We start from the raw sequence: 114,143 nt of genomic DNA on the forward strand, positions 1-114,143 counted from the left end.
TCGTCCGTCGCGTGCGCGCGGCGGCGGCGGCGAGGGCGTGCGACAGGTCGACGCGACGCGGGCGGACCGTGGGCACCTGGACGGCGACGACGACGTCGCACGCGTCGGGCGCGTAGAGGGCGTCGACGGCCTCGGCGAGGCGCTCGGACGAGGCGTCCTCGGGGAGGAAGTCGGACCGTGCGACCACGAGCCCGGCGGACGCGGCCGCCTCGGCGACGAGCGCCGCGAGCGAGGCCGAGCTCGCGAGGATGCCCACGCGCCGTCCGGTGGGGAGGGGCTGGTGCGCGAGGAGCTGCGCGACGTCGATGAGCTGGTGCGTGTTCTCCGCGCGGATGACGCCGGACTGGCGCAGCATCTCGTCGAGCGTGCGCCGCGGGGCGGTCGTGGAGCGCACGGCGTGGCCCGGTGGCACCACGTGGCCGGACCGGCCGGCGGTGACCACGACGACGGGCTTCACCGACGCCAGCCGGCGCGCGATGCGCGAGAACTTGCGCGGGTTGCCGATCGACTCCAGGTAGAGGCACACCACCCGGGTCGCGGGGTCGTCCTGCCAGTACTGCATGAGGTCGTTGCCCGACACGTCGGCCCGGTGTCCCGCCGAGAGGAACGACGACACGCCCAGCCCGCGGCGCGCCGTCGTCGCCAGGAGCGTCACGGCCATGGGTGCGGACTGGGAGAACAGCCCGACGACGCCCGGTCGCGGCAGCTCGTCCGCCAGGGTCGCGGCGAGGGTCGGGCCGCCCGACGGCGCGCCGTGGGTGACGAGGCCGTAGCTCGCCGGACCCACGACGCGCAGGCCGGCGGTGTGCGCGACGCGCAGGAGCTCGCGCTGCAGCGCGAGGCCCTCGGGGCCCGTCTCCGCGTACCCCGCGGACAGCACGACGACGCCCCGCACGCCCAGGCGCGCGAGGTGCCGGACGGCGTCGATCGCCTCGGGAGGTCGCAGCGACACGACGGCCAGGTCCACGGGGGCCGGGACGTCGGCGAGCGACGCGTGCGCGGTGACGGCCACCCCGTCGCGCCCGACGGCGGAGGGCGCGGGCCCGCTGCCCAGCGGTCCGGAGGGCACCGGGCCAGCGGGGTCCGGGCCGACGACGTGGACCGCGACGCCCGTGCCGCGCCGCAGCGCCGCGAGCGCACGGTGCGCGAGGAGCGACTCGATGCCCTCGGGCTCCCCGGCGTCGGTCGGGCCGACGAGGACGACGCTCGTCGCGCCGAGCAGACCCTGCATGCTGCGCGCCTCGGCGCGGTGCTCGCGGTCGGCCATGACGGCCCGCGAGCGCTCCGTCGGGTCGAGGTCCACGCTGACGACGACGAAGCCGTCGTCCATCTGCTGGCGCACGTCGTAGCCGGCCTCGCGGAAGACGGCGAGCATCTTGCCGTTCTGCGGCAGCACCTCCGCCGTGAACCGCTGCACGCCGAGCTCGCGCGCGGCGGCGGCGAGGTGCTCGAGCAGCACGGACCCGAGGCCGCGGCCCTGCGCCGAGTCGGCGATGTTGAACGCGACCTCGGCCTCCCGCCCGGTCGTGCGGTCGAACCGTGCGACACCGATGATGTCCTGCTCCCCCGCAGCGCCGTCGTCGGGCACGCCGCTGCGAGGCCGGACGGCGACGAGCGCCACGCGGTCGGAGTGGTCCACGCGCGTGAACCGGTCGAGGTCGCGGTCCGACAGCCGCTGCATCGGGGCGAAGAACCGCAGGTACGTCGACCGCTCGGACTGGGAGACGTGGAAGCGCTGGAGGGCGTCGGCGTCCTCGGGCCGGATCGGGCGCACGTGCGTCGTCGTGCCGTCGCGCAGGACGACGTCGGCCTCCCACTCGACCGGGTAGTCGACGGGGTGCTGGACGGGGTGGGACCCGACGTCGGCGCCGCTCACGCCCCCAGGCTATGCGGTGGGCGGCGCGGTGCGCCTGCACCCGCGCGGCCCGGTCGAGGAGGACAATCGTCCTGAGCGGCCGGGGGCGTGGTCCGGCTGTGGGACGCGTGGGCTACCCTCGCGTCCGGCGGGAAGGCCGTCCGCCACCCCGACCAGCGTCCCCACGCACCGACCGGCAGGAGCCCGCACGACCATGGCGCGCAAGCCCTCGACCCCCTCGCTCGACCCGGCCGAGGTGAACGAGACGATCGTCGACGTCGACGTCGCCACGGAGATGGAGGGCTCGTTCCTCGAGTACGCCTACTCCGTCATCTACTCGCGCGCCCTGCCGGACGCACGTGACGGGCTCAAGCCCGTGCAGCGCCGCATCCTCTACATGATGGCCGACATGGGCCTGCGCCCCGACCGCTCGCACGTGAAGTCTGCGCGGGTCGTCGGCGAGGTCATGGGCAAGCTGCACCCGCACGGCGACAGCGCGATCTACGACGCGCTCGTGCGCCTCGCGCAGGACTTCTCCCTGCGCCTGCCGCTCGTCGACGGGCACGGCAACTTCGGCTCGCTGGACGACGGACCGGCCGCCTCCCGGTACACCGAGGCGCGTCTCGCCCCGTCGTCGCTCGCGATGACGACCGGCCTCGACGAGGACGTCGTCGACTTCGTGCCCAACTACGACAACAAGCTCACCCAGCCCGAGGTCCTCCCGGCCGCGATCCCGAACCTGCTCGTCAACGGGGCGTCGGGCATCGCGGTCGGCATGGCGACGAACATGGCGCCGCACAACCTCGTCGAGGTGATCGCCGCCGCGCGCCACCTCGTGCAGCACCCCGATGCCGACCTCGAGGCGATCATGCGGTTCGTGCCCGGGCCGGACCTGCCCTCGGGCGGCAAGATCGTCGGGCTCGACGGCGTGCGCGACGCGTACCGCACCGGACGCGGCTCGTTCCGCACGCGGGCCACCGCCCGGGTCGAGAACCTCACGCCGCGCCGCAAGGGCATCGTCTTCACCGAGCTGCCGTACGTCGTCGGCCCCGAGAAGGTCATCGAGAAGATCGCCGAGGGCGTCAAGGCGAAGAAGATCCAGGGCGTCACCGCGGCGACGGACCTCACCGACCGCGAGCACGGCCTGCGCATCGTCGTCGAGGTCAAGACGGGCTTCAACCCCGAGGCCGTGCTCGAGCAGCTCTACCGGTACACGCCGCTCGAGGACTCGTTCGGCATCAACAACGTCGCGCTCGTCGACGGCCAGCCGCGCACGCTCGGCCTGCGCGAGCTGCTCGTCGTCTGGGTGGACCACCGCATCGACGTCGTGCGCCGCCGGTCCGAGCACCGCCTGCGCAAGCGTTCGGAGCGCCTGCACCTCGTCGACGGCCTGCTGATCGCGATCGTCGACATCGACGAGGTCATCCAGGTCATCCGCTCCTCGGACGACGCCCGCGCCGCGCGCGAGCGCCTGCAGACCGTCTTCGACCTGTCCGAGCCGCAGGCCGAGTACATCCTCGAGCTCCAGCTGCGCCGCCTGACGAAGTTCTCCCGCATCGAGCTGGAGAAGGAGCAGGACGCGCTCCGCCAGGAGATCGCCGCGCTGCAGGAGATCCTCGGCGACGACGCGAAGCTCCGCGCCGTCGTCTCCGCGGAGATGGCCGACGTCGCGAAGACCTACGGCACGCCGCGCCGCACCATCCTGCTCGAGTCCGCGGGCGCCGCACCGACCACGACGGCGGCCGTGCCGCTCGAGGTGGCCGACACGCCCTGCTGGGCGCTCTTCTCGGCGACGGGCCTGCTGGCCCGGACGAGCGACGACACCGAGCCGGCACGGAGCGGCGCACGGGCCGCGCACGACGTCCTGCGCGGCCGCGTCCGCACGACGGCGCGCGGCGAGATCGGCCTCGTCACGAACCGTGGGCGCCTGGTCCGCGTCTCCGTCCTGGACCTGCCCGCGATCCCCCCGACGGACGGCGCCCCGAGCCTGTCGGGCGGCGTGCCGCTCAGCGAGGTCGTCGCGCTCGAGCCGGGCGAGGAGGCCGTGACCATCGCCTCGCTCGACGCCGACGCTCCCCCGCTCGCGCTCGGCACCGCGCAGGGCGTCGTCAAGCGCGTCCTGCCGGGAGACGTCCCGAGCAACCGCGACGCGTGGGAGGTGATCGGGCTCAAGGACGGCGACGCCGTCGTGGGCGCCGCACCCGCGACCGACGCGGACGAGCTCGTGCTCGTCAGCAGCGACGCGAGCCTCCTGCACTTCGACGCGAGGTCCGTCCGGCCGCAGGGCCGGTCGGCGGCAGGCATGGCGGGCATCCGGCTCGCGGACGGCCAGCGCGTCACGTTCTTCGGCGTCGTCGCAGCCGACGTGCGGGACCTCGCCGTCGTGGTCACCGTCGCCGGGTCGTCGGGCGCTCTACCCGGCACCCAGACGGGCGCCGCCAAGGTGACGCCGTACGAGCTGTACCCCGGCAAGGGGCGCGCGACGGGCGGAGTCCGGGCGCACCGCTTCCTCAAGGGCGAGGACGCGTTGATCCTCGCCTGGGTCGGGCAGGGACCGGCACGCGCGACGGGTGCGGGGGGCCAGTCCGCCGAGCTGCCCGAGGCCGATCAGCGCCGCGACGGCTCGGGCACGCCGCTCTCCTCCCCGATCACGGCCGTCGGATAGAGACTCTGTGGCGACGGCGGCGCCGGCCCGGCTCGAGGATCCCTTCGGCGGGCTGGGGCGCTCGACTGCGGTGGACGTCCACTACCCTCACGAGGGCGGCGCGCACGCCGCGGTCGTGGTCGCCGCCATCGACCTGCTCGAAGCCGTCAGTCCCCCTCGAACCGCAGCTCCGTGCCCGGAGTGTCTCGGCACCGCGCGGCGAAGGCGAGGACCTGCTCCAGAACCGCGACGTCGCCGCGTGCGGCGCGTCCGGCCAGGGTCCGGAGCTCGGAGACGAGCTGATCCATCTCCGTCCGGCTGAGGGTGACGTCACCGTACGGGTCGGTGCGGCCGAGCATCGGTAGCCCGCTCCTCGGAAGAGCTCGCGCCAACGTGTCGCCGTCGTCGAGGACCACGGCGAGCGTCTTCGTCGACCGTCGACGTGGGCTGGTCCCCGCCTGCACGACGCGGGCGAGAGTCACGTCGATGCCCACGCGACGCCGTCCTCAGCGCGGGTCAGGACGGTCCTGCGTTCACGACGCAGCACGCCCAGGACGAGGAGCAGCTGGCCTCCGACGTACGTGAGCATGACCCAGAAGCCGTGCTCAGGCAGGTCGTACCAGGGGGCGAACGCGTCCAGCGCGATGAGGGCGTCCGACACGAGGAAGACCGCACCGCCGACGGCGGCGAGCCGGTCGACGCCCGTCGCCGTCACGGCCATGAGGACGAGGCACGCGCCGTAGACGACCACCGGGACGAGGAGCCCTCCCGCACCGGGCGCGCACGCCACGACGAGAGCGACGAGGGCGAGCACGTACGGCGCGAGAGCGGTCGGGCGTCGGAGGACGGAGCCCGCACGGTAGGGCCAGAACGCGAGCGTGTAGGTCACCTGGGCGCAGAGGAAGAAGCCCACCATGACGAGGAACGCGGCGTCGCCGTCGGCGAGGTCCGGCGCGGTGTCCCCGAGCCACGAGAAGCCCAGTGCGAGGAGCGTGAGGCGGACGAGGCGAGAGCGGCGTCGTACCGTACCGGCCGCGGACCGCGTGGCGAGCCACAGGCAGCCCGCGAGGACGGGCATGAGGAACCACTGCGACGTGTCGGCGAGCGTCGAGGCGCCGGTGAGCTGTGCCACGAGGTGGACGAGGGTGAGCAGGGCGAGCGCGCCCCACGCGGCGAGCATGGGCGTCGTGACTCCTTCTGTCGTGCGGCCGGCACCGTCACCGGCAGGAGCATCGTAGGCCGGGTGGGCTCACCACCGGGCGACGTCGCCGGGAGACTCCAGCACGACCGCCTCCATCGCCGCACGGCACCGGGTCATGAGCTCGACGACGTCGGCAGGGCCGGCGCCCCGGGGTCGCTCGGCCGGGAGGATCGTCAGCCGCAGCGGTGGCCGGGGGCGCCACCGGGACCGTCGGCCGTAGGTGAAGACCATCGGCACGACCGGCACGACCAGCCGGCAGGCGTACGCGAACGCTCCACGCCGTTCGAGCCGGTAGCGCACGACGTCGTCCGCGGAGGTCTCGGGGTCGACGTCACGCGAGCCGCGTCGCCGCAGCACGCGACGCGCACCTCGTGGCCACGCCCGCGCAGGGCGTTCGCGAAGCGCCGGGCCGAGATCGTCGTCCCGTTGGTGGGATCCTCGAACTGGTCGATGACGAGCAGGACGCGCACGCGCGACTCCCTTGCCAGCGCTCGGCGCACGGTCCCCGTCTGCTGACGGGATGTCGTCAGGCTAGAGGACCGCCGCCCACCGGGCCCGGACCCGCCGGGAGCGTGTCGTGTCGCCGTGGCCGGCTCCGCCGTCACGCCGTTCAGGCCGTTCAGGCCGTTCAGCCCGCGACCGTCGTGCGTGACGGTCTGGTTCAGGCGTTCGCGAGCTCCCGGTCGTCCTCCGCCACGGGCTTCTGGTCCTCGTAGCGGCGCACGATGCGGCTGACGGTCGACCGCGACGCCGAGACCTGCTGGGCGATCTCCCGCTGGTTCAGGCCCTGGCGGGCGAGCTCGACGATGCGGCGGTCGCGCTCGGCGGTCGGGTCCTCGCCCAGCGAGGCCTCGTCGGTCCCGGTCGCCGCGGCCTGCGCGCCCCCTCGGGGACGGTCGAGGTCGAAGACCTCGACGCGCCGAGTGTGACCCGTCACGGCTGCGGGCTCGACGGCCTGCGCCGCGCCGGTGGTGTCCGGGACGGGCTGGTCCCAGGGGAGCGGTCCGGTGCGCCCGAACACCTCCTTGACCCGCGCCGAGAGGTCGGGAAGCGCCTCGAAGGCGGTCTCGGGCGCGTAGGGCTGCTCGTCCGGATCGACGACCGGAGCCTCGGCCCGTGCCGCGCCGGCCCGGCGTCCCGGAGTCGGCACGACGGACTGCGGGGCCTCGATCGCGCGGACATCGGCGTCGCGCGCCGACTCCAGCGCGAGGCTCTCCAGGCCGCGCGCCTCGGCGGGCGCGGCGGTCCGGGCCGCGAGGTCCGCGGAGGTCTCGGCCGGCCCACGGGCGGTGCCGCGCTTGACGGAGCTCGCCCCGATGAGGTCGAGCCGGTTGGCGTGGCGCTCTGCGGCCTCCAGGCGGTCGACCCAGATCTGCATGCGGCGCTCGAAGTCCTCGACCGTCAGCAGCTTGAGGGCACCGTCCCGAGCGGCGCGCTGACGCTGGTGGGCGGCACGGACCTTGCGCAGGTCAGCCGCCGAGCCCGAGCTGTCGACGCGTGCGTCGCGCCACTGCTCCAGGGCGGTGACGTACCCGTGGACGCGCGTCTCGCGGCGACGCTCGTCGAGGGTGTGGCCCGTGACCATGTGCCGCTCCCCCACGAGGGCGAGGTGCCACATGAGGGCGGCGACCAGCGGCGGCACGAACCGGAACACCACCATGTACGGGGTGCTGTCGGTCGGGACGGCGATCTCGTGGAGCGCCGCGAACACGCCGGACGTGCCGGAGAGCACCCAGGTGAGCGTGAGGAGGATGCCGTACGGGCGACCCTCGAGCGCCGCGTTGCGCGCCATGAGCGCCACGGCGACGAGGCTGACCTCGAGGAAGCCCGCCAGGCCGTACGCCTCGAGCGGCGACATGTGCGCGACCTCGAGACCGAACAGGACCATGCCGCTGTAGGCCAGGGCGGTGGCGATCGTCGCCGCGACGACCACCGCGACCATCGGGAGGTGCCTGCCGCGGTAGCGCGCCTGCCGCGGGGATCCGCCCGAGCCGGTCTGGTCCTGCTGTGTCACGTGATCCTCCGAAAAGTGGTGTGGGCGCACATATCCCAACACTCAGGACAGTCCACGTCAACGCACCAGAAGGATCCGCAACCAGATCGTGAACAGCGACGACACGGGCGGCGACGCCGGGTGAGCCCGGTCGGTCATGGCCTCCCTCGTCGCTGTCGCGACAGCACGACGCCGCGCCCCCGTACGGGGGCGCGGCGTCGGTGGTGCGAGGCAGTCGTCAGACGTTGAACCCCAGCGCGCGGAGCTGGTCCTTGCCGTCGTCGGTGATCTTCTCCGGGCCCCACGGCGGCATCCAGACCCAGTTGACGCGGAAGCCGTCGACGAGGCCGTCGAGCGCCTGCGCGGACTGGTCCTCGATGACGTCGGTCAGCGGGCACGCCGCGGACGTGAGCGTCATGTCGATGACCGCGTGGTTGTTCTGGTCGATCTGGATGCCGTAGATGAGGCCGAGGTCGACGACGTTGATGCCGAGCTCGGGGTCGATGACGTCGCGCAGCGCCTCCTCGACGTCCGCGACGTTCGGCGGGCTCGGTGCGACACCCTCCACGGGTGCGCCGGTCTCGGTGCTCATCGGTTCTCCTCCGTCGTCTCCCCCGCGGCGTGCGCCGCGCGGTTCTGGTCTGTGGCGACCCGGTCCAGTGCGCCCGAGGTCACGAGCGAGTCGCGCAGCGCCGCCCAGCCGAGCAGGGCGCACTTGATGCGGGCAGGGTACTGCGAGACACCGGTGAACGCCGTGGCGTCCTCCAGCTCGTCCTCCGCGGCCTCGTCGAGGCCCTTGCCGCGCGAGCCCATGAGCTCGCGGAACACCTCGCCGAGGTGCTCCGCCTCGGTCACCGGGCGTCCGGTCACGAGGTCCGTGAGCACGGACAGGGACGCCTGGGAGATGCTGCACCCCTGGCCCTCCCAGCTCACCCGAGCGATGGTGGGCGCGCCGCCCGGGGCGCCACCCGCCGTCGTGCCCGACGACGCGGGCGCGAGCTCCACGCGCAGCGTCACCTCGTCGCCGCACGTCGGGTTGACCTGGTGCGACTGGCCGTGCGCCGCGCCGTCGGTCACCTCGACGAGACCTCGCCCGTGCGGGGTCCTCGCGTGGTCGAGGATGACCTGCTGGTACATCTGCTCCATCGAGCTCATCCGGAGTCCTCTCAGTCCACCGAGAAGAACGCGCGGACCCCCGCCAACGCTTCCCGGAACGCGTCGACGTCCTCGCGCGTCGTGTACACCGACGCGGACGCGCGAGCCGTCGCCGCGACGCCGAACCGCCGGTGCAGGGGCTGGGCGCAGTGGTGGCCCACGCGCACGGCGATGCCTGCGTCGTCGAGCACCTGCCCGACGTCGTGCGCGTGCACGCCGTCCACGACGAACGACACGACGGCGAGACGGTCGACCGGCTCGCGCGGACCCACGACCCGCACGCCCGGGATCTCCCCGACGCGCAGGAGCTCGGCCGCGAGGTCGTGCTCGTGCGCGGCGACGCCCCCCATGCCGAGCTCGTGCAGGTACCGCGCCGCGGCACCGAACCCGACGATCTGCGCCACGGCCTGCGTGCCCGCCTCGAACCGCTGGGGCGGCGCCATGTACGACGACTCGGTCATCGTGACGACCTCGATCATCGACCCGCCGGTCGTGACGGGCGGCAGCGCCTCGAGCAGCTCGCGCCGTCCGTAGAGCGCGCCGACGCCCGTCGGGCCGAGCATCTTGTGCGCCGAGAAGACCGCGAAGTCGACGCCGAGCGCCGGCAGGTCGACGGGCAGGTGCGGCACCGACTGGCACGCGTCGAGCACCGTGAGCGCGCCGACCTCGCGCGCCCGCGCGACGATCGGCGCCACCGGCGTGATCGCACCCGTCACGTTCGACACGTGCGTGAACGCGACGACGCGCGTGCGCTCGGTGATCACCGTGGCCGCGTCCTCGACGCGCACGCGCCCGTCGTCGTCGACCTCGAACCACCGGAGCACGGCGCCCGTGCGGGCCGCGAGCTCCTGCCACGGCACGATGTTGGCGTGGTGCTCGGCCTCGGTGACCACGATCTCGTCGCCCGGTGCGAGCGCGAAGCGGCAGGCCGCGGATCCCCCACGGCCGAGCGTCGCGTTCGACAGGCCGTACGCGACGAGGTTGATCGCGGCCGTCGCGCCCGACGTCCAGACGATCTCGCCCGGTCGGGCGCCCACGAACGCCGCGACGTCGGCCCGGGCGTCCTCGAACGCCTCGGTCGCCTCCTCGGCGAGCTGGTGCGCGCCGCGGTGCACCGCGGCGTTGCGCTCCTCGTAGAAGTCGACCTCGGTGTCGAGGACGACCTGCGGCTTCTGCGACGTCGCCGCGGAGTCGAGGTAGACGAGCGGACGACCACCGCGCACGGTGCGCTCGAGCAGCGGGAAGTCCGCCCGCACGGCGGCGAGCTCGCCCGCCGTCAGGCGCGACGGGCTGCCGTCGAGCCGGCCGGCGGTGTGCGCGGTGGTCGTCATGGTCGTCTCCTCACAGGTGCTGCGGCGCCGTGCGGTCGGGACCGCTCGGTCAGGCCGACGCGGCCGAGGCGGACTCGACCGAGCCGCCGAGGTAGCGGTCGTAGCCCTCCTCCTCGAGGCGGTCCGCGAGCTCCGAGCCACCCTGCTCCGCGACCTTGCCGTCGACGAAGACGTGGACGAAGTCCGGCTTGATGTAGCGCAGGATGCGCGTGTAGTGCGTGATGAGCAGGAAGCCTGCGTCGGTGTTGCCGTGGACGCGGTTGACGCCCTCGGAGACGATGCGCAGCGCGTCGACGTCGAGGCCGGAGTCGGTCTCGTCGAGGACGGCGAACTTCGGGCTGAGGAGCTCCATCTGGAGGATCTCGTGACGCTTCTTCTCACCACCCGAGAAGCCCTCGTTGACCGAGCGCTCCGCGAACGACGCGTCCATCCGCAGGCGCTCCATGGCGCCCTTGACGTCCTTGGTCCAGTGGCGCAGCGCGGGGGCCTCGCCGTCGATCGCGGTCTTCGCGGTGCGCAGGAAGTTCGAGACGCTCACGCCCGGCACCTCGACGGGGTACTGCATCGCGAGGAACACGCCGGCGCGGGCGCGCTCGTCGACGCTCATCGCGAGGACGTCCTCGCCGTCGAGCGTCACGGAGCCGCTCGTCACCTGGTACTTGGGGTGACCGGCGATGGAGTAGGCGAGCGTGGACTTGCCCGAGCCGTTCGGCCCCATGATGGCGTGGATCTCGCCGCTGTTGATGGTCAGGTCGACGCCGCGCAGGATCGGCTTCGGCCCTTCCTTGGTCTCGACGCTGACGTGCAGGTCGCGGATCTCGAGAGTGGACATTCGTGGTTCTCCCAGAAGTGTGGTGATGACGTTCGGGTGCGGCCGCTCGGGCCGGGTGTCAGGGGGTGCCGACGGTGGAGTCGACGTCGACGAGCACGCGCTCGCCGTCGACCGTCACCGGGTAGACGGGCACGGGCCGCATCGCGGGGAGCGCCGTGGGCTGACCGGTCCGCAGGTCGAACTGCGAACCGTGCAGCCAGCACTCGACGAAGCAGCCCTCCACCTCGCCGTCCGACAGGGACACGGCCCCGTGGGAGCAGATGTCCGAGATGGCGTGCCACCCGCCGTCGCCGTCGCGCACGACGGCGACCTCGACGGTGGCCCCCGCGGCGGACGCGAGCTCGACGCGCAGCGCCTCCTCCGGTCCGAGGTCCGCGGTGGTGCAGGCGAGCTGTGCGGTCACGCCACGCCCTCGGCCGTCCCGTCGATGACGGACATCGACTTGCTCAGCTCGCGCTCGATCGCGTCCAGCAGGCGCTGCTCGACCGACTCGACGCCGATCTCGTGGATGAGCTCGGCGAAGAAGCCGCGCACGACGAGACGGCGCGCCTCGATCTCGGGGATGCCCCGGGCCTGCAGGTAGAAGAGCTGCTCGTCGTCGAACCGGCCAGTCGCCGACGCGTGACCCGCGCCCTCGATCTCGCCCGTCTCGATCTCGAGGTTCGGCACGGAGTCCGCGCGCGCCCCGTCGGAGAGGACGAGGTTGCGGTTGAGCTCGTACGTGTCGGTGCCCTCGGCCGCGGCCTGGATGAGCACGTCGCCCACCCACACCGTGTGCGCACCCTCGCCCTGCAGCGCGCCCTTGTACGTCACGCGGGACTTGCAGCGCGGGACGGCGTGGTCCACGAACAGGCGGTGCTCCTGGTGCTGGTCCGCGTCCGCGAAGTACAGGCCGACCATCTCGACCTCACCGCCCTCGGCGGTGAACTCCGCGTCGGGCGTGATGCGCACGACGTCGCCGCCGAGCGTCACGACGACGTGCTTGAGGCGCGCGTCCCGACCGATGCGGGCACGGTGCGACGAGGCGTGCACCGCGCCGTCGGCCCAGTCCTGGACCGAGACCACGGTGAGGTGGGCGCCGTCCTCGACGACGATCTCGACCGTCTCGTTGAGCGTCGCGGCACCGATGTGGTCGAGCACGACGACGGCCTCGGAGTGCCGCTCGGCGCGCACGAGGACGTGGCTCGCGGTCGGCGTGGCGCCGTGGCCCTCGACGCGCACCGAGGTGACGTCCGACGCGACGGCCTCCTTCGGCACGGTGATGACGGTCGCCTGCTCGAAGGAGTTCCACGCCGTGACGGCGGTCCGGTCGCCCGGCTTGCCGGCCGTGCCGAGCCGCTCGTCGCCGCGACCGACGATCGAGACCTGCACCTCGGGCGCCTCGACGACCGTGACACGGACGTCGCCGCCGCCGGACTGCCCGACGAGCTTGTCGTCGAACAGCGGCGCGAGCCGCGCGACGGGCGAGAAGCGCCACTCCTCCTCGCGCCCGGAGGGCACGGGGATGTCGGCGAGGTCGAACGACGTGAGGCGCTCGGCGCGCGAGCCCTGCGGGACGACGCCGTGGGAGTGCGCCCCGTCGGCCTGCGCGCGCGAGTGGTCGGTGGTCAGTCCGGCCTCTTCGGGAATGGTGGTGGTGGTCATATCAGCCGACGGACCCTTCCATCTGCAGCTCGATGAGGCGGTTGAGCTCGAGCGCGTACTCCATGGGCAGCTCGCGCGCGATGGGCTCGACGAACCCGCGCACGATCATGGCCATCGCCTCGGTCTCCTCCATGCCCCGGGACATGAGGTAGAACAGCTGGTCCTCGCTCACCCGCGAGACCGTCGCCTCGTGCCCCATGGACACGTCGTCCTCGCGGACGTCGACGTACGGGTAGGTGTCGGACCGGGAGATCTGGTCGACGAGGAGCGCGTCGCACAGCACGGTCGAGGCCGAGTGCGAGGCGCCCTCGAGCACCTGGACCAGGCCGCGGTAGGACGTGCGGCCACCGCCGCGCGCGACCGACTTCGAGACGATCGACGACGACGTGTGCGGCGCGGCGTGCACCATCTTCGCGCCCGCGTCCTGGTGCTGGCCCTCGCCCGCGAACGCGATGGAGAGCGTCTCGCCGCGCGCGTGCTCGCCGAGCAGGTAGATCGCCGGGTACTTCATGGTGACCTTCGAGCCGATGTTGCCGTCGACCCACTCCATCGTCGCGCCCTCGGCCGCGGTCGCCCGCTTGGTCACGAGGTTGTAGACGTTGTTCGACCAGTTCTGGATGGTCGTGTAGCGCACGCGCGCGTTCTTCTTGACGATGATCTCGACGACCGCGGAGTGCAGCGAGTCGCTCGAGTAGATCGGCGCGGTGCAGCCCTCGACGTAGTGCACGTACGAGCCCTCGTCCGCGATGATCAGCGTCCGCTCGAACTGGCCCATGTTCTCCGTGTTGATGCGGAAGTAGGCCTGGAGCGGGATCTCGACGTGCACGCCCGGCGGCACGTAGACGAACGACCCGCCCGACCACACGGCCGAGTTGAGCGCCGCGAACTTGTTGTCACCGGACGGGATGACCGTGCCGAAGTACTCCTGGAAGAGCTCCGGGTACTCGCGCAGGCCCGTGTCCGTGTCGACGAAGATGACGCCCTGCGCCTCGAGGTCCTCGCGGATCTGGTGGTAGACGACCTCGGACTCGTACTGCGCCGCGACGCCCGCGACGAGGCGCTGCTTCTCCGCCTCCGGGATGCCGAGCCGGTCGTACGTGGCCTTGATGTCCTCGGGCAGGTCGTCCCAGCTCGTGGCCTGCTTCTCCGTGGAGCGCACGAAGTACTTGATCTTGTCGAAGTGGATGCCCGTGAGGTCGGAGCCCCAGCTCGGCATCGGCTTCTTGTCGAACAGGCGCAGCGCCTTGAGGCGGCCCTTGAGCATCCACTCCGGCTCGTTCTTCAGCGCGGAGATGTTGCGCACGACCTCCTCGGAGAGCCCGCGCTGCGCGGACATCCCGGCGGCGTCGCTGTCGTGCCAGCCGTACTCGTAGGAGCCGATCGAGGCGATGATCTCGTCGTCGGTCTGCTTCTCACCGGTCGGCAGAGCCGTGCCGGCGGCGTCCTGGGTGGGAGCGCTCATGGTGTTCCTTCCACTGTCCGTCGATGCGGAGGGGGCAGTCGGTTCGGGGCGGCCGGGATACCCGGCGTCGTGCGGTCGTGCGGGTGGTCAGGGTCGTGACGGGTCGTCGTGCGGTGCGGTCAGCCCGTGCCCGACGGCGGTCTCCCGCGCGTCCGGACGTCACCGGCGCCCGGGAGCCGGGCGGCCGGGTGGAGCGGGATGTTCGTCGTGCACGCGTGCCCGCCCCCGGCGAGGGTCGCGAGACGCTGCACGTGCGAGCCGAGGAGCTGGGCGAAGACCTGGGCCTCCGCCTCGCACAGCTGCGGGAACTCCTCCGCGACGTGCTGCACGGGGCAGTGCCCCTGGCACAGCTGCACGGCCGAGGTCCCGGGGACGGGACGCACGCTGGCCGCGTAGCCGTCGTCCGCGAGCGCCGCGGCGAGCTGCGCGGCCCGGCCCTCGACGTCGTCGGCGTCCAGGCGTCCGGCGTAGCGCTCGCCGAGCTCGGCGAGCCGCTCGTGCGCGAACCGCTCGACGGCGTCGGGACCGGCCACGTCGCGGAGGAAGCGCAGGGCGTCGGTGGCGAGGTCGGCGTACGTGCCCGAGAGCTCGCCCTGTCCGGCGGACGTCGCCACGTACCGCCGCGCGGGGCGACCGCGCATCCCGGTGGCGTGACCGGCGTCGTGCACGGCGACGAGGTCGTCCACCTCGAGGAGTGCGAGGTGGCGGCGGACCGCGGCCGGGGTGAGGCCGAGGGTCGCCGCGAGGTCGGCGGCGCTCACGGGGCCCGCGCTCGCGACGAGCTCGAGCACGCGCTCGCGCGTGCGTCCGTCCGCGTCCGCGGGGTGCACCACGGGGCGCAGCATGCCGGGCGGGGTTGCTCCTGCTGCCATGCTCACCTCCTGCGGTGCGTCCTCTGCGGGTCGTCGGTGGATCAGGGACCGGGTCGCTCGCGCGCACGGCGCGGCCCCGATATAGACAACATGGTTGTTCCCTAATTGCCGGAGCGCAAGCAAGGCCACCCTCAGACCCGCGTCCTGCGGGCACGGATGTGGCGTACGCGACAGCCGTGCCGTCCGGGCCCGCGGGGCGGCTCGGCGACGCGAGAGACCCCTAGAATCGGCCGGGTGCCCGCCCCTGCCGTGCTCGTGCACGACCTCGTGAAGCGCTACGACGGTCGTGCCGTCGTCGACGGCGTGTCGCTCACCGCGGAGCGCGGCGCGATCACCGCGGTGCTCGGACCGAACGGCGCGGGGAAGACGACGACCGTCGAGTGCTGCGAGGGCCTCCGCGCACCCGACGCCGGCAGCGTCCGGGTGCTGGGGCTGGACCCGGTCTCCGAGGCGCGCGAACTGCGCCCCCGGGTCGGTGTGATGCTGCAGGACGGCGGCCTGCCGACCGGGGTCCGCGCGCTCGAGATGCTGCGCCACGTCGCGTCGATGTACGCGAGGCCGCGCGACGTCGGCGAGCTCACCGAGCGCCTCGGGCTGGAGAGCTTCGCGCGCACGACCGTGCGACGCCTCTCGGGCGGCCAGCGGCAGCGCCTCGCGCTCGCCGCCGCCGTGGTCGGGCGGCCCGACGTCGTGTTCCTCGACGAGCCCAGCGCGGGCATGGACCCCCAGAGCCGGCACGCGGTGTGGGAGCTCGTGCGCGAGCTGCGGGCCGACGGCGTCGCCATCGTCCTCACGACGCACCTCATGGACGAGGCGGAGGACCTGGCGGACCAGGTCTACGTCGTCGACCACGGCAGGGTCATCGCCGCGGGTGCCACGCGTTCGCTCCTCGAGGCCGGGGCGGACGGCGAGGCCGACCGGACGGTGCGCTTCGAGGCGGAACCCGGGCTCGACCTCGCAGGCCTGGACGCCGCGCTCGCGGACCCCACGGCGCTGTCCGACGACCTGACGCGGGCCGCATGGCTCGTCGCCGAGCCGCAGCCCGGCTCGTACACCCTCACCGGGCCCGCCGACCCCGCGACGCTCGTGGCGCTCACCACGTGGCTCGCCGCGCGCGGCGTCCTGGCCTCGCGCGTCACGGTGGGCCGTCGCACGCTCGAGGACGTGTTCCTCGACCTCACGGGACGGCACCTGCGATGACCACGCCCGAGAACTCGTCGCCGACCACGAGCCGGTCGACGGCCGCGCCCGTGGCCGCGGGCCCCGCAGCGACCGTCTCCACGCTCGCCGCACCCGCGTGGCGACGCGTCGTGGCTCAGACCGCGTTCGAGACGCGCATGATCCTGCGCAACGGCGAGCAGCTGCTCGTGACGGTCGTCCTGCCGGTGATGCTCCTGCTGGGGCTCGTCCTCACGTCGTTCGTCGACCTCGACACGGGTGGCGCGTCGCGCGTGGACTTCGTGACGCCCGGCGTCCTCGCGCTCGCCGTCATGTCGACGGCCTTCACGTCCCAGGCCATCGCGACGGCGTTCGACCGCCGCAACGGCGTGCTGCGCCTCATGTCGACCACTCCCCTGGGCCGCGGCGGGCTGCTCGCGGGCAAGGTGCTGGGCGTCCTCGCCGTCGAGGTCGTCCAGGTGATCGTGATCTCCGGCGTCGCGCTGGCCCTCGGTTGGCAGCCCGTCCTCGCGGGAGTCCCGGCGGCGGTCCTCGCCGTCCTGCTCGGCACGGCTGCGTTCACGTCGCTCGCGATGCTCCTCGCCGGGACCTTGCGCGCGGAGGGCGTGCTCGCCGTCGCGAACCTCGTCCTCGTGCTCCTCACCGTCGGCGGCGGCGTGCTCGTGCCCGCGGAGCAGCTCCCCGGGCCGCTCGCCCACGTCGCCCTGCTCCTCCCCTCCGGCGCGCTCGGCGAGGCGATGCGGGGCGCGCTGCTCGACGGCTCGGTGCCGCCGTTCTCCGTGGTCGTCCTGCTCGGGTGGACCGCGGCGCTCGGCTGGGGCGCAGGCAAGCTGTTCCGCTGGACCTGAGCGCCCGCGCGGACGCATCTCACACCCGCAGGATTCCGGGCGTGACCGCGTGCCCGGATACCGTGGGACGCGTGAGCACAACGCCTCCCGCGCGCGACACGGCCACCGGCACCGACACCACGGCCGGCGGTGCGGAACACCCCGACCGCCTCGCCCGCTGGCGACGCTGGACGAAGCCCGTGCTCGTCGCGAACCTCGTGGCGCAGATCGGCATCATCGTCACGGGCGGCGCGGTCCGGCTCACGGGCTCCGGGCTCGGCTGCTCGACCTGGCCCCAGTGCGAGCCCGGTCAGTTCACCGCCCAGTTCCACCCGGAGACGACGTACCACCAGTTCGTCGAGTTCGGGAACCGCACGCTCACCGGCGTGCTCAGCGTCATCGCGATCGCGGCCCTCGTGCTGGTCTGGACGGACCGCTCACGCGTCCTGTCGTACCGCGTGCTCGGAGCCGTCCCGCTGCTCGGCGTCGCCGCGCAGGCGGTCATCGGCGGCGTCATCGTGCTGCTCCACCTGCACCCGGGGTGGGTCTCGCTGCACTTCGTCGTCTCGGCGGCGCTCGTGGCCGTCTCCCTCCTGCTCCTGCACCGCTCCGGCGAGGGCGACGGGCCGCCCGTGCCGACCGTCGACGTGCCCACGCGCACCCTCGCGTGGGTGCTCGGCGGGCTCACCGCCGTCGTCGTGGTGCTCGGCGTGATCACGACGGGCGCCGGCCCTCACAGCGGCGACTCCGAGGTCGGCTATCGCCTCGCCGTCGACCCGGCGCTCATGAGCAAGCTCCACGCGTGGTCCGTGTGGGCCTTCGTGGCCGTCCTCGTCGTCTACCTGGTCCGGGTCCGGTCGGCGTCCGAGACCGTCCGCCGGGCGGCGTGGCTCCTGCTCGCCATCACGCTCGCCCAGGGCGCGATCGGCTACGTCCAGTACTTCACGGGGCTCCCCGCGCTCCTCGTCGGGCTGCACATGCTGGGGTCCGCGCTGCTCGTGGCGGGCACGACGCGCGTGGTCCTCACGACACGGACGCGTGGCGCGCTCGAGGTTCCCACGACGGCGACGGTCGCCCCGGGCGCCTGAGCGCCCGGGGCGACCGGCTCAGCCGCCGCGGCGCTCCGGCCAGGGCGCGTCGGCCGGGCGCAGCGACGACCAGCCGCCTGCCCGCGACGCGGCCGCCGCCAGGATGCCGACGACGGCCGACGGGTTGTGCAGCTCACCCGCGAGGACCCCGCGGAGCGCCTCGTCGAGCGGGACCCAGCGCAGCTCCATGTCGAGCTCCTCGGCCTCGCGCGCGAACCGCTCGGCCTCCGGGACCGGCGACAGGTCGCGCGCGAGGAACACGCGCAGCGCCTCGTTGGAGCCGCCCGGCGTCGTGAAGTAGTCGACGAGCACGTCCCAGCGACCCGCCCGCAGGTCCGCCTCCTCGGCGAGCTCACGAGCGCCGGCGAGCTGGGCGTCCTCCCCGTCGACGTCGAGCAGGCCCGCGGGCACCTCCCACAGCTCACGCCGGACCGGGTGCCGGTACTGGCGCAGCAGGAGGACGCGCTCGTCGTCGTCCAGGACGACGACCGCGACCGCCCCCGGGTGGTCGAGGTACTCGCGCGTCACGGGTCCGTCACCGAGCTCGACCACGTCGGAGCGCAGGTCGAAGACGCGTCCCTCGTGCACGAGGGACGTCTCCACGACCGGTCGCGGCGCCAGGGTGTCCACCACCGGCTCGTCCGGGCGCGCACCGGCCGGCGACGTCGCGTCGCCCAGGTCGGCGGCCACTCAGTCCGCCTGGTTCTCGAGCGCGGCCGCGACGAGCCCGGCGAACAGCGGGTGCGCGCGGGTCGGGCGCGACTTGAACTCGGGGTGGGCCTGCGTGCTCACGTAGTACGGGTGCACGTCCGCGGGCAGCTCGACGAACTCGACGAGCGAGGAGTCCGGCGACGCGCCCGAGACGACGAGCCCGGCCTCCTCGAGACGGCCGCGGTACGCGTTGTTCACCTCGTAGCGGTGGCGGTGACGCTCGGAGACGCGCTCCGCGCCGTAGGTCTTCGCGACGACCGACCCGGGCACGAGGGCCGCCTCGTACGAGCCGAGGCGCATCGTCCCGCCCAGGTCGCCGTCGCCCCCGACGATCGCGAGCTGCTCCTCCATCGTCGCGATGACCGGGTCCGACGTCTCCGGGTGGAACTCCGTCGAGGACGCGTCCGCGATACCGAGCACGTTGCGCGCGTACTCGATGACCATCGACTGGAGACCGAGGCAGATCCCGAGCGTCGGGACCTTGTTCTCGCGCGCCCACCGCAAGGCGCCGAGCTTGCCCTCGATGCCGCGCACGCCGAAACCGCCCGGCACGAGCACCGCGTCGACGCCGTGCAGCGCGTCGTCGGCGCCGGCCGGCGTCTGGCACTCGTCCGAGGCGACCCAGCGGATGGTGACCTTCGCGTCGTTGGCGAAGCCGCCGGCGCGCAGCGCCTCCGTGACGGACAGGTAGGCGTCCGGCAGGTCGATGTACTTCCCGACGAGAGCGACCTCGACCCGGTGGGCGGGCTCGTGCACGCGTTCGAGGAGCTGGCTCCAGCCGTCCCACTCGACGTCGTGGAACGGCAGGCCGAGGCGGCGCACGACGTAGGCGTCCAGGCCCTCGGAGTGCAGCACGCGCGGGATGTCGTAGATGCTCGGTGCGTCCACGGCGTTGACGACGGCCTCGTTGTCGACGTCGCACATGAGCGCGATCTTGCGCTTCACCGGGTCGGGAACGACGCGGTCGGCCCGCAGCACGATCGCGTCGGGCTGGATGCCGATCGAGCGCAGCGCCGCCACGGAGTGCTGCGTCGGCTTCGTCTTGAGCTCGCCCGAGGGCCCGATGTACGGCACGAGCGAGACGTGCAGGAAGAACACGTCGTCGCGGCCGAGCTCGTGGCGCACCTGGCGCGCGGCCTCGAGGAACGGCTGGGACTCGATGTCGCCGACCGTGCCGCCGACCTCGGTGATGATGACGTCGACGTCCTCGCCCGCCTGGGCGCGCATGCGCGACTTGATCTCGTCGGTGATGTGCGGGATCACCTGGACCGTGTCGCCGAGGTACTCGCCGCGCCGTTCGCGGGCGATGACCTGGGAGTACACCTGACCGGTCGTGACGTTCGCGGACGCCTCGAGGTCGACGTCGAGGAAGCGCTCGTAGTGCCCGATGTCCAGGTCCGTCTCGGCGCCGTCCTCGGTGACGAAGACCTCGCCGTGCTGGAACGGGTTCATCGTCCCGGGATCGACGTTGAGGTACGGGTCCAGCTTCTGCATGGTGACCCGCAGTCCGCGCGAGCGGAGCAGACGACCGAGGCTCGAGGCGGTCAGGCCCTTGCCGAGCGAGGAGGCGACGCCGCCGGTGACGAAGACGTGCGCGGTGCGGTGCTCGGATCGAGCGCCCGAGGCGTTGAGGCGGGAGGAGGGCCGGTTCAGGTGATCTGCCACGGAACTCCATCCTAACAGCGGCCCGGGCGACGGCACGCGGACCCGGCGCCCGCACGACGTCGGTCGCCTCACACCTCGCCGTGCTCCCCTCAGGACGAGGACGGGTCGACCGGCCCGTCCTCGGTGCGCGCCGGCTCCGTCGCCCCACGGCGGACGACGCCCAGCAACGCGGGACGGTCGACCACGAGAGACGTCCCCAGGACGACGACGCCCGCGAGGACCGCCGCGAGGGCCCCGACGCCGACGGCCGGGAGCCAGCCCGCGTCGTCAGGCAGGAGCGCACGGGAGAGCAGCGCGCCGAGGGTGGCTCCGGCAGCGGATCCGACACCCGTGACGAGGAGCGTGCGCAGCACACCGGCGACCGCCGCGACCCCGGCGAACCGCCGGACGCCGAGGAGCAGACCCGCGCCCGCGACGGTCATGCCGAGCGTGGTCGCGAGTCCGAGCATCGACAGCACGCCCTCGGCGTCACGCGCGCCCGTCACGGCCGGCAGGACGAAGACGGCGACCGCCACCATGACCCACCCCGCGACCGTCGCGACGACCGCGGCGCGTTGGCGGTCGATCGTGTAGAGCGCGCGCGACAGGTGCAGGATCAGGGCGTAGCCGACGATGCCCGGGGCCATCCACGCCACGCCGGCCCCGAGGCCCTCGACGGTCGTCCGCGCGACGGCGGCGAACACCACCTCGACCGGCCCGGACGCCGCGACGAGCGCCGCGACGCCGAGCCCCGAGACGACGACCAGCGCGCGTGTCGTCGTCGCGAGCAGCTCGCGGAAGCGGTCCTGGCGGGCGTGGGCGACGTGCTCGGCGAGCCGCGGGAAGGCGCTCGTCGCGAGCGGGAAGGCCAGCACCGCGTACGGGAGGAGGTAGACCTGCTGCACGAACGTGTACGTCGGGAACGTCGACTGGGGGCCGAACTGCAGCGCGGCGCCCATCGCGGCGAGCACCGAGAGCTGCTGCGCGACGAGCGCCCCGACGCCCGCGAGAGCGAGGTTGCGCGCCCGCACGCCCTCGCCGTGCGGGAACCGCAGCCGCGGCCGCAGCCGGGTCCCGGTCCGCAGCACGGGCCCGACGAGCGGGATCGCGAGGACCGCTACCCCGACGGTCGTCCCCCAGCCCAGCCACGCGATCGCCTGGCCCGAGAGCGCGGCGACGTCCGCCTGGTTCCCGTCGGCGAGCCCGACGAACACGAGGTAGACCGCGATGACGGCGAGGCTCGACAGCAGCGGGGAGAACGCCTGCCAGAAGAACCGCTTGTGCGCCTGGAGGATGCCGCCGAGCACGACGGCGACGCCGTAGAGCGGGACCTGGAGCGCGAACACGCGGACGAACGTCGCCGTGACGTCGACGAGCTCCGGGTACCTCGACATGAGCGTCGCGGCGATCGGCTCGGCGAGCAGCGCGAGGAGCGCGCCCAGCGGCACGAGCACGAGCAGCGTCCAGCCGAGCACCGCAGACGCGATGCGCGAGACGTCCGCCTGCGAGCGGCGTGCGATCGGTCCTGCGAGGAGCGGCACGACGGCGCCGGCGAGCGCCCCGCCCGCCGCCACCTCGAACAGCACGTTCGGCAGGATGTTCGCCGACGAGTACGCCGTCCCGACGCCGGTCGTGCCCAGCGTCGACGACAGGACGAGCGAGCGCGCGAAACCGACGAGACGGCTCGCGACCGTCACGACCGTGATCATCACGGCCGCGCCCGCGAGCGTCTGGGTCGCCGCGCGCAGGCGCCCGGGACGTCCGCTCACGCGGCGCGCCGCCCCCACGTGTCGACGCGCCGCAGCACGTCGTTGCCCTGGATGACGGCCGAGAAGCTGACCTTCTCGCTCGCCAGGGTCAGCCCCACGACGCCCGCGAGCGCGAGCCAGCGCACGGCCCGCGGCGCGGCGAACGCGACCTGGCTCCCGAGCACGGCGCCGAGTGCGTTCGCCCCGCAGTCGCCGAGCATGTCGCGCTCGCCGAGGTCTGCCGGTGCGGCGGCGGCGCCCGCACCGAGGACGGCGCCTGTCGTCCCACCGGTTGCCGACCCGGCGAACGGCACGGAGACGAGCGCGGACGCCTTGAGGGCGCGGCCCGGGCGCAGGTCGAGGAGGTTCACGAGGTTGGCGGTCCCCGCGACGAGGGCGCCGTTGACGCCGACGTCGACGAGGTGACCGAGCGCCGAGCCGCGGCGGCGGGTGCCGACGGCCGCCGCGACGAGCGACGTCGCGCCGATGCCGAGCACCTTGAGCCCGCCGGTCGTGACCGTGCCGTGCGCGAGCGCGCCCAGGTGCCCGCGCAGCCCCTTCGTGCGCGTCGACGTGTCCTCCGTGAGGTCGTCGACGAGGCCGAAGGCGCCGCCACCTGCCGCCGCGAGCGCGGTCGCCGTCCGCGTGCGCGCGTCGGCGCCCGTGGCGAGCGCTCCGGCGACGAGGCCGGCGGCGACGGCGGGACCCTCGAGCATGCTGATGGGCTCGCCGCGGTGGTTCGTGCGCGTCCAGCGCTCGGCACCGCCCGGGGAGCGACCTTCGAGCGCCCGCCGCAGAACAGCCGTCGTAGCCGCGGCGACCGCGGCCGCCAGGAGCACGGATCCCGCGCGCCCCACGTCAGCCCTCGCCCGGGTCGGTCGTCGTGCTCGTCGTGGCGCCCTCGGCGTCGTCTGCGCCTTCCGAGCCGCGGACGACAGGGGGCAGCTCGACCGCCGGCGGCATGACCGCCGTGGCGTTCTCCTCGAAGCCGAACTGGCCGACCTGGTCCGCGAGCCGGGCCGCGAGCGCGAGCGGCACGTTGATGCGACCGGGCTCGGCCTCGGTCCCGCTCACCGTCGAGAGGTTCGCCGCGAGCTCCTCGGAGCCGCGGATCGTGGAGACGAGGTCACCGGGCACCGCGGTGCTCCCGGCGACGAGGGCGGCCTGCGCGACGTCCTGCGCCGCGACGGCGACCTGGACCTCGATGTCGATCACGGTGGTGTCGGGAGCGGGCGCCTCGGTGGCTTCCGCCGCAGCATCGGTGGCCTGCTCGGGCGCCGGTCCGGCGAGGAGGAGCACGACGTCGGCCGGCGCGACCTGCTCCTCGACCACGTCGACGAGTGCGAAGCGCTCGAGCAGCGTCTCGAGCTCCACGGCCTCGTCGCTGCGCGCGTCGGGGTCCTGCGGGGACGTGCCCGTCAGCGCGAGCGCGAGAGCGCGCGCGAGCCGCTGGTCCGTCGAGGCGTCCTCCGGCACGTCGCCGAGCTTGTCGGCGAGCCCTTCCGCCACGGTGTCCCGCGCGCTCACCTCCTCCTCGCTCGTCCACGAGTCCGTGAGACGCACCTGCGCGACGACGCTCGCGCCCGCGGACTCGAGCTGCGCGCCGATCTGCTCGTCGCGCTCACCGTCGGCACCGTCCAGGTCGACGACGGCCACGCGACGGTCCTGGAGCGACCCGGCGACGAGCTGAGGGCCGGCCGCCTCGATGTAGCGCGCACCGTCGTCGAGCGTGACGTTCGCCCGGTCGAGCTCGTCGCGCAGCTCGTTGCGCTCGGCGCGCAGCTGCTCGACCTGCCCGGTGAGCTGGTCGCCGATCGCGCCCTGGAGCGGCCCGGCGCCGAGGATGATCCCGACCGCCAGCGCGAGGAAGACGGAGATCAACGAGACGATGTGGTACCTGAAGTCGATCACTGTGCGGTGGTGTCCTTCGGTGCGTGCTGCAGGTGGTCAGGTGGTCGGGTGCGGTCCGGAGGGCCGGCAGGCGGGTGCCGCCGGCGACCGGGCGACTCCTCGGGCGACCGTGGTCGCGCCGTGGTGCCGCCGGTGGTCAGCCTCCGCCGAACAGGGCGCCGATCCAGGAGGTCAGGTCGTCGAACCGTGCGCCGACGAGCCCGAAGAACGTCTGCCCGGCCGACGTCGACAGCAGCGCCATGACGACGGCGAACAGCCCCGCGAGCGACAGCAGCGTGAGCTGGACGTTGGAGATCCGGTGCCGGTACAGGCGCGAGACGCCCTTGGCGTCGACGAGCTTGCCACCGACCCGCAGGCGCGTCAGGAACGTGCTCGCCATGCCCGCCCGTCCCTTGTCGAGGAACTCGACGAGCGTCGCGTGCGTGCCGACGGCGACGATGACCTCGGCACCCTTGTCGTCGGCGAGGAGCATCGCGATGTCCTCGCTCGTGCCCGTCGCGGGGAACACGACGGGGTCCACCCCGAGCTCCTTCACCCGCTCGAGCCCCGGTGCCTTGCCGTCGCGGTACGCGTGCACGACGATCTCCGCGCCGCAGCTCAGGGCACGGTCCGACACCGAGTCCATGTCGCCCACGATCAGGTCCGGCTTCCAGCCGGCGTCGAGGATGGCGTCCGCGCCACCGTCGACCCCGATGAGCACGGGCCGGTACTCCTTGATGTAGGGCCGCAGCGTCGCGAGGTCCTCGCGGTAGTGGTAGCCGCGCACCACGATGAGCACCTGGCGGCCGTCGATCTCGGTACGGATGTCCGGGACGCCGACGCCGTCGAGCAGGAGCTCGCGCTCCCGCCGCAGGTAGTCCATCGTGTTCTCGGCGAACGACTCGATCTCGGCCGAGAGGTTGGCGCGCGCCTCCTCGAGGCTGTCGGCGACCGTCGCCTCCGTCTGGACGACGCCCTCCGCGACGAGGTCGTCGCCGAGCAGGATCTTGTTCCCGTCGAGGCGTACCTCGCGGCCGTCCGGGATCGCCATGATCGCCGGTCCGAGGTCGTCGACGAGCACGATGCCGGCCGCGACGAGGATGTCGGGGCCGAGGTTCGGGTACCTGCCGGACACGGACCGTGCAGCGTTGAGGACCGCCGAGGGCTTCGCCGCGACGAGGGCGTCCGCCGCCACGCGGTCGATGTCGACGTGGTCGATGACCGCGACGTCGCCCGGCTGCAGCCGCTTGGTCAGGGCCTTCGTCCGGGCGTCGACCCTGGCCGGGCCCAACGTGTCGGGTCCGGTCTCCGGCAGCGTGGTCTTGCGCAGAGTCAGCTTCATCGTGCCCTATCGTCCCACGACCGACGACTCGAGGAGCTCGTGCGCGTGCCGCAGGGCCGCGTCGGAGTCCTCCTGTCCGGACAGCATCCGCGCCAGCTCGCGCACCCGGTCCTCCCCCGTGACCTTCCGCACGCCCGTCACGGTCACCGGGCTGTCGGCGTCGCCTACCTCGTCGCGCTCCGGCGAGGACTTCGTCACCACGAGCTGGTCGTCGGCGAAGGCCGCGACCTGCGCGAGGTGCGTCACGACGACCACCTGCGCCCGGCGTGCGAGCGCCGCGAGCCGCCGGCCCACCTCGACCGCCGCCTTCCCCCCGACCCCTGCGTCGACCTCGTCGAACACGAACGTCGGCAGCGCCGGCCCGCTGCCGTCGGCACCCACGGCCGACGTCGCGAGCGCTACCTCGATGGCGAGCATGACGCGCGAGAGCTCGCCCCCGGAGGCGCCCTTGCCGAGCGGCCGCGGCGGCGCGCCGGGGTGCGGGGTGAGGGAGAACGTCACCGCGTCCGCACCCCACGGGCCCGGCTCGTCCGCCGCAGCGACGTCGACCACCAGGCTCGCACCGCTCATCGCGAGACCGCGCAGCTCGTCCGTCACCGCCGCGGCGAGCTCCGCGCCCGCGCGGTCGCGGGACGCCGTGACCGCAGCGCCGACGCTCCCCAGCTCCGCGTCGAGCTCGTCGCGCCGCTCCGTCGCGGCGCGCAGCCGCTCACCGCCGTCGTCGAGGTCCAGCAGGCGCAGCCCGGCGTCGCTCGCCCACGCGAGCACGTCGTCGATCGTCTGGCCGTAGCTGCGGGTCAGCGTGCCGAGCTCCGCGAGCCGCGCGTGCGACGTCTCGAGCCCCGCCGGGTCCGCGGCGAGGTCCTCGACGTACCCGGAGATCTCCGTGGCGACGTCCGCGAGGACGTACCCCACCTCGGCGAGCCGTTCGGCGAACCGTGCGAGCGCCGGGTCGGTGGGAGCCGCCGACTCGAGCGCGCGGCGAGCGCGGTCGACCGAGGTGACGGCGTCCTCCTGCTGCTCGGCGGCGTCGTCGCCCGCGATCGCGTCGTGCGCGAGCTGTGCCGCGACGCGCAGCTCCTCGACGTTGCCGAGACGGGCCACCAGCGCGGCGAGCTCGACGTCCTCGCCCGGCTGCGGGTCGACGCGCTCCACCTCGGCGAGGCCGAGGCGCAGGAGCTCGGCCTCGCGCGCCCGCTCTCCGGCTCGGGTCGTGAGGTCGTCGATCTCCGCCTGGAGCGCGCTCCGCTCCGCCCAGGCGGCACGGTACCGGTCGAGCAGGGCGCGGTGCTCGGGTCCGGCGAACGCGTCGAGCGCCTCGCGCTGCCTGCTCGCCGTGCGCAGGCGGAGCTGGTCGGACTGCCCGTGCACGGTGACGAGGTCGTCCGCGAGCTCGGCGAGCACGCCCTGCGGCACGCTCCGCCCGCCGAGGTGCGCGCGCGAGCGGCCCTCTGCGGCGACGGTCCGCAGCACGACGACGGTGCCGTCGTCGTCCACCTCCCCGCCTGCGTCGTCGACCCGGCGCGCCACCGCTGGACGGTCCACGACCCGCACGCGGCCCTCGACCACGGCGGTCGCGGCACCCGGCCGCACCGTCGCGGGATCGGCCTTGCCGCCCATGAGCAGCCCCAGGCCGGTGAGCACCATGGTCTTGCCGGCGCCGGTCTCCCCCGTGATGACGGTCAGGCCCGGTCCGAGCGGCACGCGCGCCGACCGGATGACGCCGAGGTTCTCGATGACGATCTCCTCGAGCACGCTCACTCCTCCTCAGGGTCGGGCGCCACGGACGCGCGGCTCGCCGTCGGGGCGGCTGTCGTCGTGGCGGCTGTCGTCGTGGCGGCGATGTCGGCTGCGCGCTCGCGCCAGCCCACCACGGGCAGCGAGAACTTCGAGACGAGCCGGTCCGTGAACGGGGCGGTGCTCAGCCGGGCGAACCGCAGCGGTGTGGGGCTGCGGCGCACCTCGACGCGCGAGCCGTTGGGCAGGTCGATGCGGCGTCGGCCGTCGCACGTCAGGACGCCGGGCGACGCGGAGCGCGGCAGGACGTCCACGGTCACGGTCGACCGCGGCCCGACGACGAGCGGGCGGGCGAAGAGCGCGTGGGCCGCGAGCGGGACGACGAGGACGGCGTCCACCTCGGGCCACATCACGGGCCCGCCCGCGGAGAACGCGTGGGCCGTGGAGCCCGTCGCGGTCGCGGTCACGACGCCGTCGCACCCGAACGAGGACACCGGCCGGCCGTCGACGCCGATCGCGACCTCGATCATGCGCTCGCGCTGGGCCTTCTCGACCGTCGCCTCGTTGAGCGCCCAGCCGGTGAGCGGCTCGCCGCCGTCCGGGAGGTGCACACGCACCTCGACGACGGTGCGCTCCTCGACCGTGTAGTCCCCCGCGACGAGACGTGCCACCGCCGCGTGGAGGTCCTCGCGCTCGCTCTCGGCGAGGAACCCGACGTGACCGAGGTTGACGCCGAGGATCGGGACCTCGGTCCCGTGGGTGAGCTCTGCCGCCCGCAGGATCGTGCCGTCACCGCCCAGCACCATGACGACCTCGGACTCGGTGACCCCCTCGCGGACACGGGTCAGCGCCATGTGGTCGCCGAAGGTCTCGGCGAGGTCGTCGTCGTGCAGGGTGACGGCGAAGCCCGCGGCCTCGAGCTCGGTGACCGCCTCACGCAGCGCGACGACCGCCTCCGGGCGGCCGCCGTGGGTGACGATCAGCACGCGACGTGTCACGGTGCTCCTCCAGTCGAGCGGATGGTCTGCGCGGTCTCGCGACCGGGTGCTGGCAGCACGACGGCGACGGGTGGGGCGTCGGCCCCGGGCGCCGGGTCCCAGGCCACGGCGCGCCTCGCGGCCTCGGCCACGGCGGAGTCGTCCACCTCGCGGGAGTCGCCCGCCCGCAGCCACCAGAAGTACTCGCGGTTCCCGCTGGGTCCCGGCAACGGGCTCGGGACCACCGCCACCGGCCGCAGCCCGGCGAGCGCGGCGTGACGGGCGACCGACGTGACGACCTCGGCGTGCAGCGACGGGTCGCGGACCACGCCTCCGCTGCCGAGCCGGTCGCGACCGACCTCGAACTGCGGCTTCACGAGCAGCAGCAGGTCCGTCCCGGGGCCGACGACACCGGCGACGGCCGGGAGCACCATCGCGAGCGAGATGAAGGACAGGTCGCCCACCACCAGGTCCGGTACGGCGCCCACGTGCTCGGGCACGAGGTCGCGCACGTTGAGCCCTTCGTGGACCTCGACCCGCGGGTCCGCACGCAGGGCAGGGACGAGCTGGTCGTGCCCGACGTCGACCGCGACCACCTCGTGAGCGCCCCGGCGCAGGAGCACGTCGGTGAACCCGCCGGTCGAGGCACCGAGGTCGAGACACCGGGCGCCGTCGACGCGGGGCGGCGCCGGCAGCCCCGGCACGCCGCCGCGCAGCGCCTCGAGCGCGTCCAGCGCCCCGGCCAGCTTGAACGCGGCTCGCGACGCGTACCCGGGGTCGTCCGGGTCGGGGACGACGGCCAGCACGGTCTGCGTCCCGACGGCGAGCGACGCCTTGGTCACCGGCAGACCGTCCCGCGTCACCCTGCCTGCCGCGAGGAGCTCTGCCGCGTGGCGCCGCGAGCGGGCGAGGCCGCGTCGCACCAGCTCGCCGTCCAGACGAGCACCCGAGCCTCCCGCCACGCTCAGTCCTCCGAGCGCGCCAGGTCGGCCACGAGCGCCTCGTGCACCGCCTCGAGCACCTCCACGTGCGCCGGAGTCGCCAGCGAGTCGAGGTGGTCGAGCCGCGCGAGCGCGTCGTCGAGCGCGCCGGACGCGTCGACCGCTCCCGGTACGTCGTGGGGCCCCGACGCGAGGACGACCTCGCGGCGCCGGAGGTCGCCCGGCGTCGCGACGCCCGGCACGTTCCCGTCCGCCATCTCTGCTCCCTCCGGTGCTGCGACGGCGGCCTCGTGGCCGCCGCCGCCCACGCTACCGGTTACGACCCACCGGACCGGCACCTCGAGGACTGCCGCGCCGCGATCGTCCGACGTCACGGGCAGCCCGGCTGCCGGGTCAGTGCGAGCCGACGGCGATCTCGGGCACGCTCGCGGCGTCGACGACGCCGCCCTCGTCGACCGTCGCCCACGCCGCGGACGCCGCCACCCGCACGGTGTCGATCGTCGCGGGACCGCGCACGTCGAGGCGCAACGCCCCGTCCTCGACCCGTGCCGCGCTCCGCCCGCACGTCCACCAGCCGTCGTCCGCGGCCTCCGGCGCCGGGTGGGCCTCGTGGAGCGACCGCAGGTCGGCCCCGAGGAAGTGCGGGCGCAGACCCGGCTCGGCGAGGATCGCGTCGCGCGCCGTGCTCACGCCCGTGAGCACGTGCAGACCGGGGTACCCGCCGGCGCGGGCGCCCGCCAGGTCCGTGTCGAGCCGGTCTCCGACGACGAGCGGCGCCCGGGCTCCGGCGCGCTCGATCGCGAGGCGGTACATCGTGGGCGACGGCTTGCCGGCGCTGTCGGGCTCGACCCCCGTCGCCGCGCGCACGGCCCCGACGAGCGAGCCGTTGCCCGGCGCGAACCCGCGCGCCGTCGGCAGGGACAGGTCGAGGTTGCTCGCGACGTGCCAAGCGCCACGTTGGACGGCGTAGGCCGCCTCCGCGAGCTGGGTCCAGCCCAGCTCGGGCGCGAATCCCTGGACCACGGCGACGGGGTCGTCGTCGGCGCTCTCGACGATCTGGAGCCCGGCGTCGTGCACGGCGGTGACCAGTCCGGCGCCCCCGACGACCAGGACCCGCGCTCCGGGCTCGAGCCGCGTGCGCAGCAGCGCGGCCGCCGCCTGGGCGGCGGTCAGCACCTCGTCCGCGGTCGTCGGGATGCTCAGGCCCGTGAGCTGCTCCGCGACGGAGCCCGGCTCGCGCGACGCGTTGTTCGTCACGAAGACGAGCCGCATCCCCCGCGCGCGAGCACCGGTCAGGCTCTCGGCCGCGTGCGGGATCGGGTCGTGGCCCCGGTACGCGACGCCGTCGAGGTCGACGAGCGCGAGGTCGTACGCCTCGTCCAGCGCGACCTCGCTCGCGAGCAGACCGCCGCTCACCGCCCGTCCTCCTCCGACGGCACGCCACCGGCCTGCACGCCCGCGTCCTCGGTCCCGTCGTGGGCGGCGGAACCGGTCGCAGCGGAACCCGTCGCGACGGAACCGGTCGCGGCAGAGCCCGTCGCCGTCGCGCCGGAGTCGTCGGTCCCGGCGGAGTCGTCGGTCCCGGACAGCTCGTCGTCGGACAGGTCGTACACGACCACGTCCTCGTCGTCGTCACCCGGAACGGTGACCAGGAACGACGCGTCGATGCCCGCGAGGATCTCCGCAGCCTCCTCGGTCCGTCCCGCCGCCTCGAGGACGGACGCCTTCGCCTGCTGCACGCGGGCTCCCAGCTCGCCCCGCGTACCGGCGGTCGGCACCTGGGCGAGCACGGCCAGCGCGGCGTCGAGCTCCCCGAGGTCGACGCGAGCCCCGCTGACGACGATCGCGAGCTCGGTCCGCCCCACGTCGTCGAGCGTGCGCGCCTCGTCGGAGGCCGCCAGCGCGAGGGCCCGCTCCGGACGGCCCAGGCCCCGCTCGCAGTCCGCCATGATCGGCAGGTGCTCCGACGAGCCGTTGAGCCGACGCACCGTGCGCAGCTCGCGCAGCGCCTCGGCGTAACGGCCCGTGCTGTAGGCCGTGAGACCGGCCGCCTCGCGGACGACGTCGACCCGACCGGCACGCCGGACCGCCGCCTGCGCGTGCTCGTAGGCCAGCTCGGGCTCGGTGTCGATGAGCCGTCCCGCCATGACGAGGTGCTTGCCCACGACCTCCGCCGTGTCCTTGCTCAGCGTCCGCAGGCGCGCCCGCGCGGAGCGGTCGAGCTGTGACATGGTCACGTCCTCCGCGACGGGAGGGCCCGCGGGGTGCCGCGGTGCCGGACGCTCGTCGGACCGCGCACGGTCACGACCTGCGCCACCGCGCGGGGCATGGCTCCGACGGTCGCCGTCGGACCGCGCTCCGCCGTCACGCCGCTCGTACCCCCCAGACCGCTCGGATGCGCTCCCCGTCCTGCCCTCACGCTGGCCGTCCCGCGGTCCGCGGCCGCCGTCGCGACGGGTGCCGTCGCGACCGCCGGTGCCTTCTGGCCGACGACCCGGACCGTCATCACGACGCGCGGGGTAACGACCGCCTGTGCGATCGTCGCGACCCGCGCGGTCGTCCCGCCCGGTCCGACGGTCGTCCCGCCCGGGCCGGCGATCGTCCCTGCCGGTCGGGCGGTCGTCTCGCGCGCCCGCTCGCGCTCCACCGCGGTCGTCCCGACGCGGGAAGGCCTTGCGGCCCTCGTCCTCGCGCCGTACCGGTGCCCGCCTGTCGGCGCGCTCACCGGAGCCGCGGTCGCTGCGCGGCGCCCCCGCGCCTCGCGACGGTCGCTGCCCGCCGGAGGAGCCCGAGCGGCCGGGCGCGCCGTCACGTCCGCCGCGGCCCTGGCCGGACGTCCTGGCTCGGTCGTCCCGACCGCCGCGCTCGTCGCGCGGCCCGTCGGAGGACGGACGTTCGCGATCGGAGCCGTCGTGGGTGTCGTTCACCAGGGTTCCCTCCCCGTACAGAAGTGCGCTGATCATCCTCCCACGCCGGCTGCGCGCGGTCAGCGACCGCTGCCTTGGCGGCAACACGCCGCCCGCGCGGATGATCGCGCACGCTGTGGAGGATGGTGAAATGCCGAAGGCCCACCCCTGGTGGGGTGGGCCTTCGGTGAAGGGTTGTCCGGCGGCGTCCTACTCTCCCACCCCGTCTCCAGGGCAGTACCATCGGCGCTGAAGGGCTTAGCTTCCGGGTTCGGTATGGGACCGGGCGTTTCCCCTTCGCTGTGACCGCCGTAACTCTGTCGAACACTTTCCCGGGTGCCGCCCCCTGGTGTGGGGGTGGTGGGGTTGGTGGTTCGGGAACCGCACAGTGGACGCGTCGCATGAGAGTGTGATGGGTGTTGAAGTTGTCGGCTGATTAGTACCGGTCAGCTGCACGGGTCGTTGGTCCCCGTTTCCACGTCCGGCCTATCTACCCAGTGTTCTGCTGGGTGCCTCTCACCCCTGAGGGTATGGAAACCTCATCTTGAAGCAGGCTTCCCGCTTAGATGCTTTCAGCGGTTATCCCTTCCGAACGTAGCCAACCAGCGGTGCTCCTGGCGGAACAACTGGCACACCAGAGGTTCGTCCGTCCCGGTCCTCTCGTACTAGGGACAGCCCTTCTCAAGTTTCCTGCGCGCGCAGCGGATAGGGACCGAACTGTCTCACGACGTTCTAAACCCAGCTCGCGTACCGCTTTAATGGGCGAACAGCCCAACCCTTGGGACCTACTCCAGCCCCAGGATGCGACGAGCCGACATCGAGGTGCCAAACCATGCCGTCGATATGGACTCTTGGGCAAGATCAGCCTGTTATCCCCGGGGTACCTTTTATCCGTTGAGCGACGGCGCTTCCACAAGCCACCGCCGGATCACTAGTTCCGACTTTCGTCCCTGCTCGACCTGTCAGTCTCACAGTCAAGCTCCCTTGTGCACTTGCACTCGACACCTGATTGCCAACCAGGCTGAGGGAACCTTTGAGCGCCTCCGTTACATTTTAGGAGGCAACCGCCCCAGTTAAACTACCCACCAGGCACTGTCCCTGGTCCGGATCACGGACCGAGGTTAGACATCCGAAGCGGCCAGAGTGGTATTTCAACGTTGACTCCACCCGCACTGGCGTGCGGGCTTCACAGTCTCCCACCTATCCTACACAAGCCGCACCGAACATCAATACCAAGCTATAGTAAAGGTCCCGGGGTCTTTCCGTCCTGCTGCGCGTAACGAGCATCTTTACTCGTAGTGCAATTTCGCCGAGTTCGCGGTTGAGACAGCGGAGAAGTCGTTACGCCATTCGTGCAGGTCGGAACTTACCCGACAAGGAATTTCGCTACCTTAGGATGGTTATAGTTACCACCGCCGTTTACTGGGGCTTAAATTCTGAGCTTCACCCGCAAGGGGTTGACCCGTCCTCTTAACCTTCCAGCACCGGGCAGGCGTCAGTCCGTATACATCGTCTTGCGACTTCGCACGGACCTGTGTTTTTAGTAAACAGTCGCTTCTCCCTGGTCTCTGCGGCCGTCCACGCTCCCCGAGCTAGTCGGTTCACGTTTCGGGCCCCCCTTCTCCCGAAGTTACGGGGGCATTTTGCCGAGTTCCTTAACCACGATTCGCTCGATCGCCTTGGTATTCTCTACCTGACCACCTGAGTCGGTTTGGGGTACGGGCGGCTAGAACCTCGCGCCGAGGCTTTTCTTGGCAGCATAGGATCACCCGTTTCGCGCATACGCGCTCACTATCAGCTCTCAGCCTCGTGTCGGGCGGATTTGCCTACCCGACGGCCTACAGCCTTGGACGTGGACTACCATCGCCACGCCGGGCTACCTTCCTGCGTCACCCCTGTTAATACGCTTACCTACTACCGGTTCGGGTCCCGCGCGCCCCTGTCCGGTGACCCCGAAGGGTCGGTGGACAGGTTTGGGCGGTTAGCATCACCGGGCTCGGTATGGGCGGTTCTTCGCCGGTAGGAGAATATCAACTCCTTGTCCATCGACTACGCCTGTCGGCCTCGCCTTAGGTCCCGACTTACCCAGGGCGGATTAACCTGGCCCTGGAACCCTTGGTCATTCGGCGGACGGGTTTCTCGCCCGTCATTCGCTACTCATGCCTGCATTCTCACTCGTGTGGCCTCCACCGCTGGGTTCCCCCGCGGCTTCACCGGCCACACGACGCTCCCCTACCCACCTGCGCCTCTGGACCACGAAGGCCTGAGTTACGCGCAGATGCCACGGCTTCGGCGGTGTACTTGAGCCCCGCTACATTGTCGGCGCGGAATCACTTGACCAGTGAGCTATTACGCACTCTTTCAAGGGTGGCTGCTTCTAAGCCAACCTCCTGGTTGTCTGTGCAACTCCACATCCTTTCCCACTTAGCACACGCTTGGGGGCCTTAGCCGGTGGTCTGGGCTGTTTCCCTCTCGACTACGGAGCTTATCCCCCGCAGTCTCACTGCCACGCTTCCACTTACCGGCATTCGGAGTTTGGCTGACGTCAGTAACCTTGTAGGGCCCATCGGCCATCCAGTAGCTCTACCTCCGGCAAGAAACACGTGACGCTGCACCTAAATGCATTTCGGGGAGAACCAGCTATCACGAAGTTTGATTGGCCTTTCACCCCTAACCACAGGTCATCCCCCAGGTTTTCAACCCTGGTGGGTTCGGTCCTCCACGCGGTCTTACCCGCGCTTCAACCTGCCCATGGCTAGATCACTTCGCTTCGGGTCTAGACCCAGCGACTATGGACGCCCTGTTCGGACTCGCTTTCGCTACGGCTTCCCCACACGGGTTAACCTCGCCACTGAGCACTAACTCGCAGGCTCATTCTTCAAAAGGCACGCTGTCACCCCAACCAAGGAGGCTCCAACGGATTGTAGGCACACGGTTTCAGGTACTATTTCACTCCCCTCCCGGGGTACTTTTCACCTTTCCCTCACGGTACTGGTCCGCTATCGGTCACTAGGTAGTATTTAGGCTTAGCAAGTGGTCTTGCCAGATTCACACGAGATTTCACGGGCCCCGTGCTACTTGGGATCCCCTTCGGGAGGCCGCGCCATTTCGTCTACCGGACTCGCACCGTCTGTGGTCCGCCTTTCAATGCGGTTCGACTATGACACGGCTTTCTGACTCCCCGGTGGACTGTCAGATCCACCAGAAGGGTCCCACAACCCCGGACACGCAACGCCTGACAGCTTTACCACGCGCCCGGTTTGGCCTCATCCGCTTTCGCTCGCCACTACTCACGGAATATCTCTTCCTGCCGGTACTGAGATGTTTCACTTCCCGGCGTTCCCTCCACACACCCTATATATTCAGGTGCAGGTCGCACGACATGACTCGTACGGGGTTCCCCCATTCGGAAACCCTCGGATCACAGCTCGTTTGCCAGCTCCCCGAGGCTTATCGCAGGCTACGACGTCCTTCTTCGGCTCCTAGTGCCAAGGCATCCACCCTGTGCCCTTAAAAACTTCGACACACACACTACAATCTATTCGCAGAGACCAAGAACAAAAACCACGGACACACCCCGAAGGGCACACCCGTACTTTTTGCATCTTGATCACTTCAAAGATGCTCGCGTCCACTGTGCAGTTCTCAAACAACCAACGACCCCGACCCGCACAGACCCGCCTACCCACCAAGACCAGCTCGGCGAGCGGTTCGCGATCCACGGACCGACCCGTACCAGGCACCACCACCGAAGTGGCCGGCGACCTGAGGACCCAACAGTGTGCTCGACAAGCCCCGGACCCGCCCGCGATGTTCCACCACACCCCCCGGACACCACCGAACCCCCCGAAGGAGAACCCAGCAGACCAGGCGACGCAGGTACTGACACCAGCGAGACCGACGCTCTTTCGTCAATGTTCCACCCATGAGCAACCACCCCCACACGCGAACGGCGTGGGCCGTGGCCACCACACACCACCCCGAGGGGAAGGCGTGCGTTGAAGCTCCTTAGAAAGGAGGTGATCCAGCCGCACCTTCCGGTACGGCTACCTTGTTACGACTTAGTCCCAATCGCCAGTCCCACCTTCGACCACTCCCCCCGGCGAACCGGTTGGGCCATGGGCTTCGGGTGTTACCGACTTTCGTGACTTGACGGGCGGTGTGTACAAGGCCCGGGAACGTATTCACCGCAGCGTTGCTGATCTGCGATTACTAGCGACTCCGACTTCATGGGGTCGAGTTGCAGACCCCAATCCGAACTGAGACCGGCTTTTTGGGATTCGCTCCACCTTACGGTATCGCAGCCCTTTGTACCGGCCATTGTAGCATGCGTGAAGCCCAAGACATAAGGGGCATGATGATTTGACGTCATCCCCACCTTCCTCCGAGTTGACCCCGGCAGTCTCCCATGAGTCCCCGGCATAACCCGCTGGCAACATGGGACGAGGGTTGCGCTCGTTGCGGGACTTAACCCAACATCTCACGACACGAGCTGACGACAACCATGCACCACCTGTGCACGAGTGTCCAAAGAGACCACCATCTCTGGTGACTTCCCGTGCATGTCAAGCCTTGGTAAGGTTCTTCGCGTTGCATCGAATTAATCCGCATGCTCCGCCGCTTGTGCGGGCCCCCGTCAATTCCTTTGAGTTTTAGCCTTGCGGCCGTACTCCCCAGGCGGGGCACTTAATGCGTTTGCTGCGGCACGGAACTCGTGGAATGAGCCCCACACCTAGTGCCCAACGTTTACGGCATGGACTACCAGGGTATCTAATCCTGTTCGCTCCCCATGCTTTCGCTCCTCAGCGTCAGTTGCGGCCCAGAGACCTGCCTTCGCCATCGGTGTTCCTCCTGATATCTGCGCATTCCACCGCTACACCAGGAATTCCAGTCTCCCCTACCGCACTCTAGTCTGCCCGTACCCGATGCAAGCTCGAGGTTGAGCCTCGAGTTTTCACACCAGACGCGACAAACCGCCTACGAGCTCTTTACGCCCAATAATTCCGGACAACGCTTGCGCCCTACGTATTACCGCGGCTGCTGGCACGTAGTTAGCCGGCGCTTCTTCTGCAGGTACCGTCACTTGCGCTTCTTCCCTGCTGAAAGAGGTTTACAACCCGAAGGCCGTCATCCCTCACGCGGCGTCGCTGCATCAGGCTTTCGCCCATTGTGCAATATTCCCCACTGCTGCCTCCCGTAGGAGTCTGGGCCGTGTCTCAGTCCCAGTGTGGCCGGTCGCCCTCTCAGGCCGGCTACCCGTCGTCGCCTTGGTAGGCCATCACCCCACCAACAAGCTGATAGGCCGCGAGCCCATCCCTGACCGAAAAACTTTCCAACCACCCCCATGCGAGGACGGCTCATATCCGGTATTAGCCCCGGTTTCCCGGAGTTATCCCGAAGTCAAGGGCAGGTTACTCACGTGTTACTCACCCGTTCGCCACTAATCAACCCAGCAAGCTGGGCATCATCGTTCGACTTGCATGTGTTAAGCACGCCGCCAGCGTTCGTCCTGAGCCAGGATCAAACTCTCCGTAAATGATCAACGCCCACCACCAGACCCAAAGACCCGGCAGCGAACAATCCATACGAAGCGAACCCCGAAAGATTCACAAAACTGGCCTACAAACGAAAAACAATCTGACGATCATTCTCCGAAATCAACCAAAAACATCCCCAGACACAACCAACCAGCCACCCCGAACGGGACAACCCAGCCAGCCACGCCCACAAAGGGGACAAAAATTGGCATTGACTAACAAGCACACTGTTGAGTTCTCAAACAACCGACACACACCAACTCAGCCAGACCCTCAGGCCCAACCTCGCTTGGGGCAACTTCTCAACCCTACCAGGTCCTCCCCCCGCTCTCCAACTCGTCCTTGCGGCCGAGATTCGAGGCGAGCTGGCGATCCCAGCAGCCCCTCAGCGGGACGAGCGCACGAAGCACCCAGTCTTTCGAAGAGGGGGACCGCCCGGGGGACCAGCCACCTCGTGCCTGCTCCGAAGAGCTTCACCGTGGTGTCCGTTCCTCCCTGCCGGGCGAACGTCGAGAACATTACACGCGCTGGAGCCGGCTGCCAAATCCGCAGGATTCCGCGGTTCCGGACCCTCGGGCCGCTGCTTCGGCGGCGCCGGCGGGCGCTCCAGGACGTGCCCGGACGCCCGAGGGGCACGAGCCGCGAACAGCCCGTGTCCCTCGGACGTGCCGGCTCAGCCGCCGGCGACCGCGACGCCGAGGGTCTTCTTCCCCCGGCGCAGCAACGCGTACCGCCCGTGGAGCAGGTCCTGCGCGCTCACGACCGCGTCCTCGTCCGTCACCTTCACGTTGTTCACGTAGGCCCCTCCCTCGGCGACGGCCCGGCGTGCCGCGCCCTTCGAGGCGACGAGCCCCGCACCGACGAGCAGGTCGACGACGGGGTCGCCGGCGCGCACGGGCGTCCTCGGGAGCTCGGCCACGGCGGCGCCGAGCGTCTGCTCGTCGAGCGCTCCCAGCTCGCCCCGACCGAACAGCGCCTGGCTCGCCGCCACGACCGCCTCGGTCGCGGCCGCGCCGTGCACCAGCGTGGTGACGTCGCCCGCGAGCGCCCGCTGCGCCTCGCGCGCCCCGGGACGCTCGCGCACCGCGGCCTCCAGCTCGGCGATCTCCTCGCGCGACCTGAAGGTGAAGATCTTCAGCCAGCCCACGACGTCGTCGTCCGCCGCGTTCAGCCAGTACTGGTAGAACGCGTACGGGCTCATCATGTCCGGGGCGAGCCACACGGCGCCGCCCTCGGTCTTGCCGAACTTGGTGCCGTCCGCCTTGGTGATGAGCGGCGTCGTCAGCACGTGCACGGCCTTGCCCTCGGCCTTGCGGACGAGCTCGACGCCGGAGAGCAGGTTCCCCCACTGGTCGTTGCCGCCCGTCTGCAGCGTGACGTCGTGGCGTCGGTTCAGCTCGAGGAAGTCGATGCCCTGCAGGATCTGGTAGCTGAACTCCGTGAAGCTGATGCCCTCCTCGGAGCGCAGCCGGCGCGCCACGGTGTCCTTGGCGAGCATCGTCCCGAGGCGGTAGTGCTTGCCGACGTCGCGCAAGAGGTCGATCGCGGAGAGCTCCGAGATCCAGTCGAGGTTGTCGACCAGGCGCGCCGGGTTGTCCCCCTCGAAGTCGAGGAAGCGCGACACCTGCGCCTTGAGACGCTCGGTCCACTCGGCGACGGTCTCCTTGGTGTTGAGCACCCGCTCCCCCGACTGTCGGGGGTCACCGATCATCCCCGTCGCGCCGCCGACCAGTGCCACCGCGCGGTGCCCGGCGAGCTGCAGGTGACGCAGCACGACGAGCTGGACGAGGTGACCGTGGTGGAGGCTCGGCGCGGTCGGGTCGAAGCCGCAGTAGTAGGCGATCGGGCCCTCGGCCAGCGCGGCGCGCAGCGCGACCTCGTCGGTGGACTGCGCCACCAGGCCTCGCCATTGCAGCTCGTCGAGAACGTCGCTCACCATCACTCCTTCGTCCGGTGCCCACGGAGCGGGCACGTGCACCGCGGCCCGTGCGGGCCGCGGTCCTAGTGTGCCGTGTCGGCGCGCGCCGCGGCGCACCCCTCCGCGTGCGGCGGCCGACGTCGCCGCTCGCCGCACGTCACCGCGCGCGGGCGCTCACCTTGCGGAACGCGGAGACGGTGGCGTCGCCCGCGAGCCAGTAGCGCCACGGGTACAGCGCGCCGTCGCCGCCCTCGCCGGAGACCCCGACCCGGGGTCCCGTGGCGATCGCGGGTCGCAGGAGTCGGCCCGGGCGGTGGATCACCAGCGCTCCCGCAGGATCCGTGAGCTCTGCGCCGTAGTGGCGCAGGTCCAGGTCGAGCGCGACCGCGAGGCGCGCCGGGCCACGGGCGATCTGCCGGTCGGAGTCGCACCGTCCGACGGCGGCACGGCGTGACCGGGCCACCTCGGCCCCCTCGATCACCTCGCCCGCCCGGAGGAGCACCGCCGAGGCGCGTCCCACGGGACCTGTGACGACGTTGACGCAGTGGTGCAGGCCGAGGTGACGGTAGACGTACAGCCGTCCCGGCTCGCCGAACATCGCCCGGTTGCGGTCGGTCCGGCCGCGGAAGGCGTGCGACCCGGGGTCCCGTTCGCCGTCGTACGCCTCGACCTCGGTGATCCGCAGCGTGACGTCCCCGTCGACGCTGCGACGGGTGAGCAGCGCACCGAGCAGGTCCCGCGCGACGTCGTGCACGTCCCGCGCGTACCAGCCCCGGCCGGGTGCGTCCCACGGCCCGACGACGCGCGCACCGTCAGCCGTCTCGGCCGTCTCGGCCGTCTCGGCCGTCGCGTCCGTGTTCATGGCACCACCTCCGTGGTCGGCAATCTACGCCGTGGCCCGGGCCGGTGCTCACCGCCCGGCAGGAGGCGTCACGACGACGCCCCCGTACCCGTCGAGGCGCAGGTCCGCCCGCTCGCGCGTGCGGTTTCGCGCGTAGTGCTCGCGCTCGGCGGTCATCCACGCGAGCCAGTGGTCGCGCGACTCCTCGCCGTCCCGGTCGAGGCCCCGGCGGAGCCGCACGTCGTCGGGCGCCTCGACCCAGACGCGCAGCGCCGCGACCGCGTCCGCCTCGAGCCGCGCCGCGCCGCACCCCTCGACGACGAGGAACGGCGCGGGCGGCACGTCGTGCCACTCGGCAAAGGTGTCGCGTCCCCAGTCGAAGCGCCGGTACCGACCCGGCCGGCCGGAGGCGAGCGGCGCGAGCACCCACCCGTCGAGCCGGGCCCAGGCCGGCTCGAGGCCGCGCCAGCCCTCGTAGAGGTCGTCCATGTGCAGCACCTGTGCGGGCAGCGCCTCACCGAGCTGGGCCGCGAGCGTCGTCTTCCCCGACCCGGCGGGGCCGTCGACGACCACCAGCCGGATGCCCGACGTCGCGTCCCGTCCGGGCGCCGGCCACCCGCCCGGGTGCGGTGCGGGGACGACGCGCGGATCGGCGTCGTGCACACGGCGCACGATCTCCGCGAGGACCGCCGGACCGACGCTCACGCGCACCCGCCGCCGGGCACGCCCTCCGGACCGTCGAGCTGGTGACGAGGGTCCGTCCGGACGTGCGGACGGACCACCGCCACACGGGCGCGCGAGGACACGCTCAGCCCTGCGCCCAGAACCGGTACTCCGCAGAGCGTTCCTTCGCGGCCTCGAGCTGCTCGGCGACGCGCACGGGGGCCGTGCCGCCCTCGGCGTCGCGCGACGCGAGGGAGCCCTCGACGCTCAGGACGTCGCGCACGCCCGGCGTGAGGTGCTCGGAGATCGCGGCGAGGTCGTCGTCGGACAGGTCCCACAGCTCGATCCCCCGCTCCTCGCACACCCGGACGCACGCCCCCGCGACCTCGTGCGCGACGCGGAACGGCACTCCGTCGCGCACGAGCCACTCCGCGACGTCGGTCGCGAGCGAGAAGCCCTGCGGCGCGAGCGACGCCATGCGGTCGGTGTCGAACGTGAGGGTCGCAACCATGCCCGAGAAGGCGGGCAGGAGCACCTCGAGCGTGTCGACCTGGTCGAACACCGGCTCCTTGTCCTCCTGGAGGTCGCGGTTGTACGCGAGCGGCAGGCCCTTGAGCGTCGTGAGCAGCCCGGTCAGGTCGCCGACGAGCCGGCCCGCCTTGCCGCGCGCGAGCTCCGCGACGTCGGGGTTCTTCTTCTGCGGCATGATGCTCGACCCCGTGGAGTAGGAGTCGTGCAGCCGCACGAAGCCGAACTCCTTGGTCGCCCAGAGGATCACCTCCTCGGCGAGCCGCGACAGGTCGATCCCGATCATCGCGGCGACGAACGCGAACTCGGCGACCACGTCGCGCGACGCGGTCCCGTCGATCGAGTTCTCGACGGGGCCGTCGAAGCCGAGCTCGGACGCGACCGCCGCCGGGTCGAGGCCGAGCGACGATCCCGCGAGGGCCCCGGACCCGTACGGCGAGCGCGCGGCGCGCACGTCCCAGTCGATGAGCCGGTCGACGTCGCGCAGCAGCGGCCAGGAGTGCGCGAGCAGGTGGTGCGCGAGCAGCACGGGCTGCGCGTGCTGCAGGTGCGTGCGACCGGGCATCGCGGCGCCGGGATGGGCCGCGGCCTGCTCGACGAGCGCGTCGACGACGTCGAGCACGAGGCCCGCGATCGTCCGGGCCTCGGCGCGCAGGTACATGCGCGTGAGGGTCGCGATCTGGTCGTTGCGCGACCGCCCGGCGCGCAGCTTGCCGCCGAGCTCCGGGCCCGCGCGCTCGATGAGGCCGCGCTCGAGCGCGGTGTGGACGTCCTCGTCGTCGTCCGCGGCGACGAACGCGCCCGAGGCGACGTCGTCGCGCAGGCGGTCGAGCGCCGCGAGCATGCCCTCGAGCTCGTCGTCGTCGAGGAGCCGCGCGGCGTGCAGCACCTTGGCGTGGGCCTTCGAGCCGGCGATGTCCTGGCCGGCGAGGCGCCAGTCGAAGTGGGTGCTCTTGCTGAGCGCCGCGAGCGCGTCGCTCGGCCCGCCGGCGAACCGGCCGCCCCACAGGCTCACACGCCCGGTGGTCGCCGCGTCCGTCGTCATCTCGGTCTCGTGGTCGTTCTCGGGCACACCCGCTCCTTCGTCGTCGCTCATGGTCCCAGCGCCCCGTCGCCGAGGTCCGGGTTCAAGTGTGGCAGGGGCGCACGCAGGCGCCGACGCGTCAGGCGCCAGGACCCGACAGGTCGAGGAAGCGCCGGGCGAGGTCCGCGCCGCCGTCGGGCTCGCGCGCGATGACGAGGATCGTGTCGTCGCCCGCGATGCTCCCGAGGACGCCGGGCAGGACCGAGTGGTCGATCGCCGAGGCGAGGTAGTTCGCAGCTCCCGGTGGCGTGCGCAGCACGACCAGGTTCGCCGACGCCTCCGCCGAGACGAGCATCTCGGAGCACAGGCGCGCGAGCCGGGCCGCGAGGTACTCGGGCGACTCGGCGCTCTGCACGCTGCGGTCACCGCCCTCCCCCGGGACCGCGTAGACGAGCGCCCCGGCGGGCCCTCGCACCTTCTCGGCGCGCAGCTCGATGAGGTCGCGCGAGAGCGTCGCCTGCGTGACGGTCAGGCCGTCGGCCGCGAGCTCCCGGGCGAGCTCGGCCTGCGAGTGGATCTCGGTCCGGCGCACGATCTCGGCGATGCGCGCGTGGCGCGCCGCCTTGGTCGTGGCGGTCCGCCCGTGCGCCGGGTCGGCGCGCTCCCCGGCGTCCACCTCGCGCCCCTCGGTCACGACCGCTCCAGGAGGAACGTCAGGAGGGCCTTCTGCGCGTGCAGGCGGTTCTCGGCCTCGTCCCACACGACCGACTGCGGACCGTCGACGACCTCGGCCGTGATCTCCTTGCCCCGGTAGGCGGGCAGGCAGTGCAGGACGATCGCGTCGTCCGCGGCGTGCGCGAGCAGCTCGGCGTTCAGCTGGTACGGCAGGAACGGGAGCGCGCGCTCCGCCGCCTCGTCCTCGTCGCCCATCGACACCCAGGTGTCCGTCGCGACGACGTCGGCCCCGGTCACCGCCTCGACGGGGTCGGCCGTGACGAGCACCGACCCCCCGGTCTCCGCCGCGATGCGCTGCGCGTCCGCGACGAACCCCGCCGCCGGCGGGTAGCCGTCGGGCGTGCCGACCCGGACGTGCATCCCGGCGGTCGCGCCCCCGAGGAGGTAGGAGTGCGCCATGTTGTTCGCGCCGTCCCCGACGTACGCGAGGGTCTGGCCGGGCAGGGCCGCGGTGCCGCCGCGGTGCTGCGCGACGGTGAGGAGGTCGGCGAGGATCTGGCACGGGTGGAAGTCGTCCGTGAGGGCGTTGACGACGGGGACCCGGCTGACTCCGGCCATCTCCTCGATGCGGTCCTGGCCGTAGGTGCGCCAGACGATCGCGGAGACCTGCCGGTCGAGCACGCGGGTCGTGTCGGTGATCGACTCGCGCACGCCGATCCCGGCGAGGCGACCGTCGACGACGAGCGGGAAGCCGCCGAGCTCGGCGATCCCCGTCGCGAACGAGACCTGGGTGCGCAGCGTCGGCTTGTCGAACAGCACCGCGACGGCCTGCGGTCCGGCGAGCGGCTGGCGGAACGTGCGGTCGTCGCGGAACGCGAGCGCGATCTCCAGGACCTGACGCTGCTCGGCGGGCGTGAGGTCGTCGTCGCGCAGGAAGTGCCGCGGGGCCACCGGGGTCATCGTCAGGTCCTCGTCTCGGTCGGTTCGGGATCGGGCAGGCGCAGGTCCGCGAAGAACGCGACGACGTCGCGCGCCTGGTCGGGCGTGAGCACGAGCGGTGGTGCGAGCCGGATCGCGTCGGGCGCGACGGCGTTGACGATGAACCCGGCGTCGAGCGCCGCGCGCGCGACGTCGACGGCGACAGGCCGCGAGAGCAGGACGGCGAGCAGCAGACCACGACCTCGCACGCCCGCGACGAGCGGGTTGCCCGCCCCCGTGATGCCGTCGCGCAGGAGCGCGCCGACCGTCCGGACGTTGTCGAGCAGCCCGTCGCGCTCGATGACGCCGAGCGTCGCGAGCGCCGCCGCCGCCGCGACGGGGTTGCCGCCGAACGTCGTGCCGTGCTGCCCCCGGCCGAGCAGGGTCGCGGCGCGCTCTCCGTACGCGATCACCGCACCGACGGGGAAGCCGCCGCCGAGCCCCTTGGCCAGCGTCACGACGTCGGGCAGGATCCCGCCACCGAGGTCGGGCTGCTGGACCGCGAGCCAGGACCCCGTGCGCCCGACGCCGGTCTGGACCTCGTCGAGCACGAGCAGCGCGCCGTGGTGGGCCGTGAGCTCGCGCGCGGCGACGAGGTAGCCCGGCGACAGCGACCGGACGCCCGCCTCGCCCTGGACGGGCTCGACAACGAGCGCCGCGACCTCGCCGCGCGCCGCGACCGCCTCGGCGGAGAACGCCTCCTCGAGCGCCGCGACGTCGTCGAACGCGACGTGCTCGACGCCGCCCGGGAGCGGCTCGAAGGGCTCGCGGTACGCCGCCTTGCTCGTGAGCGCGAGCGCGCCCATGGTGCGGCCGTGGAACCCGCCCTCGAGGGCGAGGACCCGGGGCTTCCCGGTGCGGCGAGCCATCTTGAAGGCCGCCTCGTTGGCCTCGGTGCCGGAGTTCGTGAGGAACACGCGCGACCCGTCGGGCGCGCCGGTGAGCGCGAGCAGGCGCTCGGCGAGGGCGATCTGCGTGGGGGTGCCGAAGAAGTTCGACACGTGCCCGAGCGTGCCGAGCTGGGCGCTCACCGCGGCCGTCAGGGTCGGGTGCGCGTGGCCGAGCGCGTTCACCGCGATCCCGGCGAGCAGGTCGAGGTACCGCTTGCCGTCGGCGTCCCAGACGTAGGCGCCCTCGCCCCGCACGAGCACGCGCTGCGGCGGGCCGAACGTGTCCATCACGGCGTGCGAGTACCGCTCGGTCCACTCCTGCACCGATCCGGGCGTCGTGTCGAGGACGCCGCCCGACGACGAGACGGCCGTCGTGCCGGTCGAGCCGTCGTGCGTCACGCGGCACCTCCCGTCACGGCGTCGGGGACCACCATGGTCCCGCTGCCCTGGGTCGTGAAGACCTCGAGCAGGAGCGAGTGCGGGACGCGGCCGTCGATGACCGTCGCCGCGGTGACGCCGCCCTCGACGGCGCGCAGGCACGCCTCCATCTTCGGGACCATGCCCGACTCGAGGGACGGCAGGAGCGCGGCGAGCTCCGACCGCGTGATCTGCGCGACGAGCGAGCCCTTGTCCGGCCACGAGGTGTAGAGCCCTTCGACGTCCGTGAGGACGACGAGCTTCTTCGCGCCGAGCGCGACCGCGAGCGCCGCCGCCGCGGTGTCCGCGTTGACGTTGAGCACCTGCGTCGGGTCCTCGAGGTCGGGCGCGATGGTCGACACGACGGGGATGCGCCCCGCGTCGAGCAGGTCCTGGACGGCGGACGGGTGGACCTCGACGACGTCGCCCACGAGGCCGACGTCGACGGGCTCGCCGTCGACCGTGGCGTGCCGGCGCTGCGCCTGCAGGAGGCCGCCGTCCTCGCCCGAGAGCCCGACGGCGTACGGACCGTGCGCGTTGATGAGGCCGACGAGCTCGCGCGAGACCTGCCCCGTGAGGACCATGCGCACGACGTCCATCGCCTCGGGGGTCGTGACGCGCAGGCCGCCGCGGAACTCCGACTCGATGCCGAGCCGGGCGAGCATGGCGGAGATCTGCGGGCCGCCGCCGTGCACGACGACGGGGTGCAGGCCGACGCGGCGCAGGAAGACCATGTCCTCGGCGAAGGCCGCCTTGAGCCGGTCGTCGACCATCGCGTTGCCGCCGTACTTCACGACGACGAGCGCGCCGGCGTACTCCTCCAGCCACGGGAGCGCCTCGATGAGCACCTCCGCCTTCTGGTCCGGGCGCAGGTCGGTGCGGGTGTCGAACACGAAGTCCTCGGACGGCGCTCCCGGGGGCGCGGTCCTCGTCGCTGCCGGGGCCGTCACGGTCTCGCTGGTCCGGTCGCTCATGAGGAGTACGCGCTGTTCTCGTGGACGTAGTCGTGCGTGAGGTCGTTGGTCCAGACGGTCGCGGTCGCGGAGCCGGCGTGGAGGTCGACCACGACGCGCACCTCCCGGTCGGCGGCGAGGTCGACGAGCTCGCGCGGCTCGCCGACTCCTCCCGCCCGGCACACCTGGACGCCGTTGACGGAGACGTCGAGGGCGAGCGCGTCGAACGGCGCGACGTCCTCGGGCACCGTGCCCACGGCGGAGACGATCCGACCCCAGTTCGGGTCGTTGCCGAAGATCGCCGCCTTGACCAGGTTCGAGCGCGTGACGGCCCGGGCGACGGCCACGGCCGCGTCCTCGTCCGACGCGTTCACGACCGTGACGGCGACGTCGTGGCTCGCGCCCTCGGCGTCGGCGACGAGCTGGCGCGCGAGCGAGGCGCACGCCTCGGTGAGCGCGTCCGTGAGCTCGTCGAGCGCCACGGAGACGCCCGACGCCCCGGAGGCGAGCAGGATCACCGTGTCGTTGGTGGACATGCAGCCGTCGGAGTCGACCCGGTCGAACGTCGTCCGGGTCGCGGCGCGCAGGGCCGCGTCGGCGGTCTCGGCGTCGACGACGGCGTCCGTCGTGAGGACGGAGAGCATCGTCGCGAGCCCCGGCGCGAGCATGCCCGCGCCCTTGGCCATGCCGCCGACCGACCAGGTCGCTCCGCCGTCGAGCGATGCGGGGGCCGCCCCCTCGCGCACGACCTCGACCGTCTTGGGCACGGTGTCCGTCGTCATGATCGCGAGCGCCGCGTCGCCCCCGCCCGTCGTCGCGGACGACGGGTCGTCGAGAGCGACGGCCGCCGCCTCGACGCCGGCGAGCAGCTCGGGCATCGGCAGCCGGACACCGATGAGACCGGTCGAGCACACGAGGACGTCCCCTGCGGACGTGGACAGCACGTCGGCGACGTGCTCGGCCGTGCGGTGCGTGTCGGCGAAGCCCTCGGGTCCGGTGCACGCGTTGGCGCCGCCCGAGTTGAGCACGACGGCCGTCGCGCGCCCGTCGCTCACGGCCTGGCGCGTCCACGCGACCGGCGCGGCGAACACGCGGTTGCTCGTGAGGACGGCGGCCGCGACGTCGAGCGGCCCGTCGTTGACGACGAGCGCGACGTCCTGCGCGCCGCTCGACTTGAGCCCGGCGGCGACGCCGGCGGCCCGGAAGCCCTGGGGCGACGTGACGGTCACGGGGCCACTCCCTCGGTGGTGAGGCCCGCCGTCTGCGGAAGGCCGAGCGCGATGTTCATGGACTGCACCGCGGCGCCCGCGGTGCCCTTGACGAGGTTGTCGATCGCGGTGACGGTCACGACCCGCCCCGCGGCGTGGTCGACGGCGACCTGGATCAGCGCCGTGTTGGCGCCGAGCGTCATCGCCGTGCTCGGCCACTGCCCCTCGGGCAGCACCTGCACGAACGGCTCCCCCACGTACGCGTCGTCCCACGCCTGGCGCACCCGCGCGTCGAGCTCCGCGGGCCCGAGGCCTGCGACGGCGTCCGCCAGCGGCGCCGAGACCGTCGCGAGGATCCCGCGCGCCATCGGCACGAGCGTCGGCGTGAACGAGATCCGCACGGCCGGTGCGCCCGCGGCGCGCAGGTTCTGCACGATCTCCGGGATGTGCCGGTGGCCCCCGCCCACGGCGTACGGTTGCGCCGAGCCCAGGCCCTCCGACGCGAGCAGGTGCGGCTTGAGCGCCTTACCGGCCCCGGAGTACCCGTTCGCGAGCACCGCGACGACGTCGCGCGGGTCGACGACACCTGCCGCGACGCCGGGCTGGAGACCGAGCGTCACCGCGGTGACGTTGCAGCCCGGGACCGCGATCCGTCGCGCACCGGCGAGCCGCTCGCGCTGTCGCGTCTCCGTGGCGCCTGCCCCGGGGTCCTGCGTGAGCAGGAGCTCGGGCAGACCGTAGGGCCACGTGCCGGCGTGCTCCGAGCCGTAGAACTGCGCCCAGTCCGCGGCGGACTCCAGCCGGTGGTCCGCACCGAGGTCGAGCACGAGCACGTCGTCGGGCAGCTGCGCGGCGATCTCGCCCGACGCGCCGTGCGGCAGGGCGAGCACGACGACGTCGTGGCCCACCAGGTGCTCGAGGGTCGTCGGCAGCAGCACGCGGTCGGCGAGCGAGCGCAGGTGCGGCTGGTGCGCACCGAGGAGCGTCCCTGCGTTGCTGTGCGCCGTCACGGCGCCGATCTCCACGTCGGGGTGCCCGGCGAGCAGGCGGAGCATCTCCCCGCCCGCGTACCCGGACGCCCCGGCGACCGCCACTGTGATCGTCATATGCATCACTATACATACTTATACATGCCAGGGGCTCGCGACGAGTGCGGACCGGGACGAGACCAGGCCGAGGCGACGGCGGGTGGGTCGGTTGACGTGCGAAGGGCGTCAGAGTCGCGCTCCCAGGACGTGAGCCGACAGACCATGGTGACGGCGCGGCAGCCCGAGCACGTCAGCCGACCCGCCCACGCGACCCGCCTAGGCTGGGCCCATGCACGCGATCGTGGCCCGCGAGGCGGGTGGCCCTGACGTCCTGGAGTACCGCGAGCTGCCCGACCCGACACCGGGCCCCGGGCAGCTCCTCGTCCGCGCGGCGGTCGCGGGCGTCAACTTCATCGACACGTACAAGCGCTCGGGCGTGTACCCGATGCAGTACCCGCACGTCGTGGGCAGCGAGGGCGCCGGCCACGTGCTGGCGGTCGGGGACGGCGTCGAGGACTTCGCCGAGGGTGACCGCGTGGTGTGGACGGAGGCGCCCGGCTCGTACGCGGACCTCGTGGTCGTCGCGGCACGCGAGGCCTTGCACGTGCCCGACGCCGTGACGTTCGAGGACGCCACCGCCGTCGCACTGCAGGGCCTCACCGCGCACTACCTGTGCACGTCGTCGTACCCGGTCCGCCCGGGCGACCGCGTGCTCGTGCACGCCGGTGCCGGCGGGGTCGGGCTGCTGCTCACCCAGATGGTCGTCGCGCGGGGCGGGCACGTGATCTCGACGGTCTCGACGCCGGCGAAGGCCGAGCTGTCGCGCGGCGCGGGCGCCGAGCACGTGATCGAGTACACGGCGCTGGGTGACCTGTCGCACGACCTCCCGGAGATCGTGCGCGGGCTCACCGGCGGCGACGGCGTCGCCGCCGTGTACGACTCGGTCGGCAAGGACACGTTCGACGCGTCGCTCGCGTCGCTGCACCGCCGGGGGACGCTCGTGCTGTTCGGCGGCTCGTCCGGTCAGGTGCCGCCGTTCGACCCGCAGCGCCTCAACGCGGCCGGGTCGGTCTTCCTCACGCGCCCCAAGCTCGGCGACCACACGGCGACGCGGACCGAGCTCGTCGAGCGGGCGACCGAGGTGCTCGGCTCCGTCGCGGGCGGCACCCTCCACGCGCGCGTCGGTGCCACCTTCCCGCTGGCCGAGGCCGCCGAGGCGCACCGTGCGCTCGAGGGGCGTGCCACCACCGGCAAGGTGCTGCTCGTGCCCGACGCCGCGGCGTCGGGCTCCGGACGCGAGGCATGAGCTGGGACTGGGTCCCGGCCCGACCCGGGGAGGAGGACGGGTCCGACGGCGGCCCCTCTCCCGCGCTCCGGCGGACCGCGACGGTGCTCGCCGTCCTGCTCACGGGCGTCCTCGTCGTCTACTACCTGACGATCGGCGTCCGGCAGGGCGAGGACCGATGCGTCGCCGAGCGGCCGGACGGGGTCGCCGCGAGCCAGGTCGACTCGCGGTGGCGGTGGTGGCCGCCCGGCACGGAGTGCGTCTACCCCACCGGGACCGAGGTCGCACGCGCCTGAGACCCGGCGCCGCCCGCATCGTGCTCGTCGACGGGCTCGACGACCGGCTCCTCGACCGGCGACGTCACGTGCAGGTGGTCGACCGGCCCGCGGCCGGTCCCGACCTGCAGCGCCGCCCCCGCGCGCAGCGCGCCGGTGAGCCACTCCTTGGCGTCGCGCGCCGCCTCCGGCCAGCCCGCGCGCTGCGGGCGCAGCGCCGCGAGGGCCGCCGAGAGCGAGCACCCGGTGCCGTGCGTGTGCGGCGTGTCCACGCGCCCCGCGTCGAACGTCGTCACGCGACCCGCGCCGCCTTCGGTCGAGCCGGGCTCCACGAGAGCGTCGGGTGACGTCGCGCCGGTGAGGTGGCCGCCCTTCAGCAGGACCGCCGTCCCGCTCGCCGCGGCGAACGCGCGCGCCTGGACGAGCGCCTCGTCCCACGTCGCCGCGACGGGCGTCCCGGCGAGGACGGCGAGCTCGGGCAGGTTCGGGGTCACGACGTCGGCGCGCGTCGCGAGGTCACGCACGCCCTGCTCGGCGCCGGCGTCGAGGAGCCGGTGGCCGGAGGTCGCGACCATGACGGGGTCGAGCACGACGTACGGCGCGACGCCTCCGCGGTCACGGCGCGACGCACCGAGGACGTCGAGCCACGCACCGATCTCGCGCGCGTTCGCGGCGTCCGCCACCATCCCGATCTTCACCGCGTCGATCTCGACGTCGTCGGAGACCGCGTCGAGCTGCTCGCGCAGGAACGCCGCCCCGGGGACGTGCACGGAACGGACGCCGTGCGTGTTCTGCGCGACGAGCGCGGTCGTGACGGCCATCCCGTACGCGCCGTGCGCGCAGAAGGCCTTGAGGTCCGCCTGGATGCCGGCACCGCCGGTCGGGTCCGTCCCGGCGACCGACAGGACGCGCGGACGCGAGGGTCGCGGTGCAGGAGAGGTCGTGGGGGCGAGCGTCATCGCCGGACATCCCTTCGCTAGTACGAGCTAGATCAGGTTCGACGGGTGTGATCTCAGCCCCGGTGTCCCGGGGCACCCCGTGTCGGTCCGCTCATGCTAGCGGTGCGGTGCGCCGTCGCGGCGCGCCGCCCGTCCTCACTCCTGGTGGATCGCCTCTCCGGCGATCTCGAGCGAGACCTTCTTGCCGACGAGGAGGCCGCCGGTCTCGAGCAGCACGTTCCACACGAGCCCGTAGTCCTCGCGGTCGAACTCCCCCGTGGCGTGGAAGCCGAAGATGTCGCGGCCGTAGGGGTCACGGCGAGCGCCGCCGTAGCGCATCCTCAGGTCGATCGGGTGGGTGACGTCGCGGATGGTCAGCAGTCCGCTCACGACGAAGTGTCCGGCCTCGGCGGGCGCTGTGCGCTCCGCGGCCACGGTCGCGCGCTCCGGCGAGCGGTTGCGCAGCCGCGCCCAGGCGAGGATCGCGTCGTCCTGGCTCCCCTGCCACCGGACGCCGGTGCTGCGGAACTCGAGCGTCGGATACGTCTCGACGTCGAGGAAGTCGGCGCTGTGGAGGTGGACGTCCCGGTCGGCGTGGTGCGTGGTGAGGCTCGCCGACTCGATCGTCGCCGTCACCGTGGAGGCCAGCGGGTCCTGTCCCACGAGGATCGTCGCGCTCGCCCGCGTGAACTCGCCCCGCACCGGCGAGACCATCATGTGCTGCCCCGCGAAACCCACCCGCTTGTGCGCCTCGTCGAGCACGTACGTGCCCGCGTCGGGAACGGTCATGCCGTTCCACTGGCGGACCGGTCGTGTCGTGGTCATCCGTCGCCCTCCGGGGTGCTGTGGTCGAACCGCGACCGCGCCGTCCGCTCGGTCCTGGTCAGGTGTCCAGGAGAGCATCGCCGATTGTTAGGTGAACATTCAACTAATCGGCGGGTGACCTTGCGTACAAATGCCGCGAGGCGCGCCCTTCCCGAGCGGGGAAGGACGCGCCTCGTGACGCAGGCCGGTCAGCGGCGGGGCAGCTCGCCGGGCATCGGGTCGTCGTCGCCCCAGCGCGTCACCCGCAGCCGGCGACCGTCCGGGCCGGGCACCGCACGCCCGCCGCGGGCGGCGTCGTCGAGCGCGGCCCGCAGCGAGTCCGGCGAGTCGTGCGTGACACGGACGAAGGAACCCGAGAACGCGTCGAGGCCGCCCCCGGCGATCGCGACGACCATCTCGACCGTGCGCTGGACCGGCGTCCACTCCGTGCGCCCCCGGTGCATGACCATCGAACCCGTCATGTCGGTCTGCACCACACCGGGCGCGACCTCGAACGTGCGGAGCCCTCGGTCGTAGCCCGAGCGGTGCAGGTTCGCGCCGAGGCGCAGGAGCGCCGTCTTGCTCGCGTTGTACGCGCTCGCGCCGACCATGTCGTGCGACCCCGCGCCGCTGTTGAGGTCGACGACGCGGCCCCCGCCCCGAGCGAGCATGCCCGGGACGACGGCGCGCGCGAGCAGGAACGGCCCGCGGACGTTGGTCTCGAGGATCGCCCACCACTCGTCGGGGTCCGCCTCCCACAGCGGCACCTCGGCGTCGACGCGTCCGGCGTTGTTGACCAGCAGGTCGATGCCGCCGATCTCCCCCTCCGCCGCGGCGACGGCCGCGGACACCGCCTCGACGTCGGTGACGTCGGCCGTCACGACGACGGCGTGCCCGGCGCCCCCGGCCGTGATCTCGTCGGCCACGTCGCGGAGCCGCGCGGCGTCCCGAGCGAGCAGCGCGACGTCGAGCCCCGCAGCGGCGAGACCGACGGCGATCGCGCGGCCGATGCCGCGCGACGCCCCGGTGACCAGCGCCGTCCGTGCAGGCGCGACGGGCTCACCCGCCACGCCCGCGTCCACGGGGGTGCCGGTGCTCATGCCCGGAGCTCCGCCCCGACGCGCTCGCGCGCCGCCTCGACGGCTCCCGCCCGCACGCGCGCGACGTCGTCGGCCGTGAGCGTCCGGTCGGCGGCCCGCAGACGGAGCGAGAACGCGAGCGACTTGCGGCCCGCGCCGACCTGCTCCCCGGTGAAGACGTCGAAGAGGGTCAGGTCCTCGAGGAGCTCGCCCGCACCGTCGGCCACCGCGGAGCGCAGCGCCTCGGCCGTGACGTCGGCGGCGACGACGAACGCGAGGTCCTCCTTCGCGGCAGGGAACGTGGAGACGGGCGCCGCGACGAGCGGTTCAGCGCTCGACCCGGCGAGCAGCGCCGAGAGGTCCACCTCGAACGCGACCGACCGCGCGGGCAGCCCGAGGTTCTCGAGCACCTTCGGGTGCAGCTCGCCCGCGTGCCCGACGAGGGTCCCGTCGGCGAGCTCGATCCGCGCGCAGCGGCCCGGGTGCCAGGGCGCGCGGGCCGTGTCGGCGCTCACCACGACCTCGGCACCGACGTGCTCCGCGACGAGCCGGGTGGCGTCGAGCGCGTCGGTCCAGTCGGCGGCCCGCCCTTCGCCCCACCACCCGGCGCGCTCGCGCCGGCCGACGAGCACGCCCGCCACGTGGCGCGGCTGGTCCGGCACGGCGGCCGCGAGCGCCGCGAGCTCGTCGTCCGTCGGGCGCACGCCCGGCGGGAGCGAGGGCGCGGCCGGGGCGTCGACGCGCGGTCGTGTCACGAGCCCGGTCTCGAACACCGCGAGATCCGTCATCCCGCGACCGACGTTGCGGCGCGCGGTCTCGAGCAGCGTCGTGAGCAGGTCGGTCCGCATGAGGGGCCGGTCGTCGGCGAGCGGGTTGACCAGTCGCAGGGCACGACGGCGCTCGTCGTCGGCAGGCAGACGCAGCGCGTCGAGCTCGGCCGCCCCGACGAACGGGTAGCTGAGCGTCTCGACGAAGCCCGCCTCGGCGAGGCCACGGGCCACCGAGCGGCGGACCGCCTGCTCGCGGGTCAGGCCGCGGCCGCCGGGCGCCTTCGGCAGCACCGACGGGATCTCGTCGTAGCCGACGAGCCGCGCGACCTCCTCGACCAGCTCCGCCGGCCCGGTGAGGTCGGGTCGCCACGTCGGGGGCGTGACCACGAGCACGTCCGTCCCACCGGACGACGGCCCGTCCGCGACGTCGCAGCCCAGCGCGCCCAGCGTGCCCACGATCTGCTCGAGCGAGTACGCCACGCCGACGAGCCGCTCCGGCTCCGTGACGGGCAGCCGCACGGGAACGGGCGCCGGGACGTGGTCCAGGTCCGAGACCGCCGCGTCGGCGGTGCCGCCGCCGTGCTCGACGAGCAGGTCGACGACGCGCTGCGCCGCGACCGCGGGCAGCCGGGGGTCGACGCCGCGCTCGAACCGCTTCGCCGCCTCGCTCGACAGCTTGTGCCGGCGCGACGTGCGCGCGACGGACACGGGATCGAAGTGCGCGGCCTCGACGAGGACGTCCGTCGTGGTCGGGCCGACCTCCGAGGACGCCCCGCCCATGACCCCCGCGAGCCCGAGGACCCGCGAGCCGCGGGCGCCGTCGGGCGAGTCGGTGATGAGGAGGTCCTCGGCGTCGAGCCTCCGGTCGGCGTCGTCGAGGGTGACGAGGCGCTCGCCCGGCTGCGCGCGGCGGACCACGATCGGGCCCGCGACCCGTGCGAGGTCATAGGCGTGCAGAGGCTGGCCGAGGTCGAGCATGACGTAGTTCGTCACGTCGACCGCGAGCGAGATGGGCCGCATGCCCGACGCCGTGAGGCGGCGCTGCATCCACGCGGGCGTCGTCGCGGCCGGGTCGATGCCGCGCACGATGCGCGTGACGAAGCGGTCGCACCCGTCGATGCCGCGGACCGGGGCCGCGTCGTCGACCTCCACGGGGAAGCCGTCGGGGGTCGCGGCCGGGGGCGGCGTCGGCAGCGAGGCCGCGAGGCCCCGGTCGGTGAAGCGCGCGCCGGTCGAGTGCGCGTACTCGCGCGCGACCCCGCGGTAGGAGAACGCGTACCCGCGGTCCGGGGTGACGTTGATCTCGAGCACCTCGTTCCCCAGGCCGAGGAGCGCGACGGCGTCCTGGCCGGGCGTGAGGTCGGCCTCGGCGAACCCGAGGCGCGGGAGCACGATGATCCCGTCGTGGTCCTCGCCCAGCCCGAGCTCGCGCTGCGAGCAGATCATGCCGTCGGACACGTGGCCGTACGTCTTGCGGCTCGCGATGGCGAACGGTCCCGGCAGCACGGCGCCCGGGAGCGCGACGACGACGAGGTCGCCCTCGCCGAAGTTGTGCGCCCCGCACACGATGCCGCGCGGCTCGCCCCCGTCGGCCGCGGGGACGCCGTCGACGTTGTGCGCGCCGACGTCCACCCGGCACCAGTTGATCGTCTTGCCGTTCTTCTGCGGCTCCGGCGAGAGCTCGAGGACCCGCCCGACGACGAGAGGACCCGTCACGGCCGCGCCGTGGACCTCCTCCTCCTCGAGGCCGACGCGCACGAGGTCCGCAGCGAGCTGCTCGGCGGTGAGGCCCGCAGGGAGCTCGACGTGGTCGCCGAGCCAGTCCAGGTCGACGTACGGCATCAGACGCCCCTTCCGAGCTGGGCGGAGAAGCGCACGTCGCCCTCCACCATGTCGTGCATGTCCGCGATCTCGTGGCGCAGCATGAGCGTGCGCTCGATGCCCATCCCGAACGCGAAGCCCGAGTAGACCTCCGGGTCGATGCCCGCCGCGCGCAGCACGTTCGGGTTGACCATGCCGCAGCCGCCCCACTCGATCCAGCCGGGCCCGCCCTTCTTCTGCGGGAACCACAGGTCCATCTCGGCGCTCGGCTCGGTGAACGGGAAGAAGCTCGGGCGCAGGCGCGTGCGCGCCTCCGGGCCGAACATGGCCTGCGCGAACGCGTCGAGCGTCCCGAGGAGGTTCGCCATCGTCAGGCCCTCGTCGACCGCGATGCCCTCGACCTGGTGGAAGACGGGCGTGTGGGTGGCGTCGAGCGCGTCGGTGCGGAACACCTTGCCCGGGCACGCGACGTACAGCGGCACACCGCGCGCCAGGAGCGAGCGCGCCTGCACGGGGGACGTGTGCGTGCGCAGCACGAGGTTCGACGGCTCGTCGCCGTCGCCCGCGACGTAGAACGTGTCCTGCATCTGGCGCGCCGGGTGGTCGGGACCGAAGTTCAGCGCGTCGAAGTTGAACCACTCCGCCTCGACCTCGGGGCCGTCGGCGATCTCCCAACCGAGGCCGACGAAGAAGTCGGCGACCCGCTCCTGCAGCGTCTCGAGCGGGTGGCGCGCGCCGCGGGGGGCGCGGTCGGTCGGCAGCGTGACGTCGACGGCCTCCTCGACGAGGACCCGCTCGTCGCGCTCGGCCTCGAGCTCGGCGTGGCGCGCGGCGAGGGCCTGGTTCAGGCGACCGCGCAGCGGCCCGAGCAGCCGGCCGGCGGTCTTCTTGTCCTCGGGCGCGAGGGAGCCGATCTGCCGGTTCGCGAGCGCGAGCGCGCTGCGGTCGCCGGTGTGCTCGGTGCGCACGGCCTTCAGGGCGTCGAGGTCGCGGGCCGCGGCGACGGCCGCGAGCGCGGCGTCGAGCGCCCGCTGGAGGGCGTCGGCGTCGAGCGGCGACGGCGCGTCGGTGGGAGGGCCGTCGCTCGCGGGGGCGACGGCGGCGTCAGGGCTGGACATACGAGCCTTCCTGGCGATGTCGGGACAGCTGGCTGGACGGTGGGGAGGGCCCACGGGCGCATCACGAGGGCCGGACGCGCGGACGCGCCGGGCGCGTCCGCGACATTCTAGGGCGCCCGTCCGGGCCCCGACCTACCGGTCGCGTCCGCGTCCCGGTGAGGAGGCGTGACGGTGCGCGTCAGCAGCGCGGGCCCGTGACGGGCCCGGGAAATCGACGATCAGCTCGCGCGGTCACCCCCTCATCCTCGCACGGCAGCGCTGCGCCACCCGGTCGGGGCATGATGGTGCGCGTGGCGGAGAGGACGCAGGACGGGCCGGCGTGGCCCGTGTACGGGGGCGCCGCGGTCCCGCAGGACCCGCTGCAGCGCACGCTCGACGCCGACCTCACCGCGCGGCCCCCTCCTGCCGGGCCCGGCGCACGCGCACCGGACCGGCGGTCTGCCGGGACGTCGTCGGGCACCACGACCCACGGCCCGGCCGGGGCTCCCGACGCGGCGTCCCGACCGCCCTCCGCGCGCGGGTACCGGCGCGACCGCGGGTTCTGGTCGTCGCTGCGGCGCGGGCTCGTGCCGGGTGCGGGCGCCGTGCTGACGGTGCTCGCCCTCGGTCGCGCCGCGTCCGGCCTGGGACCCGAGAGCGCGGCAGTCGTCGCGCCCTACTCGACGATCCTCGTGGTCGGTCCCGTGCTCGGCGTCGGCTGCGTCGTCGGTTGGGTGGTTCACGCGGCGCGTCGACGCGCCGCGCGCGCCCGCGGGGACATGACGCCGGTGCGACCGAGCCGGGTGCTCGGCGCGGCGACGACGGTCCTCGGCGTGCTGCTCGCCGCGCTCGTGGTCACCCCCCTGTGGGTCGGCTTCAGCGCCTGACGCCCGGAGGGGCGGACGACGCGCCCGGACCGGCCTGCGCGCCGGCGAGCAGCAGCGACGCGATCTCGTGGTGCGCCGGCCGGCCGGCACCGAGGTCGGACGCGACGACGGCGAGCCGCGTCGCCTGCCAGCGGGGACCGTCGTAGACGGCGAGCGCCGCGGCCGGCGCCTCGAGCGCGTCCCGCAGCGTCGGTCCCGCGGGTCGCCCGCGCCGTCCGGCCCGCCGGTCCGCCTGGCGGGCACCCGCCGCGGCCCGGGCGACCGTGAGGTGCGCGCGCTGGCGCGGGCGGCGGTCGACGTGCACGCCGGCCACCGAGCCGGCCTCCGCGGCCGCGGAGCTCAGCGCACGCAGGTGGTCGAGGTCCACGCGAGGTCCGCCCACACCCACCCACAGCACCCGCCGGTCGAAGACGCCCGCCCCGTGCAGGCTGAGCTCGAGCGGCGGCGTGGCGTCCACGACCTCCGTGAGGGCGTCGACGAGGTCGGGGACCGCGCCGTCGGGCACCTCGCCGTAGAACGAGACCGTGAGGTGCCACAGCTCGCGCGGCGTCCAGCGCACGAGGGGCGCACCGTCGGGCCGCACCGCCTCCTGCGCCCGCACCGCCCCGAGCGCCAGGTCGAGGTGGTCGCACGCGGCGACGTCGGGATACAGCGCGGCGAAGACCCTCACCGGCGCACCCCGCGGTGCGCGCGCCCGGACGCGTAGAGGCACACGGTGGCCGCGGTCGCGAGGTTGAGCGACTCGGCCCGGCCGCGGATCGGGACGCGGACGACCGCGTCCGCGAGCGCGCGGTCCTGCTCGGGGAGCCCCCATGCCTCGTTCCCGAACACCCACGCGGTGGGCCGGGCGAGGTCCGGGAGCTCCTGGGCACGGGAGTCGGGACCGACGGCGCTCTCTCTGCCCGCGACGTCGAGGAGGTCGTCGAGGTCGTGGTCCCCCGCGCCGTCGGCCGCGAGGACGAGCAGACCTGCCGTGCGCAGGGCGTCCACCGTCTCGTCGAGCGCGACGCCCGACACGACGGGGAGGTGGAACAGCGAACCTGCCGTCGACCGCACCACCTTGGGGTTGTGCACGTCCACGCTGTCGCCCGCGAGGACGACCACGTCCGCCCCGGCGGCGTCCGCGGCGCGGATCACGGTCCCGGCGTTGCCCGGGTCGCGGACCGTCGCGAGGACCGCGACCAGCAGCGGCCCGGCGGCTCCGGCGGCGGCGGTCGCGAGCGCGTCGTCCAGAGCGGGGCGCTCCTCGCGCACGACCGCGAGCACGCCCTGCGCGTCCGGGCTCATCGCCGCGAGCACCTCCGGGGTGGCCACGTGGACGTGCAGCGCGGCGGCGCGTGCGTCGGCGACGATCTCGGGGTAGCGCTGCGCCGCCGACGGCGTCACGTAGAGGTCGCGCACGCGGGCCGCGGCATGCCGGACGGCCTCCCGCACGGCCTGGGGGCCCTCGACGAGGAGCTGACCGTGCCGTGAACGCGCAGGACGCCCGGACAGGGCCCGGACCGCCCTGACCCGGTCGCTGCGAGGGTTCGTCAGCGTGGGGTCGAGGTGATCGGGCACCGGCCGGGCGTCCGTGGCGTCGGTGTGGATGCTCAGGCCGCGGCCCTGGGCGCGTTGACGTCCTCGGGGAGCGCGTCCTTCGCGACCTCGACGAGCGCGTTGAACGCCGCCACGTCGTTGACCGCGAGCTCCGCGAGCAGGCGACGGTCGACCTCGACACCCGCGGCCTTGAGGCCCTGGATGAGGCGGTTGTACGTCAGGCCCTGGGCGCGCGACGCCGCGTTGATGCGCTGGATCCACAGCTTGCGGAAGTCTCCCTTGCGCGCCTTGCGGTCACGGTAGGAGTAGACGAGGGAGTGGGTGACCTGCTCCTTCGCCTTGCGGTAGAGGCGCGAGCGCTGGCCGCGGTAGCCCGCTGCGCGCTCGAGGGTCGTACGGCGCTTCTTCTGGGCGTTGACCGCCCGCTTCACGCGTGCCACGTGATGCTCCTTGCAGTTCGGGGCTCAGGGTGAGCCGGTCGGCGACGGGGTGCCGTCACCGCGACCGGGTCACTTGCCGAGCAGCTTCTTGATGGACTTGACGTCGGCGGGCGAGACCACCTGGTCCTGGGCGAGGCGGCGCTTGCGCTTGGTCGCCTTGTGCTCGAGCAGGTGTCGAGCGTTGGCCTGCTCGCGCATGACCTTGCCGGTACCCGTGATGCGGAAGCGCTTCTTGGCACCCGAGTGCGTCTTGTTCTTCGGCATGGCTGCCGTGTCTCCTTGTGTCCGGTCAGCCACCTCGCGGTGGCCGACGTGTTCGGGTCCGGGCCGGTGGGTCCGGACCCCGAGCAGTTTCGGTCGGTGGGCCGGCCGTCAGCCGGCCTTGCCGCGGGGGGTGGGCTTCGGCGCGGGGCGCGGGGCGCCCGGCTTGGGTGCCGGCCGCGGCACCGCAGGCTTCGCCGTGCCCGACGCCGCCGGGGCCGGTGCCGCGGCAGGCCGCGGCGCGGGGGGACGCGGTGCGGCCGGTCGGGCCGGCTCCGCGGACTGCGCCCGAGGACGCTGCGCGGCAGGCGCCTTGGCCGGGGCCGGAGCCTTCGCCGGCGCGGACGCCCTCGTCGGCGCGGGGGCCTTCGGAGCGACAGGAGCCTTCGCCGGGGCGGGGGCCTTCGCGGGAGCGGCGGCCTCGACCGGCGCCTCCGCGGGCGTCTCGACCGCGGGCTCCGCGGGCGTCTCGGCCGCGGGCTCCGCGACCTGGGACTCCGCGACGGGCGCCTCGGTGACCGGGCTCGCGACCTGGGCGTCCTGCTCGACCTCCGACACGTCCCCCTCGGGGGCGTCCGGCTCGCGCTGGGCAGCGCGCTGCGCGGACTTCGTCAGCCGCGGCTCGGCCTCCTGGGCGCGCTTGCGCTGCTCGCTCTTGGCGTCGGCCTTCTTCTTCACCGGGCCGAGCACCATCGTCATGTTGCGCCCGTCCTGCTTGGGCATCGACTCGACGAAGCCCAGCTCGGAGACGTCGTCCGCGAGGCGCTGCAGCAGGCGGACGCCCATCTCGGGGCGCGACTGCTCACGGCCGCGGAACATGATCATGACCTTGACCTTGTCGCCGGCCGAGAGGAACCGCTCGACGTGGCCCTTCTTGGTGCCGTAGTCGTGCGGGTCGATCTTCAGCCGGAAACGGATCTCCTTGAGGACCGTGTTCGCCTGGTTCCGCCGCGCCTCGCGCGCCTTCATGTCCGACTCGTACTTGAACTTGCCGAAGTCCATGAGCTTGCAGACGGGCGGGCGGGCGTCCGGGGCGACCTCGACGAGGTCGAGGTCCGCGTCCTGGGCAAGGCTCAGGGCAACCTCGGTGCGGACGACGCCGACCTGCTCCCCGCCAGGACCGATGAGTCGGACCTCGGGGACGCGGATCCGATCGTTGATGCGAGGCTCGCTGATGTGATGCTCCTAGGAAGTCGTCGGTAGACCGCCCGGCACGAGGAAGGCCCCCGTCCCTGAGCGCAGGGCGGAGGCCATCGTTCCGGCAGCCGTGGGTGCACCACGACGACCACGTCTGGGCGGCGCACCACGAGGGCGAGCCGTCCGGACCAGGACCCGGCCTCTGTCGCGACATCACGTCGGCGGTCGAGACCCGGGTGGGATGGGATCCACTTGCGCACCCGCACTGGCCCGCATCGGTGCTCACGGACAGCCGGTGGCCGCACCTGAACACCGACGCACGTCGTGCAGGTCGGTCAGCCATCAAGACTACCAGAGGTCGGCGGCATGCCGAGCGTCGGTCTGCGCCGGTCACCGTGCGGCCGTGAACTAGATGCCCTCCATCATTGGAACTCTTCCAGAGAAGCGGGTTAGGCTGACGTCATGACGACGGGATCGACGCGGTCCTCCGCCGCACCCGAGCGTGCGGCGCGGTTGCCGCACGGGACGGACCACGAGGCCGAGCTGCGCGCGCACGGGCTGCGCGTCACGGCGGCGCGGCTCGCGGTGCTCGACGCCGTCGACACCCGCCAGCACGCCGACGCCGACACCGTGCTGCGGGCGGTGCGCACGACGCTGGGCTCCGTCTCCGTGCAGGCGGTCTACGACGTCCTCAACACGCTGACGGACAAGGGCCTGCTCCGGCGCATCGAGCCGGCCGGCCACCCCGCCCGGTACGAGCGCCGCCTCGGCGACAACCACCACCACGTCGTGTGCCGCGCGTGCGGCGCCGTCTCCGACGTCGACTGCACCGAGGGCCACGCCCCGTGCCTCACCCCGAGCAGCACCTCCGGGTTCCGGATCGACACCGCCGAGGTGACGTTCTGGGGCCTGTGCCCCGACTGCGCGCCCTGACCCCTACTGGGTGGACCGGTGGACCTCGCGCACCCCATCGACGCCCGTTATCTCACGATGATCCCGTTACGGACCCCGCGCTCGCTCGCCGGGTCCGCTGGAAGGAGCGCCTCATGACCTCCCCGCACACGACGACCAACGCCGGAGCGCCCGTCGCGTCCGACGCCCACTCGCAGTCCGTCGGCGCCGACGGCCCGATCGTCCTGCACGACCACTATCTCGTCGAGAAGCTCGCGCAGTTCAACCGCGAGCGCGTCCCGGAGCGCGTCGTCCACGCCAAGGGCGGCGGCGCGTTCGGCACCTTCACCGTGACCGGCGACGTCAGCGCCTACACGCGCGCCGCCGTCTTCCAGCCCGGCACGGAGACCGAGATGCTCGCCCGCTTCTCGTCCGTCGCCGGTGAGCACGGCTCGCCCGACACGTGGCGCGACCCGCGCGGCTTCGCGCTGAAGTTCTACACGAGCGAGGGCAACTACGACCTCGTCGGGAACAACACCCCCGTCTTCTTCATCCGTGACGGCATCAAGTTCCCCGACTTCATCCGCTCGCAGAAGCGCCTGCCCGGGTCGAACCTGCGCGACAACGACATGCAGTGGGACTTCTGGACCCTGTCGCCCGAGTCGGCGCACCAGGTCACGTGGCTCATGGGCGACCGCGGCCTGCCGTCGAGCTGGCGCCACATGGACGGGTTCGGCTCGCACACCTACCAGTGGATCAACGCCGCGGGCGAGCGCTTCTGGGTCAAGTACCACTTCACCACCCAGCAGGGCATCGACAACCTGTCGGCCGACGAGGCGGCGCAGCTCGCGGGCTCGGACGCCGACCACCACATCCGTGACCTCTACGAGCACATCGAGACCGGCGACTTCCCGCGCTGGACGCTGTCGGTGCAGGTCATGCCGTACGAGGACGCGAAGACGTACCGGTTCAACCCGTTCGACCTCACGAAGGTGTGGCCGCACGGCGACTACCCGCTGGTCGAGGTCGGCGTCATGGAGCTCAACCGCAACCCGGAGAACTACTTCGCCGAGATCGAGCAGGCGACGTTCGCACCGAGCAACTTCGTGCCCGGCATCGCGGCGAGCCCCGACAAGATGCTCCTCGCGCGCATCTTCTCCTACGCGGACGCGCACCGGTACCGCGTCGGCACGAACCACGCCCAGCTCCCGGTGAACGCCCCGCGCGGTGCCGAGGAAGGTGGCCACTCCTACGCGAAGGACGGCGCGATGCGCTACGGCTTCTCCTCCGCGACGACGCCGGTCTACGCGCCGAACAGCCGGGGCGGGGCGCACGCCGACCCGGCCCGTGCGGCCGAGTCCACCGGCTGGGAGGCCGACGGCGAGCTCACGCGCGCGGCCGCGACGCTCCACCCCGAGGACGACGACTTCGGCCAGGCGGGCACGCTCTACCGCGAGGTCTTCGACGGCCCGGCGCGCGCCCGGTTCCTCGAGACGATCACGGGCCACGTGGGCGGCGTGCAGAGCGTCGACATCCGCGAGCGGGCCATCCAGTACTGGACGAACGTCGACGCCGAGCTCGGCGCGGCGCTGCGCGTGGCGCTCGAGGCCGAGGGCGCCCCGATCGAGGCCGGCGAGCCCGGCACGGCGAGCGAGCCCGTGCGCGTCTGACGTCCGTCGACCGGCGCCCACCGGGCGTCGAGACGTGGGAAACCGCCCCGGGACCGTACGGTTCCGAGGCGGTTTCCCACGTCTCGGCGCAGGTGTGGGCGACGGATCGGCACCGTCGTGGGTCGCCTCGACCGCGACGGTCGGGCCGGATGGAAAGATGGACGCCATGAGCATCGAGAACGCCCCCGCGCAGGACCCCTCGACGGACGCCGTGCGCGACATCGCCGACGTCGCCGCCGTCGAGGTCATCACCTCGGCCGCGGTGCACCTCATGAGCGCCGCCGCCGTGAAGTGCGGCCTCGCGGAGGACGCCGAGGCCCAGGGCCACCTCGACCTGGACGAGGCGCGCAAGCTCATCAACGCGCTCGCCGCCCTCGTCACCGCGAGCGCGCCGGACATCGGCAACCAGCACGCACGGTCCCTGCGGGACGGTCTGCGCTCGCTCCAGCTCGCCTTCCGCGAGGCCTCGGTCTACCCGGACGCCCCCGGTGACGGTCCCGGCGAGAAGTTCACGGGTGCGGTGAGTTGAGCACCTCGCCACCGCCGCCGCCGGCCGGGAGCACGGCCCCCGACGGCCCGCCGCCGGTCGTCCCCGCGCCGCGCGACCCTGCGTCCGTCGACCCTGCGTCCGTCGACCCTGCGTCCGTCGACCCTGCGTCCGTCGACCCCGCCCCCGGCCCGACGCCTGTCGGCCCGTCGACCGAGCGTCCCTGGCGGGCCGACGGCCTGTCGGCCGACGCGCCCCCGGACGGGCCGGGGCAGCCGAGCGCGACGCCCGCCGCTCCCCCGCGCCGACGCCGGCGCGCGCGGGTGGTCGTGACGATCGTCCTCCTCTCCCTGCTGCTCGCCGGGGCGGTCGGGGTGGGCGCCTACCTCTGGGTCACCACCACACGCTGGCAGGAGACCAGTGCCGACTGGGAGACGCAGGCGCGGGCGCTCGGCGAGGACGTCGCACGGCTGCAGGCCGACCTGGACGGCGCCAACGCCGAGCTCGAGTCGGCCCGGGGCCAGCTCACCACCGCGCAGGACCGGATCGCCGAGCTCGCGAACGAGAAGGCCCAGCTCGGTGACGAGAACGAGGCCTCGCAGCAGTACCTCGACTACCAGAGCCGGGTCTCCGACGCCGCAGGCAAGGTCGCCGCAGCGCTCGGTCAGTGCACGACGGCGCAGTCCCAGCTCATCGGCTACCTCAACAACCGCGACGCGTACGACCCGGCCGACCTCGAGCGCTTCTCCGGCCAGGTCGACGAGCTGTGCCAGGCGGCGACCGACGCGAACGCGCAGCTCCAGCAGGAGCTCGCGGGATGACCCGCGGCTCGCGGACCCGACGAGCGGGGGCATCGCAGCGCACGCCGGCGCGCGCACCCCGGTGGACCACGTCCCGGCCTCGACCGGGCGCGCTCGTCGCGACCGTCCTCGTGGCATCCGTCGTCGCCGGGTGCGGCGTCCTGCCGGAGCTGCCCGACCCGGTGCCGCAGAGCGTCGTCCCGTCGTTCGCCGCGCCGGGCGAGCCCGCCGGGTCGGAGGTCCTCTCCCCCGACGGCTCGGACACGGTGCGGCGGATGGCCGTGCGGATCCGCAACGTCGGCTGCGAGGGCCTCTCGACGGGTTCCGGGTTCGCGCTCGACGCCCGCACGCTCGTGACGAACAAGCACGTCGTGGACTCGTCGCGCTCGCTCCAGCTGCTCACCTACGACGGTCGGGACATCGCCGCCCAGACCGCGAGCACCGCCGGGCTCGCCGATCTCGCGATCGTCCGCACCGCCGAGGACCTGCCGTCCGCTCCGACGCTCGCCGCCGCCGACCCGGCGCCCGGCGACCCGGTGACCGTCGTGGGGTACCCGGAGGGCGGCCGGCTCACGGTCACCGAGGGCTCCGTGATCGGGACGACGACCGACCCGCTGCACGAGAACCTCGGCGAGGTCCTCGTCACCGACGCGCCGGTCGAGCCCGGGAGCTCCGGGTCCGCAGCGCTCAACGACGCGGGCGAGGTCATCGGCGTCGTCTACGCGAAGACCTCGACCGACAAGAGCCTGCTCGTGCCGGTGAGCACGCTGCGCGAGCTCCTCGCCGACGAGTCCTCGTTCAGCGCCGCGGAAGAGTGCTCGGGCTGAGCCGCGCGCGACACGCCCCGGAGGTCTAGTCTCGGCCGCATGGCAACGAACGCGAGCCCCGGCGACGCGCCCGCCGTCGACCCGGCGCACATCACGCAGGCTGCACGCGACACCCTGACCGTCCGCCGTGTCTACGGGGAGGCGTACGAGCGCGGTTCCACGCTCGTCATCCCCGTGGCCACGGTCTGGGGCGGCACGGGGTCCGGCTGGGGCTCCGGCTCCGGCGAGCTGTCCGGCAAGGGGGCGGCCGACTGGCCGTTCCACATCGGGAGGTCGGCGGCGCCGTCCGAGGCGCCCGAGCCCTCCGGCAAGCCGTCCGACGGCCCCGGCTCCGGCAACGCCGGCGGTGACGCCGGCGGCGAGGGATCGGGCGGCGGTGGCGGGTTCGGCGTCCGGGTCAAGGCCACCGGCGTGTACGTGGTCGACGACGCGGGCGTGCGCTGGCAGCCCGCGGTCGACGTCAACCGCGTCGTGCTCGGCGGACAGGCCGTCCTCGCCGTCGTCGGGGTGGCTGCGTCGCTCGCCTGGGCGATCGGCCGGTTCCGCCGGGGCTGACGGCGTCCGTCCGGGCCGGCCGGGACGCTCAGTCCGCCCGGCCGATCCGCAGCTCGAGGCCGTCCACGCGCCCCGACACGACGTCGTTCCCCGCGAGCGCGGCGTTGACCTGGGCGAGCACTGCGTCGAGGCCGGCACGGTCGAGCCCTGCGTCGATCCGCAGGACGACCGCGACCTCGGCACGCCGTCCGGGCTCCGCCCACGCGCGCGCCACGTGCGGCAGGCCGTCGACGGCGGACGCGACGGCGTCCTGCACCGCGGGCGCCACGACGCCGTCGGCCACGGCGGGCTCCCACTCCTTGCCCTGCGCGAGCGCCCAGACCGCCGGCCGCGGCACGAGCACGGTGACGGGGCCCGCGGGGTCGACGACCAGCAGCGCCCAGTCCTCGCTCACGGCGGACAGCGCCGCGCGGCGCGCGTCCACGGGCACCGGACGCGCGTCCGTGCGCCAGGCCGCCATGGACGCGACCGACGTGAACACCGGCAGGGCGCGGCGGCCGTCCGGCGCCTGGAGCGCGACGACGCCCGCCGACGCCTCCTTGTCGACGGTGTGGCCGTGCTCCCCCTCGGCCGACGACTCGAGCTCGGCGAGGATCGGCACGAGGACGCGCGTGCTCGCGAGCCGGTGCACGACCTGGGCGACCGTCGCCGAGCCGCCCGCGTGAGCGGCGAGCGTCGCGGTGATCTCCGGGTCGGCCGAGCCGTCGTCGCCCGAGAAGCCGGAGGACGGCGGCAGCGCCTTCCCGGTGCCCGACGCCGCGTCGACGGAGGCATCGGCCTCCGGACGGTCCGGAGGGTGGCCGTGGGTGCCGTCGCCCACGGTCACGGCCGGCCCGCGACGTCGAGCGCCTGCGGCAGCGTGAACGCCCCGGCGTACAGCGCCTTGCCGACGATGGTGCCCTCGATGCCGGCGGGGACGAGCGCGCGCAGCGCCTCGAGGTCCGCGAGGCTCGAGATGCCGCCCGAGGCGACGACCGGGGCGTCGGTGCGCGAGGCGACGTCGCGCAGGAGCTCGAGGTTCGGTCCGCGCAGCGTCCCGTCCTTCGTCACGTCGGTCACGACGTAGCGCGCGCATCCTGCGGCCTCGAGGCGGTCGAGGACCTCCCAGAGGTCGCCCCCCTCCTCGGTCCAGCCGCGCGCGGCGAGCGTCGTGCCGCGCACGTCGAGACCGACGGCGATCGCGTCGCCGTGCTCGGCGATGACCTTCGCCGTCCACCCGGGGTTCTCCAGCGCCGCGGTGCCGAGGTTCACGCGACGCGCGCCCGTGGCGAGCGCGCGCTCGAGCGACGCGTCGTCGCGGATCCCGCCCGACAGCTCCACCTGGACGTCGAGGCGGCCGACGACGTCGGCGAGGAGCTCCGCGTTCGACCCTCGCCCGAACGCCGCGTCGAGGTCGACGAGGTGGATCCACTCCGCGCCTCCGGACTGCCAGTCGAGAGCGGCGGCGAGCGGGTCGCCGTACGAGGTCTCGGAGCCCGCCTCGCCCTGCACGAGGCGGACGGCCTGGCCGTCGGCGACGTCGACGGCGGGGAGCAGCACGAGGCGGTCGGTCACGAGGTTCTCCATCGGTCGTGGCGCGGGCTCCCGCGCCGGGTGGTTCGGACGGTCCCGGGGACGGGCGGCGGGTTCCGCCGTCCGTGCACCGGACGTCGCGTCAGAGCGTACGGACCCAGTTCTCCAGCAGGGCCGCGCCCGCGTCGCCGGACTTCTCCGGGTGGAACTGGGTCGCGGACAGCGGGCCGTTCTCGACGGCGGCGACGAACCGTCCCCCGTGGTCGGACCACGTGACGAGCGGGCGCCGGATCGATGACCCGGAGGGCACGTCGTCGCCGAGCGGGAAGGAGCGCGCCGCGTAGGAGTGCACGAAGTAGAAGCGCTCGTCCTGGATGCCGTCGAAGAGGACGGTGCCCTCCGGTGCGTCGACGGTGTCCCAGCCCATGTGCGGGACGATCTCCGCCTCGAGGCGGTCGACGAGCCCGGGCCACTCCCCCAGACCGTCGGCCAGCGTGCCGTGCTCGTCCCCCTGCTCGAACATCACCTGCATGCCGACGCAGATGCCGAGGACCGGCCGCCCGCCGGCGAGCCGGCGCCCGACGATCTCGTGCCCGCGCACCGCCCGCAGGCCCTGCATGACGGCGGCGAACGCCCCGACGCCGGGTACGACGAGCCCGTCGGCGTCCTGCGCGCGGGCGCGGTCCGCGGTGAGCTCGACGTCCGCGCCGACCCGCTCGAGGGCACGCACCGCGGAGCGCACGTTGCCGAACCCGTAGTCGAGGACGACCACCGACGGCCGGCGGCCCGTCAGCGGCCCTCCGCTCACGGCGCTCACTTCTTGCGCGCCCGACGACCGGCGGCGGTCAGCAGGCGCATCGCCTTCCACCGCGAGATGGACGAGCTCGCGACGACGCCGTCGAGGTCCGTGACCGTGCTCGAGCCCGTGAGAAGGTCCTCGAGCGCCTCGGGGGCACCGCCCAGCACGAGCCCCGGGGCGAGGGCGTCGCCGACCGCACCGTCGCTCCAGCGCGTCATCGTGAGCTGCTCGCCCCGGCGCTCGACGAGGATGAGCGGGACGCCCTTGACGAGCGTCGACAGCGCAGCCGCCGCGAGCGCGGGAGCGTCACCGGTCCGGTCCCGGAGCACCGCGACGGCGCCCACGTCCGTCGCGACGACGTCGGCCTCGACCTGGGCGAGCGAGCACGCCGCCGCGAGCGGCTCGGCGCCCGCGATCTGCGTGACGAGCGCGACGAGATCCGGGCTCGACCCGCCGGTCAGCGAGGACAGGTCGTCCGGGATCTCGAGGCCCTCGAGGGCGTCGCCGCGGGCGGGGTCGTCGTCCGGCACGCCGGGGGTCGGGTCGGTGCTCACAGGGCTCCCTTGGTCGACGGGATGCCGTCGACGCGCGGGTCGGGCGCGACGGCGGCGCGCAGCGCGCGGGCGAGGGCCTTGAACTGGGCCTCCACGATGTGGTGCGGGTCGCGGCCGGCGAGGACGCGCACGTGGAGGCAGATGCCCGCGTGGTGCGCGATCGACTCGAGCACGTGCCGCGTGAGCGAACCCGTGAAGTGGCCGCCGATCAGGTGGTACTCCTGCCCCTCGGGCTCGCCCGAGTGCACGAGGTACGGGCGGCCCGACACGTCCACCACCGCGAGGGCGAGCGCCTCGTCGAGCGGGACCGTCGCGTCGCCGAAGCGCGAGATGCCGCTCTTGTCGCCGAGCGCGACGCGCAGCGCCTCGCCGAGGGCGATCGCGACGTCCTCGACCGTGTGGTGTGCGTCGATGTGGGTGTCGCCCGTCGCCTCGACCGTGAGGTCGATGAGCGAGTGCTTGCCCAGCGCGGTGAGCATGTGGTCGTAGAACGGGACGGTCGTCGAGATCTGCGTCCGTCCCGTCCCGTCGAGGTCGAGCTCGACGAGCACGCTCGACTCGCTCGTCGCGCGCTCGATGCGCCCTGTACGACTCACAGTCCTGCCACCTCCACGAGGGCGTCGCGGAACGCCCGCATCTCGTCGCGGGTGCCGATCGACACCCGCAGCCATCCGTCCGGCCCAGTCTCCCGGATGAGCACGCCGCGCTCCAACAGGCCGGCCCAGACCGCGTGCCGGTCGGGGAACGTGCCGAAGAGCACGAAGTTCGCGTCGGAGTCGGCGACCTCGAGCGCGCGCCCGTCCGGGTGGCGCAGCGAGCGGAGCCACGCGACGGTCGCGTCGCGCTCGGCGCGCAGCGCGTCGACCTGGGCCAGGAGCTCGTCCGCGTGCGCGAGCGCGCCCCGCGCGACGGCCTGCGTGACGGCCGACAGGTGGTACGGCAGCCGCACGACGCGCAGCGCGTCGACGAGCTCGCGCGACGCCGTGAGATATCCCACGCGAGCCCCGGCGAGCGCGAAAGCCTTGGACATCGTGCGCGTGACCGCGAGGTTCGGGTGGCGGTCGAGCAGCTCGAGCGCGGACGGCGTGCCCGCGCGCCGGAACTCCCCGTACGCCTCGTCGACGACGACGACCGCGGGTGCCTCGCCGTCGCCCGTCGGCACGCGGACGGCGAGCGCCGCCTCGCACACGGCCTCGACCGTCGCGGCGGGCAGCGCGGTGCCCGTCGGGTTGTTGGGGCTCGCGAGCAGGACGACGGACGGCTGCTCCCGGGCGATCACGTCACGCGCGTGCTCGGGGTCGAGCGAGAAGTCCTCGGCCCTGCGCCCGACGACCCAGGCGGTGTGCGTGTCGCGCGCGTACTCCGGGTACATCGAGTAGGTCGGCGCGAACGAGACCGCGGTGCGCCCGGGCCCGCCGAAGGCCTGCAGGACGTGGAGCATGATCTCGTTGGACCCGTTGGCCGCCCACAGCTGCTCGGGCTCGCGGTGCACGCCCGACTCCGTCCCGAGGTAGGCCGCGAGGTCGGTACGCAGCGCGTGGAAGTCGCGGTCCGGGTACCGGTTGAGGCCGGCGGCAGCGGCCCGCACGTTCTCGGTGATCGTCGCGACGACGGCCGGACCCGGCGCGTGCGGGTTCTCGTTGACGTTGAGGAGGACGGGCACGTCGAGCTGTGGCGCGCCGTACGGCTCGATGCCCGCGAGCTCGGGGCGCAGCGGCAGCCCGGAGGTCCCGGCGACGGTGGGTGGGGTCACCTCCACAGTCTACGAACCGACCCCCGCCCCACGACGTCGACGTCCGGAACGCGGTCACCGTCCTCGCACCGTGCGCTGCCGAGGCGTCAGGCCGACGTCACCTCGCCGGACGCGACCGTGACGGGCACCTCGGGGAGCGGCTCGGGCGCCGGGCCCCCGAGGACCGCCCCGGTCGCGAGGTCGTACCGGGACGCGTGGCACGGGCAGAGCAGCTCCCCGTCGCCCGGGGCGACGGTGCAGGCCTGGTGCGTGCAGATCGCGCTGAACGCGGCGAACGTCCCTTCCTCGGGCTGCGTCACGAGGAGCTGCGCACCGCCGACCGTGACGCTCAGCGCACCGCCCACCGGGACGTCGTCGGCCCGCGCGAGGACCTCGCCCGGTGCCACGGCCCCGGCACCCTCGCCGGCCGTCCCGGACCGGTCACCCGTGCCCGACGGCGCCCCGCCGCCGCACGCTGCCAGGAGCAGCAGGGCCGCGCTCGAGCCGGAGCCGGCGAGGACCGCTCGCCGGGTGGGCGCGTGCCGGTCGACGATCCCCTCGTCGCGGTGCGGTCCGTCCATGATGGCCTCCGTCGCAGCGGTGTACCGGGAGGGGACGTCGTCGACCCCGCAGGCGTCGTCCGGCAGGCACCGCACGACGAGCGCCGTCCGACGAGCGCCGTCCGACGAGCGCTGCACGCAGGACGGCGCTTCAATTGAAGCACCGGGGGCGCAGGCCCGCCCCGGGCACGGGCCGACCGTCTCCGTCGGACCGTCTCCGTCGGCCCGCACGCCCAACCCGGCACCCTCGCTCGTCCACCGGACGGAGCCACGATGACGTTCACCGGACCTCCGGGTCCCCCGTCGCCCGGGCCGCGCGCCCGCGGCGCGTGGGTGCTCCGAGGCCTGACGGCAGCCGGGCTGCTGCTGTCGGCCGACGTCCACCTCGTCCTGTACGTCGAGGGGTACGCCGACATCGAGGTCGTGGGGCCGCTCTTCCTGCTCAACGCGGTCGCGGGACTCGTCCTGGGCATCCTCGTGCTCGTGTGGCGGCACTGGCTGCCGCTGCTGGGCGCGGTCGGCTTCGGGGCGCTCACCCTCGCGGCGTTCTACCTGTCGACGACGGTCGGGTTCTTCGGCGTCAACGAGACGGTGCGCGGGACGCAGCAGGTGCTCGCCGCGGTGGCGGAGTGGGTCGCGGTAGTCGCCGGGACGCTGGCCCTGGTGGTGGAGAGACGAAGGTCCCGGACCGCGACGGCATGAGTCCTCGGTCGTGCCGGGGGCGGTACGCCGGTCGGTCCGTGCGCGTAGCGTCGAGAACGAGAGACCCTCATCGTCCCCGATCCACCGGAGGAGATCGCGATGACCACCATGCGCGCCGCCGTCGTCCACGACTTCGCCCGCCCGCTCTCGATCGACGAGGTGGAGGTGCCGACCCCCGGACCGCACGAGGCGCTCGTCGAGGTGGACTACACGGGCGTGTGCCACACCGACCTCCACGCCGCGCACGGCGACTGGCCCGTGAAGCCCGCTCCGCCGTTCGTGCCCGGGCACGAGGGGGTCGGGCACGTGGTCGCGGTCGGGGACCAGGTGACGCGCGTGCGGGTCGGCGACCTCGTCGGCAACGCATGGCTGTGGAGCGCGTGCGGCGAGTGCGAGTACTGCGAGACGGGCTGGGAGACGCTGTGTCCGGCCCAGAAGAACGGCGGGTACTCCGTCGACGGGTCCTTCGGGCAGTACATGCTCGTCGACGCCCGCTACTGCCCCGTCGTGCCCGACGGCGTCGACGAGTCCGCCGTCGGCCCGATCCTGTGCGCGGGCGTCACCGTCTACAAGGGCCTGAAGGTCACCGACACCAAGCCGGGCGAGTGGGTCCTGGTCTCGGGCATCGGCGGTCTGGGGCACATCGCGGTCCAGTACGCCGTGGCGATGGGCCGCCGGGTGGCCGCCGTCGACGTCGACGAGGCGAAGCTCGCCCTCGCGCGCAGGCACGGCGCCGAGGTCACGGTCGACGCCGCCACGTCGCCCGACGTCGCGGCGGAGATCCAGCGGCAGACGGGCGGCGGGGTGCACGGCGCGCTCGTCACGGCCGTCAACGCGCACGCCTTCCCGCAGGCGGTCGGTGCGCTGCGCCGCGGAGGGACCGTCTCGCTCGTGGGGCTCCCGCCGGAGAAGTTCCCGCTCGACATCTTCACGACGGTGCTGCTCGGCCTGACGGTCCGCGGGTCGATCGTCGGCACGCGCAAGGACATGGCCGAGGCGATCGACTTCTTCGCCCGCGGCAAGGTGAGCCCGACGTACACCGTGCGCCCGCTCGACGAGATCAACGCGATCTTCGACGAGATGGAGGCCGGCGGCATCGACGGTCGCGTGGTCATGGACATGCGCTCCTGACGGGACCGCCACCGGTCCCGGACGGCCGAGCGTCACCGCGGAGCGTCGCCCACAGGACCGGAGCCGCACCCGTGCTGCACCCGTGCGGCACCCGCGCTCGCAGCCGCCCTGCACACCCGCCTGGGGACGAGGGGCCCGCACATGGGTGGGTGCGCCTACGATCGGGCGGGTGAGCTCCACCGACCCGTACGCGGACCTGCCCTTCGACCCGGCCGACGAGCCGCCGCTCGACGACCCGTACGACGCGCCGTGGTCCGAGCCCGCAGCACAGGCCGCCGTCGGCCCGGGGACGGACGGGGCGCCAGGGCAGGTGGACGCGTCGGCGCCGACGTCCACGCCGGTCTCGGGACCGCCGTCGTCACCGCCCGCGGCAGAGCTTCCGACGGCGCCCCGCTCCCCCGCCGCCGGAGCCGCGGACGGCGAGGCGGCGCGCCGCGCGAAGCTCGCGATGCTCCGCGGTCTGCTGGACGGGGAGTCGCTGCGCGAGGACGCGGAGACGGCCCTGCGAGCGCTCGTGGGACGCGACGACGCACGACTGCGAGACGACCAGTGGCGCGCGATCGAGGCCCTCGTGGCGTTCCGACGCCGCGCGCTCGTCGTGCAGCGCACCGGGTGGGGCAAGTCGGCGGTGTACTTCGTCGCGACGAAGCTCCTGCGCGAACGCGGCGCCGGGCCGACCGTCATCGTCTCGCCGCTGCTCGCGCTCATGCGCGACCAGGTCGCCGCGGCGGCTCGGGCGGGCATCCGCGCGGTGACCATCAACTCGTCGAACGTCACCGAGTGGGACGACGTGCACGCCGCGATCGAGGCGGGCCAGGTCGACGTCCTGCTGTGCTCGCCCGAGCGGCTCAACAACCCGGGCTTCCGCGACGAGGTGCTGCCGCGCCTCGCGGCCGACGCGGGTCTCGTCGTGGTCGACGAGGCGCACTGCATCTCCGACTGGGGCCACGACTTCCGGCCCGACTACCGCCGCATCCGCACCCTCCTCGCCGACCTGCCCAGCGGCATCCCCGTCCTCGCGACGACCGCCACGGCCAACGCGCGCGTCACGGCCGACGTCGCGGAGCAGCTCGGCGTGCACGCGGACGCCGCCGCGGCCCCGAGCGGGCCGGGGACGTCCGACGAGGTCCTCGTGCTGCGCGGCGGTCTCGACCGCGAGTCGCTGCACCTCGCGGTGCTCCCGCTGCCCGACCAGCCGTCGCGGGTCGCATGGCTCACCGAGGCGCTGCAGGACATCGACGGGTCCGGGATCGTCTACTGCCTCACCGTGTCCGCCGCCGAGCAGGTCGCCAGCCAGCTCCGGTCGGCGGGACTCGCCGTCGCCGCGTACACCGGGCAGACGGACCCGGCGGAGCGCGAGCGGCTCGAGGAGGACCTCAAGGAGAACCGGGTCAAGGCGCTCGTCGCGACGTCGGCGCTCGGCATGGGCTTCGACAAGCCCGACCTCGCGTTCGTCGTGCACCTCGGTGCCCCGAGCTCGCCGATCGCGTACTACCAGCAGGTCGGTCGAGCCGGCCGTGGAGTGGACTCGGCGGTCGTCGTCCTGCTGCCCGGCGAGGAGGACCGTCGCATCTGGGAGTGGTTCGCGTCGACGGCCTTCCCGCCGCAGGCCCAGGTCCGGACGACCCTCGCGGCGCTCGACGGCGGCGGCACGCAGTCCGTCGCGCAGCTCGAGACCCAGGTGGACCTCAAGCGGTCGCGCCTGGAGGGCATGCTCAAGGTGCTCGACGTCGACGGCGCGGTACGCCGCGTCAAGGGCGGCTGGGAGTCGACCGGGGCGCCCTGGGAGTACGACGCCGAGCGGTACGCGCGCGTCGAGGAGACGCGCACGGCGGAGCAGCGCGCGATGCTCGACTACGAGGCCACGACGGGGTGCCGCATGGCCTTCCTGCGTGCGGCGCTCGACGACCCCGAGCTCGAGGCGGGCTGGGAGTGCGGTCGGTGCGACCGGTGCGGCGGCGTCACGCTGCCCGCCCTGCCGGACGCGGATACGGTCGCGGCGGCCCGCGCCGACATGGACCGCCCCGGCGTCGAGGTCGTCGCGCGCCAGCAGTGGCCGAGCGGGATGGATCGCCTCGGGCTCGACGTCCGAGGCCGCATCCCCGCCCAGGAGCAGGCCGAGCCCGGGCGCGCGGTGGCGCGCCTCGACGGCCTCGGCTGGTCCGCACCGCTCCGCGAGCTGTTCGCTCCGGGGGCGCCCGACGGCGAGACCCCCGTCCCGCTGCGCCGCGCGGCCGCCCGCGTGCTCGACGAGTGGGACGCGCTGCGAGCGCCGTCGCAGGACGGCCCCGCCTCCCCGTCCGAGGACGGCGGAGGCACGAGCGGCGACGGGTCTGCCGGTGCCGCGGGGAGCGCCGGACCCGGCGACGGAGCGAGCGACGCGGCAGCCGGCGCGGCGTCGGCCCGTCCCCTCCTCGTCGACGGCGTCGTCGCGGTCCGGTCGGTGACGCGACCCGTGCTGACCCATCACCTGGCGACCGGCCTCGCCGCGTACCTCGGGCGTCCGCTCATCGGGGCGATCGGGCCGGTGCCGGGTCGTGAGGAGCCCGGCCGCCACGACGTGAACTCCGCGACGCGCCTGTCCGGCGTCGCGGGCCGGCTCCAGCTGGAGCTGTCCCCCGCCGCGCTCGCCGGCCTCGCCGGGAGGCGCGTCCTCCTCGTCGACGACTGGACCGAGTCCGGCTGGACCCTCACCGTCGCGGCGCGCCTGCTCCGTCAGGCCGGGGCCGCGGCGGTCTACCCGTTCGTTCTCGGCGTGCGCTGAGGAGGATCGGGCGCAGCGTCACCAGCACGACGGTCGGCCCGGGTCAGCCCGAGCACGACGGTCGGCCGGGTCAGCCCGAGCACGACGACCGACGGGTCGGCCCGCCGACGGGAACCTCACCACCGCAGGCGCAGCTCGGTGTACGTCGCGTCGACGAAGCCGAGCGAGCGGTACAGCTCCTCGCCGTCGGGCGTCGCGTGCAGCGAGACCGAGTCAACGCCCGCCTCGCGCGCCCAGGCGATCGCGGCCTCGACGCACGCGCGCCCGTGGCCGCGTCCTCGCGCCGGCGGCAGCGTGCACACGTTGGAGAGGTGGGCCGTGAGCCCGCGAGGGTTGCGGGCCGACGGTGCACCGCGGCCGAGGGTCACGAGCGCGCCGGCGACCACGACGCCGTCCTCGTCCACGACGAACGCCGCCGCGTCGTCGTCGGCGAGGGCGTCGCGGAACCACGTCAGCGCGCGGTCCTGCCAGGCCGGCCCGTCGGCGTCGGCCTCTCCCATGGCCCGCATGAGCTCGACGCGCAGCCCGACGAGCGCCGGGGCGTCCGCTGGACGCGCCCGGCGCACCTGGTGTCCGTCCGTGGGCACGCGCCGTCGATCAGAGGAAGCGCGCGCGCACGGCCTCGCCGTGCGCGGGCAGGTCCTCGTCGTTCGCGACGGCGACGATGCGGTCGGCCACGACCTCCAGCGCGTCCCGGCCGTACTCGATCACCTGGACCGCCTTGACGTAGCTGTGCACGCCCAGGCCGCTCGAGAAGTGCGCGCACCCGCCCGTCGGCAGGACGTGGTTCGACCCCGCCATGTAGTCGCCGAGCGACACCGGTGACCACGGTCCGACGAAGATCGCGCCCGCGCTGCGCACTCGCTCGGCCAGGCCGGCGGCGTCGTCCGTCTGGATCTCGAGGTGCTCGGCGCCGTAGGCGTCCACGACCTGCAGGCCCTGCTCGAGGTCGTCGACGAGGACGACCGCCGACTGCGGGCCCGCGAGCGCCTGCGCGACCCTCTGCGCGTGCTTGGTCGACGGCACGAGGTCCTTGAGCCGGGACTCGACCGCCGCTGCGAGCTCGACCGACGGCGTGACGAGCACGGCCGCGGCCGACGGGTCGTGCTCGGCCTGGCTGATGAGGTCCACCGCGACGTGCCCCGGGTCGGCGGACCCGTCCGCAAGGATCGCGATCTCGGTGGGACCTGCCTCGGAGTCGATGCCGACGACTCCGCGCACGAGGCGCTTCGCCGCGGCGACGAACACGTTGCCCGGGCCGGTGACGACGTCGACGGGTTCGCACAGCACGTCGCCGTCCTGCGGTTCGCTGCCCGCGGCGCCGTAGGCGAACATCGCGACCGCCTGCGCACCACCGACGCCGTACACCTCGTCGACGCCGAGCAGCGCGCACGCGGCCAGGATCGTCGGGTGCGGCAGCCCGCCGTTGTCCTTCTGCGGCGGGGACGCGACGGCCAGGCTCGGCACGCCGGCCTCCTGCGCCGCGACGACGTTCATGACGACCGACGACGGGTAGACGGCGAGCCCACCCGGCGCGTACAGACCGACCCGCTGCACCGGCACCCAGCGCTGGCGCACCTGGGCCCCGGGGGCGAGCTGCACCGTGAAGTCCTGGGGCCGCTGCGCGGCGTGGACCTGCCGCACGCGGCGGATCGCCTCCTCGAGGCCGTCCCGGACGGTCGGGTCGAGGTCGGCGAGCGCCGTCGAGAGCGCCGTCGCCGGTACCCGCAGGTGCTCAGGACGCACACCGTCGAACCGCTCCGCGTACTCGCGCAGCGCCTCGGCGCCCCGGGTGCGGACCGCCTCGATGATCGGGGCCACACGATGTGCGGCGTCCTCGACACCGAGCTCTGCGCGGGGCAGGGTGGCGACGAGCTCCCGCGCGGACAGGGTGCGGCCTCGGAGATCGATGCGGGTGATCATGCCCCGAGTCTAGGAGCGACCGGCACACGGGGACGAGCGGTTTCGCCTGCCGGTCGCCGCGGACGAGACCGGGCGGGACGGACGGGGCGGGTCGGGCCGGGGCGGGATGGGACGATGTGTCGCATGGACGCACACGACGCCACCCCGGTCGAGATCTCCGACGACGTCATCCGGCTCGGGCAGTTCCTCAAGCTCGCCGGTCTCGCGGACTCCGGGGCCGGCGCGCGTGAGCTCATCGCGGACGGCGAGGTGCGCGTCAACGACGAGGTCGAGACCCGCAGGGGCCGCCAGCTCCACCGTGGCGACACCGTCGCCGTCGACCACCCGCAGGGCGCGCAGCGCGCGACCGTCGCCTGAGCCGCGCGTGACGGTCCGCCACGTGCTGCTCGACGCCGACGGCGTCCTGCAGGACGTGCCCGGCGGCTGGTACGCCGCGATGGAGCCCTACCTGGGCGCGCGCTCGCGCGAGTTCCTGCACGCGACGTGGAGCGACGAGCTGCCGTTCCTCGCCGGCACCGGCGGGGACTATCTGCCCTTCCTCGCCGACGCGCTGGCCGCGTACGGCGTGTCCGCACCCGCCGACGTCGTGTACGGCGCCGTGTGGCTGCGCATCGACGTCGTCGCCGAGTCGGTCCGGCTCGTCGAGCAGCTCCGCAGCGCGGGCTACGGCGTCCACCTCGGGACGAACCAGGAGCGCGAGCGCGGCGTCCACATGCGGACCACGCTCGGCTACGACGCGCTGTTCGACGTGAGCTGCTACTCCTACGACCTGGGCGTGGCCAAGCCCTCCACGGACTTCTTCGTCGAGGCCGCGCGCCGGATCGGCGCGGAGCCGTCGAGCATCCTGTTCGTGGACGACACGGCGAGGAACGTCGAGGCGGCGCGGGTCGCCGGGATGCCCGCGGTGCACTGGAGCGTCGGGCGCGGGCACCACGAGCTCCTCGCGGCCCTGGCGTACCACGGCGTGCACGTGCCCCCGGCGCGAGGCCGGTAGGTCCGGCCTGTAGGTCAGGCCATGTAGGTCGAGGCCATCACCTTGTCGGGGGTGAGGCGCAGGACGACGCGCTCGGGGTTGGGGCTGAGCTGTCGGTAGCGGCGCGCGTACCGGGCGACGGCGTCGGCCACCTCGTCCGCGTCCTCGACGACCTCGATCGTGCCCTCGAGGGTCATCCATCGTCCGCCGTCGACCTGGCAGACGGCGGCACGGGCGGGCGCACCGTCCGGCCCGGTCCGCCGCGCGTTCCGGGCCTTGACCGAGGCGCGGTTGGTGGTGATCCGGACGACACCGGCTTCCGGGTCCCAGGTGAAGGCGACGGGGACGACGTGGGGCGAACCGTCCGCACGCAGTGTGGTGAGCGTCGCGAGATGGCGCTCGGTGACGAAGACGCGCTGCTCGGGATTGAGTCGGATCACGCGACCGAGCCTAGTGGGACCGCGCCGCACTGCCGCCGGGACGGCCGTCGGGGACCTCTGGCGGCTCAGCCCTCAAACCCGGAGATCATGATCGGCGGGACGTCTCCGTGGCGCAGCGCTCGCATCACCTGCAGCTCGTGCGGCACGACCGGCTCGGGCAGGGCGTCGAGCGGGAACCACCGCAGGTCGGAGGCCCTGTCGAGCTCCCTGAGCGCCGGCGCACCGCTCCAGCGGGTGACCTCGAAGAAGAAGTCGACGCGTTGCTCGAGCGCGGGACCCGCCGGGACCCCGCGGTGCAGGGTGCAGACGGGGCGAAGGGCCGACCGCTCCACCGTGACGCCGAGCTCCTCGTGCGCCTCGCGCACCGCCGCCTCGACGACGGACTCACCGGGCTCGACCTGGCCCGCCGCGGCCGCCGCCCAGTGCCCGTCCCGGTAACCGGTCCCCTCCCGGAGCTGCAGCAGCAGCTCCCCGGCCCGGCGGAACAGCACGTACGCCGCGGGCACCACACGGAACCGGTGGTCGGCCGTCCCGTCGTCCCACGACCTCGTACGCAGGTCGTGACACGTGTCCGGGTCACGCGGCTCCGGCACGGGGTCAGCCCACGAGGCACGACGGGCCGAGCAGGGCCTTGAGGTCGCCGAACAGCGCGGGCGACCTCTCGACGCGCAGGGCGTCCCCCGCGCGCACGACCGTCGTCTTGCCCGGCTCGAGCACCTGCACGTGGACCTCCGCGGAGCCCGGGTGCGTCGCGAGCACCTCGCGCAGCCGGGTGATGACCGGCTCGACGCACCGCGTGTGCGGCACACGGACCGCGACCGGCGACTCCGCTCCCACGGACACGTCCGGGAGGGAGACCTCCATCGCCTGGAGCTGCATCGTGTCGTCGCGGCGCCGCACACGGCCACGGAGCACGACCACCTGGTCCTCGGCGAGGATCGTCGAGTACGCGAGGTACGTCTCGCCGAAGAACATCACCTCGACCGCGCCCTCGAGGTCCTCGATGGTCACGGCCGCCCACGGGTTGCCGTTCTTGCTCATCTTGCGCTGGAGCGACGTGATGAGACCCGCGACGGTGACCGTCGACCCGTCCGGGCGCCCCTCGTCCGCGATGAGCGCCGCGATCCCCGTGTCCGCCGCGCGCGTGAGCACGTGCTCGAGCCCGGAGAGCGGGTGGTCGGACACGTAGAGACCGAGCATCTCGCGCTCGAACGCGAGGCGCTGCTTCTTGTCCCAGTCCGGCAGGTCGGGCACGTCGACGCTGAACGACATCGTCGGGTCGTCCTGCGCCCCGAGGTCGGCGAACAGGTCGAACTGCCCCTCGGCCTCCTTGCGCTTGACGCTGATGACCGAGTCCACGGCCTGCTCGTGCACGACGAGCAGGGCGCGACGCGCGTGACCGAGGGAGTCGAAGGCTCCGGCCTTGATGAGCGACTCGATCGTGCGCTTGTTGCACACGACGGCCGGGACCTTGTCGAGGAAGTCGGTGAACGACGTGAAGTCGCCCTTCGCCTCGCGCGTCGCGACGATCGCGTCGACGACGTTGCGGCCCACGTTCCGCACCGCGGTGAGGCCGAAGCGGATGTCGTGCCCGACGGCCGTGAAGTTCGCCGCCGAGGAGTTGACGTCCGGCGGCAGGACCGTGATGTGCATGCGGCGGCACTCGTTGAGGTACAGCGCCGACTTGTCCTTGTCGTCGCGCACGCTCGTGAGCAGCGCGGCCATGTACTCGGTGGGGTAGTTCGCCTTGAGGTACGCCGTCCAGTAGGAGACGAGCCCGTAGCCGGCGGAGTGCGCCTTGTTGAACGCGTACCCGGCGAACGGGACGAGCGTGTCCCACACGGCCTGGATGGCCTTGTCGGAGTACCCGCGCTCCTTCATGCCCCCGTGGAAGGGCACGAACTCCTTGTCGAGGATCTCCTTCTTCTTCTTGCCCATCGCGCGACGCAGCAGGTCGGCCTGGCCGAGCGAGTACCCGGCCAGCACCTGCGCCGCCTTCTGCACCTGCTCCTGGTACACGATGAGGCCGTACGTCTCGTCGAGGACCTCCGCGAGCGGCTCGGCGAGCTCGGGATGGATGGGCTCGATCTTCTGCAGGCCGTTCTTGCGCAGCGCGTAGTTCGTGTGCGAGTTCATGCCCATCGGGCCAGGGCGGTACAGCGCGATGACGGCGGAGATGTCCTCGAAGTTGTCGGGGCGCATCTGGCGCAGCAGCGCGCGCATCGGCCCGCCGTCGAGCTGGAACACGCCCAGCGTGTCCCCGCGACCGAGCAGCTCGTACGCGGCGCGGTCGTCGAGCTCGAGCGTCTCGATCTCGATCGGGTCCTTGCCGTTCATGACGATGTTCTCGAGCGCGTCGTCGAGGATCGTCAGGTTCCGCAGCCCGAGGAAGTCCATCTTGATGAGGCCGAGGCCCTCGGACGTCGGGTAGTCGAACTGCGTGATGACGGCGCCGTCCTGGAGACGGCGCATGATCGGGATGATGTCGATGAGCGGGTCGCTCGACATGATGACACCGGCGGCGTGCACGCCCCACTGACGCTTCAGCCCCTCGATGCCCCGCGCGAGCTCGACGACGCGCTGCGCCTCCGGGTCGGTGTCGTGGAGCTGGCGGAACTCGCCCGCCTCCGCGTACCGCTCGTGCTTCGGGTCGAAGATGCCCGCGAGCGGGATGTCCTTGCCCATGACCGCCGGCGGCATCGCCTTGGTGAGCTTCTCCCCCATGGCGAAGGGGAAGCCGAGGAGGCGCGACGAGTCCTTGAGCGCCTGCTTCGCCTTGATCGTGCCGTACGTGACGATCTGCGCGACGCGGTCGTCGCCGTACTTCTCCGTGACGTACCGGATGACCTCGCCGCGCCGGCGCTCGTCGAAGTCGACGTCGACGTCGGGCATCGACACGCGCTCGGGGTTGAGGAACCGCTCGAAGATCAGACCGTGCTTGAGCGGGTCGAGCTCGGTGATGCCCATGAGGTAGGACGCCATCGACCCCGCTGCCGACCCACGCCCCGGCCCGACGCGGATGCCCTGCTCCTTGGCCCAGTTGATGAAGTCGGCCACCACGAGGAAGTACCCCGGGAAACCCATCTGGACGATGACCTCGGTCTCGTACTCCGCCTGCTTGCGCGACGCGTCCGGGATGCCGTCCGGGTAGCGGCGGTGCAGACCGCGCTCGATCTCCTTGACGAACCAGCTCGTCTCGTCCTCGCCCTCCGGGACGGGGAACCGCGGCATGTAGTTGGCCTTCGTGTCGAACGACACCTCGCACTGCTCCGCGATGAGCAGCGTCGTGTCGCACGCCTCCGGCAGCTCGGCGAAGACGCGCCGCATCTCGGCAGCCGACTTCACGTAGTACCCCGTGCCGTCGAACTTGAACCGGTCCGGGTCGTCCAGCGTCGAGCCCGAGTTGATCGCGAGCAGGGCCTCCTGGCTCGACGCGTCCTCCTCGCGCACGTAGTGCAGGTCGTTCGTGCCGACGATGCGTGCGCCGATCGTCTCCGCGAGCCGCAGCAGGTCCTTCGTGACCCGGGTCTCGATCTCGAGCCCGTGGTCCATGAGCTCGACGTAGAAGTTCTCGCGGCCGAAGACGTCCTGCAGCTCGCCGGCGGTGCGGACGGCCTCGTCCCACTGCCCGAGCCGCAGTCGCGTCTGGATCTCCCCCGACGGGCACCCGCTGGTCGCGATCAGGCCCTTGCCGTACCGCTGGAGGAGGTCGCGGTCCATGCGCGGCCACTTGCCCATCTGCCCGTCGAGCGAGGCGAGCGACGACGCGCGGAAGAGGTTGTGCAGACCCTCGTTGTTCTTCGCGAGCAGCGTCATGTGCGTGTACGCGCCGCGCGCCGAGACGTCGTCGGACTCCTGGCCCTTCTCGCCGAACCGCACGCGCGTCTGGTCGAACCGGCTCGTGCCCGGCGTGATGTACGCCTCGACGCCGATGATCGGCTTGATGCCCTTCGCCTGCGCCCGAGACCAGAACTCGAACGCACCGAACACGTAGCCGTGGTCCGTCGTCGCGATGGCCTTCTGCCCGAGCCGCTCGACCTCGTCGAACAGGTCCCCGATCCGCGCCGCGCCGTCGAGCATCGAGTACTCGGTGTGGACGTGGAGGTGGACGAAGTCCTCGGTAGCGGTCGGCATGCGTCGATCCTAGGCGGGGCCTCCGACGCTCCGGCGCACCTCCGGCGGACCGTGCGGCGTCTCACACCGGACCGTGCGGCGTCTCACACGTGGTGGAGCCCGGGCCCGTCGAGATCCCGGCCGGCCGGCCGCCCGCAGGCGACCAGCAGCAGGTCGAGCACGGGCCCTCGCACCTCCGGGCCGTCGCCCAGGGCGACGTCGGCGTCCGTCGCCACGAGCCGGACTCGGGACACCAGCTCCTCGGCACCGCCGAGGGAGGCCCGTGTGCGCGCCTGGTGGCGCAACGCCGGCACCACGGCCCCCAGGGGGTAGGAACGCGTGAGGCCCAACGGTCGACGGACGTCCTCGCCGTGCACGACCTCCTCCACGAGTCGGCTCTCGAGCGGGGCGGGAGGCGTCGACGTCCTGGGCGCGACCGCCCTGAGCCGTTGCAGCGTGACGTGCGGGGAGGTCCCGCGACAGCGCTCCACCCCGCGGGCGTTCTGCCGGTCGAAGTCCAGGCGTGCCCTGGCGAGCCCGAGCACGAAGCCGATCCGGGTCGTGCTCGCGGTGTCGACGAGATGGGCGACGACGTCGTGCACGCTCCAGCCCGCACAGAGCGACGGCTCGTCCCACTGCCTGTCGTCGAGACCTTCGAGGTCGCGGATCAACGCCGCGCGTTCGCCGTGCACGAGGGGCCAGACGTCGCTCAAGGCGCCCTCCCCTCGCCGCGACGGACGTCGTCAGCACCGGTTCCCGCCGGTGCGCCCGGTCGGCGGCGACGTCCGTCAGGACGCAAGGGTCTTCACGGCGTCCCGGTGGTCGATGCCCGCGTCGAGGTAGACGGGACCCGAGACGGTGTAGCCGAGGCGCTCGTAGAAGCCGATCGCCTGGACCTGCGCGGAGAGCTCGACGCGTACCGTCGGGCGACCGTCCGGCCCTGCGACGGCGTGCTCGGCGAGGGCGATCTCCTCCAGGGCACGCATCACCGCGGCGCCCGCGCCGGTCCCGCGAGCCGACGCCGCGACGGCGACGCGACCGATGTGCGTCTCTCCCGGGTGCGCCGGATCGGTGAGCAGTCGCCCCGTGCCGACGACGGCACCGCCCTGCTGCGTGTCCCGCGCGAGCACGTGCGTCGTCGTGGGAGCCGTGTCGAGGTCGTCGATCTCCTCCTCGGCGGGCACCTGCTGCTCGTCGACGAACACGGCGAGCCGCAGGGCGTGCGCGGCGGCCAGCCCGGCGTCGTCGTGCACGCGCTCCACGACGAGCCGCGCGGCGCGCGGGTCGGGTACGGAGGCGCTCACGCGTACGCCCCGCGCAGGACGTCGAGCGCGTGCGCGAGGTCGTCCGGGTACTGCGACGCGAGCTCGAGCCACTGCCCGGTGCCCGGGTGCTCGAAGCCGAGCCGCATCGCGTGCAGCCACTGCCGGCTGAGGTCCACGCGTGACGCGAGGACCGGGTCGGCGCCGTAGGTCAGGTCGCCGACGCACGGGTGGCGCAGCGCGGAGAAGTGCACGCGGATCTGGTGCGTGCGACCCGTCTCGAGGTGCACCTCCACGAGCGACGCCGCCGGGAGCATCTCGAGCACCTCGTAGTGGGTGACCGAGGGCTTGCCCTCGGCGGTCACCGCGAACTTCCAGTCGCTGCTCGGATGGCGACCGATGGGCGCGTCGATCGTCCCGGTCGTCGGCTCGGGGTGACCCTGCACGAGCGCGTGGTAGACCTTCTCGACCGTGCGCTCCTTGAAGGCGCGCTTGAGCGCGGTGTACGCGGTCTCGCTCTTCGCGACGACCATGAGCCCGGACGTGCCCGCGTCCAGGCGGTGCACGATGCCCTGGCGCTCGGCAGCACCGGACGTCGAGATCCGGTAGCCCGCGGCAGCGAGCGCGCCGACGACGGTCGGGCCGGTCCAGCCCGGCGACGGGTGCGCGGCGACGCCGACCGGCTTGTCCACGACGACGAGGTCCTCGTCGTCGTGCACGATGCCCATGCCGGGCACGGGCTCGGCGACGACCTCGACCGCGGCGGGCGCGGCGTCGGGCACGTCGACCTCGAGCCAGGCGCCCGCGACGAGCCGCTCGGACTTGGCGACCTCGCGACCGTCGAGACGCACCGCGCCCTCGGCGGCGAGCTCGGCGGCACGCGTGCGCGACAGCCCGAGGAGCCGCGCGAGACCCGCGTCGACCCGCTCGCCGGCGAGGCCGTCGGGGACGGGGAGCGAGCGCAGGCTCACCGCGCCTCCCCCTCCGTGGCGTCGTCGCCCCGCGGACCGTCCTCGGCCGAGGACGTCCCGACGGCGTCCGTCGAGTCCTTGCCGTCACGACCCTGGCGCGTGCCGTCGAGGCCGATGCCGAGCAGGGACAGCACCACGATCATCACGGCGGCCGCGACGATCGCGATGTCCGCGACGTTGCCGACGAAGAAGCCTGCGTAGTCGATGAAGTCGACGACGTGCCCGCGCGCGAAACCGGGATCGCGGAAGATCCGGTCGACCAGGTTCCCGACCGCGCCCCCGAGCAGCAGGCCGAGCGCGATCGCCCAGCCGCGCGAGCCGATCCTGCCGACCATGCGCACGATGACCACGACCACCGCGACGACGACGATCGTGAGGAGCCACGTCATGCCGGTCGCGATCGACAGCGCCGCACCGGGGTTGTAGAGCAGGCGCAGGCCGAGCAGCGATCCGACGAGCTGGACCGGGTCGTCACCGAGCTCCAGGGTCGACTCCGCCCACCACTTGGTGAGCTGGTCGAGCAGGAGTACCAGGACGGCGAGACCGACGGTCCAGGCGACGAGGCGTCCGCGCGACCGACCCGCCGGGACGGCAGTGTCGGGCTCGGCCGGATCCTGCGTGGCGGGCGCGAGGCCGTCGGGCCGATGGGTCGAGGGACCCGACGGCGGTTCGACGGGGTCGAGGGACTCGGGGCGCGAGGAGGTGGACATCGGCGGCAAGTCTGCCACGAGCACGTCGCTCGACGGGCCTCGCGACCTCCGGCGAGCGGACCCCGCTCGTGCCGTGCGCGTCAGCGGCGCTCTTCGCGCTGCTTCGCCTCGACCGACAGGTTGGCGCGCGGGAAGGCCTGGAGCCGCGCCTTGCCGATGGGCAGGCCCGACGCCTCGCACGTCGCGTAGGTGCCCGCAGCGATGCGGTCGAGGGCGTGCGTGGTCTGGGCGAGCAGGTCGCGCACGTTGTTGACGAGGGTGAGCTCCTGCTCGCGCTCGAGCGCGCTCGACCCCGAGTCCGCCTGGTCGTCGCCCGCGCCGTCGCCCGAGTCCCGCAGGAGGTTCGACAGGGCCTCGTCGGCCTGGGCCAGCTCGCTCTCCAGACGCTCCTTCTCCGCCAGGAGCTCCGAGGCCAGCTCCTCGACCTCACGCAGGGTCCACGGCTCCTCGCCCTCGCGCACGGGGAAGGTCTTGACGTCCTTCGCGAGGTTCGGGAACTGTTCGCGCACGGCCGACCTGGCCGCGGTGGTGAGCTTGGTCATCTGCCCCTCCTGGATCGAGTCACGCGAGAGTAGACGCAGCGGCCGGCACGCACAACACACCACGCCGTCCCCCGGGAGGGAGGGATCGCGGTGCGCGTGCGTACCGGCCGCTGCCGGACGGTCGACGCTGGGGCTAGATGCCGGACGCGAGGTCGCTCGCGCGACCGGACCCACCGACGTTGCTGCGCGGCGGGAGGGCGCTGCCCCGGTTGTCCAGGTCCCCGAGGAGGTTCTGGAGGTAGCTCTTGAGGCGCGTGCGGTAGTCGCGCTCGAAGAGGCGGAGCTCGTCGATCTTGCGCTCGAGCAGCGAGCGCTCCTGCTCGAGCTGGGAGAGCGTGCGGTGCGAGGTCTCCTCGGCCTCGCGCACGATGCGCGTGCCCTCCTCCTTCGCCTCGGCGATGAGCCGGTCGCCCTCTTCCTGCCCCGAGCGCACGTAGTCGTCGTGCAGCTTCTGGGCCAGCTGGAGCATCCCGGTCGCCGACTCGGGCTCTGCCGCGTTCTTCGTGACGACGGCCTGCGAGATGGGGGCAGCGGGAGCGGGCTCGGGCTCCGGCGCCGGCTTCGGCGCCTCGACGGGCGCGGGGGCCGCTGCTGCGGAGGACGCGTCGGCCCGGCTCAGCTCGGCGACGCGACGCTCCGCGGCGGCGAGCTTGGACTTGAGGTCCTCGTTCTCCTCCTGCACGGAGTTGAGCGTCCTCACCACCTCGTCCAAGAAGTCGTCGACCTCTTCGACGTCGTACCCCTCGCGGAACTTCGTGGCCGCGAACTTCTTGTTCAGGATGTCCTCTGCAGTGAGCAGTGCCATCGGTTCACCTCATCAGCGTTAGCGTCTCGGTCCGGGCGACCTCGCGATCGCCAGGATCCAACGTAGCGGAGTTTGCCGTCCGGAGCCCGGACCACGGCCGCGCTCGCGCGCCGAGCGAACGGCACGAGCAGGGGCGAACCGGACGTACGGTCGCGCCCCCGGGGGCGGTGCAGGGGCTAGAGCGCGTGACGTGCGTCTCAGATGCCCTGGACCACCTGCAGGGCGATCGTCACGGCGAGGAACAGCACCACGAAGCCCAGGTCGAGCCGGATCTGCCCCAGCGTGAGCGGCGGGATCAGGCGCCGCAGGAGACGCAGCGGAGGGTCCGTCGCGGTGTAGATCACCTCGGCGAGCACGAGCACGGCTCCCTTGGGTCGCCACTCCCGTGCGAACACCTGCACCCAGTCGAAGATGAGGCGCCCGATGAGGAGGATGAGATAGAGCCACAGGACGAACCCGAGGATGCCGGTCACGAGGTCCACGATCACGGGGACAACTGTGCCAGACGTCGCGCCGGTTCCGGTCCGCGCGACCCGCGCCGCGCCGGGTCAGCTCTGGTTGTAGAAGCCCGCACGCGTGTCCGGCGGCGGGGCGGCCTGCTCCTCGCCGGTGATCTCCACGTGCTCCGGCGAGAGCAGGAAGACCTTGTTCGTGACGCGCTCGATCGCCCCGTGCAGCCCGAAGATCAGCCCGGCGGAGAAGTCGACGAGGCGCTTGGCGTCGGCGTCGTCCATGTCGGACAGGTTCATGATGACCGGCGTCCCGCCGCGGAACGCCTCGCCGATCACGCGCGCGTCGTTGTACGAACGCGGGTGCACGGTGGTGATCCGGCGCAGCTCGGCGGCCGACATGCTGGTCTGCGGCACCTCCCGCGGACCGAGCGAACGGTGCAACGGCGTCACCTGGGCCTGGTAGTCCTGTGGCACGTCCGCCCCCGTCTCGTCGTACTCGTCGACGTACTCGTCCCGCTCGTCCTCGCCGCGATCATCCGCGAGGCCCAGATACAGCATGGTCTTGCGCAGCGCTCCCGCCATGGGCCTTGCTCCGTCCTCAACTCGTACCGTCGGACACCGGCCGCCCGACCGGTGCACCCACGCTAACCGAGCACCTGGCGACGCCCGGGCGCGACACGCCCGGGACGGGTGAACCTCGGAACGGCCCGCTCGGGCTCGCTCGGGCGCGGTCCGGCGCGGTCGGGCGGTCGGCTGCGGGCAGGGCGGCCGTCGCCGCCGCTCAGGCGGGAGCCAGCGCCACGAGCCCGGCGAACCGTCCCGTCGTCGCTCCCGAGCGCGTCGCCCGGCGATGGGAGAACCAGCGGTCGTCCTCCACGGTGCAGACGTGCGTGCGCTCGACCGACGCGACCCCGGCCGCCTCGAGGTCGGCCGCGACCCCCGCGGGAAGATCGAGCGCCGCCGTCCCCCACGAGGTGGTGGACCAGGTCGCCGGCCGTGCGACCGCGACCTCGTCGCGCATCGTGGCCGGCACCTCGTAGCACGCCCCGCAGACCGCAGGACCGACGGCGGCCCGCACGCTCCGCAGGTCCGCCCCCGCGGCGGCCATCGACCGGAGGACGGCAGGCACGACGCCGTCCGCGAGCCCGCGCCGTCCGGCGTGCGCCGTCGCGACGACGCCGGACCCCGCGTCCGCGAGGAGGACGGGCACGCAGTCGGCGACCAGCACGCCGAGCCCCACGGCGGACGTCCCCGTCGCGACGAGCGCGTCCGCGTCCCCGACGGTGTCCACCGGGTCGGCGTCGCCCGGTCCGCCGTCGGCGGGCTCGCGGTCGAGCACCACGACCCCGGTCCCGTGCACCTGCGTCGAGAACCGCACCGACCGCCCCAGCCACGTCGAGGCCCGGCGCCGGTTCGCCCGCACCCGCGCCGCGTCGTCGTGCACGCCCAGACCGAGGTTGAGGCTGTCCCAGGGAGACGGGGACACCCCGCCCGCCCGGGTCGTGAAGCCCGCCCGGACCCCGGGCCCGAGGTCGACCTCGAGCACGGGGAGCCGGTCGGTCGTCACTTGAGGAAGTCGGGCACGTCGAGCTCTTCCACCTTGCGACGCGCGGGCTCCTCGTCGTAGATGCGCGGGGGCACCTCGACGGACGGGTTCTGGCGCCCCGCCGCGGGGTCGGCGTTGTGGTTCGCGGCCTGCTCGGACCCGACGACCGTGAACGTCGGGGTGGCGGCGACGGGCTGCACCGGCACGGGTCCGCTCCCGCCGTCGAGGGTGACGGGCACGTCGTCGCCCTCGGTCGCGATGGGGACCACCGGGCGAGGCAGGGTGTGCGCACCCGTCGTGGGCGCCGGCGCCGGGGGCACCTGACGTGCGCCCGGGACGGCCGGGATCGCGCTCGTCGCCGGACGCTGGGTGGAGCCCGCGACCTGGCCCAGCCCGCGACCGTCGCCGCGGACCTGGGGCGCACCGCCGTCGAACCCGGCTGCGATGACCGTGACCCGGACCTCGTCCCCGAGCGCGTCGTCGATCACGGCGCCGAAGATGATGTTCGCCTCGGTGTGGGCCGCCTCGTGGACGAGACGCGCGGCCTCGTTGATCTCGAAGAGGCCGAGGTCCGAGCCGCCCTGGATGGACAGGAGCACGCCGTGCGCACCGTCGATGCTCGCCTCGAGCAGGGGCGAGGAGATCGCCAGCTCGGCCGCCTGGACGGCGCGGTCCTCGCCTCGCGCGGAGCCGATGCCCATGAGAGCGCTGCCCGCTCCCTGCATGACCGACTTGACGTCGGCGAAGTCGAGGTTGATGAGGCCCGGCGTGGTGATGAGGTCCGTGATGCCCTGGACACCGGACAGCAGCACCTGGTCGGCCTGGTGGAACGCCTGCAGGGCGCTGACGTTGCGGTCCGACATCGACAGCAGCCGGTCGTTGGGGATGACGATGAGGGTGTCGACCTCGTTGCGCAGGTTCTCGATGCCCTGGTCCGCCTGCACGGAGCGGCGGCGACCCTCGAACGTGAAGGGTCGCGTCACGACGCCGACGGTCAGCGCGCCGAGCGAGCGTGCGATGCGCGCGACGACGGGCGCGCCGCCCGTGCCGGTACCGCCGCCCTCGCCCGCCGTCACGAAGACCATGTCGGCGCCGCGCAGGACGTCCTCGATCTCCTCGGCGTGGTCCTCGGCGGCCTTCTTGCCGACCTCGGGGTCGGCGCCGGCACCGAGCCCGCGCGTGAGCTCACGGCCGACGTCGAGCTTGACGTCGGCGTCCGACATCAGCAGGGCCTGCGCGTCGGTGTTGATGGCGATGAACTCGACGCCCTTGAGGCCGACCTCGATCATCCGGTTGACGGCGTTCACGCCACCGCCGCCGATGCCGACCACCTTGATCACTGCCAGGTAGTTCTGCGGAGTTGCCACGTCGATGCCTCTCGATCTGTCAGCCCTGAACCTTCACCCTCAACTAGAGGGTTAGAGTTATGTCAGGTTGTGCCATGTGTCGACGGTAGGGGCCGACATTCCCTTCATCAACGACCCGCCTGCGCGTGTCGGGGATCCTCGTTCGTCCTGGGCCGCCGGACGGCGGCGGAGCGGCTCATCGCGTGACCGGCAGCGTCGGCGCCGAGACGTCGTAGACGGTCACGCCCGCGTTCTCCGGCACGGCCCGCAGCGTCTGGAGCACGCGCACCTTGAGCGCCGCGTCCTCCGAGCTGCCCCACTCGACCGTCACGCCGTCGCGCAGCCTCATGACGACGGCGTCGCGCGTCGTCGCCGAGACCTCCGCCACCTGTGCGTGCAGCTCGGGCGGCAGCGCGTTGACGAGCACGAGCGCCGACTCGAGCGCGCGCCGGCCTGCGTCGTCGAGCGGCACGTCGACCTCGGGCAGCCCGTCGGGGACGGCCGCTTCCGTGCGCACCCGGACGCCGTCGGCGTCGAGCAGCGCGTACCCCTCCTCGACCGGGACCGCGACGACCGGCTCGCGGGACTCGAGCCGGACGTCGAGCCCGGTCGGCCACGTCCGCCGGATCTCGACGTCCCGGACCCCGTTGAGCGCGAGCACGCGCTCGCGCAGCGCGAGCGTGTCGAGCCGCGGCAGCGGGACGCCCTGCTCCTCGGCCACGGCGGCGGAGACCTGCGCGGGGTCGATCACGGTGCCCTCGCCGCTGATCGTCACGTCCTGCGGGTCGAGACCGAGGACCGGCGAGAAGAACGCGACCCACCCGAGGCCGGCCGCGGTCACGAGGCCGGCCGTCCACCACAGCACGCGGCGCAGGACGCGGTGACGCCGCATCGCGTCGCGCTCGGCCAGCCGCTGGGCCATGCCGTGCGAGACGACGCCCACGGGCGCGGTCGCGGGTCCGCGCGCGCCGTCCGCTCCGGCCCGTGAGCCGGGACCGGTCGACGCACCGCGCGGGGAGCGCGGCGCGGACGCCCGGACGAGCTCCGTCCCGGGGCGCGGCACGGGCGCCGTCGGGACGTCGCGTGCGCGCGACACCGGGCGTGCGGCCGGCCGGACCGGTGTCTCGCGCGACGCGTCGCGCTCCTCGCCCCGCACGCGCGCCCCGGACCGACCGCGCGCACCCTCGGACGACGCGTGGGTCGTCGTGGGCGTCGCCGGCGCGCGGTCGGCGGCGCGCGGTCGGTCCGGCCGCGGCGCGGCCGGTCGGGGGCGAGGGGGCGGGCGCATCAGCCGTCGGTCCCCGCGTCCCGCGCGGCGAGGCGCTCGAGGACGACGGCGCCGAGATCGGTCACGTCGCCCGCACCGACCGTGAGGAGGAGGTCACCGGGGCGTGCGGCGTCGGCGGCCCGACGGGCCGCCTCGAGCCGGTCCTCGACCGCGGTCGCCACCCCCGGGCGCACGAGGTCCACGATCGTGGACGCGTCCACGGCCGGGTCCGGGTCCTCGCGCGCCGCGTAGACCCCGGTCACGACGACGACGTCCGCGGCGCCGAGCGCGTCCGCGAACTCGCGCGCGAAGGCCCGCGTGCGCGAGTAGAGGTGCGGCTGGAAGAGCACGACGACGCGGCCGTCGTCCGCCACGGGCCGCGCCGCGGCGAGCAGGGCCGCGATCTCCGTCGGGTGGTGCGCGTAGTCGTCGACGACGCGCACGCCGCCCGCCTCGCCGCGTGCCTCGAAGCGTCGGCCCGTGCCGAGGAAGTCGTGCGCCGCCGTCACGGCGACGCCGGGGTCGACGCCGAGGAGGACCGCGGTCGCGACGGCCGCGGTCGCGTTGAGCGCGTTGTGGTGACCGGGGACGCGCAGCACGAGGTCGAGACCGTCGACCGCCCGGCCCGCGACGCTCCCGTCGAGCGCGGCCCGTACACCCCCGCGCGCACCCTCCGCCGCGACCGGCCGCACGTCGCGCACGCGCAGGTCGGCGTCCGGGCCGGTGCCGTACGTGACGACCGCTCCCCCGCCCGCGGCGTGCGAGCGGGCGAGCGCGAGGGAGCCGGCGTCGTCGGCGCACGCCACGAGCGTCCCGCCGGGCAGGATACGGGCGGCGAACTCGACGAACGCCTGCTCGAAGGCCGCGCGCGAGCCGTAGTGGTCCAGGTGGTCGGGCTCGACGTTCGTCACGACGGCGACCTGGGGCGCGTAGTTGAGGAAGGACCCGTCCGACTCGTCCGCCTCCGCCACCAGGACGTCGCCGGCGCCGAGGTGCCCACCCGGGACGGGGCCGTCCGCGGTGAGCACCGTCCCGCCGATCGCGAACGACGGGTCGACGCCCGCCCCGCGCAGCACCGTGGCGATCATCGCCGAGGTCGTCGTCTTGCCGTGGGCACCGGCGACCGCGACAGCACGGCCCTGCGCCATCAGGGCGGCGAGGGCCTGCGACCGGTGCAGCACGCGCAGACCGGCGGCGCGCGCCGCGGCGAGCTCCGGGTTGCTCTCGCGCACCGCGCTCGACACCACGACGGTGTCCGCCCCCGCGACGTGCGCGGCGTCGTGCCCCGCCCAGACGCGCAGGCCGTCGGCGCGGAGCGCGGCGAGCGACTCCCCCTCCCGCGCGTCGGAACCCTGCACCGGGACACCGTGGGCCGCGAGCAGCCGGGCGACCACGGACATCCCCGCCCCGCCGATCCCGACGAGGTGGACGGTCCCGAGGTCCTCCAGGCGCTCCACGTCCCGGGCGTCGCCGCTCACGGACGCGTCCCCTCGGCCACGGCCTCGGCGACGAGGTCCGCGACGCGCGCTGCGCCGTCGCGCACCCCGGCACCCGCCGCGGTGCGCGCCATCGCCGCGAGGCGGACGGGGTCGCCGAGGAGCCCCGGCACGTTGCGGGCGACCCACGTGGCGTCCAGGGCGTCGTCGTCGACGAGCAGGCCGCCCCCGGCGTCGACCACGGGCGCGGCGTTGAGCCGCTGCTCGCCGTTGCCGATCGGGAGCGGGACGTACACGGCCGGGATCCCCAGCGCGGCGAGCTCGCCCACCGTGCCGGCACCGGCCCGGCAGACCACGAGGTCCGCCACGGCGAGCGCGAGCTGCATCTCCGCGAGGTACTCGCGCACGTCGTAGCGCGCGCCCCCGACGGCCACGCCGGCGACCGCGTCCCGCACGGGGCCGTCCTTGCCCTTGCCGGTGAGGTGCAGCACCTGGGCGCCCGCGCCCAGCAGCTCGCCCGCCGCGCCGGAGACGGCCACGTTGAGGCTCTGCGCGCCGAGGGAGCCGCCCGTGACCACGAGCGTGGGCGCGGCCGGGTCGAGCCCGAGGCTCGCCGCGGCGCGAGCCCGCACCCCGGCGGGATCCGTCGAGCGCGCCGTGACGAGGTCCGCGATCTCGCGGCGCAGCGGCAGACCCGTGACGACCCCGCCCTTGAGCGGCGTGCCCTCGAACGTCACCCCGACGCGCGCCGCCCAGCGCGCGCCGGCCCGGTTCGCGAGACCCGGCCGCGCGTTCTGCTCGTGCACGACGATGGGCACACCACGACGGTGCGCCGCGACGTAGGCAGGCGTCGAGACGTACCCGCCGAAACCCACGACGACACGCGCGCCGGACTCGTCGATCGCCGCACCCGCGGCGTCGACCGCCGCCTTGAACCGGCCCGGGAGGTTGATCCACTCGGCGCTCGGCCGGCGCGGCAGCGGGACGCGCGGCACGTGCCGCAGCGGGTAGCCGCGTGCGGGCACGAGATCGTCCTCGAGTCCGCCGGCGACCCCCAGCGCCGTCACCACGAGGCCGGGCTCCCGCGCCCTCAGCTCGTCCGCCACCGCGAGCAGCGGGTTGACGTGCCCCGCCGTCCCGCCGCCCGCGAGCACCACAGATCCGATCGTCGTCACGTACCTCGTCGTCCTTCCCTGCGCGGCGGTTGCCGCGTCGTCCTCTGGTCTGGGGGTGTGCTCCTGCCGGGTGACCCGACGCCGGAGCCCTGCGCTCAGGTGGTGCGGCGGCGCGGCCTGGCGGCCCGGCCGACGACCGCGAGGGAACGGCGGACGACGCTCCCCCGCGCGGCGAGCGCCTCGGCCGCGCCGGGCTCGGTGCGCGCGAAGGAGATGACGACGCCGAGCGCCGCCATCGTCATGATGAGCGCCGTCCCGCCCGCCGACACGAGCGGCAGCGGCACGCCGATCACGGGCAGCAGCCCGATGACCACGCCGATGTTGATGAACGCCTGACCCACGATCCAGCACGCGATCGCGGCGGTCGTGATCTTGACGAACGGGTCGTCGTGGCGCCGCACGATCCGGCTCATCGCGAGGCCCAGCACCACGAACAGGCCCAGGACGAGCAGGGTCCCGAGCAGACCGAGCTCCTCGCCGATCACGGCGAAGATGTAGTCGTTGTGCGCCTCCGGGAGGTAGTTCCACTTCTCCCGGCTCGCGCCCAGCCCGACCCCCGTCAGGCCGCCCGTGCCGAGCGCCCAGAGCCCGTGCGTCGGCTGGTAGCACTCCCCGAGCGTGTCCGTGCACTCGCCGTACGTCGCCATGATGCGCCCGAGCCGGTCGCCGCCGTCCTGCTGGAGGATGAACGCGTACCCGACGACGAACGCGGCGACCGCGGCGCCCAGCCCCAGCAGGCGCGTGCTCGCGCCGGAGACGAAGAAGGCGCCCGCGACGAGGAGCATGATGACGAGCGCGGTCCCGAGGTCGTGGCCGCCCAGCACGAGGCCGACGACGACGAGCGCCCCGGGCACCGCCGGGACGATGACGTGGCGCCACCGGCCGAGCAGGTGCTGCTTGCGGCCGAGGACCACCCCGAGCCACAGGGCGAGCGCGAGCTTCGCGATCTCGGACGGCTGGAATGAGAAGGCGCCCAGCGCGATCCAGCCCGTGTTCCCACCCCGGCTCGACCCGACGAACAGCACGGCCACGAGAAGGCCGAGCGCGACGACGAGCGCCGGCCACGCGAGCGCCTTGTACCAGCGCACGGGAAGGCGCGCGGCGACGAGCAGCACGGGGAGGCCGATGAGGACGAACTGACCCTGGCTCAGGAGCGCGGTGAACGGCGAACGGCCCTCCGCGATCTCCGTGACGGCCGAGCTCGAGAACACCATGACGAGCCCGATGATCGTCAGGAGCGTGGTCGCGCCCACGAGCAGGTAGTAGCTCGTCACGGTGCTGTTCCACTGGCCGAGCCACTGCCGCTCGGGGGCCGGGGCCGTCCGCGCGGGCCGGGCGGCCGTGCGGGGCGCGGTTCCCGGGGAGCGTCGTGGCGCCTTCCCCGTGCGCGACGTCGAGGTCCGGCCGCTCGCGGTCTGCGTCATCGGCTACCCGTGCTCGGGCGCGAGGGCACGGGCGGCGTCGGCGAACGCGTCGCCACGCGCCGCGTACGAGCGGAACTGGTCCATCGACGCCCCCGCCGGGGCGAGCAGCACCGTGTCGCCGGGGGCGGCGAGGCGGCGGGCGGAGTCGACGGCACGGGTCATCACCGTCCCAGTGTCGCCAGGATCCACGCGCACGACGGGGATATCCGGCGCGTGTCGGGCGAGGGCCGCGGCGAACGGGTCCGCGTCGACACCGATGAGCACGACGGCGCGCAACCGGTCGGCGCGGGACGCGACGAGGTCGTCGAACGACGCACCCTTCGCGAGGCCGCCCGCGACCCACACGACGGTCCCGGCGGCGAACGCCGCGAGGGACGCGGAGGCGGCGTGCGCGTTGGTGGCCTTCGAGTCGTCGACGTACGCGACGTCGTCGACGGTCGCGACCTGCTGGATCCGGTGCGCACCGGTGCGGAAGGCGCGCAGCCCGTCACGGACCGCCACGGCCGGCACGCCGTGGGCCCGGGCGAGCGCGGCGGCTGCCAGGGCGTTCGCGACGACGTGCGCCGGGACCTGCCCGTCGGCGCCGGCGAGGTGCGCGAGGTCGTCGAGCGTGGCGAGCTCCGCGGCGTAGGTGTGCCGGTCGCGCGCGTCCGCCGGAGCGTGGAAAGCCCGGTCGACGAGCACGCCCTCGACGACGCCGAGCTGCCCGCGCGCGGGCGCGCCCAGCGTGAACCCGACCGCCCGGGCACCCTCGACGACGTCCGCGTCGACCACGAGCGCCTCGGTCCGCGCGTCGGCCACGTTGTAGACGCACGCGACCTGCGCGTCCTCGTAGACCCGGCCCTTGTCGGCCGCGTAGGCGTCGATCCCGCCGTGCCAGTCGAGGTGGTCGGGAGCGACGTTGAGCACCGCGCCCGCCTCGGGCGACGTCGTGTGCGTGAAGTGGAGCTGGAAGCTCGAGAGCTCGACCGCCAGCACCTCGAGCCCGGGGTCGAGCGCCGCCTCGACGACCGGGGTCCCGACGTTCCCGACCGCGGCGGCGCGCAGCCCCGCGGTGCGCAGGATCGTCTCGAGCATCTCGACCGTCGTGGTCTTGCCGTTGGTCCCGGTGACCGCGAGCCACGGCGCGGGGCGCCCCGCAGGGCCGTCGACCCGCAGGCGCCACGCCAGCTCGACCTCGCTCCAGACGGGGACGCCCCGAGCGGCGGCCCCGACGAGGAGCGGGTGGCTCGGCGACCAGCCGGGCGAGGCCACGACGAGGTCCGTCTCCCCCAGGTCCACGGCGTCCGCGGAGCGCACGTCGGCGTCGTCCGCGCGGTCGTCGAGCGTGACGACACACGCCGCCCGGGGCCGCAGGGCGGCCGCCGCGGCTCGGCCGGACACGCCGAGACCGGCGACCACGACCCGGGCGTCGGCGAGCGGCACGGCGAGGTCGTGACGGTCGCGCACCACTAGCCGACCACCCACTCGGCGTAGAAGACCCCCATGCCGAGGGCGGCGAACAGCCCGGCGATGAGCCAGAACCGGATGACGATCGTGACCTCGCCCCACCCGGACAGCTCGAAGTGGTGGTGCAGCGGCGCCATCTTGAACACGCGCTTCCCGGTCATCTTGAAAAAGCCGATCTGGATGATGTCCGACATGACGATGATGACGAACAGCCCCCCGATGATGGCCGCAAGGATCTCGGTGCGCGAGAGGATCGACAGCCCGGCGAGCGCGCCGCCGAGCGCGAGCGAGCCGGTGTCGCCCATGAAGATCTTGGCCGGGCTCGCGTTCCACCACAGGAAGCCGAAGCAGGCCCCCATGATGGCTGCGGCGATGATCGCCAGGTCCTGCGGGTCGCGCACCTCGTAGCAGCGCGGCCCGGCCGAGACGATCCGCTGGCACGTCTGGTTGAGCTGCCAGATGCTCACGAGGATGTAGGCGCCGAACACGATGAGCGACACGCCCGTCGCGAGCCCGTCCAGCCCGTCCGTGAGGTTCACGGCGTTGGACCATGCCGTGATGAGGAAGTTGGCCCAGATGACGAAGAGGATCAGCCCGATCGTCACGCCCGCGAACGCGAGGTCGAGGTTCGTGTCGCGCAGGAACGAGATGCGCGTGGACGCGGGCGTCCGGCCGTTCTCGTTGGGGAACTGCAGCGCGAGCACGGCGAACGTGATGCCGACGGCGCCCTGGCCCACGATCTTCGCGCGCGCCGTCAGGCCGAGGCTGCGCTGCTTCTTGATCTTCGTGAAGTCGTCGAGGAACCCGACGAGCCCCAGGCCCGTCATGAGGAACAGCACGAGGAGGGCAGAGACGCTCGGGAAGCGCCCGGAGACCACGTAGGACATCGCCCAGCCGAGCAGCGTCGCGCCGATGATGACGACGCCGCCCATCGTCGGCGTGCCGCGCTTCGTGAAGTGCGCCGTCGGGCCGTCCTGGCGGACGAACTGCCCGTAGTTGCGGTGCACGAGGAAGCGGATGAACAGCGGCGTCCCGAACAGCGCGACGAGCAGCGAGACTCCCGCCGCGACGAGGACCGCGATCATGCGCGACCGTCCTGCGGCTCGCCGGGAGCGACGGCAGGGTCGGACAGGCCGGACGTGACGGCCGGGTCCGCCGCGGCGAGCTCGTCGCCGAGACGCCACAGGCCGGACCCGTTGGAGGCCTTCACGAGCACGACGTCCCCTTCCCGCAGCTCCTCGCGCAGCAGCGCGGCGGCCGCCGCGACGTCGGGCACGAAGCGCGTCTCGTCACCCCAGGAACCCTCCTGGGTCGCACCGTCGTGGATGCCCCCGGCACCCTCGCCGACCACGACGAGCAGCTTGATGTTCAATCGCACCACGAGACGGCCGATGTCGTCGTGCGCGACGCGCGAGTCGTCGCCGAGCTCGAGCATCTCGCCGAGCACCGCGACCGAGCGTCGGTCCCGCCCCGCGACGACCGCGAGGGCCTTCAGCGCGGCGCGCATCGAGTCCGGGTTCGCGTTGTACGAGTCGTCGATGACCGTCACGCCGTCGGCGCGCTCGGTCACCTGCATGCGGTGCGGGCTCAGGGCGCGCGCGTCCGACAGGCGGGCCGCGACGTCGGGCAGCGCGACCCCGAGACGCAGCGCCGCCGTGGCGGCGGCCAGCGCGTTGGTCACGTGGTGCTCGCCGACGAGGCCCAGCGTCACGGCGGCCTCCGCGGTCGTCCCACCGGCGGTGGTCGTGCCGTCCGCCGACGTGCCGTCGGCCGTCGCACGCGTGCGCAGCGTGAAGGCGACGCGTCCGGTGCGGTCGATGCGCAGGTCCTCGGCGCGCACGTCCGCCGAGGGGATCGTCCCGAACGTCACGACCTCGCCGGGCGCCACGTCGGCCATGGCGGCGACGCGCAGGTCGTCGGCGTTGAGCACCGCGGTCCCGCCCGGCGCGAGGCCCGTGACGATCTCCGCCTTCGCGCGCGCGACGGCCTCGATCCCGCCGAACTCGCCGAGGTGCGCGCTGCCCACCGTGAGCACGACCGAGACGTCGGGCGGCGCGATGCGGGTCAGGTACGTGAGGTGGCCGACGCCGCTCGCGCCCATCTCGAGGACGAGGAACCGCGTCGAGCCGTCCGCCTCGAGCACCGTCAGCGGCAGGCCGATCTCGTTGTTGAACGACCCCTGCGGGACGACCGTCGGCCCCTCGGCGCGCAGGAGCTGACCCAGCAGGTCCTTGGTCGTCGTCTTGCCGACCGACCCGGTCACGGCGACGACGCGCAGGTCCCCCCGCTCGCGCAGCGTCGCGAGCACGTGCCGGGCGAGCTCGCCGAGCGCCGTCTGCACGTCGTCCACGACGACGCACGGCTCGTCCAGCTCCCGGGCGGCCAGCACGAGCGTCGCACCGTCCGCGACGGCCCGGGGCGCGAAGTCGTGCCCGTCGACGTGCTCGCCCGGCAGCGCGACGAACAGCGCGCCCGGCACGACCTTGCGGGAGTCGACGACGACGGGGCCGCCCACCCGCACGTCGGGGTCGGCGGACAGGCGTCCACCGGTCGCTGCGGCCACCTCGGCCGCAGTGAGCTCGATCATGCGTGGTGCTCCTTCGGGTCGTGCGTCGTCGCGAGAGGTTCGGTGGCGGTCGGCGCGGAGGGCGTACCCGCGGACGCGCCGGGCAGGGTCGTGCGGGACGGGTCCGGGGGCGCACCGGTCCGGGCCGCGAGCGCCGCGCGGGCCTCGACGCGGTCGTCGAGCGGGTGGTCGACGCCGGCGATCTCCTGCCACACCTCGTGGCCACGGCCCGCGACGAGGACGGTGTCCTGCGGACCGGCGGCGGCGACCGACTCCCGGATCGCGCGCGCCCGCGGCGCGACCTCCTGCACGACGACGTCGCGCGGCACCGGGGCGGCGCGCAGCGCGTCGCGCGCGGCCAGGGCCCCGGGCAGCACCTCGGCACGGATGGCGGCGGGGTCCTCGCCGTGCGGGTCGTCGTCGGTCACGACGACCACGTCGGCGCCGTCGACGGCGACCGTGCCCATGGTCGGCCGCTTGCCGCGGTCACGGTCGCCCGTCGCGCCGAACACGACGACGAGCCGGCCGGGAGTCGTCGGACGCAGCGCGTCGAGCGCCAGCGTGAGCGCGTCGGGGTTGTGCGCGAAGTCGACGATCACGCGCGGCTCGTGCGGCGCGGTCGAGACGAGCTCCATGCGCCCCGGCACGGCAGGTGCCAGGCCGCCGGCGGCGGCGAGGGCCTCCTCGACGTCACGCGCGTCCGAGCCGGCCTCGAGGACCATGGCGAGCGCGAGCGCGGCGTTCGCCACGTTGAAGCCCCCCGGGAGCCCGGTCGACGTCCGGACGGCGCGCCCGTCGCGATGGCGCAGCGTGAACGAGGTGCCGCCGGCAGCGACCGCCTCGACGTCGGAGACGGTCCAGTCGGCCGGCGTGGCGTCAGGATCTCCCCCGGCCACGCGGAGCGTCGCGACGGGCACCCGGGCGGCGTGGACCATCCGCTCCCCCCACGCGTCGTCCACGACGACGACGCCGCGGCGCGCGTGGTCGGGCGTGAAGAGCAGCGACTTCGCCTCGAAGTACTCCTGGAGGTCGCCGTGGAAGTCGAGGTGGTCCTGGCTGAGGTTGGTGAACCCGACCACGTCGAACACGAGACCGTCGACGCGGTGCAGCGCCAGGGCGTGCGACGAGACCTCCATCGCGAGCGTGCTCACCTCGTCCTCGCGCATCGCTGCGAGGAGCGCCTGGAGGTCCGCCGCCTCGGGCGTCGTCAGCCGGCTCGGCAGGACCCGGTCGCCCGAGCGCATCTCCACCGTGCCGATGAGCCCGCCCTTCCAGCCGAGCGCGCGCAGCGCGTGGTCCAGGAGGTACGTCGTGGTCGTCTTGCCGTTCGTCCCCGTGACGCCGAACGTCGTCAACCCGTCCGCGGGGTTGCCGTAGACCCAGGCGGCCAGCGGGCCGAGCATCGACCGCGGGTCGTCGGCGACGAGGACGGGGACGCCCGTCACGGCGTCTGCCAGGAGGAGGGCACCCTGCTCGTCGGTGAGGACTGCACGCGCACCGCGCTCGACGGCGGCCGCGGCGAACCCGGCCCCGTGCGCGCGGGCACCCGGCAGCGCGACGAAGAGGTCGCCGTCGGCGACGGCCCGGTCGTCGGAGGCGACCGACCAGATCTCGACCGCCGCGGCGTCGTCGGCGTCCCTCGCGCCGGCACGGACCGCGAGCCCGAACCGGACGGCCGCGTCCCCCACGGTGCGGTGTGTGGACACGGCGGGACGAATGCGGTCGATCGGGGATGTCACGTGTAGAACCTACCGTGCCGGGGTCCGACTCCTGGCCCCGCGGAGGCCTCCGGTCCGCGCTTCACGGGACCTTCACGGCGGGACGGACGCCGTCCGCGACCATCGCCACGACGCTCACCACGTGGTCGGCAGCGGCACGTACGGCTCGGTGCTCGGCCCGACGCCCTGGTGCTCGAGCGTGAAGCCCATGATCTGGGAGAACACCGGTGCCGCGACCACACCGCCGTAGATCGACGTGCGCGGGTTCTTGAGGAACACCGCGACCGTGTACCGGGGGTCGTCTGCCGGCGCCACGCCGATGAAGGACGCCATGATCCCGGACAGCTGCCCGTCGGCACCCGCCGCCTCGGCCGTCCCGGTCTTGCCCGCGACGCGGTAGCCGGGGACCGCGGCGGCGGACCCCGTGCCGTCCTCCACCACCGTCTCCATCATCTGCAGGACGGTGTCGGCGGTCTCCTGCGAGACCACGCGCGTGGGCGGTTCCGCCTCGGCGGGCGTGAAGGTCCCGTCCGCCGACGTCGTGCCCGCCACGACGCGGGGGGTTCCCCGCAGCCCGCCGTTCGCGACCGTGGAGAACACGCTCGTCGCCTGGACCGCGTTGACCGAGACGCTCTGCCCGAACAGCACGGCGTACTCCGTGCGGCCGTCCCACGCGTCGGCCGGGTGCAGGATGCCCGCGGACTCGCCGGGCAGGCCGAGGCCGGTGTACTGGCCGAAGCCGAACTTGTTCAGGTAGTCGTAGCGCACCTGCTTCGGGATGCGCTCGCCGACCTGGACCGTGCCGGTGTTCGACGACTCCGCGAGGACGCCGGCGAGCGTGAGCCGCTCGACCCCGTGCTCGTGCGAGTCCTTGAAGGTCTGGCCGTTCGGCGTCGTGTACAGGTACGGCACCTCGAACTGCGTCGCCGCGTCGGCGTACCCGCCCTCGAGCGCCGCGGCCATCGTGACAACCTTGCCCGTCGAGCCGGGGTCGAAGATGTTCGACACGGCCCGGCTCGGGCGCGCGACCGCGTCGGTGGTGCGGTCATTGGGGTTGACCGTCCCCGACTCCGCCAGCGCGACGAGCTCGCTCGTGCGGACGTCCTGCACGACGGCGATCCCGAAGTCGGCGCCGGACTCGCGCACCGCGCGGTCCACCGCGTCCTGCGCCTTCCACTGCACGTCGTGCTCGATCGTCAGGCGCAGGTTCTCCCCCGGCACGGCCGGCTCGGTCTCGCACTGCCCGGTCGGGATGAGCTGTCCACCGAGACCTGCCTCGCACGCCCGCGACCCGGGGGTCCCGGCGAGGAGGTCGTCGTAGGCGGCCTCGACCCCGCCCTGGCCGACCTGGTCGGCGTCCACGAACCCGACGAGGTTCCCGGCGACCGTCCCTGCCGGGTACGACCGCTCGCTCGTCGCGTCGGCGCGGATGAAGGCCGACAGGCGCAGCTCGGCGATCTCCCGCTGGACCTCCGGCGTGACCTCCTTCGCGAGGACGACGTAGCCCTCGCCGTTGAGGCGGGCCGCGAGCTCGGGTGCGGACTCCCCGAGGGCGGGCGCGAGCAGCTTCGCGACCCCGACCGCACCGCCCTCGGTGAGCTCGGTGCCGTCCGCGAGCTTCCTGCTGCCCGGGGTGAACGACTGGATCGCGGTGCGGTCCGCGCCGATCGTGTACCGGTCGACGGAGGTCGCGAGCACGACGCCGTCCGCGTCGGTGACGTCGCCGCGGTGCGCGATCATCGTCGTGCTGCGCAGCCGGTCGTCGCGCGCGGCGGCCGCGAGCGCCGGCCCCTTGATCACCTGCACGTTGACGAGCTGGCCGACGAAGAGCAGCACCACGAGCGTGGCGACCCCCATGAGCCAGCGCTGCCGGCTCTCAGGACGGCCCGGCTCGCGGGGCGGACGGGTCGGGCGTGCGGGGCGGCGAGGGCCCGACCCGCCCGACCGCGGAGCACGGGGCGCCCCGGACGCGGACCGCGCCGTCGAGGACCGCGCTGCCGCGGCCCGCTGCGTGCCCGACGTCGCGGCGGACGGCCGACCCGTGGCCGCGCGAGCGGCGGACGACCGACCGCTGGCCGCACGAGCCGTGGCCGGCCGCGGGGCGGACGTGCGCGCGGTCGCGGGGCGTGGAGTCGTCGGACGAGCTGCGGCCGCCCGCGGGGCGGACGAGCGGGCCCCGGACGAGCGGCCCGCGGACGCGCCGGAGCGCTCGGCGCGGTCGCGCCCTCCCGCCCGCGCCGTCACTGCCTGGCCCCCTCCTCCGCGACGCCGAGGACCGCGCCGTCGGAGAGCCGGACCATGCTCGGGCTCTGGGCCTCTTCCATGCCGAGAGAGCGCGCACGCTCGGGCAACGACGCCTTGGCGTCCCAGACCTCCGCCTGCAACCGCTGCGCGTCCTGCCGCACCTGGCCCACCTCCCGCCGCAGCTCCGACATCTCGTAGGAGTTCTGCGCCATCGTCGTGTTCACCAGGAGAGCACACAGGAGCGCCAGACCCAGGAGCGACATGCACAGGACGAGGAACGGCACGCGCGAGCGCGCCTGCAGCGGCGCGCGCACCAGCTCGAGGCGGGATCGCGCGCCGCGCTCCGTCGCCCCGCCGGGCAGCGCCCTCAGGTCCGGGCGCGCGGGCCTGGGCTGCGGGCGTGCGGTGCGCGGGAGCGGGCGGGCGGCCGCGGTCGACCTCAGTGCGCTCATCTGTTCCACTCCCCTGGTCGGTCCGGTCGGTGCGTGCTGGCTCGCGGGCGGCGGTGCTCGGGGGTGGGGCGCGTGCGCTCGGCGGCGCGGAGCCGCACCGACGCCGAGCGGGGGTTCGACTCCCGCTCGTCGGCCGGGGCCTCCTCCGCGCCGCGGGTCAGCAGACGCAGGTACGGCTGGGCCTCGTCGGGGACGACGGGCAGTCCCGGCGGGACGTCGACCGTCGAGCCCGCGGCGAGCACCCGCTTGACGATGCGGTCCTCGAGCGAGTGGTACGCCTCGACGACGACCCGCCCGCCCACGGCGAGCGTGTCGACCGCCGCGGGAACGGCCCGCGCGAGGACCTCGAGCTCGCCGTTCACCTCGATGCGCAGCGCCTGGAACGTGCGCTTGGCGGGGTTGCCGCCCGTCGCCCGGGTCGCGGCCGGGATCGACGCCCGCACCAGGTCCACGAGCTCGCCGCTGCGCGTCCACGGATCCTGCTCGCGACGCCGCACGATCGCGCGCGCCACCCGCTGGGCGAACCGCTCCTCGCCGTACTCGCGCAGGATGCGCGTGAGCTCGCGCTCGTCGTACGTGTTGAGCACGTCGGCGGCCGTGCGGCCGGTCGTCGGGTCCATGCGCATGTCCAGCGGCGCGTCCTGCGCGTAGGAGAAGCCCCGCTCGCTCTCGTCGATCTGCAGCGACGAGACGCCGAGGTCCATGAGCACGCCCTGCACGGGCCCGCCCACGACGTCGGCGACGACGTCGCCGATCTCGTCGTAGACCGCGTGCACGGCGCGGAACCGGTCGCCGAACCGCGCGAGCCTGCGCGACGCCCGGACGATCGCCTCGGGGTCGCGGTCGATGCCCACGACCCGCGCCGCGGGGATCTGCTCGAGGACCGCCTCCGTGTGCCCGCCCATGCCGAGCGTGCAGTCCACGAGGACGGCGCCTGGCTCCTGCAGGGCCGGCGCGAGCAGGTCGACGCAGCGCTGGAGGAGGACGGGGACGTGGCGCTCGGCCGCGTCGTCGGGCGTTGTGCTCATCGTGTCCTCCTTCCTCTCAGCGTGTCTCGTGCGTCGTCGTGCTGCGTCCTTCGGCCGCCGGTCCCGGGGACCGTCCGGTCAGGTCTCCCTCCGCGTCCTTTCTGGCGCCGGGGAAGTGCGCCAGACCGGGCGGGAGGAGACCTCACCGGACGGGTACCCGAGCCCGTCCTAGAAGCGCAGGTCCGGGAACACCTCCTCCGCGGTGTCGGCGTACGCCGACTCCTGCTCCGCGAGGTAGGCCTCCCAGGCCGCGGCGTCCCAGATCTCGACGCGGGTGCCCGCGCCGATCACGGCGACGTCGCGGTCCAGCCCCGCGTACGTGCGCAGCGGAGCCGGGATCGAGATCCGGCCCTGCTTGTCGGGGATCTCGTCGCTCGCCCCCGACAGGAAGACCCGCAGGTAGTCCCGTGCCTGCTTGCTCGTCACGGGCGCCTGCCGGACCTGGTCGTACATGCGGCGGAACTCGTCCATCGGCAGCAGGAAGAGGCAGCGCTCCTGACCGCGCGTCATGACGAGCCCCGACGCGAGCCGGGGCCTGAACTTCGCGGGGAGGATGAGCCTCCCCTTGTCGTCCAGACGAGGGGTGAAGGTCCCCAGGAGCAGGCTCGAGGAACCACCGAGGACGTCGTCCACGAAGCCGGACATGCACCTGGCACCTCCCCTCCTGCTCCCAGTTCCTCCACGGTACTCCACTTCGCTCCACCGCTCTCGGGGAAGGGGCAGCATTTCACCCCTCTTCGCAGGATCTCCGCAGGTCAGGCTGGTGGAGTCAGGTGGAGGGGAGTTCTCCCCACGGGCGTGGCGCGGCGGCGTGACGTGCCCCGAGCGGCACCCGTGCGAGGCTCGACCCCGCGGTCCTCGCCCTCCGCTCGGACCAGGGGTCCTCGTCAACTAGGCTCGTCCCACCTGCGGACTCCCCCTCCGCCGGCCGCGCCACCACCGACGACGGAGGTCACCGTGCTCCCCGACATCGCCCCTGTCGCGTCGCCCGACGAGCACGAGGACCCGGGCGCGACGCCCGCCGGTCTCGACGAGCTGGTCGAGACGACGTCCCGCATGCGATCCGGCATCGAGTCCGTCGTCACGGGCAGGCCCGATCTCGTCAACGTGACGGTCGCCGTGCTGCTGGCCCAGGGACACCTGCTCCTCGAGGACGTGCCGGGCGTCGGCAAGACCACGCTCGCGAAGGCGCTGGCGCGCACGATCGACTGCCAGGTCGGCCGGATCCAGTTCACGCCCGACCTCCTGCCGAGCGACCTCACGGGCGTCAACATCTACCGCGCGGCCGACCACCGCTTCGAGTTCCGTCGCGGTCCGGTGTTCGCCAACATCGTCATCGGGGACGAGATCAACCGCGCGTCGCCCAAGACGCAGTCGGCCCTCCTGGAGTGCATGGAGGAGGGACAGACCACCGTCGACGGCACGACCCACCCGCTGCCGCGACCGTTCCTGGTCGTCGCCACCCAGAACCCGGTCGAGATGGAGGGGACGTACCCCCTCCCCGAGGCGCAGCGCGACCGCTTCATGGCCCGCCTCACGGTCGGCTACCCGGACCTCGACGCCGAGATCCTGATGCTCGAGCGCCAGGAGGCGGAGGACCCCTTCGCCCACCTGAGCCCCGTGACGACCGGGGAGGCCGTCCTGCGGTTCGCGGACGTCGTCCGCTCGGTGTACGCCGCGGCCGCGGTGAAGCGCTACGTGCTCGACCTCGTGACGGCGACACGCCAGCACCCCGGCCTGCGGCTCGGCGCGTCACCGCGCGCGTCGCTGCAGCTGCTGCGCGCGGCCAAGGCCCTCGCCGCCATGTCGGGACGGGACCACGTCCTGCCCGACGACGTCCAGTACCTCGCCGTGCCGGTGCTCGCCCACCGCCTCGTCATCACGACGGAGACACGGCTCGCCGGCCTGGACGCCCCGGCCGTCGTGTCCGCCATCCTGGCGCAGACGCCGGTCCCGGCGCGCGAGCCGTCCGAGCGGCAGCCCGAGCGGCGCTGACGTGCGCGGCCTCTCAGCCCTGCCCCGGTTGCGCAGGTTCGGCCGCACCCTGGCCCGGGCGCGCCTCACCCGACGCGGCACGTCGCTCCTCGTCGCCGGTGCCGTGCTCGTCGCTACGGGCGTCACGCTGGGCCTGCCCGACGTCGTCGGGCTGGGTGCGGCGGCGGTGCTCGCCGTCGTCGCGGCGTGGTGCTGGATGACGGCCCGCCGCATCGACCGCGGACGGCGCGCCCTGGGTGTGGCCCGGCGCGTCCAGCCGAACCCCGCCGTCGCGGGCCAGGTCACGACGGCGCGTCTGACCGTCTCCGCGGCGCGGCGGTCGGTGACCACCGCCGGCACGCTCGCGCGGTTGCGCATCAGCGAGCAGGCCGCCCACGAGCTCTGCGACCAGGGATCCCTGCGCGCACAGGTCGCGACGCGGCCCGACCACATCGCCGTCCGGTACCGCCTGCGGCCCATGCGTCGTGGGCGCTGGTCGCTCGGTCCCCTCCTCACCACGCGGGTCGACACCTTCGGTCTCGTCAGCGCGACGCAGGAGCTCGGCGAGGCGACCTCGGTCGCGGTGTGGCCGCGCACCGTCGACCTGCCGGTCCGGGGCACCCGCGCCTTCGGCGAGCAGGAGCGCTCGACGTCCGGCGCACGGCTCGCGTCGAGCGACGACTCCGTGCTGCGCGACTACGTCGCGGGGGACGACCCGCGCCGCGTCCACTGGGCGAGCGCGGCCCGTCACGGTCAGCTCATGGTCCGGTCCGACGAGAGCGCCAGCCTGCCCCCGGTCACGGTGCTCTTCGACCGTGGCCTCCTGCCGCACCCCGACCTCGGGCGCAGCAGCGGCCACGCGCTCGCCGACGGCGAGTGGTCGGTGGAGTGCGCGGCCTCCGTCGGCGTGTCCCTGCTGCACGCGGGCCACCCGGTCCGCCTCGTCGCGACCTCGCTGGCGCCCGTCGTCGACACCTCCGGCTTCACCGCCAACCGCTCCGGCGAGGGACCGGCGGACCTGCTCGACGCGACCGTCGACCTGCACGGCCACCACGGGCTGTCCGACACCGACCGTGCCGCGGCGGCGACCGCCGAGGCGCTGCGCACGGCGCGACGCCCGGGCGAGATCACCGTCGCCGTGCTCGGACCGCTCGGTCCCGTCGCGCGCAGCACGGTGGCGTCGATCGCCGGAGACGCCCTGCACTGGGCCTTCGTGGTGCGCCCGCGGACGTGGTCGTCCCAGCGCACGGAGGCCCAGGACACGGTGGACGCGCTGCGCGCGACCGGTTGGCACGTCGCCCTCGTCGACGCCGGGACCCCGCTCGAGAACGCCTGGACGCTCCTCATGGACGGTGTGCGATGAGCACCCCCGCGACCACCCGAACCCGCTCGGCGGCCCCCGCCGGGCTCGGCGCGCGCGTCCTCGCCACGACCCTGTGCGTCACGGTCGCCGTCGCGGCGTCCACGTACGCGCTCGCGACGGTGATCGGCCCCGGCGACTGGACACGCACCGCGGTCCGCACGCTCGCCGTCCTCGCGCTCGTGACCGGGCTCAGCCGGTACGTCCTCGAGCGGTCCCGCTCGGCCCGTGGCGAGGAGCTGGCGCCCCCCGCGGCGCTCCTCCCGTCGCTCGCAGGACTCGTCGTCGGCGCGTGGGCGCTCCTGGGCCTCTACGGCGGCCCCACCGACCGGTTCTCGGTCCTCATCGGGCTGTCGAACGTCGACCGTCTCCTGACGCGGCTCCAGACCGGGCGCGAGCTCACGCTCGCCGAGGTCGCCCCGATCGACCCGAGCCTGCCCATCGAGCTCCTCGCCGTCGGGGGCGCCGTCGTCGTGTTCCTCGTCGCCGACCTGATGGCGGGCGGGCTGCGCCTCGGCGCCGGGGTCGGGCTCCCGCTGCTCGCGCTCTGGATCCCCGGCCTGGTCATCGTCGGCGACGTCCCCGCGGGCGCCTTCGTCCTCACCGTCAGCGCCCTGGTGCTCCTGCTCGCCGTCGACAACCCGCACCGCGGGTTCCGCCGAGCAGGCCCTGGCGAGAACCACGGGCGACAGCGCGCCCTCGGCGGCACGCGCGCCCTGACGGCGGTGGCGACCGCCCTCGCCGTGGCCACCGTCGGCCTCGGCGTCGGCGCCGCGAGCGCGACCCTGCCGGAGGTCGCGTCGTCGTCGTGGACCCGCCTGTTCTCGTCGACGGGTGACACCGTCCGGCTCTCCGACGACCTCGACATGCGCCGCGACCTGGCGGAGCGCTCGGACGAGGTCGTCCTCGAGTACCGCACGGACGGCCAGGAGGTCGGTCCGCTGCGGGTCTTCACCCTCACGGGCTTCGACGGCACGAACTGGCGGCGCGGTGCCGATCGCGACGGGACGGAGATCGAGGGCCCGGACCAGATCCTCTGGCCGCAGGACGCCGAGGGCGGGGAGCCGAGCGCGGTCCGGGTCACGCTCGAGTCGCTCCGGGACACCAAGCTGCCCATCCCGACCGAGCCGCGCACGCTCGACGTGGACGGCGACTGGACGTACGACCCCGTGCGGGACGAGGTGCTCGGGACCCGGGCGACGAGCGCCGGCTCGGGCTACGAGCTGACCGTCTACCCCCGCGCGCTCGACGCGGACACCCTCCGCTCGGCGGGCGGCACCGACCCGGACGACCCCAACTACCTCGACGTCCCGGCGTCGTCCCACGAGCAGGACATCCGCGACCTCGCCGCCGAGGTCGTCCAGGGCGCGCCGACGCGGTACGACCAGGCGCTCGCCCTCCAGACGTACTTCCGGGACGCATCGGTCTTCACCTACTCGACGCAGGTGCCCGCCGGCGAGTCCGGCGACGCGGTGTGGGACTTCCTGCAGCAGCGCACGGGGTACTGCGTCCAGTTCGCCACCGCGATGACGATGATGGCGCGCACGCTCGGCATCCCCGCACGGCTCGGGGTCGGGTTCCTCCCGGGCCAGCGCACCGACGACACGACGTTCCAGGTGACGGGACGTGACTCGCACGCCTGGCCCGAGCTCTACTTCCCCGGCCAGGGCTGGGTGCGGTTCGAACCGACGCCCGCGCAGCAGACGGGTCCCGCGCCGACGTGGGCGACGCCCGTGGGGAGCTCGGCGGTCCCTGGGCTGACGGACCCGAGCGACGCGCTGACACCTGGCGTCGCACCCGGTCCCGAGGTTCCCGTGACGCCCGCGCCCACGGTCGGCGGCGGGACGGGTGGGACCGACGGGGCGGTCGACGGCTCCGGGGCGTCGTGGCTCGTCGTCGCGGCTGCGCTCCTCGTCGTCGCTCTCGCCGCGGGTGCGCTGTGGCTCGTCGCCCGTCGGCGGTCCCGCCCGGACGGCGAGCTGGACGCCGAGCGCGCCTGGGTCGAGCTGACAGCACGACTCGACGGGCTCGGCGTCACGTGGCAGGCGTCCACGACGCCCCGCAACGTGCCGACGACCGTCGCGGCCGCCGTGCGCGAACGGTCGGGCACCGACCTGTCAGACGCCGGTGTGGAGGCGCTCGTCGCGCTGGTCACGGCGCTCGAGACGGAGCGCTACGCCCGCGGCGGTGCGGCGACGGAGCCGACCCGCCTCGCCGAGCTCGTCGAGACGACCTCGACCGAGGTCGAGCGGTCGCTCAGCGACCGCCGTGCTCGCGACGGCGGTCCCAGCGCTCTTCGAGTCGGCTGAGGAACGACTTCCGGGGAGCCGGCGCCGGGTTCGCGGGGCGGACACGGCCGTCGGCGTCGACGGTGCCGATCGGGCCGCCCTTCGCCGGGCGCGGCGTCTGGAAGACGAGCACGACGCCCCCGAACATCAGCACGAAGCCCACGACGCCGAGCCAGGTCTGGGACGTCGCCGCGCCGAGGACCAGCAGCAGCAGGCCCCCGACCACACCGACGCCGACGAGGACGTATCTCAGCGCCGACCGGCGACGCGGCGACTGGAGCGTGTTGGCCAGACGCGGGTCGTCCGTCGTGAGGGCGCGCTCCATCTGCTCCAATACCCGCTGCTCGTACTCAGACAGAGGCATGAGCACCCCGTTTCTCCGCGGTGGTCGAGTGACACCCTCAGGATAGATCCACATCAGCGGGGGTGGTAGTCGAGCGGCGTCCTCGGGGCCCCATCGCGATGGATCTCACCCCGAACCGGCCTCGGACGGCGTCCACGGCCTCTTCCGCGCGCCGTCGGGTGGCACCGTGCTCGTCGACCGACTCCTCCAGGGTGGGCTGGGCGACCGACCCCTGCCGGCCCTCGAGGCCCTCGGCACGGACCCCCACGAGGCGCACGGCGAGCCCGTGCAGGTCGACGCCGGCGACGAGCTCGCGCGCGACGAGGTAGATCTCTCGCGCGACGTCCGTGGGCGACCCGAGGGTGCGGGACCGGGTCACCGTCCGGAAGTCGCTCGTGCGCACCTTCACGCTCACCGTCCGGGCCACGAACCCCTGCTGGCGCAACCGCGCCGCACACCGGTCGGAGAGCTCGAGAACACGGTCCTGCACCGCCCCGAGGTCACGCAGGTCGTGCTCGAACGTCGTCTCGGCGCCGATCGAGCGCTCTGACCGCTCCGGCACCACGGGCCGCGGGTCACGACCCCACGCGAGGTCGTGCAGGTGCGCGCCGGCGACCCTGCCGACCGCCGCCTGCAGCACGGGCACGTCGGTGTCCGCGAGCTCGGCGACGGTACGGATCCCCCACTGGGCCAGAGCGTGCTCGGTGCGCTCCCCCACGCCCCACAGCGCACCCACCGGCAGCGTGCGCAGGAAGGGGACGGTGGCGGCGGCCGGCACGAGGAGCATCCCGTCGGGCTTGGCGTGCGTCGAGGCCAGCTTGGCGACGAACTTCGTCCTCGCGATGCCGACCGAGCACGTGATGCCGTGCGCGGACCGGACCCGTTCGCGCAGCGCGGCGCCGATCACCGTGGGCGGACCGAGCCGCCGGCGAGCGCCGCTCACGTCGAGGAAGGCCTCGTCGACGCTCACCTGCTCGACGAGCGCCGTGACCTCGCCGAGGATCGCCATGACCGAGCGCGAGACGTCGTGGTAGCGACCGTGGTCCGGAGGGACGACGATCGCCTGCGGGCACGCACGCCGCGCCGCGGTCATGGGCATCGCCGAGTGCACCCCGAACGCGCGCGCCTCGTACGTCGCGGCGAGGACGACCCCGCGCTCGGCGCCGCCGACGATCACGGGACGGCCACGCAGCTCGGGGCGCCGCGCGAGCTCGACGGACGCGAAGAACGCGTCCATGTCGACGTGCAGGATGGTGCAGCCGTCCTCGTCGGCACCCCAGTCACGACGCACCGCGGCCCGCGGCCCGCGGCTCATCGCCACCCCCGGCTCATCATGGGCCCCACGTCATGACGCGACCGTGCGCACGCCGGGCAGACGCACGAAGCCCGCGTCGGGATCGACGAGCATCGCGACCTCGTCGCGGAAGTCCTCGGCGCACGCCAGGAGCTCGTCGGCACGGCGCGCGTCCACCGCGTCGGACCTCCCGGCGTCGAGGGCGGCGCGCACCCGGGCGCCACCGGCGAAGTACACGGACCACGCGGCGAGCTCCGGCTCGGCGTCGGAGAGCTGGTCCCACACGGGGCGGGCGCGACCGCGACGCACCGGCCGACCGCGGAGCGCGACGACCGCCGCCGCAGCTCGCAGCGCGCCCAGGTGCGCGTGCACGAACCGTTCGGCCGGGTCCGTCGCGACCGCCGCGGAGACGAGCTCGGCGTCCGCGCGCGCGAGCATCCGCCCGACCTCGCCCGGGACGGGAGCCGGAGCGGTCCCTCTCATGTCCTTCGTCATCGCGCACCTCCCACACCACTATCGAACACGTGTTCGACTGCTGTCAACGCCGCCGGAGCCGCCAGCCGACCGTCACGTCGGCCGGGACGCCGTACGGTGGGGCCCATGGCTCGTCGCACCCGCCGGTCCCCTCGTGCCGACACAGCGTCCCCCGAGCCACCCACACCGCGCGGCCGTCGTCGCCGGGCCGTCGCCGCGCACGGCCGTGACCTGCCCGAGGGCGCGGTCGCGACGACGACGGGGACGGCCCGGCTCGAGCGCGACCCCGACCACGACGGGGCCGTGACCCTGTACGTCAACGGCGTGCCGAGCTCTCACGTCGACCTCGACGACCCCGGGTTCCTCGCGTTCGAGTACATGCAGCAGATGGCGGCGGTGATCGAGCACGCGCCGCCCGGCCCCCTGCGGGTGCTCCACCTCGGGGCCGCGGGGTGCACCCTGGCGCGCTGGGTGGAGCACACCCGACCCGGCTCGACCCAGGTCGGCGTCGACCTCGACGCGCGGCTCCTCGAGCTCGTGCGCGAGTGGTTCGACCTGCCGCGCTCGCCGCGGCTGCGCCTGCGGGCCGACGACGCGGGCCACGCGCTGACG

The 114,143-nt window shown here is 73.5% G+C and carries 104 protein-coding genes, 3 rRNA genes and 1 riboswitch (2 of these 108 cut by a window edge); of the genes, 22 read left to right on the forward strand and 85 right to left on the reverse strand.

The features are described 5' to 3' along the window. Positions 1-1,876, reverse strand: partial view of a bifunctional acetate--CoA ligase family protein/GNAT family N-acetyltransferase gene (locus ACZCLJ_RS04350; protein ID WP_463105597.1) — the 5' portion only. Its footprint begins 986 nt before the window's first position; only the first 1,876 of its 2,862 coding nucleotides appear in the window; it begins with the start codon at positions 1,874-1,876; its stop codon lies off the left edge, out of view. A gap of 193 nt (positions 1,877-2,069) precedes the next feature. On the opposite strand from ACZCLJ_RS04350, the gene ACZCLJ_RS04355 reads away from it, so the two are divergent. Then, positions 2,070-4,520 (forward strand): DNA gyrase/topoisomerase IV subunit A, encoded by a 2,451-nt coding sequence (locus ACZCLJ_RS04355; protein ID WP_463105598.1) that lies wholly within the window; start codon positions 2,070-2,072, stop codon positions 4,518-4,520. Between the two features lie 146 nt (positions 4,521-4,666). On the opposite strand, the gene ACZCLJ_RS04360 is transcribed toward ACZCLJ_RS04355, so the two are convergent. The 12 genes from ACZCLJ_RS04360 to ACZCLJ_RS04415 form a co-directional block, all read right to left on the reverse strand. Continuing rightward, the gene (locus ACZCLJ_RS04360; protein WP_463105599.1) at positions 4,667-4,858 is read right to left on the reverse strand and encodes a hypothetical protein; all 192 of its coding nucleotides are present in this window, start codon (positions 4,856-4,858) and stop codon (positions 4,667-4,669) included. 119 nt (positions 4,859-4,977) lie between these two features. Further along, positions 4,978-5,679, reverse strand: coding sequence for a lysoplasmalogenase family protein (locus ACZCLJ_RS04365; protein WP_463105600.1), 702 nt, complete (start codon positions 5,677-5,679; stop codon positions 4,978-4,980). Positions 5,680-5,748: 69 nt separating this feature from the next. Beyond that, on the reverse strand, positions 5,749-6,057 hold the full coding sequence (locus ACZCLJ_RS04370; RefSeq protein ID WP_463105601.1) for a hypothetical protein: 309 nt from the start codon (positions 6,055-6,057) through the stop codon (positions 5,749-5,751). Positions 6,058-6,361: 304 nt separating this feature from the next. Then, a complete protein-coding gene (locus tag ACZCLJ_RS04375) occupies positions 6,362-7,714 on the reverse strand; it encodes a helix-turn-helix domain-containing protein (RefSeq protein WP_463105602.1) in 1,353 nt (450 codons plus the stop codon). A gap of 217 nt (positions 7,715-7,931) precedes the next feature. Then, complete coding sequence (locus ACZCLJ_RS04380; protein WP_251150816.1) at positions 7,932-8,285, reverse strand: metal-sulfur cluster assembly factor; 354 nt, start codon at positions 8,283-8,285, stop codon at positions 7,932-7,934. After that, a complete protein-coding gene (gene sufU / locus ACZCLJ_RS04385; protein ID WP_463105603.1) occupies positions 8,282-8,848 on the reverse strand; it encodes a Fe-S cluster assembly sulfur transfer protein SufU in 567 nt (188 codons plus the stop codon). Before sufU ends, ACZCLJ_RS04380 begins: the two co-directional genes overlap by 4 nt. An 11-nt stretch (positions 8,849-8,859) precedes the next feature. Beyond that, positions 8,860-10,179 (reverse strand): cysteine desulfurase, encoded by a 1,320-nt coding sequence (locus ACZCLJ_RS04390; RefSeq protein WP_463105604.1) that lies wholly within the window; start codon positions 10,177-10,179, stop codon positions 8,860-8,862. 49 nt (positions 10,180-10,228) lie between these two features. Then, a complete protein-coding gene (gene sufC / locus ACZCLJ_RS04395; RefSeq protein WP_251150813.1) occupies positions 10,229-11,011 on the reverse strand; it encodes a Fe-S cluster assembly ATPase SufC in 783 nt (260 codons plus the stop codon). Between the two features lie 58 nt (positions 11,012-11,069). Next, complete coding sequence (locus ACZCLJ_RS04400; protein WP_251150812.1) at positions 11,070-11,414, reverse strand: non-heme iron oxygenase ferredoxin subunit; 345 nt, start codon at positions 11,412-11,414, stop codon at positions 11,070-11,072. Next, positions 11,411-12,655: a Fe-S cluster assembly protein SufD gene (gene sufD, locus ACZCLJ_RS04405; RefSeq protein WP_251150811.1), complete on the reverse strand. Its 1,245-nt coding sequence runs from the start codon at positions 12,653-12,655 to the stop codon at positions 11,411-11,413. Before sufD ends, ACZCLJ_RS04400 begins: the two co-directional genes overlap by 4 nt. Position 12,656: 1 nt before the next feature. Continuing rightward, positions 12,657-14,117: a Fe-S cluster assembly protein SufB gene (gene sufB, locus ACZCLJ_RS04410; protein ID WP_251150810.1), complete on the reverse strand. Its 1,461-nt coding sequence runs from the start codon at positions 14,115-14,117 to the stop codon at positions 12,657-12,659. 119 nt (positions 14,118-14,236) lie between these two features. After that, positions 14,237-14,989: a helix-turn-helix transcriptional regulator gene (locus ACZCLJ_RS04415; protein ID WP_251150809.1), complete on the reverse strand. Its 753-nt coding sequence runs from the start codon at positions 14,987-14,989 to the stop codon at positions 14,237-14,239. A gap of 234 nt (positions 14,990-15,223) precedes the next feature. On the opposite strand from ACZCLJ_RS04415, the gene ACZCLJ_RS04420 reads away from it, so the two are divergent. The 3 genes from ACZCLJ_RS04420 (at position 15,224) to ACZCLJ_RS04430 (ending at position 18,083) form a co-directional block, all read left to right on the forward strand. Next, positions 15,224-16,189, forward strand: coding sequence for an ABC transporter ATP-binding protein (locus ACZCLJ_RS04420; protein ID WP_463105605.1), 966 nt, complete (start codon positions 15,224-15,226; stop codon positions 16,187-16,189). After that, entirely contained in the window at positions 16,186-17,016 is an 831-nt protein-coding gene (locus ACZCLJ_RS04425) for an ABC transporter permease (protein ID WP_463105606.1), read from the forward strand. Before ACZCLJ_RS04420 ends, ACZCLJ_RS04425 begins: the two co-directional genes overlap by 4 nt. A 71-nt stretch (positions 17,017-17,087) precedes the next feature. After that, positions 17,088-18,083 carry a COX15/CtaA family protein gene (locus tag ACZCLJ_RS04430; RefSeq protein WP_463105607.1) on the forward strand — a complete coding sequence of 332 codons (996 nt, stop codon included), beginning with the start codon at positions 17,088-17,090 and terminating at the stop codon, positions 18,081-18,083. A gap of 18 nt (positions 18,084-18,101) precedes the next feature. On the opposite strand, the gene ACZCLJ_RS04435 is transcribed toward ACZCLJ_RS04430, so the two are convergent. The 25 genes from ACZCLJ_RS04435 to argC all read right to left on the reverse strand — a co-directional run bounded on the left by ACZCLJ_RS04435 (position 18,102) and on the right by argC (position 48,723). After that, on the reverse strand, positions 18,102-18,773 hold the full coding sequence (locus ACZCLJ_RS04435) for an NUDIX domain-containing protein (protein WP_463105608.1): 672 nt from the start codon (positions 18,771-18,773) through the stop codon (positions 18,102-18,104). Next, positions 18,774-20,447: a CTP synthase gene (locus ACZCLJ_RS04440; RefSeq protein WP_251151227.1), complete on the reverse strand. Its 1,674-nt coding sequence runs from the start codon at positions 20,445-20,447 to the stop codon at positions 18,774-18,776. 101 nt (positions 20,448-20,548) lie between these two features. Then, positions 20,549-22,207 (reverse strand): murein biosynthesis integral membrane protein MurJ, encoded by a 1,659-nt coding sequence (gene murJ, locus ACZCLJ_RS04445; RefSeq protein WP_463105609.1) that lies wholly within the window; start codon positions 22,205-22,207, stop codon positions 20,549-20,551. After that, positions 22,204-23,025, reverse strand: coding sequence for a hypothetical protein (locus ACZCLJ_RS04450; protein ID WP_463105610.1), 822 nt, complete (start codon positions 23,023-23,025; stop codon positions 22,204-22,206). The genes murJ and ACZCLJ_RS04450 overlap by 4 nt, the downstream gene beginning before the upstream one ends. 19 nt (positions 23,026-23,044) lie before the next feature. Beyond that, positions 23,045-24,097: a copper transporter gene (locus ACZCLJ_RS04455; RefSeq protein ID WP_251150804.1), complete on the reverse strand. Its 1,053-nt coding sequence runs from the start codon at positions 24,095-24,097 to the stop codon at positions 23,045-23,047. Positions 24,098-24,233: 136 nt separating this feature from the next. Continuing rightward, complete coding sequence (gene steA / locus ACZCLJ_RS04460; protein ID WP_251150803.1) at positions 24,234-25,418, reverse strand: putative cytokinetic ring protein SteA; 1,185 nt, start codon at positions 25,416-25,418, stop codon at positions 24,234-24,236. Positions 25,419-25,424: 6 nt separating this feature from the next. After that, a complete protein-coding gene (gene recN, locus ACZCLJ_RS04465; RefSeq protein WP_463105611.1) occupies positions 25,425-27,173 on the reverse strand; it encodes a DNA repair protein RecN in 1,749 nt (582 codons plus the stop codon). Positions 27,174-27,175: 2 nt separating this feature from the next. Beyond that, positions 27,176-28,153 (reverse strand): NAD kinase, encoded by a 978-nt coding sequence (locus ACZCLJ_RS04470; protein WP_463105612.1) that lies wholly within the window; start codon positions 28,151-28,153, stop codon positions 27,176-27,178. After that, complete coding sequence (locus tag ACZCLJ_RS04475) at positions 28,150-29,094, reverse strand: TlyA family RNA methyltransferase (RefSeq protein ID WP_463105613.1); 945 nt, start codon at positions 29,092-29,094, stop codon at positions 28,150-28,152. The genes ACZCLJ_RS04470 and ACZCLJ_RS04475 overlap by 4 nt, the downstream gene beginning before the upstream one ends. Before the next feature lie 2 nt (positions 29,095-29,096). Continuing rightward, complete coding sequence (locus ACZCLJ_RS04480) at positions 29,097-29,330, reverse strand: hypothetical protein (RefSeq protein ID WP_251150799.1); 234 nt, start codon at positions 29,328-29,330, stop codon at positions 29,097-29,099. A gap of 136 nt (positions 29,331-29,466) precedes the next feature. Continuing rightward, on the reverse strand, positions 29,467-30,489 hold the full coding sequence (locus tag ACZCLJ_RS04485) for an HAD-IIA family hydrolase (RefSeq protein WP_463105614.1): 1,023 nt from the start codon (positions 30,487-30,489) through the stop codon (positions 29,467-29,469). Next, positions 30,486-31,304, reverse strand: a complete 819-nt coding sequence (locus ACZCLJ_RS04490; protein ID WP_463105615.1) for a hypothetical protein — start codon at positions 31,302-31,304, stop codon at positions 30,486-30,488. The genes ACZCLJ_RS04485 and ACZCLJ_RS04490 overlap by 4 nt, the downstream gene beginning before the upstream one ends. 872 nt (positions 31,305-32,176) lie before the next feature. Then, a 5S ribosomal RNA gene (rrf, locus tag ACZCLJ_RS04495) occupies positions 32,177-32,293 on the reverse strand. A gap of 102 nt (positions 32,294-32,395) precedes the next feature. Continuing rightward, positions 32,396-35,503 (reverse strand): 23S ribosomal RNA (locus ACZCLJ_RS04500). A 488-nt stretch (positions 35,504-35,991) separates the two neighbouring features. Continuing rightward, positions 35,992-37,515 (reverse strand): 16S ribosomal RNA (locus ACZCLJ_RS04505). Together the 16S, 23S and 5S rRNA genes form the textbook arrangement of a ribosomal RNA operon. 674 nt (positions 37,516-38,189) lie before the next feature. Beyond that, positions 38,190-39,452, reverse strand: coding sequence for a tyrosine--tRNA ligase (tyrS, locus tag ACZCLJ_RS04510; protein WP_463105616.1), 1,263 nt, complete (start codon positions 39,450-39,452; stop codon positions 38,190-38,192). Positions 39,453-39,591: 139 nt separating this feature from the next. Beyond that, on the reverse strand, positions 39,592-40,296 hold the full coding sequence (locus ACZCLJ_RS04515; protein ID WP_463105617.1) for a DNA-3-methyladenine glycosylase: 705 nt from the start codon (positions 40,294-40,296) through the stop codon (positions 39,592-39,594). Between the two features lie 48 nt (positions 40,297-40,344). Further along, complete coding sequence (locus ACZCLJ_RS04520; protein ID WP_463105618.1) at positions 40,345-40,980, reverse strand: uridine kinase family protein; 636 nt, start codon at positions 40,978-40,980, stop codon at positions 40,345-40,347. Positions 40,981-41,083: 103 nt separating this feature from the next. Continuing rightward, a complete protein-coding gene (argH, locus tag ACZCLJ_RS04525; protein ID WP_463106353.1) occupies positions 41,084-42,511 on the reverse strand; it encodes an argininosuccinate lyase in 1,428 nt (475 codons plus the stop codon). 118 nt (positions 42,512-42,629) lie between these two features. After that, a complete protein-coding gene (locus ACZCLJ_RS04530; RefSeq protein ID WP_463106354.1) occupies positions 42,630-43,166 on the reverse strand; it encodes an arginine repressor in 537 nt (178 codons plus the stop codon). Positions 43,167-43,180: 14 nt separating this feature from the next. Further along, complete coding sequence (gene argF / locus ACZCLJ_RS04535; RefSeq protein WP_251150791.1) at positions 43,181-44,125, reverse strand: ornithine carbamoyltransferase; 945 nt, start codon at positions 44,123-44,125, stop codon at positions 43,181-43,183. 2 nt (positions 44,126-44,127) lie between these two features. Then, on the reverse strand, positions 44,128-45,357 hold the full coding sequence (locus ACZCLJ_RS04540; RefSeq protein ID WP_463106355.1) for an acetylornithine transaminase: 1,230 nt from the start codon (positions 45,355-45,357) through the stop codon (positions 44,128-44,130). Positions 45,358-45,428: 71 nt separating this feature from the next. Next, on the reverse strand, positions 45,429-46,424 hold the full coding sequence (gene argB, locus ACZCLJ_RS04545; protein ID WP_463105619.1) for an acetylglutamate kinase: 996 nt from the start codon (positions 46,422-46,424) through the stop codon (positions 45,429-45,431). Continuing rightward, entirely contained in the window at positions 46,421-47,632 is a 1,212-nt protein-coding gene (argJ, locus tag ACZCLJ_RS04550) for a bifunctional glutamate N-acetyltransferase/amino-acid acetyltransferase ArgJ (RefSeq protein ID WP_463105620.1), read from the reverse strand. The genes argB and argJ overlap by 4 nt, the downstream gene beginning before the upstream one ends. Beyond that, positions 47,629-48,723 carry an N-acetyl-gamma-glutamyl-phosphate reductase gene (argC, locus tag ACZCLJ_RS04555; RefSeq protein WP_463105621.1) on the reverse strand — a complete coding sequence of 365 codons (1,095 nt, stop codon included), beginning with the start codon at positions 48,721-48,723 and terminating at the stop codon, positions 47,629-47,631. Before argC ends, argJ begins: the two co-directional genes overlap by 4 nt. 205 nt (positions 48,724-48,928) lie before the next feature. On the opposite strand from argC, the gene ACZCLJ_RS04560 reads away from it, so the two are divergent. After that, complete coding sequence (locus tag ACZCLJ_RS04560; protein WP_251150787.1) at positions 48,929-49,945, forward strand: quinone oxidoreductase family protein; 1,017 nt, start codon at positions 48,929-48,931, stop codon at positions 49,943-49,945. After that, positions 49,942-50,220 (forward strand): hypothetical protein, encoded by a 279-nt coding sequence (locus ACZCLJ_RS04565; protein WP_463105622.1) that lies wholly within the window; start codon positions 49,942-49,944, stop codon positions 50,218-50,220. The genes ACZCLJ_RS04560 and ACZCLJ_RS04565 overlap by 4 nt, the downstream gene beginning before the upstream one ends. Here the strand turns inward: ACZCLJ_RS04565 and thiD are convergent. From thiD to pheS, 5 genes are all read right to left on the reverse strand, one after another. Then, positions 50,187-51,158 carry a bifunctional hydroxymethylpyrimidine kinase/phosphomethylpyrimidine kinase gene (gene thiD / locus ACZCLJ_RS04570; protein WP_251150785.1) on the reverse strand — a complete coding sequence of 324 codons (972 nt, stop codon included), beginning with the start codon at positions 51,156-51,158 and terminating at the stop codon, positions 50,187-50,189. The genes ACZCLJ_RS04565 and thiD overlap by 34 nt on opposite strands. Continuing rightward, positions 51,151-51,248: riboswitch (TPP riboswitch) on the reverse strand. Its footprint overlaps the gene before it by 8 nt. Before the next feature lie 45 nt (positions 51,249-51,293). After that, positions 51,294-51,962: a YceI family protein gene (locus tag ACZCLJ_RS04575; protein ID WP_251150784.1), complete on the reverse strand. Its 669-nt coding sequence runs from the start codon at positions 51,960-51,962 to the stop codon at positions 51,294-51,296. Positions 51,963-52,150: 188 nt separating this feature from the next. Then, positions 52,151-53,041, reverse strand: a complete 891-nt coding sequence (locus ACZCLJ_RS04580) for an SDR family oxidoreductase (protein WP_251150783.1) — start codon at positions 53,039-53,041, stop codon at positions 52,151-52,153. Further along, the gene (pheT, locus tag ACZCLJ_RS04585; RefSeq protein WP_251150782.1) at positions 53,038-55,632 is read right to left on the reverse strand and encodes a phenylalanine--tRNA ligase subunit beta; all 2,595 of its coding nucleotides are present in this window, start codon (positions 55,630-55,632) and stop codon (positions 53,038-53,040) included. Before pheT ends, ACZCLJ_RS04580 begins: the two co-directional genes overlap by 4 nt. Beyond that, the gene (gene pheS / locus ACZCLJ_RS04590) at positions 55,632-56,729 is read right to left on the reverse strand and encodes a phenylalanine--tRNA ligase subunit alpha (protein WP_251150781.1); all 1,098 of its coding nucleotides are present in this window, start codon (positions 56,727-56,729) and stop codon (positions 55,632-55,634) included. Before pheS ends, pheT begins: the two co-directional genes overlap by 1 nt. Before the next feature lie 290 nt (positions 56,730-57,019). Here pheS and ACZCLJ_RS04595 point away from each other — a divergent pair, with 290 nt between their 5' ends. Beyond that, positions 57,020-57,595, forward strand: coding sequence for a hypothetical protein (locus tag ACZCLJ_RS04595; protein WP_251150780.1), 576 nt, complete (start codon positions 57,020-57,022; stop codon positions 57,593-57,595). Here the strand turns inward: ACZCLJ_RS04595 and thpR are convergent. The 5 genes from thpR to infC all read right to left on the reverse strand — a co-directional run bounded on the left by thpR (position 57,585) and on the right by infC (position 61,011). After that, positions 57,585-58,265 (reverse strand): RNA 2',3'-cyclic phosphodiesterase, encoded by a 681-nt coding sequence (gene thpR / locus ACZCLJ_RS04600; protein ID WP_251150779.1) that lies wholly within the window; start codon positions 58,263-58,265, stop codon positions 57,585-57,587. The two genes, ACZCLJ_RS04595 and thpR, sit on opposite strands and share 11 nt — an antisense overlap. After that, entirely contained in the window at positions 58,262-59,155 is an 894-nt protein-coding gene (locus ACZCLJ_RS04605) for a TrmH family RNA methyltransferase (protein ID WP_463105623.1), read from the reverse strand. Before ACZCLJ_RS04605 ends, thpR begins: the two co-directional genes overlap by 4 nt. A 32-nt stretch (positions 59,156-59,187) precedes the next feature. Next, entirely contained in the window at positions 59,188-59,574 is a 387-nt protein-coding gene (rplT, locus tag ACZCLJ_RS04610) for a 50S ribosomal protein L20 (RefSeq protein ID WP_463105624.1), read from the reverse strand. Between the two features lie 69 nt (positions 59,575-59,643). Beyond that, the gene (gene rpmI / locus ACZCLJ_RS04615; protein ID WP_108051433.1) at positions 59,644-59,838 is read right to left on the reverse strand and encodes a 50S ribosomal protein L35; all 195 of its coding nucleotides are present in this window, start codon (positions 59,836-59,838) and stop codon (positions 59,644-59,646) included. Between the two features lie 108 nt (positions 59,839-59,946). Next, complete coding sequence (gene infC / locus ACZCLJ_RS04620) at positions 59,947-61,011, reverse strand: translation initiation factor IF-3 (RefSeq protein WP_463106356.1); 1,065 nt, start codon at positions 61,009-61,011, stop codon at positions 59,947-59,949. A gap of 423 nt (positions 61,012-61,434) precedes the next feature. On the opposite strand from infC, the gene ACZCLJ_RS04625 reads away from it, so the two are divergent. The 6 genes from ACZCLJ_RS04625 (at position 61,435) to ACZCLJ_RS04650 (ending at position 66,202) form a co-directional block, all read left to right on the forward strand. Continuing rightward, on the forward strand, positions 61,435-61,905 hold the full coding sequence (locus tag ACZCLJ_RS04625; RefSeq protein ID WP_463105625.1) for a Fur family transcriptional regulator: 471 nt from the start codon (positions 61,435-61,437) through the stop codon (positions 61,903-61,905). Positions 61,906-62,018: 113 nt separating this feature from the next. Further along, positions 62,019-63,533: a catalase gene (locus ACZCLJ_RS04630; protein ID WP_463105626.1), complete on the forward strand. Its 1,515-nt coding sequence runs from the start codon at positions 62,019-62,021 to the stop codon at positions 63,531-63,533. A 166-nt stretch (positions 63,534-63,699) separates the two neighbouring features. Beyond that, the gene (locus ACZCLJ_RS04635; protein WP_463105627.1) at positions 63,700-64,062 is read left to right on the forward strand and encodes a DUF1844 domain-containing protein; all 363 of its coding nucleotides are present in this window, start codon (positions 63,700-63,702) and stop codon (positions 64,060-64,062) included. After that, positions 64,059-64,841, forward strand: coding sequence for a hypothetical protein (locus tag ACZCLJ_RS04640; RefSeq protein WP_463105628.1), 783 nt, complete (start codon positions 64,059-64,061; stop codon positions 64,839-64,841). Before ACZCLJ_RS04635 ends, ACZCLJ_RS04640 begins: the two co-directional genes overlap by 4 nt. Further along, on the forward strand, positions 64,838-65,647 hold the full coding sequence (locus ACZCLJ_RS04645; RefSeq protein ID WP_463105629.1) for a S1C family serine protease: 810 nt from the start codon (positions 64,838-64,840) through the stop codon (positions 65,645-65,647). The genes ACZCLJ_RS04640 and ACZCLJ_RS04645 overlap by 4 nt, the downstream gene beginning before the upstream one ends. A 39-nt stretch (positions 65,648-65,686) precedes the next feature. Further along, positions 65,687-66,202 carry a hypothetical protein gene (locus tag ACZCLJ_RS04650; protein WP_251150772.1) on the forward strand — a complete coding sequence of 172 codons (516 nt, stop codon included), beginning with the start codon at positions 65,687-65,689 and terminating at the stop codon, positions 66,200-66,202. A 28-nt stretch (positions 66,203-66,230) separates the two neighbouring features. Here ACZCLJ_RS04650 and ACZCLJ_RS04655 read toward each other — a convergent pair whose 3' ends face one another. The 7 genes from ACZCLJ_RS04655 to ACZCLJ_RS04685 form a co-directional block, all read right to left on the reverse strand. Next, complete coding sequence (locus tag ACZCLJ_RS04655; RefSeq protein ID WP_463105630.1) at positions 66,231-67,028, reverse strand: SseB family protein; 798 nt, start codon at positions 67,026-67,028, stop codon at positions 66,231-66,233. Beyond that, complete coding sequence (priA, locus tag ACZCLJ_RS04660) at positions 67,025-67,756, reverse strand: bifunctional 1-(5-phosphoribosyl)-5-((5-phosphoribosylamino)methylideneamino)imidazole-4-carboxamide isomerase/phosphoribosylanthranilate isomerase PriA (RefSeq protein ID WP_251150771.1); 732 nt, start codon at positions 67,754-67,756, stop codon at positions 67,025-67,027. Before priA ends, ACZCLJ_RS04655 begins: the two co-directional genes overlap by 4 nt. 100 nt (positions 67,757-67,856) lie before the next feature. Further along, on the reverse strand, positions 67,857-68,522 hold the full coding sequence (gene hisH / locus ACZCLJ_RS04665; RefSeq protein WP_463105631.1) for an imidazole glycerol phosphate synthase subunit HisH: 666 nt from the start codon (positions 68,520-68,522) through the stop codon (positions 67,857-67,859). Between the two features lie 5 nt (positions 68,523-68,527). After that, positions 68,528-69,067 carry a hypothetical protein gene (locus ACZCLJ_RS04670; RefSeq protein ID WP_463105632.1) on the reverse strand — a complete coding sequence of 180 codons (540 nt, stop codon included), beginning with the start codon at positions 69,065-69,067 and terminating at the stop codon, positions 68,528-68,530. Next, complete coding sequence (hisB, locus tag ACZCLJ_RS04675) at positions 69,064-69,663, reverse strand: imidazoleglycerol-phosphate dehydratase HisB (protein ID WP_251150768.1); 600 nt, start codon at positions 69,661-69,663, stop codon at positions 69,064-69,066. Before hisB ends, ACZCLJ_RS04670 begins: the two co-directional genes overlap by 4 nt. Continuing rightward, positions 69,660-70,820: a histidinol-phosphate transaminase gene (locus ACZCLJ_RS04680; RefSeq protein ID WP_251150767.1), complete on the reverse strand. Its 1,161-nt coding sequence runs from the start codon at positions 70,818-70,820 to the stop codon at positions 69,660-69,662. Before ACZCLJ_RS04680 ends, hisB begins: the two co-directional genes overlap by 4 nt. Positions 70,821-70,906: 86 nt before the next feature. Further along, positions 70,907-71,380, reverse strand: coding sequence for a Rieske (2Fe-2S) protein (locus ACZCLJ_RS04685; protein WP_251150766.1), 474 nt, complete (start codon positions 71,378-71,380; stop codon positions 70,907-70,909). 252 nt (positions 71,381-71,632) lie between these two features. Between ACZCLJ_RS04685 and ACZCLJ_RS04690 the strand changes: the two genes are divergently transcribed. From ACZCLJ_RS04690 to ACZCLJ_RS04700, 3 genes are all read left to right on the forward strand, one after another. Then, the gene (locus tag ACZCLJ_RS04690; RefSeq protein ID WP_463105633.1) at positions 71,633-72,061 is read left to right on the forward strand and encodes a hypothetical protein; all 429 of its coding nucleotides are present in this window, start codon (positions 71,633-71,635) and stop codon (positions 72,059-72,061) included. Positions 72,062-72,160: 99 nt separating this feature from the next. Further along, positions 72,161-73,192 carry an alcohol dehydrogenase AdhP gene (adhP, locus tag ACZCLJ_RS04695; protein ID WP_251150764.1) on the forward strand — a complete coding sequence of 344 codons (1,032 nt, stop codon included), beginning with the start codon at positions 72,161-72,163 and terminating at the stop codon, positions 73,190-73,192. A 448-nt stretch (positions 73,193-73,640) separates the two neighbouring features. Next, positions 73,641-75,956 (forward strand): RecQ family ATP-dependent DNA helicase, encoded by a 2,316-nt coding sequence (locus ACZCLJ_RS04700; RefSeq protein ID WP_463106357.1) that lies wholly within the window; start codon positions 73,641-73,643, stop codon positions 75,954-75,956. A gap of 116 nt (positions 75,957-76,072) precedes the next feature. Here ACZCLJ_RS04700 and ACZCLJ_RS04705 read toward each other — a convergent pair whose 3' ends face one another. Next, the gene (locus ACZCLJ_RS04705; protein ID WP_463105634.1) at positions 76,073-76,543 is read right to left on the reverse strand and encodes a GNAT family N-acetyltransferase; all 471 of its coding nucleotides are present in this window, start codon (positions 76,541-76,543) and stop codon (positions 76,073-76,075) included. A 10-nt stretch (positions 76,544-76,553) separates the two neighbouring features. Further along, positions 76,554-77,879 carry a histidinol dehydrogenase gene (gene hisD, locus ACZCLJ_RS04710; RefSeq protein WP_463105635.1) on the reverse strand — a complete coding sequence of 442 codons (1,326 nt, stop codon included), beginning with the start codon at positions 77,877-77,879 and terminating at the stop codon, positions 76,554-76,556. A 123-nt stretch (positions 77,880-78,002) separates the two neighbouring features. On the opposite strand from hisD, the gene ACZCLJ_RS04715 reads away from it, so the two are divergent. Then, a complete protein-coding gene (locus tag ACZCLJ_RS04715; protein ID WP_463105636.1) occupies positions 78,003-78,236 on the forward strand; it encodes an RNA-binding S4 domain-containing protein in 234 nt (77 codons plus the stop codon). 7 nt (positions 78,237-78,243) lie between these two features. Then, a complete protein-coding gene (locus ACZCLJ_RS04720) occupies positions 78,244-78,873 on the forward strand; it encodes an HAD family hydrolase (RefSeq protein ID WP_463105637.1) in 630 nt (209 codons plus the stop codon). Positions 78,874-78,887: 14 nt separating this feature from the next. On the opposite strand, the gene ACZCLJ_RS04725 is transcribed toward ACZCLJ_RS04720, so the two are convergent. The 25 genes from ACZCLJ_RS04725 to mraZ form a co-directional block, all read right to left on the reverse strand. Beyond that, entirely contained in the window at positions 78,888-79,292 is a 405-nt protein-coding gene (locus tag ACZCLJ_RS04725) for a pyridoxamine 5'-phosphate oxidase family protein (RefSeq protein ID WP_251150758.1), read from the reverse strand. Positions 79,293-79,357: 65 nt separating this feature from the next. Continuing rightward, the gene (locus ACZCLJ_RS04730; RefSeq protein ID WP_463105638.1) at positions 79,358-79,798 is read right to left on the reverse strand and encodes an NUDIX hydrolase; all 441 of its coding nucleotides are present in this window, start codon (positions 79,796-79,798) and stop codon (positions 79,358-79,360) included. A gap of 91 nt (positions 79,799-79,889) precedes the next feature. Continuing rightward, positions 79,890-83,426, reverse strand: coding sequence for a DNA polymerase III subunit alpha (gene dnaE, locus ACZCLJ_RS04735; RefSeq protein WP_463105639.1), 3,537 nt, complete (start codon positions 83,424-83,426; stop codon positions 79,890-79,892). Between the two features lie 83 nt (positions 83,427-83,509). Further along, entirely contained in the window at positions 83,510-84,118 is a 609-nt protein-coding gene (locus tag ACZCLJ_RS04740; RefSeq protein ID WP_463105640.1) for a maleylpyruvate isomerase family mycothiol-dependent enzyme, read from the reverse strand. Between the two features lie 75 nt (positions 84,119-84,193). Beyond that, complete coding sequence (locus ACZCLJ_RS04745) at positions 84,194-84,709, reverse strand: GNAT family N-acetyltransferase (protein ID WP_251150755.1); 516 nt, start codon at positions 84,707-84,709, stop codon at positions 84,194-84,196. After that, positions 84,706-85,638 carry an RluA family pseudouridine synthase gene (locus ACZCLJ_RS04750; protein WP_463105641.1) on the reverse strand — a complete coding sequence of 311 codons (933 nt, stop codon included), beginning with the start codon at positions 85,636-85,638 and terminating at the stop codon, positions 84,706-84,708. Before ACZCLJ_RS04750 ends, ACZCLJ_RS04745 begins: the two co-directional genes overlap by 4 nt. Then, positions 85,635-86,348 carry a signal peptidase II gene (locus ACZCLJ_RS04755; RefSeq protein WP_463105642.1) on the reverse strand — a complete coding sequence of 238 codons (714 nt, stop codon included), beginning with the start codon at positions 86,346-86,348 and terminating at the stop codon, positions 85,635-85,637. The genes ACZCLJ_RS04750 and ACZCLJ_RS04755 overlap by 4 nt, the downstream gene beginning before the upstream one ends. Before the next feature lie 80 nt (positions 86,349-86,428). Next, the gene (locus tag ACZCLJ_RS04760; RefSeq protein ID WP_251150752.1) at positions 86,429-86,890 is read right to left on the reverse strand and encodes a TraR/DksA family transcriptional regulator; all 462 of its coding nucleotides are present in this window, start codon (positions 86,888-86,890) and stop codon (positions 86,429-86,431) included. A 133-nt stretch (positions 86,891-87,023) separates the two neighbouring features. After that, positions 87,024-87,695, reverse strand: coding sequence for a DivIVA domain-containing protein (locus ACZCLJ_RS04765; protein ID WP_251150751.1), 672 nt, complete (start codon positions 87,693-87,695; stop codon positions 87,024-87,026). A gap of 197 nt (positions 87,696-87,892) precedes the next feature. Beyond that, positions 87,893-88,177: a YggT family protein gene (locus ACZCLJ_RS04770; protein ID WP_251151220.1), complete on the reverse strand. Its 285-nt coding sequence runs from the start codon at positions 88,175-88,177 to the stop codon at positions 87,893-87,895. Between the two features lie 66 nt (positions 88,178-88,243). Further along, positions 88,244-88,729: a cell division protein SepF gene (locus ACZCLJ_RS04775; RefSeq protein WP_251150750.1), complete on the reverse strand. Its 486-nt coding sequence runs from the start codon at positions 88,727-88,729 to the stop codon at positions 88,244-88,246. Between the two features lie 199 nt (positions 88,730-88,928). Continuing rightward, complete coding sequence (locus ACZCLJ_RS04780; RefSeq protein WP_463105643.1) at positions 88,929-89,714, reverse strand: purine nucleoside phosphorylase YfiH/LACC1 family protein; 786 nt, start codon at positions 89,712-89,714, stop codon at positions 88,929-88,931. Further along, the gene (gene ftsZ, locus ACZCLJ_RS04785; protein ID WP_251150748.1) at positions 89,711-91,060 is read right to left on the reverse strand and encodes a cell division protein FtsZ; all 1,350 of its coding nucleotides are present in this window, start codon (positions 91,058-91,060) and stop codon (positions 89,711-89,713) included. The genes ACZCLJ_RS04780 and ftsZ overlap by 4 nt, the downstream gene beginning before the upstream one ends. Before the next feature lie 175 nt (positions 91,061-91,235). Beyond that, entirely contained in the window at positions 91,236-92,327 is a 1,092-nt protein-coding gene (locus tag ACZCLJ_RS04790) for a cell division protein FtsQ/DivIB (RefSeq protein WP_463105644.1), read from the reverse strand. Beyond that, the gene (gene murC, locus ACZCLJ_RS04795; protein ID WP_463106358.1) at positions 92,327-93,706 is read right to left on the reverse strand and encodes a UDP-N-acetylmuramate--L-alanine ligase; all 1,380 of its coding nucleotides are present in this window, start codon (positions 93,704-93,706) and stop codon (positions 92,327-92,329) included. The genes ACZCLJ_RS04790 and murC overlap by 1 nt, the downstream gene beginning before the upstream one ends. 74 nt (positions 93,707-93,780) lie before the next feature. Further along, positions 93,781-94,917, reverse strand: a complete 1,137-nt coding sequence (gene murG / locus ACZCLJ_RS04800) for an undecaprenyldiphospho-muramoylpentapeptide beta-N-acetylglucosaminyltransferase (protein WP_463105645.1) — start codon at positions 94,915-94,917, stop codon at positions 93,781-93,783. 95 nt (positions 94,918-95,012) lie between these two features. Further along, entirely contained in the window at positions 95,013-96,341 is a 1,329-nt protein-coding gene (ftsW, locus tag ACZCLJ_RS04805; RefSeq protein WP_251150745.1) for a putative lipid II flippase FtsW, read from the reverse strand. A gap of 3 nt (positions 96,342-96,344) precedes the next feature. Then, the gene (gene murD, locus ACZCLJ_RS04810) at positions 96,345-97,793 is read right to left on the reverse strand and encodes a UDP-N-acetylmuramoyl-L-alanine--D-glutamate ligase (protein ID WP_463105646.1); all 1,449 of its coding nucleotides are present in this window, start codon (positions 97,791-97,793) and stop codon (positions 96,345-96,347) included. After that, positions 97,793-98,875, reverse strand: coding sequence for a phospho-N-acetylmuramoyl-pentapeptide-transferase (gene mraY, locus ACZCLJ_RS04815; protein ID WP_251150743.1), 1,083 nt, complete (start codon positions 98,873-98,875; stop codon positions 97,793-97,795). Before mraY ends, murD begins: the two co-directional genes overlap by 1 nt. Further along, the gene (locus ACZCLJ_RS04820; RefSeq protein WP_463105647.1) at positions 98,872-100,377 is read right to left on the reverse strand and encodes a UDP-N-acetylmuramoyl-tripeptide--D-alanyl-D-alanine ligase; all 1,506 of its coding nucleotides are present in this window, start codon (positions 100,375-100,377) and stop codon (positions 98,872-98,874) included. Before ACZCLJ_RS04820 ends, mraY begins: the two co-directional genes overlap by 4 nt. Next, complete coding sequence (locus ACZCLJ_RS04825) at positions 100,374-102,095, reverse strand: UDP-N-acetylmuramoyl-L-alanyl-D-glutamate--2,6-diaminopimelate ligase (protein ID WP_463105648.1); 1,722 nt, start codon at positions 102,093-102,095, stop codon at positions 100,374-100,376. Before ACZCLJ_RS04825 ends, ACZCLJ_RS04820 begins: the two co-directional genes overlap by 4 nt. A gap of 114 nt (positions 102,096-102,209) precedes the next feature. Continuing rightward, the gene (locus ACZCLJ_RS04830) at positions 102,210-103,931 is read right to left on the reverse strand and encodes a peptidoglycan D,D-transpeptidase FtsI family protein (RefSeq protein WP_251150740.1); all 1,722 of its coding nucleotides are present in this window, start codon (positions 103,929-103,931) and stop codon (positions 102,210-102,212) included. 383 nt (positions 103,932-104,314) lie between these two features. After that, a complete protein-coding gene (ftsL, locus tag ACZCLJ_RS04835) occupies positions 104,315-104,770 on the reverse strand; it encodes a cell division protein FtsL (RefSeq protein ID WP_463105649.1) in 456 nt (151 codons plus the stop codon). Further along, the gene (gene rsmH, locus ACZCLJ_RS04840) at positions 104,767-105,798 is read right to left on the reverse strand and encodes a 16S rRNA (cytosine(1402)-N(4))-methyltransferase RsmH (RefSeq protein WP_463105650.1); all 1,032 of its coding nucleotides are present in this window, start codon (positions 105,796-105,798) and stop codon (positions 104,767-104,769) included. Before rsmH ends, ftsL begins: the two co-directional genes overlap by 4 nt. 168 nt (positions 105,799-105,966) lie before the next feature. Continuing rightward, on the reverse strand, positions 105,967-106,443 hold the full coding sequence (gene mraZ, locus ACZCLJ_RS04845; protein WP_251150737.1) for a division/cell wall cluster transcriptional repressor MraZ: 477 nt from the start codon (positions 106,441-106,443) through the stop codon (positions 105,967-105,969). Between the two features lie 411 nt (positions 106,444-106,854). Here mraZ and ACZCLJ_RS04850 point away from each other — a divergent pair, with 411 nt between their 5' ends. Genes ACZCLJ_RS04850 through ACZCLJ_RS04860 form a run of 3 tightly spaced genes read left to right on the forward strand, consistent with a single transcriptional unit; the run spans position 106,855 to position 111,441 of the window. Further along, a complete protein-coding gene (locus tag ACZCLJ_RS04850) occupies positions 106,855-107,793 on the forward strand; it encodes an AAA family ATPase (protein WP_251151218.1) in 939 nt (312 codons plus the stop codon). A gap of 1 nt (position 107,794) precedes the next feature. Then, positions 107,795-109,135 (forward strand): DUF58 domain-containing protein, encoded by a 1,341-nt coding sequence (locus ACZCLJ_RS04855; RefSeq protein ID WP_463105651.1) that lies wholly within the window; start codon positions 107,795-107,797, stop codon positions 109,133-109,135. Continuing rightward, positions 109,132-111,441, forward strand: coding sequence for a transglutaminase TgpA family protein (locus tag ACZCLJ_RS04860; RefSeq protein WP_463105652.1), 2,310 nt, complete (start codon positions 109,132-109,134; stop codon positions 111,439-111,441). The genes ACZCLJ_RS04855 and ACZCLJ_RS04860 overlap by 4 nt, the downstream gene beginning before the upstream one ends. Here the strand turns inward: ACZCLJ_RS04860 and ACZCLJ_RS04865 are convergent. The 3 genes from ACZCLJ_RS04865 to ACZCLJ_RS04875 are packed head-to-tail and all read right to left on the reverse strand — an operon-like array spanning position 111,389 to position 113,552. Beyond that, positions 111,389-111,784, reverse strand: coding sequence for a DUF3040 domain-containing protein (locus ACZCLJ_RS04865; RefSeq protein WP_251150734.1), 396 nt, complete (start codon positions 111,782-111,784; stop codon positions 111,389-111,391). The two genes, ACZCLJ_RS04860 and ACZCLJ_RS04865, sit on opposite strands and share 53 nt — an antisense overlap. A 37-nt stretch (positions 111,785-111,821) precedes the next feature. Next, positions 111,822-113,078 (reverse strand): DNA polymerase IV, encoded by a 1,257-nt coding sequence (dinB, locus tag ACZCLJ_RS04870; RefSeq protein ID WP_251150733.1) that lies wholly within the window; start codon positions 113,076-113,078, stop codon positions 111,822-111,824. Positions 113,079-113,108: 30 nt separating this feature from the next. After that, positions 113,109-113,552 carry an SAV_6107 family HEPN domain-containing protein gene (locus ACZCLJ_RS04875; RefSeq protein ID WP_251150732.1) on the reverse strand — a complete coding sequence of 148 codons (444 nt, stop codon included), beginning with the start codon at positions 113,550-113,552 and terminating at the stop codon, positions 113,109-113,111. Between the two features lie 105 nt (positions 113,553-113,657). On the opposite strand from ACZCLJ_RS04875, the gene ACZCLJ_RS04880 reads away from it, so the two are divergent. Next, positions 113,658-114,143, forward strand: partial view of a spermidine synthase gene (locus tag ACZCLJ_RS04880; protein WP_463105653.1) — the start only. Its footprint extends 564 nt past the window's final position; the window shows 486 of its 1,050 coding nt (coding positions 1-486); it begins with the start codon at positions 113,658-113,660; its stop codon lies beyond the right edge, outside the window.

The sequence above is a fragment of the Cellulosimicrobium sp. So1_17 genome, assembly GCF_055181235.1.

What these genes read in the sequence shown, in the direction of transcription:
- ACZCLJ_RS04355 (WP_463105598.1), top strand. Translation starts at nt 2,070, where the DNA reads ATGGCGCGCAAGCCCTCGACCCCCTCGCTCGACCCGGCCGAGGTGAAC.
- ACZCLJ_RS04360 (WP_463105599.1), bottom strand. Translation starts at nt 4,858, where the DNA reads ATGCTCGGCCGCACCGACCCGTACGGTGACGTCACCCTCAGCCGGACG.
- ACZCLJ_RS04365 (WP_463105600.1), bottom strand. Translation starts at nt 5,679, where the DNA reads ATGCTCGCCGCGTGGGGCGCGCTCGCCCTGCTCACCCTCGTCCACCTC.
- ACZCLJ_RS04380 (WP_251150816.1), bottom strand. Translation starts at nt 8,285, where the DNA reads ATGAGCACCGAGACCGGCGCACCCGTGGAGGGTGTCGCACCGAGCCCG.
- sufU (WP_463105603.1), bottom strand. Translation starts at nt 8,848, where the DNA reads ATGAGCTCGATGGAGCAGATGTACCAGCAGGTCATCCTCGACCACGCG.
- ACZCLJ_RS04390 (WP_463105604.1), bottom strand. Translation starts at nt 10,179, where the DNA reads ATGACGACCACCGCGCACACCGCCGGCCGGCTCGACGGCAGCCCGTCG.
- sufC (WP_251150813.1), bottom strand. Translation starts at nt 11,011, where the DNA reads ATGTCCACTCTCGAGATCCGCGACCTGCACGTCAGCGTCGAGACCAAG.
- sufD (WP_251150811.1), bottom strand. Translation starts at nt 12,655, where the DNA reads ATGACCACCACCACCATTCCCGAAGAGGCCGGACTGACCACCGACCAC.
- sufB (WP_251150810.1), bottom strand. Translation starts at nt 14,117, where the DNA reads ATGAGCGCTCCCACCCAGGACGCCGCCGGCACGGCTCTGCCGACCGGT.
- ACZCLJ_RS04415 (WP_251150809.1), bottom strand. Translation starts at nt 14,989, where the DNA reads ATGGCAGCAGGAGCAACCCCGCCCGGCATGCTGCGCCCCGTGGTGCAC.
- ACZCLJ_RS04425 (WP_463105606.1), top strand. Translation starts at nt 16,186, where the DNA reads ATGACCACGCCCGAGAACTCGTCGCCGACCACGAGCCGGTCGACGGCC.
- steA (WP_251150803.1), bottom strand. Translation starts at nt 25,418, where the DNA reads ATGAAGCTGACTCTGCGCAAGACCACGCTGCCGGAGACCGGACCCGAC.
- ACZCLJ_RS04480 (WP_251150799.1), bottom strand. Translation starts at nt 29,330, where the DNA reads ATGGCGGACGGGAACGTGCCGGGCGTCGCGACGCCGGGCGACCTCCGG.
- ACZCLJ_RS04490 (WP_463105615.1), bottom strand. Translation starts at nt 31,304, where the DNA reads ATGTCACAGCTCGACCGCTCCGCGCGGGCGCGCCTGCGGACGCTGAGC.
- ACZCLJ_RS04515 (WP_463105617.1), bottom strand. Translation starts at nt 40,296, where the DNA reads ATGAACACGGACGCGACGGCCGAGACGGCCGAGACGGCCGAGACGGCT.
- argH (WP_463106353.1), bottom strand. Translation starts at nt 42,511, where the DNA reads ATGACGACGGACGCGGCGACCACCGGGCGTGTGAGCCTGTGGGGCGGC.
- argF (WP_251150791.1), bottom strand. Translation starts at nt 44,125, where the DNA reads ATGACCCCGGTGGCCCCGCGGCACTTCCTGCGCGACGACGACCTCACG.
- argB (WP_463105619.1), bottom strand. Translation starts at nt 46,424, where the DNA reads ATGAGCGACCGGACCAGCGAGACCGTGACGGCCCCGGCAGCGACGAGG.
- argC (WP_463105621.1), bottom strand. Translation starts at nt 48,723, where the DNA reads ATGCATATGACGATCACAGTGGCGGTCGCCGGGGCGTCCGGGTACGCG.
- ACZCLJ_RS04560 (WP_251150787.1), top strand. Translation starts at nt 48,929, where the DNA reads ATGCACGCGATCGTGGCCCGCGAGGCGGGTGGCCCTGACGTCCTGGAG.
- ACZCLJ_RS04565 (WP_463105622.1), top strand. Translation starts at nt 49,942, where the DNA reads ATGAGCTGGGACTGGGTCCCGGCCCGACCCGGGGAGGAGGACGGGTCC.
- thiD (WP_251150785.1), bottom strand. Translation starts at nt 51,158, where the DNA reads ATGACGCTCGCCCCCACGACCTCTCCTGCACCGCGACCCTCGCGTCCG.
- ACZCLJ_RS04575 (WP_251150784.1), bottom strand. Translation starts at nt 51,962, where the DNA reads ATGACCACGACACGACCGGTCCGCCAGTGGAACGGCATGACCGTTCCC.
- ACZCLJ_RS04580 (WP_251150783.1), bottom strand. Translation starts at nt 53,041, where the DNA reads ATGAGCACCGGCACCCCCGTGGACGCGGGCGTGGCGGGTGAGCCCGTC.
- pheT (WP_251150782.1), bottom strand. Translation starts at nt 55,632, where the DNA reads ATGCCGTACGTCGACCTGGACTGGCTCGGCGACCACGTCGAGCTCCCT.
- pheS (WP_251150781.1), bottom strand. Translation starts at nt 56,729, where the DNA reads ATGTCCAGCCCTGACGCCGCCGTCGCCCCCGCGAGCGACGGCCCTCCC.
- rpmI (WP_108051433.1), bottom strand. Translation starts at nt 59,838, where the DNA reads ATGCCGAAGAACAAGACGCACTCGGGTGCCAAGAAGCGCTTCCGCATC.
- ACZCLJ_RS04625 (WP_463105625.1), top strand. Translation starts at nt 61,435, where the DNA reads ATGACGACGGGATCGACGCGGTCCTCCGCCGCACCCGAGCGTGCGGCG.
- ACZCLJ_RS04630 (WP_463105626.1), top strand. Translation starts at nt 62,019, where the DNA reads ATGACCTCCCCGCACACGACGACCAACGCCGGAGCGCCCGTCGCGTCC.
- ACZCLJ_RS04635 (WP_463105627.1), top strand. Translation starts at nt 63,700, where the DNA reads ATGAGCATCGAGAACGCCCCCGCGCAGGACCCCTCGACGGACGCCGTG.
- ACZCLJ_RS04645 (WP_463105629.1), top strand. Translation starts at nt 64,838, where the DNA reads ATGACCCGCGGCTCGCGGACCCGACGAGCGGGGGCATCGCAGCGCACG.
- ACZCLJ_RS04650 (WP_251150772.1), top strand. Translation starts at nt 65,687, where the DNA reads ATGGCAACGAACGCGAGCCCCGGCGACGCGCCCGCCGTCGACCCGGCG.
- ACZCLJ_RS04685 (WP_251150766.1), bottom strand. Translation starts at nt 71,380, where the DNA reads ATGGACGGACCGCACCGCGACGAGGGGATCGTCGACCGGCACGCGCCC.
- ACZCLJ_RS04690 (WP_463105633.1), top strand. Translation starts at nt 71,633, where the DNA reads ATGACGTTCACCGGACCTCCGGGTCCCCCGTCGCCCGGGCCGCGCGCC.
- adhP (WP_251150764.1), top strand. Translation starts at nt 72,161, where the DNA reads ATGACCACCATGCGCGCCGCCGTCGTCCACGACTTCGCCCGCCCGCTC.
- ACZCLJ_RS04700 (WP_463106357.1), top strand. Translation starts at nt 73,641, where the DNA reads ATGCTCCGCGGTCTGCTGGACGGGGAGTCGCTGCGCGAGGACGCGGAG.
- hisD (WP_463105635.1), bottom strand. Translation starts at nt 77,879, where the DNA reads ATGATCACCCGCATCGATCTCCGAGGCCGCACCCTGTCCGCGCGGGAG.
- ACZCLJ_RS04715 (WP_463105636.1), top strand. Translation starts at nt 78,003, where the DNA reads ATGGACGCACACGACGCCACCCCGGTCGAGATCTCCGACGACGTCATC.
- dnaE (WP_463105639.1), bottom strand. Translation starts at nt 83,426, where the DNA reads ATGCCGACCGCTACCGAGGACTTCGTCCACCTCCACGTCCACACCGAG.
- ACZCLJ_RS04755 (WP_463105642.1), bottom strand. Translation starts at nt 86,348, where the DNA reads ATGTCCACCTCCTCGCGCCCCGAGTCCCTCGACCCCGTCGAACCGCCG.
- ACZCLJ_RS04760 (WP_251150752.1), bottom strand. Translation starts at nt 86,890, where the DNA reads ATGACCAAGCTCACCACCGCGGCCAGGTCGGCCGTGCGCGAACAGTTC.
- ACZCLJ_RS04765 (WP_251150751.1), bottom strand. Translation starts at nt 87,695, where the DNA reads ATGGCACTGCTCACTGCAGAGGACATCCTGAACAAGAAGTTCGCGGCC.
- ACZCLJ_RS04775 (WP_251150750.1), bottom strand. Translation starts at nt 88,729, where the DNA reads ATGGCGGGAGCGCTGCGCAAGACCATGCTGTATCTGGGCCTCGCGGAT.
- ACZCLJ_RS04790 (WP_463105644.1), bottom strand. Translation starts at nt 92,327, where the DNA reads ATGCGCCCGCCCCCTCGCCCCCGACCGGCCGCGCCGCGGCCGGACCGA.
- murC (WP_463106358.1), bottom strand. Translation starts at nt 93,706, where the DNA reads ATGTCCGTGGTCGCCCGGCTGCTCGCGGCCCACGGTGTCCCGGTGCAG.
- ftsW (WP_251150745.1), bottom strand. Translation starts at nt 96,341, where the DNA reads ATGACGCAGACCGCGAGCGGCCGGACCTCGACGTCGCGCACGGGGAAG.
- mraY (WP_251150743.1), bottom strand. Translation starts at nt 98,875, where the DNA reads ATGATCGCGGTCCTCGTCGCGGCGGGAGTCTCGCTGCTCGTCGCGCTG.
- ACZCLJ_RS04820 (WP_463105647.1), bottom strand. Translation starts at nt 100,377, where the DNA reads ATGATCGAGCTCACTGCGGCCGAGGTGGCCGCAGCGACCGGTGGACGC.
- ACZCLJ_RS04830 (WP_251150740.1), bottom strand. Translation starts at nt 103,931, where the DNA reads ATGGGGGTCGCCACGCTCGTGGTGCTGCTCTTCGTCGGCCAGCTCGTC.
- ftsL (WP_463105649.1), bottom strand. Translation starts at nt 104,770, where the DNA reads ATGAGCGCACTGAGGTCGACCGCGGCCGCCCGCCCGCTCCCGCGCACC.
- rsmH (WP_463105650.1), bottom strand. Translation starts at nt 105,798, where the DNA reads ATGAGCACAACGCCCGACGACGCGGCCGAGCGCCACGTCCCCGTCCTC.
- mraZ (WP_251150737.1), bottom strand. Translation starts at nt 106,443, where the DNA reads ATGTCCGGCTTCGTGGACGACGTCCTCGGTGGTTCCTCGAGCCTGCTC.
- ACZCLJ_RS04850 (WP_251151218.1), top strand. Translation starts at nt 106,855, where the DNA reads ATGCGATCCGGCATCGAGTCCGTCGTCACGGGCAGGCCCGATCTCGTC.
- ACZCLJ_RS04860 (WP_463105652.1), top strand. Translation starts at nt 109,132, where the DNA reads ATGAGCACCCCCGCGACCACCCGAACCCGCTCGGCGGCCCCCGCCGGG.
- ACZCLJ_RS04865 (WP_251150734.1), bottom strand. Translation starts at nt 111,784, where the DNA reads ATGCCTCTGTCTGAGTACGAGCAGCGGGTATTGGAGCAGATGGAGCGC.
- dinB (WP_251150733.1), bottom strand. Translation starts at nt 113,078, where the DNA reads ATGAGCCGCGGGCCGCGGGCCGCGGTGCGTCGTGACTGGGGTGCCGAC.
- ACZCLJ_RS04875 (WP_251150732.1), bottom strand. Translation starts at nt 113,552, where the DNA reads ATGACGAAGGACATGAGAGGGACCGCTCCGGCTCCCGTCCCGGGCGAG.